Origin of the sequence: Lederbergia graminis, assembly GCF_042655485.1 — a bacterium.
GTDB lineage: Bacteria > Bacillota > Bacilli > Bacillales > Bacillaceae_C > Lederbergia > Lederbergia graminis.
Genome location: NZ_JBHSMC010000003.1, coordinates 173,015 through 265,671, shown reverse-complemented (window position 1 = coordinate 265,671; position 92,657 = coordinate 173,015). Strand labels below are relative to the sequence as shown.

Here is a 92,657-nt window from a genome sequence, read left to right as displayed (position 1 = left end):
GCCAGGATCAAACTCTCATTAAAAGTAGTTTGTAGCTCAAAATTGCTGGTCTTACTTAATTATTGTTAACGCTTCGTTTCGTTCAGTTTTCAAAGATCAAACTTCGCTATTGTGTTTCAGCGACTCTATTAATATACCATGTTAACTTGTCTCTGTCAATCATTTTCGAATAATATTTTTTCGGGATGATTTTTAATAGGAGTTGTTAACAGGAGTTTTATAATAACACCTCTTAAATTCATTGTCAATCCTATTAACGAAAAAATGTTATCCTAAAATAACAAAAGAGCTACCTTAATGACTTAAGGCAGCTCTACTTATATTATTCCCACTCAATTGTTGCAGGTGGCTTGCTAGTAATGTCATACACTACGCGGTTAATGTGGTCTACTTCATTAACGATTCTAGTAGAGATTTTCTCTAGTACTTCCCATGGTATTCTTGCCCAGTCGGATGTCATACCATCAATAGAAGTTACAGCACGAATTCCAATCGTATAATCGTACGTTCTAGCATCTCCCATTACACCTACGCTACGGATATCTGGTAATACAGTAAAGTATTGCCAGATATCTCGCTCTAAGCCAGCGTTCCTAATTTCTTCTCTCAAAATATAATCAGATTCACGGACGATTTCTAATTTTTCTTCCGTTACGGCTCCTAGGACACGAATTCCAAGTCCTGGTCCAGGGAAAGGTTGACGCCAAACAATTTCATCTGGAATCCCAAGCTCTGTTCCAAGTGCACGAACCTCATCTTTAAATAATGTATTTAATGGTTCGATCAATTTGAATTGCATATCTTCTGGAAGACCACCAACATTATGATGTGATTTAATTGTTTGAGCTGTTGCTGTTCCACTTTCAATAATATCTGTATAAAGTGTACCTTGAGCTAAAAATTCAATTCCTTCAAGTTTTGCAGCTTCATCATCAAATACATAAATAAATTCATTACCAATGATTTTACGTTTCTTTTCAGGGTCTGATACGCCTTCTAATTTACTTAAGAAGCGATCCTTCGCATCAACTTTTATTACATTCATATTGAAACCTTCTGTGAAGGTCTTCATCACACTTTCAGCTTCACCTTTTCGTAGTAAGCCATGGTCAACGAAAATACATGTTAACTGGTCACCAATTGCTTTATGGATTAGTACTGCTACTACAGAGGAATCAACTCCACCACTTAGTGCGCATAGTACTTTTTTATCTCCAACCTGTTGGCGAATCTTCTCCATTTCAACTTCAATGAAGTTCCCCATGGACCAGTCACCTTTACAGCCACATATTTCAAAAACAAAGTTTTTCAAAATATCGTTTCCGTAAACAGAATGGCGTACTTCTGGGTGGAACTGCACTCCGTAAAATTGTTTCTCTTCATTACTAATTGCAGCAACTGGGCATGATGGATTTGTTCCAACTACTTTAAAGCCTTCTGGCGCTTTTTGAACTAGATCGCCATGACTCATCCAAACAACTTGTTCTTGAGGAAGTCCTTTAAACAATGCAGAATCTTCTTTCAGTTGTAAAGTAGCTTTTCCATATTCTCTTTCTTTAGCTCTTTCGACATTTCCGCCGAATTGAACTGTCATCAATTGCATGCCGTAGCAAATACCGAAAACAGGGATACCTAAGTCAAATAATTGCTCATCACATTTAAATGCATTTTCCCCATATACGCTATTTGGACCGCCAGATAAAATTATTCCTTTTGCATTCATCGCTTTAATTTCATCTGCAGTAATCGTGTGTGGATGTAGTTCACTATATACTCCAAATTCACGGATTCTTCTCGTAATTAACTGATTATACTGACTACCAAAGTCTAGAACAACAATCATTTCTTGATTATGTAACTCCGATTTACCTGGCATATGAGACCCTCCGTTAACCAGTTCGAAATAGCAAACTGGCAGCATTTCGCGTATTTATTTTAGTCCTCATTTTATACCTGTTCGGAAACACGGTCAACCAGTTGTTCTTTTTATTAAATTTTCCCATAATTCACTTGTACTCTCCCAATTATCCTGGGAGTTATCACCACGATAAATTGCTCGTTCATATTGTTCCGTTAATTTACTCATTTCATCTGTATGAAAATACGAATCTATATTGGAGGAGTAATCTCTAAGCGTTTGTCCGATTTCTCTCTCTAGGCCAATACGTTTCAACTGTTTTAATAAATCTCCATACGCGTGGACAAGTGTATCACTATTATGTTTCCGCTTATATTTCCTTACCAAAATATATGGCATCCACTTACTTCGCTTCCAATATGCCCAAACTCCCAATAATAGTAACACGATAAAACATCCTACTAATACGATCCAGTTTTTTGTGAAAAATGTCTTCATTGTTTCCCAGAAGCTCGTTTTCACTTCTGTTTCTGGCTCATTATTCGTTTCAGTCGGTGTTTCTGGTTCTGTTGGTTCTGGCGTTGTTGGTTCAGTAGGTTGCGTTACAGGTTCTTCCTCTGTTGGCTCTTCCGGAACTGCATTTTCATCGACAATACTAGAAAAATTCGTGAAACCTATCGTTGGTTCAAACGGAACCCATCCTTGTGAAGGGAAAAATACTTCTACCCATGAATGTGTTTCATTATTTGTTACTTCAAATAGCGTACTATCTGCCACCGTATCAATCAGGTGACCTGATGTATAACCTTTCACCCATCTAGCAGGTATATCAACTGCACGCAATAATGTAACCATAGAAGTGGAAAAGTTATCACAGTAGCCAACTTGTGTTTCAAATAAAAATTGATCTACGTAGTCTTGATTTTTACCTGGAACAGCAGCCTTTTCCTGATCGTACGTAAACTCACCATTCTTAAAATAGGCTTCAATTGCTTTCGCTTTATCGTACCAATTATGATGATCCTTCGTCAGTTCGAGAGCTAAATCCCGAACGCGTTCCGGTAATGTATCTGGTAATTGCGTATATCCTTCCAAAAACTCATTGACTAATTCCTCATTTACACCGTTAGGAAGGGAGTAAAATATTGATGTTGTATTACGTAATTCTTGTAAACTATACTGTGGTGTTTCATAACTAACCGCATATTCACTTGGACTGACTATTTCATTTTCAGCAGAAAACGGAATGAATTTCTCCAATGCTGTAATCATCTTTACATTAGATATATCCCCATCTACACCCATAACTCCATATGGATAAATAATATGAGGGTATAGCAGTTTCATCTCAAAATGCGCTCTACGTTGCCGTTCCGTTTCTATCGGGATATCAAACGGCAATCGAAATTCCGTACCAACCCCTACATCCAAATCAGGCACCGCTTCCACCGAAGTTGTCCATCCTTTTCCTGTATACGTGTCTTTAGTTTCTACCTTCCAATAATGTCCTGCAGGACCTGATGTTCTACCTTGTTGTGTCCAAACTTCAAATACTACACTGTCATCACCGATAAAAGGGCCACCTAAATTTGTATCATCTGAGCCATAGCCAATTTTCGAGACGCCTCCATTATTTCTTGGCATCACATTATCGGCATTAGACTTCAAGAATGGCACAGGATCTGGCCATATTGGTCCGGCTTTCGGAGAAACATAGCCAATAAATGTACTAATTAAAATCATTAATGCAAGCGGAACTGTCCATTGCGCTAATAATGAATAGCGGTTCCTAATGTTTTCTTTTTCCAGTAAGCGTTGGAAAAACAAAATCCCTAATAGGATAAAACCTATCATTACAATTCTAACGATTGCCCATTCTGCATTATAAATCGTAAAGGTATCAATAACCGCTATATAAATGACCGTCATCGAATAAAAGACGAAAATTTTCTTGCGAACAGTGAGCCAGTAACGAAGTAAATATGTCATGATCCATAGTAAAATAAAAAAGAGGACCGTACGGAATAAGTCCGTTATATTTACGACATCTAATGAAAATAGTAAGCCAATATTAAATATTACATCTTCGATTAAATAGATACTCCAAGCAATAAAACTACTGTGTTCTCCTGCAAACATATTGTAGAGAAAATATAGGATAAAAACTATTTTTGTTCCTGTTCTTACGGAACTATATAGTGGTAGAACATTGATTATTAAGCTGAGCGCTATAAAAATAACAAAATAGTGGACTTGCCCGGTATTTGTAATATCAGTTAACGGTCTCAGCCATTCCCACAAAAGTAAAAAGCCACAAAAGTATAGGACAAACAAGTATATTTTTTGTTGATTTATCATGCCCTCTCCACCTCTGTAAACGCTGTTCGAAACTCGTCTTCATATAGTGTTTTGATAATCAACCCTTTATATAGTGCAGCTGATTTCATTTGCAGTTCCTTCTCATTCATTTGTTCTCCACGTTTACGAATATAGTAGACAATGATAGTCCCTCTTCTTCGTAAAAATAATCCGGCACTTTTAATAAACTCTTGATCAAGCTTAGAGGTTATCACGAGTAAAACAGCAGGTTGTCTAAAAATAACCGTTTCACTTTCGAGAATGTTCGCTAATTGTAAATCACTATCTGGTTTTACTTTTGCTAGATGATGAAAAATTTGCTTTTGTTGCTGTTCTCCACCTCTAATCGGAATAAAAGTTTTATCTGCTCCTACAGAAAATAAACCTACTTGACCGCCGTGCGATAAGATAGAATTTGTTGCAGAGGCAGCGAAGACGACTGCCTCTTCGAAACTAGGAGATGCTGTTCGATCTAGTACAAGCAACAAATCATTCGTCTGTCTTATTTCGAACTCTTTCGATACTAATTCCTGTTTCCTAGCAGTTGCTTTCCAGTCAATCCAAGAGAATCGGTCGCCAGGTTGGTACTCCCTTACTCCTGCTACAAGAGTAGTGTCTTTCTGAAATTGTAGTGCAGAGGCTGTGCCCCCTTGTTCAAAGCGACTTTCTAGTGGTCGATAAGTGAGCTCTTCATAGCGTGGATACACGAGTATTGTCTGTTGGCAATCAAACCAATGCTCCTTCTCCGTAAGTCCAAGCGCATCCCCTGCCATTAATCGAACTCCTTCAAAAACGTGTTCCCCTCTTGGCACATTTTCAATGCGATATGAATAAGAGAGCATTTTTTTAAACCCTGGGAATATAACTTGTTTATGTTGATCCGTATTAATACCTTTAGGTAAAATATCTTCCACGATTAAAAACAGAATCGGAAAAGCTCTTTTTCTTGTAAGTGTAAGTTTAACGTTCACATGGTCGCCCGCTCCAAATTCTCGAGCTTCTAACGTACGCTCTACACCAAATTCTTTTATCGGATAGATTAGTAATAAAATAGAATAAATAGCAAATGGTATAAAACTGAAAAATAAGAACCAGCTTACAAATCCACCTTGGAACATTGCATAGGAGAATGTAACAGCAACAAGAACGAATTGAACTATTAATCCCAATACCGGTTTAATCTGCGCTATTATTCTGGAACGATGATTTTTCATTTTCATTTATAATGTACAGCCCTTTGTACTGGAACATGGGTATTTTCCATAATGTCATGTAATAATTGTTCGGTAGATAAACCTTGATATTTCGCATCTGGTTTTAAAATAATGCGATGAGTAAATACATAAGGCATTAAATACTGGACATCATCTGGAATGACGAAATCTCTACCAGCAATAAATGCATATGCTTGTGCTGCCTTCATTAACGCAATAGAAGCACGAGGACTTGCACCTAAATATATATTTTCATGGTTTCTAGTTTGTCTTGCTAAATCGACAATATAATACTTAATCGTTTCTTCTACATATACATCTTTTACACGGTTTTGTAATTCTATTAATTCATCGAGCGATATGACAGGTTCCAGCTCATCTATTGGCGCTACTTTTTGAGAACGTGTTAATACTTCCATCTCTTCCGCTAGGCTTGGATAGCCCATTTTCATTTTTAAAAGGAAACGGTCTAGTTGTGCTTCTGGTAGTGAATACGTCCCCTCATATTCAATCGGGTTTTGAGTCGCCATTACAAAGAAAGGTCTCTCTAAATTTAGTGTCACTCCATCTACGGTTACACTTTTTTCTTCCATTCCTTCTAATAAAGCTGATTGAGTTTTGGGTGAAGTTCGATTTATTTCATCGGCCAAAATGATATTGCCTACAATTGGACCGGGTCTAAATGTAAATTCCATTTCCTTTTGATTATATATGGAAACACCTAATACATCAGAAGGTAATAAGTCAGGGGTAAATTGGATTCGTTTAAACGAGGCATTGACGGACTTTGCTAGTGCACGTACCATCATTGTTTTTCCTACACCTGGAACATCTTCCAAAAGAACATGTCCTTCTGCTAGTAATGCTACTAAACTAAGTCTTGCTATATCTGTCTTTCCGATCATTACTTTCTCAATGTTTTGAAGAATTTTATCCACTTGAAGTTGTAGTTCGTTTGACATAATTCCACCGCCATCTCTATTTTTTTCGCGTTAATAATAATATTCTGTCTATTTTGTAAAAATCCTTCTCTTAAACAAAAAAAGACTAAGATTAATGTCATCATAACATTTTTCTTAGTCTTCATTTGACCTATTTCCAATAATCATCGAAAATACTTACCGGTAAATGACGTTTATGGGCAGATTTTCGATACAAAGCTTCAATTGTATTTCTTGCTGTATCATGCACTTCTTTTCCTTCTAAATAATCATCGATATCTTCGTACGTAACACCGAGCGCTACTTCATCTGGAAGTTGTGGACGATCATCCTCCAAGTCAGCAGTCGGAACTTTATTATATAAATGTTCTGGGCAGTTTAGTTCCTTTAATAACGCTCGCCCTTGACGTTTATTCAAACGAAATATTGGCACTAAATCTGCAGCTCCATCGCCGTGCTTTGTGAAAAATCCGGTTAACGCTTCTGCAGCATGATCTGTTCCTAAAACAACACAGTTATAGGTTGCAGCGATACTATATTGAGCTTTCATACGTTCCCTTGCCTTCTCATTTCCTTTTGTAAAATCGGAAATTTCCACACCAGCTTCTTTTAAAGAAGCGACACTCGCATCAACTGCAGGTTTTATATTAATTTCATATTGTACAGAAGGTTGAATAAATGCAATCGCATCTTCTACATCCTTCGCATCCTTCTGAACTCCGTATGGAAGTTTTACAGCGATGAACTTATACTTTTCAATCTCTCGTTCTGCATTTAGTTCATCTACAGCCATTTGAGCAAGCTTACCTACTAACGTAGAATCTTGTCCACCTGAAATCCCAAGTACAAATCCATTAAAGAAACTATGCTTTAACACATACTCTTTTAAAAAATCAATGCTTTTTCGAATTTCTTCTTTTGGATCAATTTGCGGCTTTACTTTTAGTGCTTCAATGATTTCGCGTTGTACATCGTCCATTCTGTAAATCCCTCCTATAGCTTTGATTCCCTTTTAATTTTTGCTACTTTCTCTTTTACATCTTCAATATTTCGCATTTTATTATCCCAGCATTTTTGGCTGAGGTCTACAGGATATTCTTCCGGATTTAGCGATCGTTTATATTCATCCCACAAGTAGCTAAGGCTTTCTTTTGCATATGCTTGAATTTCACGAAGTGCTGGTAATCGATATACTTGTTCCCCATTTTCAAAAATGACTTCATGAAGGTTGATAGCATCAAAGTCAGTCACAAATTTACTGATATACGTATGAACCGGGTGGAACATTTTTAGACGAGGTTCATCTTCTGGGTTCTCATCCCATAATGTGATGTAATCACCTTCTGATTTATGATTTTGCCTATTTACGATACGATAAACCTTTTTTCTTCCAGGAGTCGTTACTTTTTCGGCATTACTGGAAATTTTGATCGTATCTTGCATTTCTCCATTTTCATCTTCAATCGATACAAGCTTATATACTGCTCCAAGTGCTGGTTGATCATAGGCAGTAATTAACTTTGTCCCAACTCCCCATGAATCTATCTTGGCGCCTTGGGCTTTAAGGTGAACAATTGTATACTCATCTAAGTCGCTTGATGCGAAAATTTTAGCATCCGTAAATCCAGCCGCATCTAATTGCTTTCTCGCTTCTTTTGATAAAAATGCCATATCACCGCTATCAAGACGAATTCCAATAAAGTTTATTTTATCGCCTAGTTCTTTTGCCACTCGAATTGCGGCAGGCACGCCTGATCGTAATGTATCGTATGTGTCAACAAGGAAAACACAATCACGATGACTTGCCGCATACTTCATGAAGGCAGTGTAATCATCACGGTATGCTTGCACCATCGCATGTGCATGTGTTCCTGCTACAGGCATATCAAATAGTTTCCCCGCTCTAACATTACTCGTTCCATCAAAACCACCAATAAATGCCGCTCTTGTCCCCCATAATGCTGCATCCATCTCTTGCGCACGACGAGATCCAAATTCCAATGCCACTTCATCGCCGACAACTTGTTTAATTCTGGATGCTTTCGTCGCAATGAGTGTTTGGTAGTTCACAATATTAAGTAATGCTGTTTCGATAATTTGTGCTTCTGCAAGAGGTGCTTCCACTTGGATTATTGGTTCATTGCTAAAAACAACTTCGCCTTCTTTCATGGAACGAATCGTGCCCGTAAAGCGCATATTTTGTAAATACTCTAAGAAAGCTTCATCATAATGGAGGTCTTCTCTTAAATAGGCGATATCTGTTTCACTGAAGCGAAAGTCATTTATAAAATGGATTACTTTTTCCAACCCTGCAAAAATCGCATAACCATTTGCAAAAGGTAGTTTTCGAAAGTAAAGGTCAAATACAGCTTTCCGATTGTGAATGCCGTCCTCCCAATATGATTTCGCCATATTTATTTGGTATAAATCTGTATGCAATGTTAAGCTATCATCTTTGTAATGGTCATTCATTTTTCCTACACGTCCTCTAGTCCATTAAGTTTAAGTGAATTATTTACTTAGTTTCTCAATTAAGCTTGGTGTATACTCATCAATATGTAAATCTGCTTGTATATCAGGGTTTTGGAATGCGCAAGTTTTTAACCCGACTGCTTTCGCAGGAATTAAATCTAGTTCTCTGTCACCAATTGCCCAATCCAAATCATATTTATCATGTAGATAACGATATGCTCCTTCATCCGGCTTTCTTGGATACCCATCATCATCTGGACTTATAATCTCGTTAAAATAATGCATCAGTCCAAATTTCTTTAACAATTTACGCGTAGATGCTTGTGTGCGATGTGTCACAATCACATTTATATCTGCAGCTTCTAAGATAGTTTCCACTCCTTCAAACGGAGGACAGCCAGATTCTGCTCGAGCATGATCCAACTCTTTAAACCTTTCTCGATACTCTTCTGAAATTCCATAATATGCGAACGTTTCTTTAGATGTTCTTTTTAATAAACGCAAGGCTTCTTCTTGATCGACTGGCTTACCAAGCGCCTCTTCATGAACGGTACAAAAGCTCGCTAATATTGCTGGATATGTATTGAATATCGTTCCATCCAAATCCCATAGTAATTTCAACAATAGACACTCCCTAGTTGTACGATTTTTATCTTTTTACCATATTAACACTTTTCTTTTTTATTTTCTTGTAAAGATAACCTTTATGTCCAATTCTCTAGTAATTTTTCTTCATCCGACGTAATATGATATAATAATTATAATTTTACGAAAAATCAATTAAAAGGACGGAGGGATATACATTAAAAAGTTTTTTATAATCGGATGTGCCATTACTATTATTCATTTCATTATCGGAATTGTTACGAGTGACTGGGTGTTCGTCTTAAAAGTATCTGGTACGATTGTAGTAGCACTTTTACTACTAACCGGCATCTTTACGGGGGCACTTGCTGGTGGGGATAGAATACGATCTAACTATCACACGGAATCAAAAAGTGCCGCAGACGAGCGAATAAATTGGGTAAAAGGTTTTCTTATAACAGCACTTCCTATTCTCATTTTCATTATCATTGTGCTTATCATTGATTATTTTTATTAATAGCTCTGTTAAACTCTGTTGTTGATTTTCGCTCCTGTACACTCGCTTCCGCGGGCACGGCCTCAGCTAACTTGGCAAAGAAAACCACTATCTTCGGCTCGTGCTGTTCCCGCAGGAGTCTCGTGTACATCCACTACAATCAACTAAGTTCTTAACAACAATGAACTTTAACAGAGCCTTATTAATAGTTAAATGGACTACTCCCTTGAAGGTTGAATAAGGGAATAGTCCATCTTTATTTTTTCGCCCCAAACCAAGCAGGACGTTTCTTCGTAACAAGCCATTTTTTCTCTAGAAATTGGTCAGCTGCAATACGCATAAAATCATCCGGGATTTTTTCTAATTTCTTTATGTACCCTTTTGTGGTGACGAGCAAATGATCATGTGCATGATAAACAATTTGCTGGTACTCTATTTCGCCATTTAAATAATTGATTAATGCTTGGGCTGTATGCTTTTGATAATCAGATAAGTATTGCTTCATTTCATCAAACTTTAGTAGCGATACCGTCATTCTAAGACTGCCTTGATGTTGCATTAATGCGATAGCTTTTTGCCTCGACGCTTTACGAAATTGAATAATTAAATCTCTCATTTCTTCAAATGTTGCTTCATCTAGTATTGCTGCATTTGTGAAATCATATTTTTGCAAATTACTAGCACTTTCATGCATCTGCATTTCTGCCATTTTTACAGACTCTAAATACGCAATCGCCTCGTCAAAATCCTTAAATAATTTTAACGGCTTACGATTATTTTTGTCATAACTAGTCACAATAATATCTTTTAGCTCTTTTAACGATTCAATGCGTTTCTCATTCTCTTCGATATCGATGGATATAGAATACTCTAAGTCCTTCTCACTGATCATATGAGCGTATAACATTTGGTAAACATTCATGCAATGTTGAGCAATATGCTCTTGCTCTACGACTTTTCCTGTATGATCAACTACGTGAAAGTGATGAAAATGTTGAGCAGCAATTTTACCTGAACGTCCAGAATATATCGTAATTAGGCGATATTTTTCATTATTATATATAATTTCAGGGCTCATAAAGGCTAGTTCTAAAGCACCAACAAATGGCTCCGCAGCTTTTCGATATCTCCCCTCCACTGGGACTAATGCAGAAGGTGGTCTCACTTCATTTGCCATGGTACCACTCCTTTCTAAAATTATATCTATGATTCGTTTCTTAGTTCGTATAAATGTTTTATAGCTCGTTTTTTACTAGTACGGAAATTTCTTAGCGAATTTGTTTCGACCTTTGTTTCCATTTGAAGGGGATCATACTTGAGGTTTTGATTCCCGTCTATGATGTTTTTTCGATTGAATGGGAATCATACTTGCGGTTTGATTCCCTTCTATGACGTTTTTTTGCTTTAATGGGAATCATACATCCGTTTTGATTCCCTCCTATGACGTAATTTCGATTGAACGGGAATCATACTTGCGGTTTGATTCCCATCTATGACATTTTTTTGCTTGAATGGGAATCATACTTCCGTTTTGATTCCCTCCTATGACGTTTTTTACTTCGATGGGAATCATACTTGCGGTTTGATTCCCTTCTATAACGTACTTTCACTTGAACGGGAATCATACTTGCGGTTTGATTCCCTTCTATGAGGTAATTTCGATTAAACGGGAATCATACATCCGTTTTGATTCCCATCTATGACGTTTTTTCACTTGAACGGGAATCATACTTGCAGTTTGATTCCCATCTATAACATTTTTTCGCTTGAATGGGAATCATCACTTGCGATTTGATTCCCTTCTATGACGTAATTTCGCTTGAACGGGATTCATACTTGCGGTTTGATTCCCATCTATAACATTTTTTCGATTGAACGGGAATCATACATGCGGTTTGATTCCCGTCTATGTTGTTTTTTCGCTTGAATAGGAATCATACGAACGCTTTGATTCCCTTCTATGACGTTAATCCACTTCAACGGGAATCTTAGTGCAACTTGGATTTCGAATAGCACTTTATTACACCTTTTTAAGGAATCATAAATAATTCCTTTCAATAGAACACTACCAATGTCATAAGAAAAAGGCCGAATTTCAGCCTTTTTCTCTACAAGCGTGTTAATGCAAGGATACCAAAAACAAAAATGATAATCCCTATTGTAATGCCAACTTTTTTCGTATTACCAGCTTCGACTCTTTTTCGTACTTCTGTAAATATGATAAAAAATACACCGATCATGCAATAAAGAATAACTGCAAGCTTGAGTACAGTGTTATCCATTATCACTCCTAATTGGCCTCTTTCCCCGTAGTAGGCCATTGTTAGCCCACCAACGATGATTGTTAGGGTGAAAAAGGCTCCGAGAAATCCCCACATGCGCTCTGACAAAAACACCACTCCTTCTACATGCGCTCTACTACTCTTACAAATCCTGTTTCACATCAAGGAATGTATATCCTAAACATTCTAAACACCCAGTTTTTAAATCCAGTGGAGAAAGTGAAGCGGAAGTTGTTGTACGTATCCACTGCTCCGTTCCATATGTTTTTCAAGCCATTATCCGGATGCTTATCTGGCGAGTTCCAATAAATAACATCTTTATAAAAATCGGTTATATACTTTCCTGGGAACTTTTTGGCGAGGTCAACAGCTAATCCAGTTAAACCTGTTTTACTTACCCATAGATTCATCGGAATTAATGTCGACCATACTAATGTAGAGATCCCTACATTTTCCCAATTTAAGCCTTTCCCCATCATGAATTGTTTGAATATCTCTAATCCAGCACCTATCCCAGCACCGTAAAAGAGCCAACCGATTCTTTCCCATCTGACTGCTTGGCGAACGCGTGTCCAGAGGCCAACCCCCAATATTGATCCAAAGAAGCCGATGACCGCATTGACACCCATTGCTTTAAAGTCCCAATTACCTGAAATTGTACTCATTATTACATCAAAAGCGACGGAAACTCCAGCACCTTTTAAACCAATTCCAAATATATGGCGACCTAATCCAAGCCAACCACCATGCGCAAAGCGATATAGATTCGTAATAAGTATTGTTTTTACAGTTTGCATTCTAAACCATAGCCCTAATGCACGTGCTCCATTCGTCACAGCATGAAAGGCTGGAAGCAGACCGCGTGTAAAAATAAACGACCAGGCAGATCTAGCTCCTAACCCGATGTAGCCACCAACAAATCTCAGACCATTTAGGGCAGCAGTGAATGCAGTAGTTAATATACCTGCTTGAGCCAAGAAAGCGACAAGTCCACCTGCAAGTGCTCCCCCGAAGATCCATGCTGCTGCATGTAACGGGTTAAAGGCATCTGTTCCACCATACATCACATAGTAGACGATACCTGCGATAGCAGCTACAACAATAGCAATTACACCTACTACTACACCTACCACACCTACTGCAATTAGTACAACGACCGCCACAACAACGGCTACAATCAGACCTATAGTAATGATCAGATCCTGAGCCCAGTCAGGTAGTGAATCCCAGAGGTCCCTAAGCATTTGACCGAGAGATGTTAAAAAGTTGATCATTGCATCAATCGCATTTACAACACCTTCGACAATGCCGTCTATTACTCCTCCTATAAATTCACCAATACTATTCCAATCCCAATCGAATGGATTCCAGTTAAAACCATTACCACTTCCACCTGCTTGCTGCTCCGTAGGTGTTAATTGATTATCATCATACTCAATTTCACCGACATTACTTGCAAGACTAATAGAAGGAACCATAAACATAAACATCAGCAACAGCATAAATGCTTTATTTACATGCAAAAGTTTTTGGATGATCTTCCTATCCCGCATGCCGAGCCTCCTTTCTTTAACCAATTAGTTACTTGCTTTATATTTTTCTTGGATGGCTTTATCCATTTCTTTATAACTTTGCTGTGCTAAATCCATGAGATCATTGTATGCTGTGTTTTCGTATTCGTTTAGTACATCATATAGACTATTACGGTAGTTTTTCATCAGCTTGCGTTGTTCTGTTGTAATTTTATCTGTCTTATATAAATACATAATCATCTCATCAAGGTTGCGGATTTCAAGCGAACTTTTTTCCGCCCATTTATTTTTAAAATCAAAAATAGTCGTTTCTCGATTTAACACGGTATTAATGTTTTCCGTATCTGCTCCTTGTTTCCATTCCATCCATTTAGATGCCATCTCTTGTGAACGTTGGAATTCCTCTTGAAGCTGTTGCACACTTGTAACAGTTGAATACGTGCCATTTGCAGCTTCCGCGACAGCTTTCAATTGTTGCTGCCCTTCACTATCTACATTGAAACCAATTACGTTTATGAGCGGGCTGATGGATGAATTCGCTAGTTCCTGAGCTGCTTTTACAGGATCTCCATCACATGTTTCTACCCCGTCACTCACTAAGTAAATCACATTCGTATTATTTTCTCCGTCTAACCCCTGTAAATCTTTTTGTGCTCGAATAAGTGATTCCGCAATTGGTGTCCAGCCACTTGGCTCGAATTGATCCAATGCATCGTTTAATTTCTTCTCATCATAACTTTGAATCTCATAAAATAACTCACTACTATCACAAGACATCGCTTTATCTTCTTGAGATCCTGTTCCTTTATGGCCATAGACACGGAGTCCTACCTTCGCATCATTTGGTAAAGATGCTGCAAAGGAACGAATTGAATCTTTTGCAAGGTTCATCATCGTTTCTCCACCTAAGTACGCCGCCATACTTCCACTAGCATCTAAAATAATTTCTACATTATAATTCTCTTTAAATGCTAATTTAGGATCTTCAATATCTGGATCCCCGAATCCCGCAAGTTTCCATTCAGCTACTACGCTAGCAGGGTCCGGATACTCTTCCGCAACTAGAGAACGTAATTTACTCCAATATTGTTGAACAACCTCTTCTCCTTCTACATCACTGATGGAAGGTAATTCTTCTAACTTTGCTTCTATTTCTTCTTGTTGCTCATCATAAAATTCACCTGAAAATTCACCAACGGGGTAAGAGATAACGGACGCAATATTCGATGGTATTTCTGGAGCTTCTAATACCACTTCTATTGGCTCTTCGTCTTCCTCAGGAATAACATCCTTCTTACCACCATTTGTTTCTTCTTTTTTCTTATTATCATTATGTGGAGCGGTGTCTGACTTAGGAGAACAACCAACTACTAACATTAGTGTGAAAATACATGTAAATAAGAGTACATATTTAGCTTTTTTCCAAATCAATGTATCGAACCTCCTGAGTCTACCTTAGTCACAGCTAATATCTATTCCTCGAGGTGTTTTAACGGTCGCTTCCGCCTCTGAATATACATCGTTTTCACCTGAAGCGAAGGCATCATCACTCACTGTAATAAAAGATGCAGGTTTTTTCACTCGAACCATTACTTTAAATTCATCGCCTTTAAAAACAACATCTACATCTTCATCTGATCCATTCTTCGTTGCATAGTGTTTGGCAGCTTCTGTCCATTGATCTTCAGCATTAATAATTGCTTCACATGCAACCTCGTTTATCTCTTTTACTTGGTTACTAAACCAGTCTAAATACCAAACATTTTCAAAAAAATACTCCAAAGCAGCCATCGCATCTATTTCCACCCATTCATAGCGAACTGCATCACGCAATTCATGTGGGATATCCATTCGATTTAACACTTGATTCCAAATAGCATCCATATCAATATCTGGTGGATCTGGAATCGGGTCATCTTCATCTAAATCTTCTAACGAATCTTCATAGTCTTCATTTATCTCTTCCAGAATTTCATCTACAAACTCATTCGCAGTTTCGCGCAGATGACCCATTCTTATTTCAATTTCAGAGCGCAGCTTTTCATCATACACTTCTTTAATTTCATTTGCAGCTGCAAGTGCAGCTGCATCTGCTCCAGTTTGACTCACTCGTTTGTTTGCAAATGTCGTGAAAAAATCAAAAAAGATGAAGCTGATGAATATTGCCCCTACGAGTACACCCAAAATAACGAGAAGTGTATTGCCTTTTTCGTTTTTTAAGTAGCGGCCAATCATCAGTCTTCATCCTCCTCTTTCGGCATGGATGCATCTGCACTAAGCGTATAATCGAGTCTGCCAATAAAAGGGATTTTCATCGTAGGAATCTTTGCTGTTACTGTAACTGTAACTTCCTCCCCGTATGATGTAGTACCTGTTGATAAGGAAGTACTAACATCTAACCCTTGCGATGACCTATCGACAGCAGCGCTATAATCACCACCGACAGCGGCAACACGTGCTCCATCCCTTGCTGCAGCTTCTGCAACGACAACTGTATATGCAACTAATGCTAATTGCCAAATTAATAACATTGCCATAATAACCATTGGGAACACAGCTATAAATTCAATCAGCTGTGATCCCCGTTCATTTTTTATATACTTTTTTATACACTTCATCAGTGGTCCACTTCCTTAGAAAACCAATTCTCTTTCTAGCGTGGTAAATTATTCACCACCACTTAAGCTGTTGATCATTTTCGTAATTTGGTTTTTCACTGCTGTTCCCATTTGTGAATCGCCTTCCATTGTAGCGGCAATTGCACCCATAATCGCTAGCACAAGCATACCAAGTGCGATCCATTCTAGCGCTTGAGCACCTCTTTCATTTCCTACATAACGATTCCATTTCATTTTTATGTTCACATACATCTTGGTTAACATGTGTATTCCTCCCTAATTGAAATTAAATTTTTATTCATTACCCTACTATTTGAATTAGAAAAAACTATCCAATCCAAATGAAGCAGGATTATACATAATGTTTAAGAATAGCAATCCAATGATGAGTACAAATACTGCCGGCGCAACGAGGAAAGTCGTAACAAGCGTAACTTGTGGACTTGCTTTTGCTGCCTTTTCCTTTGCTTTATATCCTCTCATGGAGCGTAAGTCTTCTGCCTGAACACGGAATGTTGTTGCAACTGAAACCCCAAGGTCAGAACCTTGCACTAATGAATTAACGAGCATCTCTAACTCTTTTGCCGTATTACGATCTAAAATATGTTGATATGCTTGACGTCTCGGAACACCTAAATCTATCTCTCTATTAAACCGCTGAATCTCTTCACTTAAAGGTCCATCCATTTGGTTTGTTACTTGCCTTAAGGCTGCATCTAATGACACACCCGCTTGCAATGTAATACTAACCGTATCGAGAAAATCCGGCATGGATGTACTAATAATTTCCTGCCTTTCCTTTGCCTGATACATAATCCACAAGGAAGGAAAGGAGAATCCAAACAACGGAAAGATGAATAGAACTAAAAGTGCAAAAGGCATACCAAGGAAGGAATAAATGATGGCAAAGAATAATAATCCCATACCAAGTACGAAACGAAGACCATGCAAACTCTCTGCTCGTAAGCCTAATGGATTACCGGCACGTACAATCATCACTTCATCCTTCTCATAATCAAACATAAGTTTATATTTCTTCGCTGTTGGTCCTACGTATTCAGCCGCTTTAATGAGCGGTGTCCAAATCCGTTCTTGCAAACTCGTTTTATTCTTGAATGAACTATCTGTTTTTAAATGATTGAGAAGTTTATCTTTTTTCGCGATATAAAACCATGTGAAAATAAAACCGATAAAAATTAAAATTAATGTGATAACAACTAATAATTGGACTAATACTTCAAAATACTGCCCCATCTCTACTTACACCCTTATCGTTGTAATTTTTCTAATGATAATGTAGGCAAGAAACTGCATTCCTAAGAATAAAACGAATAGGATGATGCCCCATTTCGTGAATAACGGATTAAGAAATCCATCTATAAAGAGGTTCATCATTAATGCCATCATTAGTGGCATTATCGGCAAAATTAATGCGACAAACTTTGCCTCCGCTGTAACTGTATCTACTTCTTTATTTACTCTCGCTCTTTCTTCTAACGTGTCGGCCATGATACTTAATACTTCTGCCAAGTTTCCACCTACTCGATGTTGAATAACGACAGTACTAACAAAAATATTTAGTTCCTTACTGACAAAGCGTTCACGTAATTGCTGCATTACTTCTTCGAAACTAGTACCTAAGCGAAGTTGCTGTACCATCCCTCGAAACTCAGGCCCTGCTGGTGCTTTCAATTCTTTTCCAACCATTTCAAAACCTTGAGGAATCGTTAAGCCAGCCTTCATTGTGTTACTCATCATTCTACAAATCTCAGGTAGTTGCCGATTTAATTGTTCGGTTAATTTGTTTTGGCGTGAACGCAAGAATATTTTCGAACCGAACCAAATCACAAAATACGCTAGAGTGATATTAATAATGAAAATTAGTTTAAAAAGAAAATGCCCTGTAAAGATAAATGCGCCAAATAGGAAGATTAAAATCCCCATGTATTCTGACGGTTTCAACTGAATGTCTGCCTGAATAAGCTTCTTCTGTAATTCTTCTGCCAACTCAGATTTATCGTATTTATCTCCAATCAGAATAATGGAACTCTTTCTTTCCTTACCATCTGTAGCATCGAACCATGGCTCCACTTTCTTGTGGGTCTTTTCCGCATTTTTATACATAATAAAATAATAGATTGCGATAAACAGAGAGAAAAACGTTGCTCCTCCAGCTAGAGTGATTGGGTTCATAACAACACTCCTTCCTGGAAAATCGTTTCTGGGATATCGATTCCGTATGATTTCATCTTTTCATACACTTTAGGAACATACCCTGTTGCGATGAATGACCCTTTTATTCTTCCGTATTCGTCTGTTCCTTGACGAACAAATTTAAAAATATCCTTCATTTCAATGCGGCCATTTTCTTCCGTAACTTCCGCTATGCTAACTAGCTTCCTTTTTCCATCTGGTAGTCTTTCTGATTGGACGATCAAATCTAGTGCACCTACAAAATATTGGCGTACCACATCGACTGTTAAGGATAGCCCCGACATAATGACCATTGCTTCTAGCCTTCCAAGAGCATCTTTAGGTGAATTAGCATGCACTGTTGTTAAGGAACCTTCATGTCCTGTATTCATTGCTTGGAGCATATCAATAGCTTCTGATCCCCGGACTTCCCCTACAATAATTCGGTCAGGTCTCATCCGTAGCGCATTCCTAACGAGTGCACGAATGTTGATTTCCCCTTTACCTTCCATATTCTGTGGACGTGCTTCCATTCGAACTAAATTATCATGTTCAAATTTTAATTCAGCCATATCCTCAATAATAACGACACGTTCACCATATGGAATGGAACCTGACAATACATTTAACAAGGTTGTTTTCCCGCTACCTGTACCACCAGAAACTAAAATATTACATTTCGCTTTTACAACTGCTTGCAAGAATTCACTTATTTCCTCTGTATAAGTTCCAAAGCCAATTAAATCTTCATGTGTAAAAGGATTTTTATTAAACTTACGTATTGATAAGATTGGACCATTTAAACTAATTGGCGGAATCACCGCATTTACCCTACTCCCATCATGAAGTCGAGCATCTACCATTGGTGAGCTCTCGTCTATTCTCCGACCAATAGGTGCAATAATACGGTCAATGATATGACGAATATGTTGCTCATCCTTAAACCTAACATCTGATTTCATTAACTTACCTTGTTGTTCAATGTATATTTCTTTCGGACCATTTACCATAATCTCTGTAATACTATCTTCTTTTAATAATGCTTCTAATGGTCCGTAACCGACAGATTCATTGATAATCTGCTTCACGAGCGCTTCCATTTCCTGACGTGGAATGATTGCTCGCTCTTCTTCAATCATTCGGTACACTAACCGCTCGATTGTTTGTCGCATCTCTTTCGGCGGGAGGGTTGTAATTGTCTCAAGATCAGACTCCTTAATCAGTCGACTTCGATAATGCTTTGCACGTTTCTCGATTTTTGCATCCATGACATTCCAATCATCACGTGCAGCAGGTTCATTTGTCTTTCCCAACCATTGCATGAACGGTTATCCTCCCTTCACGATGGACTTTCTTACCATCATTCTGACATCATGAGTTGTTTTAGATGCCCCACTATCAGACTTCTTATGATAGAAAGGTTTCCCCATATTCACGAACGGCTGCACCCCGTAAAAGTCAGCTCGAACTGTACCAACGATTGGCAAATCAATTAATTGACTAATATTTTTCTCTGACAATTCACTTTTGTTATTTTTACGATTTACAATGACATACACATTGTTCTTATTCCCGATTTGATAGCGACGGAAATGTGTTAAAGAATGTTTTAGCCCACGAACAGATAAACTATCTGGATTTAATACATAGTAAATGTGGGTAGACTCTGATAAAGCATTAAATGTTATAGCGTTAAAAGTGGATGGTAAATCCAAAATGACTTCATCATAATGATTTCGGCACGTTCTAATAACCCTTGTAATTAGCTCATCAGCTGACATATCGATATATTCCGGGTTTGCCGGACTTAATAAAATATGAATCCCTGTATTTTCCTCTTTAACTGCTACGTTATGAATATGGTTGATGGATAGTTCGTGTATAACTGGCATCAGGTCCATATAAGATCTCTCTGGTTCTAATCCAAACACGACCTCTACTCCGCCAAATTGCACATTAAAATCAATCAATATAACGCGTTTATCACATTGTAGTTGTAAGTTCTGAGCTACCATCGCAGCAATTAATGTTTTTCCAGTACCACCCTTGGCACTATAAAAAGCTCTTACCGCTCCAGCTCCTTCAAATGACAAGAAATCACTGTCGATACCCGATTGATCTCGGCTAAATGCGGGAAGTGGTTTTCGTAAAATATCATCTAAACTCTCCACTTCATCGGGAACGATTATTAGTTCTTTTGCCCCGACTTTCATCCATTTTCTCGCATTTTCAAAGGAACGATCACGCACAAGTCCTATCAAAATAGTATTATAGGGAACTTGAATGTTATCATTTGTTTCTAAAATCGTTTCATCGACAATCGTATATAAATAATGTTCTTCACCACTGTATGGTCCTTCCCATATATCGGAATCATTCATTTCGATATGATGGTTATCTAAAATACGACGTATTTCCATTAATAAAGATTTATCTTCAGTGATCACCATTGCATTGATGCTTTTCATCAAAACCAGACCTCATTTCACACACTAATTTATTCAATTAGTAAAGTTACCAAACTTTTTGACTATTATTGCAACACCTGTCACACTTCACTCGCTCTGACGCTTTCTACTTTTTACAATCAGGAAACGAGCACTTGCGCTACTCTTATTCCTTCTTTTCCTCTTTGTTTTCTTCGTTTTCTTGTTGCTGCTGTGCTTGATTATTACCTTGCTGTTCTTGATTTACTTGCTCGTTGTTATTTTGTTGTTCTGCCTGATTCTGATTTGGATCAGGTGTTTCTTCAGTTTGAACTGGATTCGGAACATCCGGTTTTAGTTGGTTAATTCTTAGAACCCTAATTTGCTCTGCTGTATTTTGCAAATGGATTAATTGTTCTGCTTGTTCTAGTGTTAACGACACTTTTATCGCCGTCCCACTTCGATTATTTTCTAACTGAACGTTTTCACTTTGGATGACACTTATTTCATTTAAAATTCTTTTTGTTTCAATCTTTCCACCATTATCTAACTTATAAGAAGCAATAATATCTACTTTATCTCCATTGTAGATAGCTTGATCCATAATCACGTTTTGTGTTGGATTTAACCAAACTACACGATGACCTTCAGGAATATCTACCCGAGCTCTTAAAATATTATCCGTTAATAAGTCACCTTTTTTTACATCTACGATTAGCAAATGTTCTTCCAAATCCTTTTCATTTGTAATAAAGGAGGATACTGCACTAGATTTTGGAACACTTAACCACTCAACCATTTCAGGAGTGATTTCCGTGTACGCAGGCAGTTCTTTTTTTGCAACCGCTACTTTAATCGACTGCCCCATTAATTCTTTTGCTTCTGATACTTGACTTGTAATGAACCAACCCGTAACAACAGCTAAAATAAACGCAATTGTTAGGAAAAAAAACGCCTTTCTTTTTGCACTAATCATACTTGTTCCCCCACCAATTAATATTCTGACGTTAATCCCTTATATGGTGACAGCTTGAATATATGGAACCCCTACAGGCAAACACTCATTTTCTAATTGAACATGTTTCATTGCGTGAGGAAGATCAATATCCAGCCCCTTACTAACTGCCCATACTTGCTCCGTTTCCTGTTCTTCTGTCAACACTTTCCAAAGTCGATCAATTGTCCCAGTTTGATGTGTTTTAATTCTCCTATCTGCTAACACTTCCATCAGAACAAACACTTGATAATTTTTCGGCTTGTAGATTGCATTATGTTTCTTTGGTCTAATTACCTTCATTGGACTTGGTGATATTACCCAATTTCTTCTTTTTCTCCCTCTGCCTTTCATTAACTTCAGCACATCGGTATATGTAGCTTTTTCAGCATCCAATCTTCGTACTTCTTCAACAAAGTACAACAATTCAGCTTTATTACCGTTTATGGGAATGGGCCAAAGAACTTTATCGGGGAGAAGCCAATTTTGAAGGCGATTAAGTAACTCTCCTGATCTGAATCGCGAGTCATAAAAATAAGCAATCTTATCATGTTCTTCAAATAGCTTAATAAAATATTCGAGTTCTTCATTTAAGGTAGGAGTTTTGAAAACTATTTTTCTAGTAAAAAAGGAAGGTTTTATAAATCGTAATGCATCATCTAACTGATTATACTTTCCTTTCAATTTAGCTTTTTTCACAAACTCATCATTGTTTTGTAAACTTAAAATTTCATCCACTAATACCAGCATATAGAACTCCTTATTCATTCATTTTTCCTTATATATATTGCTTTTTCTCTAACTTCTATACGCTAGTTAATCATTTGTACACATGTTGGTCAATCAGGATAAAAAGCCTATGAAATTAGAGCTGATAGTATTTTACTAGTTTTGATTCGAATTCAAGATTTTTTTAGGGTCAAATGTCTCGGTTTGCTAGGAGGAAAATTGGGTAAGAACTTCGAATATATACAAATTCTGGATATTAATTTGCCTACAGGAAACAAATGGGGTATATTTAATCATTTTAAATAATCGTTTCAATTTAAAGCAGGAGTGGGAAAAATAGGTCTTATTTAACTTGTTTCAACATCCATATAAATACTTGTTTTTTGTTTGAAAAATGCAGCAATGGGGGCCTTTCTTTATAAGTTTCAGGTATAAAAGGGACAATTGTATTTTTTCGCACTTTCGCCTCTGCTTTACGCACACGCCAACGATCATGGTGAATATCTCCTCTAAAAAGTGATTTCCCCATAGGTGTATAGAAGCAATAACGCTCAAATAACCAAAATTCCAAACTTGATTTAGATGGTAAAATTGGTTCAGAGACTGGATGATACACAATATCCAACAATTCATTTTGATTGTAGTTACTTTGGAAACAAGTATGTTGTCCTTCCACCTCCATTTTCATGACTGCTTTTCGATACGGTAGGAACGCGAAAATTCGCGCACCCAAAACATCCATCCACTTATTTGCATCTAAATTAAAAAAGTAAATACCAGGGGTACCTTTATATGTAACGTAAGTGCGTACATTTAATTCTAAATATGTACTCAAATATGGAAGCTGCGGCAATCCGCGTAAACGCATATGCTCTACTTGAAAAGGAATAATCCCTAACCACGCTTGACCATCAAACACATCTAGCTCCAGTTGTGGAGGAATATATTCTTTAAGCAAATCAGCTGGAACGGGCCAATGACAGAAAAGTAGCTGTTTCCAAACTTGAGTCATCACCCAGCGATTATTTCGAATCGGAAACGGTCGCTGATCTGTTTCAAGAAATTCTTTGTACATTATCCATGCTCCTTTTGGGGAATTATTATTAATTAACTTGTTGTAACTCTTTACCTCTATACCGCTACGGAAATACACTTCGCTAGTAATTTTTAAAGTAATTTAGAACAACGCATCTACAAGCAGTTTCCTCTTATAAAAAAGCCTTCGAAGTTAGGTATGTAAAAGCCAAACTATTTTGAAGAATTTCAAGCAATAGTTTGGCTTATGAACTCAACCATATTTTCTTGTACTGCCTCAAAACAAACCTTACTTATCATTTTTTTCTTTGTCTTTCTTTTTTTCTGTCATGACTCTGAAGAATTGTGTGTGCATGCTGCCTTGTACAATGTTTTCTAAGAAAAACTTTCCAACCAGTTCTAAATACTCATCATCATCAAACATTCGTTTATTTTGAAGTTCCATTTCTCCTAATCCGTCATAAGTTGCCAAAAGAGCATACGTATGATCTTGTCCTGAGATTGGGGTTAACACTTCAACTTTGTGATTAAAATTCTCATTACGATATTTTTTCATTTCCTGTAAATTTTCGATGGCCTCTTGGAACTTCTCTTGATGAATTTCGAATGTTTGATACACATAAACAGTCATTCCGCAACCCCCGATACGTTATCTTTCCACATCATTTCTTTTTTCTACATCAGAAATATTATCTGTAAATTCTTCCGAAGCCTCTGTTTGATAACGGAAATTTTTAATGTACATACCATCTTCTCTAGATTCGGAATGAATATAAATCGCCATATATTTATGGAAAAAGCTTTCAAAAACAACTACTCCAATTGCTGAAATTAGAGAATACGTAAACTCATTATCGCCAATTACCATACTTTCCGTCATTACCCAAATAACCAATAAAGCTAATCCAAAGTCAGCTATTGTTGCTATCGTATTGTTCGTTCTTGGAAGAAGGAACAAATCACCAATAATATATGAGGTAATTCCTAATACTAATGAAATCATGAAAACCGAACCAAAGGACATCCCATAGATTAGCCCCAATATCGCGTATAGTAACACGAGGGTTGCTATAAATTTCATTGATATTGCTTTTATATGACGCATAAAAATTCAACTCCTCATGAAATAATCTGTTGTAAAGATTAATACCTTGTTATATTTCCTTACTTTCAGCAACGCTATTCTCACATTTAACATCCAATTAATAGAACCTTTACCTTTGTATATCTAAGATTGTTCGGGGGGAACCTTAATGTAGTGCACAAATCAAGTGCATCAATAATATTTGCAATAAATGGGAGGCTTACGATGGGAATACTTAGTGGAAACCCAAAAGAAGAACCGATGCATTATGGAGAAGTGTTTGGAGCTTGGTCATTTTTAACTGCTGCAAAAGCAATGATAGCTGCTTACCAAACAAAGATTAATCATGTTGGAGATAAAGAATTAAAAGAATTAATTGAAGAAGCAATAAAACAATGCAAACAAGAAGAAAAGGAAATTGAAGCACTACTTAAGGAGAATGGTGTAGGATTACCACCAACGCCTCCCGATCGTCCGAAAGCTGCATTAGAGGAAATTCCAGTTGGGGCCCGCTTCCTTGACCAGGAGATTTCAGCAGCATTATCTGCAAGCATCGCAGCTGGATTAGTTGCTTGTAGTACCATAATGGGTGAATCACTTCGTGAAGATATCGGAATGATGTTTGGTCAATTCCATGTACAAAAAGCAGCTCTAGGGGTTAAAGCTCTAAGGTTAGCGAAGGAAAAAGGATGGATTATCGTTCCACCACTTCACAACCATCATTTAACAAAAGAAGAAAAGTAAATCACAAAACGCACAGATGCTAAAATCTGTGCGTTTTCCTCATTTTTTCTTCTTATTCTTTTTATTAATAAAAAGTAACACAATAACAACGATTACGATGAAACCAATACTTACAAAAAAGCCGGGTCTACTCGAACCGTGAATCAATGTTCCACTTACTGCAAGTAGGATTAACGCCATTCCGGAAAACCTTTTTACATGATCAAATCCAGTTGCCTTTACTAATTTTGGAAAAGTAACTAAAATAAAAAACCAGTTGTAAAGTAACATGAGTCCTGCAGCAGTAGTAATATATTCATACACTCGATCCGGCATCAGTAGTGCCGTAACAATTGATACGATGAGTCCACAAACTGTAAGTCCCATGGCGAAAGGGTGAAATTTCAAGTTACCTTTTTTCGAAAAAAATTTAGGTGCATCTCCATCTTCCGATAACGTAACAATCATACTCGTAACCGCAAATAAGGATGCGGACATCGCAGAAAAACCTGCAATGATAATTGCACCGTTAAATACATGAGGAAAAAAGTTTAAATGATATTTATCAAGTGCGATAACAAATGGACTTTCTTCGGTATTAAATTTATCAAATGCCACTAAATTAGAAGCTAAAAATAGAGAAATTAAATAGATTGCCACCAAAATCATCAACATGATGGTACCTGATTTTCTTGCATCTTCTTTTTTCTTGAGCCTTGGAGCCAAAATCCCCATTATCTCTATTCCACCAAAAGCATAAAAACCAAAGATTAGTGCAGACCACAATCCCATTACTCCACCAGGAAAGAGTTTACCAACTGAATTTGGCATCCGAAAATCGTTACTACTTCCACCAAACAAACCAAAAAGCACAAGTACCGCTAAAATGATAAACATTAAGATAGCTGCTATTTTTATAATTGCAAATAGATTTTGAGCTCTTTCAAATCCCTTTGTTCCGATAATGACTACTACTACACCTAAGACTGCATATATAGAAGCAAATATCCAGAGGGGAACGTTAGGAAACCAAAATCTTGTCAAAATTGAGAGCGCGGTAAGCTGACTTCCGGTAATTAACATTTCCGAGAACCAGTATACCCAACCGCTACTAAAACCAGCCCATTTGCCATATGCCTTTTTTGCATAGGAACGGAATGACCCTTCTTGCGGATCTTGTGCAGACATTTTTGTCAGTGCATCTGTCACGGTATATGTTCCAATCCCTGCTAAAATAAATGCAATCACGATAGAAGGTCCCGTCATTTTGATACCGAGTCCAGAACCAAGAAAATAGCCTGTCCCTATAATACAACCAACGCCAAGCAAAGATAACTGCCACCAAGCTAACTTCTTGGTACCACCTTTATCGTCTTTACCACTTTTAGCACCAGCTCTTGCCGGTATTTCCATCGCATTTCCTCCTCTCCATTCCAAATTATTATTAACAGGCATTCATTTATTATGTAAGAAGAACAGGCGACTCCGTGTACGTTTTATACAAGGAATTGCCTGTTCTTGTTTATAAAAGATGGATATTATTTTTTTTACAATCTTTGATTACTTGGTCATCCCAAACAGAAGATTGAACTTCACCAATATGCGATTTTCCCAACAGAAACATACATAATCTGGATTGACCAATTCCCCCACCTATCGTATATGGAAGCCTTCCATCTAGAACTAACTGGTGATATTCTAATGATTTTCTACTTTCCTTCCTGGCAGCTTTTAATTGATACAGTAAAGAACTCTCATCCACTCTGATTCCCATCGAAGATATTTCAATCGCTTTTTCTAAAACTGGATACCAAAAAATCATATCTCCATTTAACTCCCAATCATCATAATCCGGAGAGCGACCATCATGCTTTTGTCCTGACGGTAATTCTCCACCTATTTGCATAATGAACACAGCACCATACTTCTTGGCAATTATGTCTTCTCGTTCTTTTGGTGAATAATGAGGGTACAAAGCTTCCAGTTCCTTAGTCGTAATAAAATTGATTTCTTCCGGTAACATTGGTGTTAGCACAGGATACAGTTTCTTTATGAATGACTCCGTTGCTTTCATTACATCATAAATCTTTAATACTTCTGTTTTTAATGTGTATAGATTACGTTGATCTTTGGCAATGACTTTTTCCCAATCCCACTGATCCACGTACAATGAATGAAGATTATCTAATATCTCATCTCGCCTAATAGCCCTCATATCAGTGTATATGCCCTCATTTTCGGAAAAACCATATCTAGCTAGAGCCACCCTCTTCCATTTAGCTAAAGATTGCACAATTTCCACGGTGGAATTATCAAGGTCCAGCGCATCAAAGGAAACCGTTCGTTCCACACCGTTTAAATTATCGTTTAACCCCTTCCCTTGCTTTAATATCATTGGGGCTGATATTTTCGTTACATGTAATACTTCTGCAAAACAATTTTCAAAGCAATCCTTTATTTTTTTAATCGCTATTTCCGTTTCCATTACATCTAATTTAGATTTGTATTGTTTCGGGGTAAAAATCGGGTTATTCATCTCTTATTAAATCCTCCACTTGTCACTAATATCTGTTTCTACTTTACTTCATTAAAGTTTTACTAAATTTACGTTATGTCTTTTTTTCTATGATGGTTACCCATTCGACATATTTTTCTGAAGAAAATAGATGGAAGTTTTTTCAAGGTTTCGCAATTAATAAGAATATTTAGCGGGAATTTTCACATAGAATGTACAAGCTATAATTTATTGCCGAGTGGAGTGGTGGTTTTTGAGCGTTAGCATTTTGCTTAGTTATATTTTTTTAGGTTTTACTTTAGCAGCTCCAATTGGCCCTGTTAATTCTGTCCGTTTAGATAAAGGCATTAAAAATGGATTTTGGCATGCATGGATTGTTGGAGTCGGCTCGATGATTGCGGATGGATTTTTCATGTTAGTTGTGTATATGGGGATGGTGCATTTCTTAGAAGTGCCCATTGTTCAAATCTTTCTCTGGCTTTTTGGCGCATTTATCCTGTTGTATACAGGAGTTGAAAGTATGGTAAATGTAAATTCACTTACCATTGCCACTAACAGAGAAAAAGACTCTCTATTTAAATGCTTCATAACAGGATTTATTATGTCTATCACCAGTCCACTATCGATCTTATTCTGGTTAGGGATATACGGTTCTGTTTTAGCAAAGACAGCACAAGTAAACAGCTCATCCTCATTATTAATTTACAGTAGTATGATATTTCTTGGCCTGACGTTATGGGACATTCTAATCGCTGGACTAACATCCGGCCTCCAAAAGTTTTTAAACACGAATATCCTCAAATGGATCTCCATAATATCTGGAATATCATTAATAGGATTTGGAGTCTATTTTGGATACCAAGGGATTAAGGCACTAATAGGATGATAATGTAGGTTAAAAAAGGTCGTTCCTGAGTCTGTGATTTGGACTTCAGGGACAACCTTTTTTGGGCTTTCGTATTTAGATTGTTGGGGGATATGGGATGTTTTTGCGGATTTATATGGGATTCTTGCGGGTTTACTTTTAATTTTGCGGGACCACTTGAGATTCTTGCGACTTTGCTTTTAATTTTGCGGGACCACTTGAGATTCTTGCTACATTGCACCATATTCTTGCAGGTTCTGTTGATATTCTTGCGCCTACTGCTTATATTCTTGCGAGAGGACGGGATATTTTTGCATCACACTAAGATTCTTGCAGGTTGGCGTGCTATTCTTGCGGGTTCACTCGATATTCTTGCGACTACCGCTTATATTCTTGCGGGAGGACCTATTTTTCTTGCGACTTGACTCGATATTTTTGCATCACACTAATATTCTTGCGGGTTCACATGATATTCTTGCGGGTTCAATCGATATTCTTGCGACTACCGCTTATATTCTTGCGGGAGGACCTATTTTTCTTGCGACTTGACTCGATATTTTTGCATCACACTAATATTCTTGCGGGTTCACATGATATTTTTGCAGGTTCACTCGATATTCTTGCGAGTACCACTTTTATTCTTGCGGGATGGGCTATTTTTCTTGCGACTACCGCTTATATTCTTGCGAGAGGACGGGATATTTTTGCTGCACACTGGGATTCTTGCGAGTTCACATGATATTCTTGCAGGTTCACTCGATATTCTTGCAGCTTCACTCGATATTCTTGCGACTACCGCTTATATTCTTGCGGGAGGACCTATTTTTCTTGCGACTTGACGGGATATTTTTGCATCACACTCGGATTCTTGCAGGTTCACCCGATATTCTTGCAGGTTCACCCGATATTCTTGCGACTTCCGCTTATATTCTTGCGGGAGGACCTATTTTTCTTGCGACTTGACTCGATATTTTTGCATCACACTAAGATTCTTGCAGGTTTGCGTGGTATTCTTGCGGGTTCACTCGATATTCTTGCGAGTACAGCTTATATTCTTGCGGGAGGACCTACTTTTCTTGCGACAGGACGGGATATTTTTGCATCACACTCGGATTCTTGCGAGTTCACATGATAATCTTGCAGGTTCACCCGATATTCTTGCGCCTACAGCTTATATTCTTGTGGGAGGACCTATTTTTCTTGCGACTTGACTCGATATTTTTGCACCACACTGGTATTCTTGCAGGTTCACATGAAATCTTGCAGGTTCACTCGATATTCTTGCGAGTACCACTTATATTCATGCGAGATCAATAACTTTTCTTGTAGCTATACAGAATTATCTTGTAGCTAATCCGTTTAAAAACTGGATAGGTCACGATGAATCTCTCATCGTGACCGCTTCAATGATTTTCGCTTCATACTGGACGCGATGAAGCTGTTAGCGTGACCTCTCGAGTCACTTTTCATCCCCACTAGGCACGATGAAGCAGCCCGCGTTACCTCTTCTGTCACTTTTCATCCCCACTAGGCACGATGAAGCAGCCCCCGTTACCTATTCTGTCACTTTGCATCCTCACTGGGCACGATGAGGCCTTCAGCGTTACCTCTTCCGTGACTCTTCATCTTCACTGGGCACGATACTACCGTCAACGTTACCTCATCCACCATTTCCCCTATGTACCGGACACTCTAAATCCCCAGCATTCCCTCGTCTACTAATTGATCTGCAAACAGGACATGATGGAACTCTCCATCCCAAGATCTACTCCCTCTACAAAAAAGAAAGAACGCCGAAACTTCCTGGCCAGTTGTTTTATCACCAGGAATGAGCGAATTCAGTATTACTTTCCCAAGTAAAGAGTTCAGTATTACTTTCCAAAGAGTTCAGTTACTTTTTACTCCGTATAAAATACAAGCGACTCCTCCAATGATCCATATGAATTTGGATAGGGAGATTTTATCGGCTATTCCCATTAAGCCGATAGTTGTAGTGGCTAATAATACGAGTGGGCCCACCATCGCTAGGGATGTGTTAACTACTAGAGCTTTTTCGATATCGTTATACCTTAATATGACGAAAGCGACGAATACTTCTAAACTGCCGGAGAGGAGTCGTAGTAAAAACATCCCTAGAATTGCCTTTTCTATAAAATGAAACATTTTCTTTCCTCCAATGATTATTCTTGAATTTAATATATGCACGTACCTCTGTAGAAAGAAGGACAAGTTTTTAAATCAGAACCTCCTTCATAGAAGTTGTCCTATATTTCATTTTCTTGAATAGAATGGTACAAGCTAATTCATTGGGGGGTTTACGATTTGGGGGTTTTCTTTGGGTATATTTTTCTTGGGTTATCTTTAGCTGCTCCAATTGGGCCAATTAATGCTGCTCAGTTAGACAAGGGGATTAAGAGTGGATTTTTTCATGCATGGTTGGTAGGTGTAGGCGCAATGATTGCTGATGGTGTCTACATGCTTTTAGTTTTCTTAGGCATCATACACTTCCTAGAAATTCCTTTTATGAAAACTTTTTTATGGTTATTTGGCTTCTTTGTGCTTGTATACACTGGTTTTGAAAATCTACTCGGTGTAAGTAAATTAACTACCAATACAAGAAATGATAAAGAATCAGCTGCTAAGTCTTTTATTTCTGGATTTTTAATGTCTTTAGCAAACCCATTAACGATTTTATTTTGGTTAGGAATTTACGGCTCTGTACTTGCTAAAACAGTGTCAGTGTATAGTACAGGACGTGTACTACTTTATACTCTCGCAATTTTTATAGGAATCTTACTTTGGGATGTGACAATGGCTGCAGTTGCTAGTAGTTTTAGAAAATTACTGACAGAAAGAGTTTTAAAGATTATCTCCATTATATCCGCATTGTCCTTGATTGGGTTTGGGGTCTATTTTGGAATTGAGGCTGCGAAAATACTATTTGGATAGACGAAAGGTGCCCATGAAAAAATGAGGCACCTTTCTACGTCATTATTCTTCTTTTCTCGGAATTGTCTTACTAGATAGGTCATCTATCTCCCCGTCGATTGTTCCTTCCATTAACGTGTCATTCACTTGTTCATGTGTCATAGCTAGACCTGATTCTAACTCAGAACTGCTATTGTAGTCAGATGGAGTAAATGTTTTCCCCGCTAACGTTGTACCTTTCAACTTTTCCTTATTCTTTGGATTATCCATTGTAAAACCTCCTAAGTAGTTGTGATTCATCCAAATTAGATGAAAAATTCTAGTCCATGCAAGTGCCCATGAATATGCGGAGGAATGGGAGCTAAACCAGAATAATGAGAATAAGCATTTTCATCTCCATCCAGCTGACTTTCAAAATTCACCACATGATCTTCATTTACATCTGGTCGTTTAAATTCATGGTCTAACATGATTTACACCTCCGTGTTATATCCTTTACCCTAATATCGTTTACTAAAATGGAGAAATTATGAAAAAAAGAAACAGAGCAACAATTTGCCACTCTGCTTCGCGTTATATTTGTTTTTGGATCCAGTCAAAAACAAAGGTATATACTTCTTCTTTATTTACTTCATTTAACATTTCGTGGCGGCCATTCGTAAACAGCTTGTATTCAATATTATTTAACCCATTTTTTTTGTATTGTTGTACTACTTTCTGTATGCCTTTCCCATTATTACCAATTGGGTCCATATCACCACTAAAAATAAGTATTGGCAGGTCCTTCGGTATAGTTTGTATTAGGTTAGGATCATGAATCATTTCTAAACCAGTAAGTAAATCATAAAAAAACCGTGAACTACAGATAAAACCGCATAGAGGGTCATCAATATAGTTTTCCACTACTTCGGAATTACTACAAAGCCAATCAAATGCCGTATTCGGATGAGGAAAACTTTTATTGTTGGCACCAAAGACTAAACGATTCATCAATGGACTTGGTGCAGTCGGTCCCGATCGACGTTCCTCCATTAAAGCGAGCATTTTACCCATCTTTCCAGCAACACCTGGAGAATATGCTGTACCTGAGATAATTACACCTTGTATAGCGTCTGCATATTTCTGAATATACCTACGTGCTACAAAAGATCCCATACTATGCCCTAGTAAAAAAACGTGTGTTTCTGGATATTCTTTTTGAATATGTAACGTTATCGTGTACAAATCATCGACAATCCGCTCAAAACCATCCTGTTCTGCTAAAAAACCCATACGCCCAGCTGATTTTCCAGTTTGTCCATGACCTCGATGGTCGTTTCCCAAAACATAGATACCTTTTTCCACTAAATATTGTGCAAATGTTTCGTACCGTTCTATATGTTCTGCCATACCATGAGATAGTTGTAGAATGGCTCTAGGCTTTTCTCCTCTAACTTGCCATTGTTTCACATGCACCTTCACTTGATCATCCATCGTTAGCCAATTTGACACTATTTCCATGTTTAATCCCCCAATGGTTTCAATACGGTATCATCGCCGGCTCCTTATTCTACAGTCACTGTCATCATCGTTTTCACTGATTTCCCTTGTTCAACAAACAATAATTCTTCTTTCCGATTGAATTCATCCGTCTTGCCCATTGCAGGCTCGACACAAACAAAATCTTGATCTTGTTCTGTCCACAAATACACATACTTAAATTCGTCACCATATTTTATGTGTACTTTCCTATTTAATTCTGGAAGTGGAAAAGAAATACCTTTCTTTTTTGCATCTAATAATACAAAGGATTCCACTTTATTCGTTAAGTCTAAACCATCTTCTTGCACACTTTTTACTTTCATATCATTGTAATCTAGATATTGTTCCGCATCTGTTTCATAGCTCAAATTTTTCTCGGAAGTGCTAAAGTATGGATGAAATCCACCATAGATTGGCATTTCATTGCTGGATTTGTTCTTATATTCCTGTTCAATCGTTAACGTATTATCTTGTAGAATATAAGTAAAAAAAACTTCAAATTCGAATGGATAGGATGCTAGTGTTTCTGAACTGCTTTGTAAACGTAATGTGATCATCGCCTTGTCTTCCGATGCATTCGTTTCGACTACTTCCCATGGAAGGTTACGTGCAAAGCCATGATTCTTCATATTATATACTTTGCCTTCCCATTCATATTTTCCTTCTTCTAATTGGCCAAAGATTGGAAATAAAATCGGAATTCCGCCACGAACATTGGCATCTTCTTCGTAAAATGTTTTTTTATTTAAAAACAATACTTCATCCCCCTGCACCTCAAAACCGATAATGATTCCCCCTCGTTCGGGAGCCACTCTTAATATCGATGCTTGGCCGCGCAGTTCATAAATCGTAAATTGGTTATCCTGTACTTGTTCAATTGTATACATATTCATATTCATCCTCATTTCTAATTTCCTTTTTACCTATTAAAGCACAATTACCATTTTTCTAAAAATAATAGACCATTTTATCAAAATTTGTAATTAAAACCCATTTTCACTTTACCACATTAGAGGATTGAAGTATAATATTCATATTCAATACGTTTGGGGGACATTTCATGATTGGAATAATTGATTACGGTGCTGGTAATTTACATAGTGTCGATAAAGCAGTTAGAAAGCTCGGATTTCAAACGAAACTTCTAACAAACCCAGAAGATTTTACTGGTATCAATAAAATTATTTTCCCAGGGGTTGGTAATGCCAAAAAAACGATGGAAATCATCCGTGCAAGTAAGATTGACACGAAAATTATACAATCCATTGCCGCTGGAACACCCTTTCTCGGCATTTGTTTAGGTATGCAATTATTATTGGAGTTTAGTGAAGAAAATAATGCAGATTGCTTATCGATATTTGAGGGGAAAGTTTTACCTTTTAAAAGAGATGTAAAAGTACCACATATGGGTTGGAATGAAGTACAGCAACAAATAAACCACCCAATCTTTAAAGGTATTCCAGACAAAGCTGATTTTTATTTCGTACATTCTTTCTATGTGAATCCTAGTAATAATAAAGATGCAATTGGAACGACGGATTATGGACAGGAATTTTGTTCGGTAATTGCAAAGGATAATGTGGTCGGTGTACAATTCCATCCCGAAAAAAGTGCTGACGCTGGACTCACGTTATTACAAAATTTCTGCGGAAACAGCTTCTAAGGAGGAACTTTCATGTTAAAGAAACGAATTATCCCGGCAATTGATGTCGCAAACAATAAAGCCGTAAAATACGTTCAATTTCGCAATCCAACCATTATTGGGGACCCTGCCGAACTCGGGCAAAAATATGCCGAGCAAGGAGCAGATGAAATCCTCTATTTAGATACGACCGCTTCATTACAAAGCCACGAGGTTAGACACGAGTGGATCCGACATGTTGCTGAGCAATTATATGTTCCTTTTTCCGTTGTTGGTGGGATTCGCACAATTGATGACTTTAAGAGTGTTCTCCGTGCTGGAGCTGATAAAGTCGGTGTCAACACAGCCGCAGTGAATCGACCGGAATTATTAAGTGAAGCTGCAGATATTTTTGGTAAACAGTGTGTTGTTCTTGCTCTTGATGCGAAACCGGTTAGAAATAACGAAGATGAAATAATACGGTGGGAAGTGTATACGCATTCTGCACATAATAGCAGTGGCTTAGATGCAATTGAATGGGCACAACGAGCAGAAGAATTAGGTGCTGGAGAAATTGTATGTACTAGCATTGATCGCGACGGAATGAAAAATGGGTATGATAATGTATTATTAAAGGCGTTAACGGACGCGGTGAATATCCCTGTTATCGCATCTGGTGGAGCTGGGAGCTTAGAACATATCCGTGATACATTTATCGAAGGTCAGGTGGACGCAGCATTAGTCGCTTCTTTATTACACTACGGGGAATTAACTGTTCATGATATTAAGCAATACTTACACGATTTAGGTGAAATACCAGTTCGTTATGTACCAACGAAAGCAGCCCAGAGATAATCCGGGTTGCTTTTTTATTTCATTTTAGATTTTAGCTACTCGATCATATACATCCATTAATGTGTGACATTGCATTTCATTCATTTGAAAAACAAATTTACTCCAAAGTTGTGCTGTCATCTGCGCATCTCCTAATGCATGATGACGATCACGCACCTCCACCTCAAAGTGATTACAATAATCGTCTAAACTAACTAACTTAAGGGATGGATCTATGAGTTTAAAAACAAGGGATGTATCAATAATTCTATGTTTATAGGGCTTTCGGAAGATTTTCCAATTTGCATGTTGAAGGAATTTTTTTTCATGTGTTGCATGATGTGCAACAAGCGTGTCTGTTTGCACAAATTCATAAAAACGAATAAGTACATCTGATAAGGATGGTGCTGTTTTTAACTCTGCCTCGTCCAACCCTGTTAACTCTTTCACGGCAGGTGTCAGCTGCCCTTCAAACCGAACTAAAGAATAAAAAGTATCATTAGCCGTTTCTCCCATTTTCACAGCTCCTATAGAAAGGATTTGGTCACCTTGTTCAGGAGCGAAGCCGGTTGTTTCCATATCAAATACAACGACATGTAAGTCTTTTAACGGAATCGTGAGGCTCTTTTCTATTTCCATCTCTTTTTCAAGATTTCTTAAAAATGCAATATGCTTAGGGTCAGTTTTTCCAAGCAATGGAGTATAAACATTCGTTGAAAGCTTCATTTGAAACTGTTTCATAAAATGAAGAAAGGAATTATCTTTCATCCCTGATCAACCTCTTTACCGTAACCTCTATCTGCTTCTGCAGTGTTTCTAAGTCTTTTAAAATCAACTTTAAATTCTTTTTTTCATGTTTTTCCAGTGAGGCTATTTTTATATAACGACTATCATGATAATTGCGTTGATTTTTATCTAATAGTCGTAAATGCAATAGCTGAACAAAGTGTTCGTAGTGAACCTCAAGTAGATATTCATATTTACTAAGCTTCTTCATCCTTTGCAAAGTGGATGTTTCTTCTATCCCTTCCATGATGGCTAACAAACGAATAGCATTTACATAAGGGAAGATAGCAGCCTGTTTATAATCAATACAGCCCGTATGTGGTCCTGATTGGATGGTAATGAACTGATTTAAAACCCCTATCGCTTTCACCGTATGTTTCGTGTTATCGAGTAACCTTTGTACGAAGGACGGGTTTTTATCCATATATCGGTATATGATGGATTTTACATGTGCTACAAATTGTTCGTTCCCTATAAGTGAGCGTGAATCCATAAATATTAATACATAACGGATCGTTTCCCACGTATTACTTTGTATCCAGGCATTCATTTGAGCTTCCCAATCAGCTATTGATTGACACCAAACAGGATTAGAACTCATCACTTTTCCTTCACATCTCGGGTAACCTAACTCTTCTAAAAGAGTCGTTATTCTTTCTCCAAATGTTAGGAAGTACTCCTTTATTTCAGGGGTAGACCTTGCGAAAATAATTCCATGATCTTGATCACTAATAATTGCTTGCTCACATCTACCTGCACTTCCTGTTACAAACCAAGAAAAGTCACATGGTGGTGCTCCATAATCAGTAGTCATACCATCATGCACTAGCTGAAAAGCTGTTTTCATTAGTTTTTCATGAAAAAGGTGTAACTCATCAGCATGAAACTGATGAGTTATTAGCGTGCTTTCTTTCCAATTTTTCAAGTCTTGAAAGGATATTATTTTCTGGTCCTCCATGGATAAACACTTCCTTTAATCTCTGACTGGTTGACCAGCATTTGTTGTAAAAGTAGTTCCACTAGCATCCGGTGCAGTTGTTTGTGCGAAAGCTTCTGGATAACCATATCCTCCATGTTCACTTAAATCTAATCCAATTAGTTCTTGTTCTTCCGTTACTCTTAAGCCATTTAAAACCTTGCTAATAAGGTATAGAAGGACAAATGATGTTACGAAAGCAAACAATCCAGATGCAGTTACACCTAACGCTTGCACTCCTAATTGCTCTAATCCACCGCCATAAAATAATCCTGGTTTTCCTACACTTGCTAGTTCTGGTGTCGCAAAAAATCCGGTAGATAAAGTACCCCAAACACCAGCTACCCCATGGACAGATAATGCAAAGATAGGATCGTCAATTTTACGTTTATCAAAGAACCTAGCACTATAGAATATTATGATTCCAGCAATTAAGCCTATTACTACGGATGCCCAAGTTTCCACGAAGGCACAAGATGCTGTAATTGCTACTAATCCTGCTAATGTTCCATTTAACATGGTCGTAATATCTGATTTTCCTAATACAATCCACGATATAAGCAGTGCACTGACAGAACCAGCTGCTGCCGCAAGAGCTGTATTTAAGGCAACAAAGCCGAAGAATCCATCCTCTACTCCTAGTGTACTACCTGCATTAAATCCAAACCAGCCTACCCAAAGGATAAGAACGCCTAAAGTTGTATACACCTGATTGTGACCACTAATATTATTTGCTGTGCCGTCAGCATTATATTTTCCTATTCTTGGTTTAAGTAGAATAGTTGCTGCTAGAGCTGCCATAGCACCAGTTAAGTGAACAACGGTTGATCCTGCAAAATCTTGTTTTCCATGCTCTGCTAACCAGCCTCCACCCCAGATCCAGTGTGCAATTACTGGATACACAAGTGCAGAGAACAATATAGCGAAAAGGAGATAAACAGAAAGTTTAGCACGCTCTGCAAATCCACCAAAAGCGATGGCAAGTGAGATACCTGCGAAAGCAAGCTGGAACACGAAAAACGCTGCGTTTGAATAAGCTGCTCCCTCTACTTCTGCACCAGAATAGAAAAACTCTGATAATCCAATAAAGAAATTACCATTTTCACCAAAGATAAATCCATACCCTACTGCCCAAAATACGAGGGAAGCAATACCAAATGAAAAGATTGTCTTTCCAGCAATATGCCCTGCATTTTTCATTCGTGTTGATCCTGCTTCCAGCAATACGAACCCACCTTGCATGAGGATTACTAAGATTGCTCCTAAAATGATCCATAAACTGTTGATGTAAAACAATTCCCCCATATTATCTCTCCCCTTTTTCGATTATTCAATTTTTTATGTGTACAGAGGATAGACCTCTGGTACAAACTTAATGATCAAGGATATTTACGTTGTAGTTTTCTAGCCATGAATTGATTTGTGATAAATGTGCAATGAGTTGCGGGCCAGTCATTAGTTGACCGAACCAAGGTACTTTAAATGAGGATCCATTTGAATCTAAAATGTCTTTTACTTTCTCTTTTGACACTAATTCTAAGATTGGTGAGGTAGATTGATTGATCATTGTATTTAACTTCGATTTAACTAAATTCATATATTTTGGATGATATGTCTTCGGATAAGGACTCTTCTTTCGATAGAGAATTTCATTTGGCAGTATCCCTTCTAGAGCTTTTCGAAGTATCCCTTTTTCCCGACCTTCTAGCATCTTCATGTCCCAAGGGATGTTCCATGCATATTCGACAAGACGATGATCTGCAAAAGGAACACGCACTTCTAAACTAGCTCCCATACTCATTCGGTCCTTCCGCTCCAACAATGTCGTCATGAACCAAATCATATTTAGATAAGATATCTCTCGTCGCTTAGCTTCCTTTTGATCTTCCCCCTCTAATTGTGGAACTTCACGTAATGTATCGCTGTATCTTTGCTGTACATATGACGTTAAGTCTAACTTTTGCTGCCAATGATCATGTAGTAAGCTCTGTCTTTCTTTTTCCGACTTCATCCATGGAAAGTTGTTTTGATTCATTAATTCTTCTCGATAAAACCAAGGATATCCGCCAAAGATTTCATCAGCACATTCACCTGATAGTGCCACTGTATAATCCTGTTTTATTTGTTGGCAAAACCAGTAAAGGGATGAATCTACGTCAGCCATACCTGGTAAATCTCGTAATATGACAGATTCATCGAGTAAGTTAGCTAGCTGTTCATTATTTATAATGGAGTAGGTGTGATGGGAACCTATAAACTGTTCCATCTTTTGAATCCATGGTCGATCTTCATCTGGTTGAAAACTACTAGATTGGAAGTACTGACTATTTTGTTCATAATCGATCGAATACGTGTGAAGTGGTCCCTTACCAGCTTTTTCAAAGTAATTAGCAGCGATGGCACTAATTGCACTGGAATCAATTCCACCTGATAAAAAGGTGCATACCGGCATATCTGCAACTAATTGCCTTTCTACTGCATCTTGGACTAAGTGTCTGACGTGATCAATTGTGTTCTGTAATGAATCTGTATGTTCTTTACTTTCCACATTCCAATAACGCCAAATTTTCAATCCATTGCGGTCATACTTCATCGCATGAGCAGGTCGTAGTTCTTTAATCCCTCGAAATACGCCATGGCCAGGTGTTTTGGAAGGACCTAACCCAAAAATTTCTTGTAATCCCTCTCTATCCACCTCTGCTTTCACATTTGGATGTGCAAGGATTGCCTTTATCTCAGACCCAAATATGAGCGTTCCATTTTGCTCTCGATAAAATAATGGTTTTACTCCTAATCGGTCCCTTGCTAGAAAGAGAGTTTCTCGTGCTTGATCCCAAATCGCAAATGCATAAATTCCATTTAAGTAATCAATGCAAGCTTCTCCCCATTCGATATAACTTGTTAGCAATACTTCCGTATCGGAGTAAGATTGAAAAGTGTAACCTTTTTTCAACAATTCTTTTCTAATATCTTCGGTGTTATAGAGTTCACCGTTATACACTATTTTGTACATTTGCTCTCGATGTAGTTTCTTCATTGGCTGCATTCCACCAGCTGGATCTACAACAACTAATCTCGTATGTCCAATTGCCACATGATTACTTGCCCATACATTCGTTGCATCTGGTCCTCGTCTCGCTAATGTATTTGCCATTTTCTCGACCGTAACGATTTGCTCCGTTATATCTCTATTCCAGTCAATCCATCCTGTAATTCCACACACTAGTCATCACTCTTTCCGTTTTTATTTTGTCTAGTGATGCGGTTTGGCTTCTTTGCTTCACACCTTACAATCTCGACATAGCCTGCATTTTGCAGACTATATCGATTAGCAAGGCGCTTTCGCTTTTCTCTGGCTAGCTACAGGCGGCAGGGGCTCGGTTTCAAATAACCTCCATTTTAGCCGCCTTTCGCTTTTCGATTAGTACTGTGTCATGTATTGGTCTCTTTCCCAAGGGTGTACTTGGGTACGGAACATATCCCATTCGATTTCTTTTGCTTCGATGAAGTGCTCGAGTAAGTGGCTGCCTAACGCATCTTTTAAAATCTCATCTTTTTTCAAGTTTTCTAATGCTTGGGCTAATGTTGCAGGTAAATCAACAATTCCAATTTCTTCACGTTGTTCTTTCGTCATTACGTAAATATTTTGATCCACTGGTTCTGGAGCTGGTGTATTGTTCTTCACACCGTCTAGTCCGGAAGCTAACAATACGGCCATTGCTAAGTATGGGTTAGCTGCTGGATCAACGCTTCTTACTTCTACACGAGTACTTAAGCCACGTGATGCCGGTATACGAATAAGTGGACTTCTGTTTCTTGCAGACCATGCTACATAACAAGGTGCTTCGTATCCTGGGACTAATCTTTTATAAGAGTTGACAGTTGGATTTGTAATTGCTGTAAAGTTAGGCGCATGTGCTAAGATTCCAGCTAAGAAGTGTCGAGCGGTATCACTCATCTCCAGCATTCCATTTTCGTCATAAAAGGCATTTTGATCACCTTTAAATAAACTTAAGTTGCAGTGCATTCCAGAACCGTTGACACCAAACAATGGTTTTGGCATGAAAGTAGCATGTAACCCGTGCTTGCGTGCGATTGTTTTCACAACAAGTTTGAAAGTTTGAATGTCATCACAAGCTCTTAAAGCACTTTGATATTTAAAATCAATTTCATGTTGACCTGGTGCTACCTCATGGTGAGATGCTTCAATTTCAAATCCCATTTCTTCTAATTCAAGCACGATATCTCGGCGGCAGTTTTCACCTAGATCAGTTGGTGCTAAGTCAAAGTAGCCACCATGATCATTTAGCTCTAATGTTGGTTCGCCATTACCATCTAACTTAAATAAGAAGAATTCTGGTTCAGGTCCTACATTAAAATCGGTAAAACCAAGAGCCTCCATTTCTTTCAGAACCCTTTTCAAGTTATTGCGCGGATCCCCTTCAAATGGTGTTCCATCCGGATGATAGATATCACAAATGAAACGTGCTACTTTTCCTTTTTCTGCTGTCCAAGGGAAAATGACGAATGTATCAAGATCCGGATATAAGTACATATCTGATTCTTCAATGCGAACAAATCCCTCGATGGATGAACCATCAAACATCATTTTATTGTCTAACGCTTTTGGTAATTGGCTCACTGGAATTTCTACATTTTTGATCGTTCCAAAGATATCTGTAAATTGAAGGCGAATATACCTTACATTTTCTTCGTTTACTATTTTCATCACTTGTTCTCTGTTCATATAATTAACCTCCCAATTGGATTTATATCCGTATTCATCATGCTTACATCTAGTTCTCCATGGCACACATAGTTTGCTGGACCACGTTTCCATACATGCCCATGTTCATCCCAACTAATCGTTAAGTCTCCCCCTGGTAGATGAACGGTAATTGGAACATGTTTATCCACCTTCTTATTCAACGTTGCTGCCACAACTGCTGCACATGCACCAGTACCACAAGCCATCGTGATTCCTGATCCCCGTTCCCAAACGCGATAATCGATTTCATGTGAATTAATAATTTGAACAAATCCGACATTCACTCGCTCAGGGAAAAGACTTGAATTTTCGATGAGAGGTCCAACTATCTCTAAAGGAACCTGCTTTATATCATCCACAAAAATGATGGCATGGGGATTACCCATGGAAACAGCTGTAATATGGTAGGAATAGTCTCCAAATTGGTGGGCTTCATTTAATGTGACTGTAACTGGGTCACCCAACATTGGTATCATCCCTTTCAGCAATTTCGGTTCACCCATATCCACTGTTACAGTTCTCACTTTGTGTTTTTGATCCACATCCACCTCTACGCTCACAATTCCACCTAGTGTTTCAATCGTAAACTTCCTGGATGTTGCATACATGTGATCGTATAAAAACTTAGCTACACATCTTAATCCATTGCCGCAGTTTTTCGCTTCTGATCCATCCTCATTAAAGATTCTCATTTGGTAGTCGGCCACCTTGGAAGGTGAAATTAAGATAATTCCATCGGAACCTATCCCAAAATTGACATCTGAGACTCTTTTGGAAAGCTCATGTAAACTTTGATTTGCAATTGGTTCATCCAATTGATTGAATATGACATAGGCATTACCCAAGCCATGCATTTTTGTAAATAACATTCATGTCACCCCTTTAAAAGATAAATGTGGAGCTCCGTAACCTTGACCTCACCTCTTCCAACACTCGGATTTCTTCATCTACACCATTCGCTTGGAATGTAACAGAGAATCTTACATATGGACCTGCATCATCCCAAGGTACAGTCGAAATTAAATGTTCCTTAATTAGGTATTGACTAAATTCCTCCGCACTGGAAAACGATTGACCATTTTCTACTGCTTTTGGAATTCGTGTATATAAGAAGAATGATCCTTTTGGTTTTTCAGCAGTAAATCCGCACTCAGATAATATATTTGCGAGAAGTTCATGTCGTCTTGCATATTTCAAAGCCGTTTTTTCTGTAATTTCAGGATGAGCCAATGCGTAACTCGCTGCCTTTTGGATGGCGATAAATTGACCTGAATCATTATTGTCCTTCACCGTTCTAAATGCTTTGATCAATTTCTCATTGCCGGCAATAAAACCGATTCTCCAGCCTGTCATATTAAATGACTTGGAAAGCGAGTGTAACTCAATCCCTACTTCTTTCGCCCCTGGTATCGATAAGAAACTTAACGGTTGTTCTCCATCAAATACGAGAGCTGCATATGCTGCATCATGGACGACGATGAGTTTATGTTTTCTAGCAAACTCTACAACTTCCTCAAAGAACTCCTTTGTAGCAACTGCTCCAGTAGGATTATTCGGGTAGTTTAAATACAAAAGTTTCGCTTTTTCTAAACTCTCTTTCTCTATTTCTTGTAAATTAGGAAGGAAAGAATTTTCTTCACGAAGTGGGATACTTACTACCTCGCCTCCGTAATATTTCGTGTGTGTACCAAGTATTGGATAACACGGTGATGGCATTATCGTAATATCACCCGGATTGATGAAGGCCGCTGGTAGCATTGCCAGTGCGGACTTAGAACCAATCACATGATTTATTTCTGTTTCAGGATCTAGACCATCCACACCAAAAACTGTTTTCATATACGCTGATGCTGCTTGTTGGAATTCGAATATCCCATTATCTGCATAAAAGCGATTCTCTAACTGCCCCGCTTCCTCTGCAAGTCTTGCTACTACAGCTTCATCAGCCTGTTCATCAGGTTCGCCAACACCTAAATCGATTAGTTCTGTATTTGGATTTTCTTTCTGTGCAGCACGTTTTGCTCTTTTTATTTTTTCAAATTTATATATCTCTTCTTTCAATCCAAATTCAGCACCACCAATACGATTAGCGAATAGCTGTTGTATATAATCCATTGCCATACCCCCGACTGTTTGCCTATTTATTCATGATGTAATCATGACATTCAAGTGCAGCTTCTTTCCCTTCTTGAATGGCCCAGACAATTAAGCTTTGGCCACGTCTTGCATCCCCTGCTGAAAATACTCCCGGTTGATTCGTAGCATAATCTCCTTTGGAAACAGCAATATTTGTACGATGATTTGTAGCGATACCCAATTGGTTAAGTAGCTGTTGCTCTGGTCCTTCAAATCCAATTGCTAAAAGTACTACATCCGCATTCCAGACCGTTTCCGTTCCAGGAATCGACTCACGAATCTTCTCTCCCTTTTCATTCTTGTAGCTATGAATCTCCGAACTTTTCACAGCAACAACACGGCCATTATCATCCCCAATAAATTCTAGTGCTGATGTGGAGTATGCTCTAGGATCTCGACCAAACATCGTAGTAGCTTCTTCCTGACCACTATCTACCTTGTGAATAATTGGGTATTGTGGCCATGGATTATCAATGTCTCTACTAAATGGACGTTTTGCATATATATCAAACTGAATTAAGCTTTTACAGTTCTGACGGACAGCTGTAGAGATACAATCTGTCGCAGTGTCTCCCCCACCAATAACGATGACATTCTTCCCTTCCGTCGAGATGAAATTACCATCCTGTAAATTTGAATCTAGTAAACTCTTTGTATTAGCGTGGAGATAATCCATTGCAAAATGTATACCTTGAAGCTCTCTTCCTGGTATTTTTAAATCCCGTGGTCTTGTGGACCCGATGCAGAGGATTACCGCGTCATATTCACTTAGCAATTGTTGCACCGTTATTTGTTTTCCAACTTCCATATTTGTACGGAATTCAATTCCTTCTGCTTTTAAAAGCTTCACACGACGATCCACGACATGTTGCTCAATTTTCATTTTTGGGATTCCGTATGTTAACAGTCCTCCAATTCGATCAGAGCGTTCAAATACCGTAACAGAATGACCGAACTGATTGAGTTCACTAGCACTTGCTAATCCTGCAGGTCCAGAACCAATGACAGCTACTTTTTTACCTGTCCGTTGTGTTGGGATTCGTGGTTGCACCCAGCCTTCGTCAAAAGCACGATCAATAATGGCCCGCTCAATATTCTTAATCGTTACAGAATCTTCGACTAGTGATGCTATACATCCAGCTTCACAAGGGGCTGGGCACGCTCTGCCAGTGAATTCTGGGAATGGATTAGTACGATGTAATCGTTCATACGCTCGCTTCCAGTCCCCTTTATAAACTAGGTCATTCCATTCAGGAATAAGATTGTAGACTGGGCATCCTGTTGTCATTCCTGCAATTTCGCTGCCATTTTGACAGAATGGTACTGCGCAATCCATGCACCGTGATGCTTGCTCTTTTAGTTTTTCTTCTGAAGGAAGAAGTGCTATTTCCTTCCAATCTTTCACTCTTTCTTTTGGATCACGATAATCTAGTGAGCCCCGTTTGTAATCCATAAATCCTGTGATTTTTCCCATTTATCTCACCTCGCTTACTATTAATAAAACTTGATGTTAGATTTTCGCTACAGGCACTCGCTTTCCGCGGGCGGTTCGCGGTGAGCCTCCTCGACGCTAACGCGTCTGTGGGGTCTCACTCTGACCCTTTATCCCGCAGGAGTCTCGTGCCTTCCGCTCCAATTCACATTTCAAAAATATTAAGGTAGTGATTCAACTCATTTTTTCTAATACTAGAACACGCTTATATTCCTTCGGGATGACCCTAATAAATTGCGTGCTATAAAACTTCCAATTTTCTAGAATTCGGTTGGCTACTCTACTTTTCGTATAGCGTGCATGTCGATCAATTAGATGCTTCACCAAGACCAGTTCTTCTTGGTCATCTAATGATTCAATGACGACCATTTCTTGATTGCATTTCTTCGTGAACTGGGATTCATTTGATTTTAAGATGTAGGCAATCCCACCAGACATACCAGCTGCAAAGTTTTTACCTACGTCACCAAGAATGACGACTCTACCACCTGTCATATACTCACAGCCATGATCGCCAATCCCTTCCACTACTACATTGGCTCCGCTATTCCGAACACAGAATCTTTCACCAGCCATTCCTTTAATATAGGCTTCACCCGACGTTGCGCCGTAGAAAGCAGCATTCCCGATGATAATGTTTTGTTCTGCTACAATGTTTGATTTCACAGATGGATGAATAATGATTTTCCCACCAGATAGTCCTTTTCCAACATAATCATTCGCATCCCCTTCGAGTTTCAGAGATATCCCCTTTGGAATAAATGCTCCAAAACTCTGTCCAGCTGACCCTTTAAAATTCAATTTAATTGTGTCTTCTGCTAATCCTTTTTCACCAAACTCGCGCGATACTTCACTTCCAAGTAATGTGCCGACAGATCGATCGATATTTCGAATTGGGAAGACGGCATTTATATGCTCATCCTTTATAAACGATTGCTGATATAAAGGTAGTAACTCACGACTGTCTAGATTTTTTTCTAGCTCATGGTCTTGTTTGTCTTTCACTAAGTTGCCTTCTAATTGCTGGTGCAATAATGGCGCTAAATCTAGACGTTGCGATTTCCAGTTACCTCTATCAGATCGCTTTAAATACTTTGTTTGCCCAATCATCTCGTCGAGTGATCTAAAACCTAGCTCTGCCATATATTCGCGAACTTCCTGAGCGATAAAGTGCATGAGATTCACGATATGATCTGCGGTTCCCATCATTTTTTTGCGTAGTTCAGGATTTTGCGTTGCAATCCCAACTGGACACGTATCTAAATGGCATACTCGCATCATGACACAGCCTAATGTTACTAATGGCAATGTTGAGAAACCGAATTCCTCTGCTCCGAGTAAAGCTGCTATGACAACGTCGCGCCCATTCATCATTTTTCCGTCCGTTTCTAATGTTACTTTTTCACGTAGACCATTCAGAATTAATGTTTGATGAGCTTCTGCAAGACCTAACTCCCAAGGTAGCCCCGCGTGTTTAATACTTGATTTTGCTGCTGCACCTGTTCCGCCATCGTACCCACTGATGAGGATGACATCTGCTTTTGCTTTCGCTACTCCTGCAGCTATTGTTCCTACACCAGCTTCTGCCACTAGCTTCACGTTAATTCGCGCTTGGTCATTCGCATTCTTAAGGTCATAAATTAGTTGTGCCAAGTCTTCAATTGAATAAATATCGTGATGTGGTGGTGGTGAAATTAATTCAATTCCCGGTGTAGATCCTCTTGTTTTTGCTACTTCCGGTGTAACTTTATGGCCAGCTAACTGACCACCTTCACCTGGTTTTGCACCTTGTGCCATCTTTATTTGAATTTCATCACTATTGACTAAGTAGTAACTAGTAACACCAAATCTTCCTGAAGCAACCTGTTTGATTCTGCTATTCTTGCAATCTCCATTTTCCATTGGGAAAAAGCGTTCCGGGTCTTCCCCACCTTCTCCACTGTTGCTCTTTCCACCAATGCGATTCATGGCAATTGCGATTGCTTCGTGTGCCTCTTTACTTATCGATCCGTAAGACATTGCTCCTGTCTTAAATCGTTTAAGAATACTCTCTACAGATTCCACTTCATCCAGTGGTATTGGCTCATTTCTATATTGAAAATCTAGTAATCCTCGTAATGCATTTTGCTCGTTCATATCTTCATAGAGCATGCTGCTATATTTTTTATAAAAATCATATTTCCCAGTCCGACATGCGAGCTGGAGTGTATGAATGGTTTCTGGTCTGTATAAATGTGATTCACCATCTTTACGCCACTGAAAATCAGAACCAGTTTCCAAGCTTCCCCCATCAAATGCTCTTTCGTGTCTTACTTTCACTTCTAAGGCAATATCTTCTATCGTTAATCCACTAATTTGAGTCGGGGTTCTTGGGAAGTATTGATTAACTACTTCAGAACTAATCCCAACCGCTTCAAAAATCTGTGCTCCAGTATAGCTTTGAACTGTAGAGATTCCCATTTTGGACATTATTTTCAGAATGCCCTTTGTAATGGACTGAACATAATTTTGTGTTAAAACTTCTTCTGTAAGCTTGCCGTCTGAATATTGAGATAATGAAGCGTGAACTAAGTATGGAAAAATAGCATTTGCCCCATATCCGAGTAGAGTTGCAAAATGATGTACCTCGCGAGGCTCTGCTGATTCGATAATGATACTTACCTTACTCCGTTTCCCTGTTTTAATTAAATGATGATGAACAGCAGAAACAGCAAGTAATGAAGGGATTGCTGCGTATTCCTTCGTAATATCACGATCCGTTAAAATCAATAATTTACTACCTTGTTCTACTTCTTGATCTACTTGTATCATCAATTCCTGAATGGCTTTCTCTAAACCATCCTTTTCTGCAATGGAAAACAATATTGGGACCTTACTTGTTTTCCACCTTTTCCTTTCCAGATAAGCAAGTTTCCCCATTTCCTTATCTGACAATATCGGGGTGCTTAGTCGGATTTTATGATAATCAGTAGGAGCCGGGTTAAGTAAATTCCCCTCAGGTCCAAGTAATATTTCCATCGATGTAACCAATTCTTCTCGAATTGCATCAATAGGAGGATTAGTTACTTGCGCAAATTTTTGTTTGAAATAATTAAATAATAGCTGTGACTGGTTGGATAACACGGCGAGTGGTGCATCATATCCCATCGAGCCAATCGGTTCTTTTCCTGTTTCTATCATTGGCTTAATTACTTTTTCAACCTCTTCATTCGTATAGCCAAATGCTGCTTGCAACGTTTGAAGTACATTTTTATCAAGAATTTGTTCCTGTTGTTTTTTTGCTTTTAGGCTATCGATTGAGGTGATTTGTTGATTAACAAGTGATTTATATGGCTGTTGGCTAAAAATTTGTTGTTTAACTTCTTCATCTAGCAACAAGCGCCCTTGTTTTATATCAACCAATAACATTTGACCTGGTTTCAAGCGATCTTTCAAAATAATCTTTTCTTCTGGGATATCCACTACCCCAACCTCAGAGGATAAGCAGATAAAATCATCTTCCGTTAATATATAACGTGCCGGCCTTAATCCATTTCGATCTAAGCATGCACCAATTTGCTCTCCATTGGTAAATGCCATTGCCGCAGGTCCATCCCACGGCTCCATCAGCATACTGTGGTATTGATAGAATGCTTTTCTGGTATCGGTTAATAATGGGTTATGTTGCCAAGGCTCTGGAACCATCATCATCATCGCATGAGGTAAAGACCAACCCGCTAATACGAGGAATTCTAGTACATTATCAAACATGGCGGAATCACTACCATCTTCATCGATGACTGGTCGTAACTCCTCAGTGATTGGCAATACATCTGATTGAAATGCACCTTCTCGTGCTTGCATCCAATGCATATTTCCATTTATCGTGTTAATTTCTCCGTTATGCATGGAAAAACGATTTGGTTGGGCACGTCGCCAACTCGGAAATGTATTTGTACTAAAGCGGTTATGAACCATTGCAAATGCCGATTCAAAAGCTTCGTTGTTCAAATCGAGATAAAATTCTCGTAGTTGCTCTGGTAACAGTAAGCCTTTATAGATGATCGTTCTTGCTGAAAAACTAGCGATATATGTCTGTTCTTCGAGCTCGTTCTTTAATTGATTTTCTATTTTTCTACGAATTTGATAGAGTTTCCTTTCAAAGCGAATATCACTCGCTTCCTTAAATGGAGAAACGATAAAAAGTTGGCGGATGAAAGGTTGTGTTTGCTTTGCATCGTTATTTAATGTTTCATCATTAGTCGGAACAGTTCGCCAACCAATCACTTGGAGTCCTTCCGCCTTTATGGTCGATTCAATCAACGCCTCTGAACGTTGTCTCGCTTCTAATTGTTGTGGAAGGAATAACATCCCTACTCCATATTTTCCTTTTTCTAAAGAGGCTTCCCCTGCCGCCTCTTGCTCTAGTTGAAACAATCGATGTGGAATTTCAGTTAAAATTCCTGCTCCGTCCCCTAATCGATTGTCCGCTCCACGACCACCACGATGGTCTAAACGTTCCAGTGCCGTTAACGCCTGTGAAACGATCGAATGTGATTTATTCCCTTTTATATTGGCTAACATTGCAATTCCACAAGCATCATGTTCGAACTGAGGATTGTATAGCCCTTGCTGTTCTTTGGACCAATTTCGTTCCATGCCGTATCCTCCTCTTTTACCATTTTCCGGTGTTTTCTTGTTACATTTATGATATCAACGAGAAGGGCGATATGCTTTACATTTACTGATGAAACATTTGCACTTTTTGTATAAAATAATAAAGATTTTTTAAATTTTCCATTTAACAAAAGGGACAAGACAACTTAAAAGCCACTTTAAACTTACTATCTACAACTACATCCATTTGTAGTAAATGAATAATCGTTTGTACTTTTTTACATCAGTTTTTGTACAAGCGTGCAAACAACAAAAAACACCAAGCAGCGATTGCTTGGTGTTTTTTTAATCTTATCGTACATCGGATGGATTCCTACCTGTGTATTTCTTGAATTGTCTACTAAAAAAATGAAGATCATTATATCCGAGGGCATCTGCAGCTTCTGTAACTGTTAGGCCTGTATAATGAAGTAAATGCTCTGCACGTTTGATGCGTGAATAAACTATATAGGACTTAACTGTTTGTCCCATGATTTCTTTAAATTTCTGTGAAAAATATCTTGGTGAGAGACTTGCTCGTGCTGCTAAACTTTCAATTGTGTGGGCTTTACCAGGTTGTTGCTGAATAAAGTTTGCGATTTCGTGAATTGTTTCTTGCAGCTTATTACTTTGATCCGCTATTAGTTCTTCTTCATCTAGTTCTTCTCTCAATAAATGAATCATTAATTGTTTTATTATTAATTTCACTTCCACTTCAGAACCATATGCCGGAACTAGGAACAAACGAACACATTGACTAAGTAATGCCTCAAAACGAATCGTATTTTCAACAATCCGATGAGCACGTGGTATTAGCGGAGTATGTTCAGGTACATCAAAATGAATATATGTAATAACAAGAGGATTTTGTGGATTATGTGTTGCTGAAGTGTAGTCACCAGGTTTAAAGAGGAAACAATGCCCTTTACTAATTTCATATGATTTGTTATTTAATTGCAATGTCCCTTCTCCACTCCACACATAGAATAGGTCGTAATTAGGCATTGGTTTTTCTCGTTTTTTCCATCGCCAATTCGGTTCACAATGAATAGTGGCAATGGCAGGTTTTAACTCAAATTGTTCTGGATTCAGATGAAGCATTAAACTCCCCCTCTTTCAAAAAACAGACTACATATATATAATATTCTTTCTATTAAATAAGCTGCAACTATTAAAGATGAAAAAACCTTTCAAATTATTGAAAGGCCAAACTTCTTACTATACAGTTACGTGTGGTTTATCGGATTCTTTTCCCTTCACCTTATCAATTTTATCTACAAACATTTGAAAAACTTTCTTCTTCTCTTCTAAATCTTGAATATCTGCTTTCAGTTCATTAAACCTTTGCTCAAAAGGTGTATGGTATAGCTCACGAATATCTCGTATGATTTCGTCATTTACAGTGCTTTGAATCACTTGTTTTGTAATGCTAAATTTATAGGAATATATTCTTAGTTCTTTCTTTACTTTGTCATATTCCTTATCTATTTCATCCAACAGTGCACAAATTTCCAATTTCCAATCATCCAATGATTTTTTTATGTACTCCTCCATTTTCTAACTCCTTCCTTTGTTAAATAATCGATTATCTCTTTTTAATTGTATGTGATAATCTTTTCAGGTAGATTGCTATTCGATTATAAATAGATAACAATTGGATGAAAAAAGCCGCAACCACTTTAAGTGATTGCGACTTTCTGAATTAATGTTGGCTATCATATTAGTTACTTTACTTCTTCCCATTCCAACCCAACAAAAGCTAGGCGATCTCCTGTGTTTACTACTGGATTTACTCTTGTAGCTATAATATAGGAGTTTTCATTAAACTTTGTTGAGTAGATTTCTTCACCAAAATAGTGAGTTTCAGCTAATACCGTGCCAGCTTCTACTTTCTCACCAGGCTCGACTTTTACGGAAACTAACCCTCCGTAATCCGCTCTTAAAAACTTCCGTTTCGTAATGATATATTGTCTCTCTGGCTTATCTATTTCTCCAGATATGAATCCTAAATGAACAAACAGATTTTTCAATCCTTCTTTAGCAATAGAAACATATTCTTCTTCTATTTTTCCACCAGACCCAACTTCAGCCATAAAAGCAGGTATGTTATTTTGAATACATGTAATATCTAACGCACCATTTGTTACTCCTGGCAACTCTCCAGCAGCAGTTGCTAGATTAACAACACAGTTTGTTTCAGTACCGAAGATGAGAGCCATTTCTCTAGATTTCCTTACAATTTCTTCTGATGCATTCGGTACTATTTTGGAAACAGTATAAGGTACTGCCTTATATTGAGTGTTTAATGTATGGAAGTTTAATAGATAAGTAGCATGTTTTTTTATTTCCTTAAATAGGATATAGGCTACCCTTTGAGCAAATAATCCATTTGGATCTCCTGGAAATGCAGTATCCATATCTAGCATATCTACATCTGAAACTTTATCACGGTTTTCAAACGCTAATGGATTAGAAATTGGTGTGAAAATTAATGTACCAGATACATCCTCAGGATTTAATTCATGGAACAATTCCCATGAAGCAACAGAGCCATTTAACTCATCTCCATGAATAGCACTGTTCGCCCAAAAAGTAGGTCCTTCTTTTTGTCCATGAATAATTAAAACAGGAATATACACGTCTGCACCAAATGCAACTTGGCCTACTAGGACTTTCCCAATCTTTTTAGTTCCTCTTTCTACTGTCATATCAAAAATATTAATCAATTCTTTCTCCCCTCATTTCAGTAAGTTTGAAATTATGGTGTAAGTTTAGGTGGAGTTCGATGCCTTGTAGCTTGTTCATATGCATACCCAAAACTAATTAACTTCGCTTCTGCAAATGGTTCTGCTAACAACTCTAAACCAACCGGTAATCCGTTTGCGGTAAATCCTGCTGGTACGCTAATTGCTGGCAGCCCGGAATGTGCACATAGATTTCCGTTTGTCTCTTCCCATCTTTCTTCTTTAATTAAAGCTGGTGGTGTACGAACTGTTGGATATAAAATGGCATCTAAATTAAGTTGCCTCATTTTTTCAAGAATCACATTTTGTAATTTCTGTCTATTGTTAAATGTTTCTATATACTTCGTTGAATCCATTGTTAACCCTAAAGATGATGTGAGATGTTTATCAATAGATAGTAAATATTGTTTCTCTTCCACCATCTCACGGAAAGATAAGACTGGCCTATCTTCTCCTAAAGAATCAAGATATTTATTAAACGTTGCCTCAAATTCCATTTTCACTACATAGGCATCTATCGTTTTGATTTCTGGGATAGTAATATCAACAAATTCTACACCAAGTTTTTTCATATCATCTATCGCAACTTTAATGACTTCATTAGTCGCTTGCGCCTCATCACTTGCGCCAAAAAAGTCTGTTAATATTCCTATTTTCTTGCCTTTAAGGGACTCTTCATTTAAAGAATCTAAGTAACTAGACGATCTTTTTCCTTTACCAAGTTCCGTACTAGGATCATCGGGATCTACAATGCCTGCAATTATATCCATTACAATAGCAAGATCTGAGACAGTACGAGCTATCGGCCCTCCCACATCCTGTGTTTTTGATATTGGAACTAATCCAGATCTACTTGTTAACCCAAATGTTGGTCGTAGTCCAACTAGATTATTGTTAGCGGATGGCAAGCGAATTGAATTTCCAGTATCGCTTCCCATTCCTACTACAGCGAAATTTGCAGCTATAGCAGCTGCAGTTCCTCCACTAGATCCTCCTGGATTGCGCTCTAAATCATACGGATTTAAAGTTTGTCCACCTAAAGAGCTAACCGTAGAAATGCCAAAAGATAATTCATGTAAATTAGCTTTTGCTAGAATAACTGCTCCAGCTTTTCTAAGAAGATTTGTTAAGAAAGCATCATTCGGTGGGATGGAGTCCTTAAAAATAACAGATCCGGCAGTTGTCGGCATATCTTTTGTATTGTAGTTATCTTTTAAAATGATTGGTATTCCATGAAGTAAACTGCGAGGACCTTGTGTAGCTCTTTCTTCATCAAGGGCCTTTGCTACATTCATTGCATCTGCATTAAGGTTAATAATCGCATTTATGGCAGGTCCTTGTTTATCATATTTTTGAATTCTATCTACATACTGTTGTACTAATATTTGGGAGTTCACTTCTCCCTTTTCCATCGCTTGCTGTAATTGTAAAATAGTTGCTTCTTCTACTTGTATAGAAGTAGAAGGGGATAATCCAGCCTTTTGGGCGGCTGGATTACCAGTGTTAATTGCTTTGTCAGCACACATATTTATCCCTTCCATTCTCCTTATTCTAGTACACCGATTTCTTTATAATACTTCTCTGCACCTGGATGTATTGGGAATAACTGTCCACCTAACGCATTGTCTCTATTAAAAGCATCTGCTTGTGGATGAATTGATTTTAATTTTTCAAATTTCTCATCAATTACTTTCACAAAATTATATACAGTTTCTTCATCTACATCCGTACTAGCAATTAAAACATTTCTTGTACCAATTGTTTTAACCGTATTGTCAATACCGCTGTATGTTCCACCATCAATTTCCCCTAAGAAGAAATAAGGATTTTCTTCAATAATCTTATTCGCAATATTTTCTTCAAATTCTAGTAATCTAATCCCTTGTGTAACAGCTAAATCAGATGTAGTAGTTTCTGGGAATGGTGTAATATGAGCACCTGCGTCAATTGTTCCATCTGCCAACGCATTTGATATATCAGCTAATTCTAGAACTTTTACATCTACATCTTTATCAGTTAAGCCGTAAGCTTCTAATATGATAGGCATATAGTATTGGCCCATGACACCACGAGCAACCCCTACACTTTTCCCTTTCAAGTCATTAATGCTTTGAATATCAGAATCAGCTTTAACCATGAAGTGGATTAATGTTGCTGGACCACCCATCACAAAGTTAATTTTTTCTTTTGTATCCTTATCATATTCACGTGTTCCATTGTATGCATTGTAAGCTGCATCAACCATGGAAATACCAAATTGAGCATCACCTTGAGCAATCATACGGATATTTTCTTGACTACCAGTAGTAATTTCTGTTGATATATTGTAGTCAGAGAATTCTTCCGTTACCAAATTACTAATACCTGCTACAATCATATAGTTTGGACCACCACTCGGACCTGAACCAATCCGAATTGTATTCCCATCTTTCTTACCACATCCTGCAATGACGATACTTACAACTAGAAGTGTCAATACAGAGATGATTAATTTACTTCTTCCTTTCATCTTTGTTTCCCCCTAAGTAAAAAATTTATTATAAAAGTGATATTCACCTTTATTAACTAGAAGCTGTAATTACATTCTTCGATTTAATAATTTTAGATATAACAATAATTGCACATATACCTAAACCTATTACATCAGTTAGGATAGTTGGATCAATTAGTAATAACGCTGCTGCAAATAACATAATTCTTTCGATCCAATGTAGATGCCATGACACAAAATACTTCTCAAGTGAAGCGGATAAGAAGTAGACTCCTATTAATGATGTCACTAAAGCTAGTAAAATATCATACCAAGTTCCCTCAAATAGTAAGACTGGATTATATACAAACATAAATGGAAGGATGTATCCTGATAATGAAATCTTAAATGATTGAATGGCTACTTTATTCGGATTACTTCTGGCAACGCCTGCAGCCGTAAATGATGCAAGTGCTACTGGAGGAGTTATATTTGAAATAATACCGAAGTAGAAAATAAATAAATGAGCTGCCAATGGATCTACTCCCATTTCAATCATCGCTGGTGCTACTAATACTGCTAATACTAAATATGCAGCAGTAGTCGGTAAGCCCATACCTAAAATAAGAGATACGACCATCGTTAGGATTAATAAAATTGCCATGTTTCCGCCAGCAACATCGATAATAATATTTGATATTCTAAAGCCCAATCCTGAGCTCATTAGGACACCAATAATAATACCGACAACAGCACAGGCAATAGCTACCGTTGTTGCACCATTTATTGAACCCTCCACTGATTTCACTAGTTTTTCCTTGTTTAATCTAGTTTTCTTGTTAAACATTACAACAATTAATGTAACAACAATCGTCCAAATCCCTGCCCTCATGATGGTAGAATTGAACACTCCTAATAAAATAACTAAGAAAACGAGAGGGATTAATAAGTATAATTGTTTAACTAAGTTGCTTAATTTAGGTAAATCCTCTAAAGGAATCCCTTGAATCCCATTGCGTCTAGCATATAGATCAACAGTCATAAGAACAGCAGCAAAATATAATAATGCAGGAATGAATGCCGCCTTTACTAGCTCAAAGTAGGGAATCCCCACAATCTCAGCTATTAGGAAAGCGGTCGCTCCCATTATTGGTGGCATGATTTGCCCACCTGTTGATGCAGACGCTTCAATACCTGCTGCATAATCTGTCTTAAACCCACTCTTCTTCATTAAAGGAATTGTAAAAGTTCCTGTACTAATTACATTGGCCATCGCACTGCCACTAATAGAGCCAAATAAAGCACTAGAAACAACAGCTACTTTTGCAGGGCCTCCACGTAAACGTCCAAAAAATCTTGTTGCTAAATTGGTAAAATAATCTCCAACACCAGTTTCTGCAAATACAGCTCCTAGAATGATGAATAATACGATATAGACAGCTGACGCATACAATGCAACACCGAATATGCCATCAGAAGATAAATAGACAATATTTATAAAACGATTCAGGGTTAATCCTGGATGCGATAATATCCCAGGCATATATGGACCTGCAAAACCATAAATAACAAATAGAATAGTAATGATTGCAAGGGCATTTCCAACAATTCTTCTTGTTGCCTCAATTAAAGCTACAATTAGGAATATCCCAAAAACAATATCCTCCGTGTAGATGATTCCACTTCTCATATCAATGGTTGAGTCAATTTTCATCAAGTAGATAATACTTGAAGCACTTGCAAGAACTAGTAAGCTATCAATTCCTCTTTTGAATATATTGGACTCTTTCTTAAACAAACAGGAAAGATAATAGATAACGAGAATTAAACCTAAGTGAATTGCCCTTTGACCAATGCCAGGTATTACCCCAACAAATGGTGTTATTATATGGAATAATACGAAGGCAACCGATAGCCAAAATATAATTCGCTTCGTCACGAGTTAGTACACCTCCATTTAGTACATCTTACTAATAAACTTTACTTCCAATCCTCTAACACATTACTTGCTAAATTCGCAAAATAATGTGCCGCAATATGTAGAGCTTCTTCCTTTAAGTTAAATGCAGGATGATGCCATTCCTTAGTTCCTCCTACTCCCATCCATACAAAGTAACCAGGTATTTTTGTCTGATAGAATGCAAAATCTTCTCCACCAGGACTTTGTTCCGCTTCTACAACGGTGTACCCTAGCTTGTCCGCTGTTTCAGAAACTACTTTTGTAAACTTGGTATCATTATTCACAACTGGCAAATACGAATCCCAACGAAAATCGATGGATGCACCTAAGCCAGCTGCTATCCCTTCTGCAGTTCGTTTCATTAGCTGAGGAATGAGTTCGCGCGCTTCATTTTGGAATGTACGAACAGTCCCCTCTAGCTCCGCCTTTTCTGGAATAACGTTCCACGTATTACCTGCTTGAAGTCTTGTTACACTAATGACCGCATTATGAAATGAACTTAGATTACGACTAACAATTGTTTGCAGACCAGTTACTATTTGACTTGCAACGACAATTGGATCGACACTATTATTAGGAATTCCAGCATGACCGCCTACCCCTATTACGTCTATTTCAAATCGATCCACACTTGCCATTAGAGGACCACCCTTCACCCCAATAGTTCCAACAGGTAGGTCAGGTTTATTATGCATACCGAATATTGCTTCCACACCATCTAATGCACCAGATTCTTCTATTACAATCGCACCTTTTGCGATTTCCTCTGCAGGTTGAAAAATAATTCGGATATTTCCTTTTAGTTCTGCTCTCTTTTCTTGCAATAGAATAGCTGCACCTATCATAGATGAAGTGTGAAAATCATGTCCGCAAGCATGCATGACCCCTTCATTTTTTGAAGCAAATGGGAGACCGGTATCTTCTTTTATTGGTAGAGCATCAATATCAGCCCTTAATGCTATAGTTGGACCTGGTAAATCACCAGTAATTTCGGCAATAACACCTACATTCAATGGATAGTCCAGAATTGTGATGTCATTTTCTTTTAACCATTTTCGTATTCTCTTCGTAGTCTCATATTCTTGCATTGATAGTTCAGGATATTGATGCAATTCACGTCGATAGCTTACTAGTTTCTCTAATAAATGATCGTACAATTTTACGCCTGGCATTTAACTCCCCGCTTTCTTCTAAATTACTCTTGTAGTAGATCTTCTCTTATGATCTTTTTAAAATAATACGTTATGTGCCCCTTACCTAAATCCTTCTCCGCGAACTTTTGATACCCTTTACGTGTATACATGTCTGCAAGCCATGGATGTTTATCGGCAGTCCCTAGGGTTACAAAAGGAACTTTTAATTGATCCTGTAATATTTCGGTTTCCAGCCATTCTAAAATTTTGCTTCCAATACCTTTCTTTCCTAAGGTTGGGTCTACTGCAAACCAACCAATGTGTGGAACTCCTGATGGGCCTGGCTGTAATCCCCACGGCATCCGAAGAGATATAGTACCAACTAATTTTCCGTTCTCTTCTGCTAAATAGCATATATTTGTTTTTATGTGATGTTCTATTAAATCAATGTCTGCTGATACTGCAGCAAAATTAATCCCATATTCACGATTAGATGCATATGCAAGCTTTATTAAATGATGAAGATTTTCTGCGTCTTTCAGGGTAGCTTGTCGATATGTTAATTCCATATTTCAAACCTCACTTTTACTTGTGTTTAGTAAACCAGACTTCTCTACACTTTCTATCACTTGATCTACTTTCTGTGGTGCAGATCCTAAATATGTTTCGACATTCAGTAGTTCGTCAATTTGTTCAGGAGTTAGGACAGTAGCGATATATTCATTTTCAATAAGTAATTCTTTAAATGTGCGCTTTTCTTCTATCGCCTTCATCGATAATTCATATACTAAATGATGGGCTGTTTGCTTCCCTAACTTTTCCGATAGAGCAAACATGATTCTTTCTGATAGCAATAACCCACCTAACATATTTAAATTTCTTAACATGTTTTCCGGTTTGACTACTAAACCGTTCAGAACAGCCTTCGTATTTGCCAATTGAGATGATAGGTATATACAAATCTCAGGAAGTGCAATCCATTCTGCTCGCCATGACATTGCATCGCGTTCATGCTCTACGATTAATGAATGTTGAATTAAAGAAACACTTTGCAAAATAGGTCTTGTTAAGCTCGCAATTCCTTCGAAAGCGGCAGGATTCCGTTTATGTGGCATTGTAGAGGAACCAACTTTTCCTTTTGAGAATGGTTCTTCTACTTCATCTATTTCTGTGCGCATTAGATTATAAAATTCATTCCCAAGCTTACCGAGTGTACCGCTTATCAAGCCTATAATATTTGCATATTCCGCAATTCGATCACGAGATGAATGCCAGCCTATCTCCGGAGCTTTTAATCCTAATTTTTTCAAGGCCAATTCTTCTATTTGAGGACCTTTGTCACCAAATGATGCAAATGTTCCAACACCACCGCTAAGCACTCCTGTAAAAACCCTTTGTTCTGCTTCTTTTAATCTTTCCAAATGACGCAACATCTCACTTAAAACCACTGCTAACTTAAAGCCAAATGTAGTAGGGAGTCCTTGCATTCCATGCGATCTACCTGCAATAGGCGTATTCCGATGCTCTTTTGCTAATCGTATTAACTCTTTCATAATATCTTTTACACCGTTAACAATAATTTCATGAGCTTCTTTTAGTTGTAGTATCGTGCCAGTATCTACAATATCTTGTGTTGTCACTCCATAATGGACATACTCTCCATCTTCTCCACTTAATTCTTGTAACGCATTTACGGTTGGCATTAGTGAATGTTTTACTTTAGCAATTCCAGCAGCTATTTCTTCTATGTCGACTAATTCAACTTTGGCATTATTGGCAATTTTCTGGGCAGAAGACATCGGAATTACACCTAATTCCCCTTCTGCTAATGCTAACGCAGCTTCTACATCAAAATGTTTCTGTAATCGATTTTCATCTGACCATACAGACCGCATTTCTTCGGTTCCAAAGGTGTTTTTTAACATAATCATATCTATCACATGAGATGGCATTATTTTACCCCTTCCTTTCAAATCATTTTGATAATAATGTTTTTTCAAAATAATAGTTTTATTCACTTAGTATGTATTTTATAAATATTTAAACTATAAATTTAACATAATAACCCCGATTATTCCCTAAGAGATTTTGTCGAAATAAGACTATTTTTGTATATTTTTGGTATATATATAGAATTTCTACCTTCACTAATTCCAACTAAACAAATATGAATTATTATGCTTCTATATAATATAATGAACTAAAGATAAAATATCAATATATTAAGAAAAGATTTTTAAATTATTTTTATCAAAATTATAAGTTTGCTTTAAAAATGAATGCATTAATATGTTCAATCAACTCCTTAAGTAAAAATAAAAAAGAATCGAGTAGATTAGTGTAATTTAATCTATCGATTCTTATATTATTGCTATTTAATTATTTAACACTTTCTCCGCTAATCTAGCAAAATACTCGGCTGCAAGGATTAGTGCATCTTCGTTTAATACAAACTTTGGATGATGCCATTCGTATGGTCCATCAACTCCCATCCAGATAAAATAGCCTGGAATTTTCGTTTGATAATAAGCAAAATCTTCGCCAGCAGGACTTGGAACTGCCTCCACTACTTGTAGTCCTTGCTCTACTGCTGTTTCTGTTATTATGTCTCGTAAACTACTATCATTATCGACAACAGGCATATATGGATACCAATGGAATTTCGCCTCTGCTCCAAATGATTGGGCAATGCCTTCTGCAGTCCGCTTCATTAACGTTGGAATAAGTTCTCGCGCTTCATCTTGAAATGTTCTCACTGTACCTTCTAGTACTGCTTTTTCAGGAATAACATTCCAAGTAGTTCCTGATTGAATCCGTGTAACACTTATAACTGCATTATGGAATGGATCTACATTGCGACTAATGATACTTTGTAGTGCTGTCACTATTTGACTCGCAATCACAATTGGATCTATCGCGTTATTGGGAATTCCTGCATGACCCCCGACACCAGTTATTTCTATTTCAAATCGATCAACACTCGCCATTAAGGCACCATCCCGTACACCAACTGTGCCTACTGGTAGATCTGTTTTATTATGCATTCCAAAGATGGCTGTAACACCTTCAAGTCCACCTGCTTTATCAATTTCAATCGCACCTTGAGAGATTTCCTCTGCTGGCTGAAAGATAATTCGTACCGTCCCTTTCAATTCTGCTTTTTTAGCTTGCAAAAGGGTTGCTGCACCGATCATTGCTGCTGTATGGAAATCATGCCCGCATGCATGCATAATCCCCTCTCTTAAAGAGGAATAAGGTAAATCAGTATTCTCCTTAATTGGCAAAGCGTCGATATCAGCTCTTAAAGCGATGGTAGGACCAGGCTGTTCACCGGTAATCTCTGCTACTACACCTACCTTCAATGGTAAGTCTAAAATCGATATTCCCGCTTCCTCAAGCCATTGACGAATCCTGCGCGTTGTTTCAAATTCTTGCATCGATAATTCTGGATACATATGTAACTCACGTCGATAACGTATCAACTTTTCTTGTAGATTCACACTCATTGTAGTTCCCTACCTTCTATGCGATAAATATCGTAATAATTCGTTATTGATGATCACTCTTCGTTTATGTTTAGTGATCATTCCATTATTTCTAAATTGCAAATCTCAGATTACTCTTCCATAATAACATTATACATCATATGTAATGGGGGAATAACAATTGGAATTACAGCTTATCGCACTACCTTCTGCACATGCACTAGAAGCACTACGCCAAAAAGGACTATCTGACGAAGACATCTTCACTCACATTACAACTAACAATATAAATATATGGGAAGAAGAAGGTCTTTATTTTGATGAGTTATTAGGAGTTGCATCTAAAGACAAAAATGTATTGAATGGAATTTTATCAAACGGCTATAAAGTTAAATTCATGACTATTAGAGGATTACAAACTTTATTGAAAACAAAATGGGATCTCGAACCAGCTCGTGATTTCGAAGTAACAGAAAAAGGTATTAGTGGATTACATTTAGATTCACAAAAACTAGAAACTCTAAAACAAATGCTTGCAAAAAATTGCACGCTCCATGAAGAGGCAACAAACGTTATCGGTATTACACTTGCATAATAGAAAGGGTGACCCACGTAATTTCGGGTCACCCTTTCACTATCTTATTTACTTTCTAGGTACTTGTTTAAATGTTCTTGTGCTTTTTCTTTATCAGCTACAAGTTCATTTCCAGTATCCACTAGTGGACTTACAGTAGAAACTGCTTTAATGACATTACCTTGATAGAAATCAATGAAGTCTTGTTGGTTAATGGAGTAAAGGATTGCTTTACGTAAATCCTCGCTCTTTCCAACTTCACGTTTTTCACTTGGGTTAAACAACATATAAGTAGCTGCGTTACTTTCAATACGTTGTAAACGAAGCTTGCTGTCATTTTCTACTACATCATATTTTGTTTCAGGAACACCATAGTATACGTAAATTTCACCATTTCTTAAAGCGGAAAGTGTACTATCCGCATCTTTAATGAAGCGAACTGTTACTGTAGAAATATTAGGCTCATTTTCTGTTCCTGGCATATATGCAGGATTCTTTAAGAACTCAGCTTCATAGTCATTTTTGTAAGATAAGATGTATGGACCTGATGCATATAGATGGTTATCATATGACGGACCTTCTGTTACTGTGTTTTGGTCACCATATGGAATATCTTTATTTACATCAAATTCTGCTACATCATACGTATTAATGCTTTCCACTTGTTTTTGTGAAACAATACCTGCAGATTGGTGAGCCAAGTAGTTTAATACTTGTGGGAATGGTTTCGTAGTTGTTAATTTTACAACTTGATATTTCCCTGCTCCGTTATCTACTGCTGTTTTATCAGCAACAAGCTCACTAATTTTCGTATCTAATCCTTCTTCAAGACCTTCTCTAATTGTGCCACTACCATCTGATTGTGTAACACTTTCTAATTCACTTAAATCCGTTACAACTTCAACCGTGTCAATATGTTCATGCAATGTATATGTTCTGTGATCTGGTACAGAGTTTTTATCTTTTGCACGGTTTAGAGAGAAGATAACATCCTCCGCACCAACGCGTTCACCAGTATCTACTGCTTTTTTGTCCGTTATTTTCGCAAAATTAATATCATCTCTTAAAATGAAGTAATACTCAGAGTTTCCTTCTGCAATCGTATGGTTCCATGATAAAGATGCATCAGATGTTACTTGGTCATCATCTGTTAAGTTTACTAAACGAACGTACATATTCGTGTTCAACATGTTAATGGAACCATCATTCCCTTTAATAGGGTCAAGAGATGTTAATGTAGGGTTAGATTGTGACAAGATTAATGGTTCTGTATCACGCTTAGATGAATCGTTGAAATCAATATCTTCCCAAGCAAGGGAACGAGATTTAGATAATCTAACTGTATCTGCGTTAAGTACATCCTTGTTTACAGCTTGTGTTTTGTAATTTCTATATAGTGGTGCAATATACGCTTTATCAAATACTAAACGTTGTTCTAGTTCTTTGTATGTTTGAACATATTCTTCTGGTGTTTCCGTACTTGCTTTTTCAATTAATTTGTCAACTTCTTCATCCGAAATTCTGCTGTAATCTCCACCAGTAATAAATAGAGATCGTACTGCGTAATCCGGGTTACCAGTTACTGTTGTCCATCCAGACATTGAAAGGTCATAGTTTCCAGCATCTTCTTGTGCACTGAAGCTACCATAATCCGGTTGAAGGTTAAGTTTTACTTTAAATCCAGCCTTCGAAAGTTGGTCGCGAACAATATTAAGATCGTCTTGGTCACTTGTCATTCCTAGTAACTCAATTTCTACTGCTTCACCATTCTTTTTACCGCCGTCATTTACATCTGACTTGGTATTAACGCAACCTGCTAGTACTAAAACAAATGATAGCAGAATTGGGATGATACTTTTTTTCATGAATACTTCCTCCTTTTTTGATTAACGATGATGATATATATACTCTAATCCAATTTTGGATCAAGTGCATCTCTTAAGGCATCCCCTAAAAAGTTAAAGGATAATACGAGGGCAATAATGGCTACCCCTGGCCAGATTGCTAAATAAGAATGAGTTTCTAAATACGTACTTCCTAGTTTTAATATATTTCCCCATTCTGGGATATGTGGTTCTACACCCAGTCCAAGGTAACTTAAACTACTTGTCGCAATAACTGCACCACCAATTGTTAACGTTGACTTTACAATCATCGGTGCTAATGAGTTAGGTACGACATGTTTGAAAATGATTGTCCAATCTTTTTCACCTAATGCCCGTGCAGCAGCAACATATTCTAAATTAGAAACCATCAGCACATTGGCACGCATTGTCCTTGCATATGTAGGAATGGAGCCTACACTGAGCGCAATAATCAAGTTCGTTGTATTAGCACCAAACGCAGCGATAATTGCAATTGCAAGTAGAATTCCTGGTATCGCATATAAGATATCTAGTAAACGCATGATAATATTATCTGTTCGTTCACTATAGTACCCTGCAAGTGCTCCAAGAATTCCTCCGATAATGACGGGAATAAGCGTTGATAATATCCCAACAATAAAGGATATTTGTGCCCCGAACACAATTCTGGAGAATAAATCTCTTCCAAAATTATCTGTTCCTAGCGGGTACATGAGACTAGGTGGTTGTAGGATAGCGGCATAATTATTTTCTACTGCCATCGCATAATCAAAAGTAAATTGACTACATACAGAAATAGCAAAGACAAAGACTATAAAGAACAAGCCTAGCATTGCCATCGAATTTTTTGCGATGGTTTCCCACACTCGTACCCACTTCCCACTACTTGGTTTATCACGATTGATAATCTTAATCAATAAATTTGCTCCAAGCAATAAGGCAAATACGTTACCTGTGATTACCGTTAAAATCAAAATAACAGCAATCGCGAGCATCCATTTGGGTACATTTGTATCTGTTACATATTTTGCAACTAGAAGTAATACGATAAACTGAAAAACTGCCAATACCATTAAGGCAAGCATTGCTAATGGAAACGTATCTGCAACATATGGTTTAAAGATATTTAACGCAGATACAGCAATAATAAACAGTTGGGTTAACAACATATAAACCGCAAATGTGTATTCAATTGTTTTCTTGTTTTTCACCAAGTTACATGCGAACGTAAATGTGAAAATATTCGCTGTTAGTATACTAACAATTTGAATATATCCTAGTAATCGGGTGTTTTTTTGAATCTCACCAGTTCGCAGCAAATCTTTTCTAATTTTCACCGTAATCAATACTTGAATGAGCGTAAATACCGCATATACAATAGATATCGCAAACATTGTTGGTTTCAATGTTTGCGCTGAAAAATCAAAACTATTTATCAATAAGATTAACGTGAGCAAAAGTGAAGCGATCCACGTAAAGCTTGCTTGAGCATATTCAGGTGTTAACTTTAGTGCATGCTCCCTTTTATCACTGGCAACCTTTTTTAATTCGTTCGACATCACTACACCTGCTTTAATAATGTTTCATTTTTGATCGAATCCGTGGATCAAAAAATGCATATAAAATATCAATAATTACATTGACTAATGAAATAGTGACAGCAACATAGACAACTCCAGCTAGTATGGCAGGAATGTCCGGTATAAATTGTTTATCGACGATATAACTTCCGATACCGCTAATATTAAATACCTTCTCTGTTACTGCTGCTCCACCAAGCATTCCACCAAAAAGAAGACCAATTACGGTTATGATCGGGATCATCGCATTACCAACCGCATGCTTCCATAATACTTGGCTTTTATTTAATCCTTTTGCTTTTGCTGTAATAATGTAGTCTTCATTTATAACCTCCAGCATCGACGATCGCGTCATTCTTGCTACCGAGGCAGTAAGTCCTGTACCCAACACAACTACCGGCATAATCATCGAGACCCAGTTATCTGGGTTAAATGTTGCTGGTAACCATTGTAGCTTAATGGAAAAGTTCAGGATAAAAATTAACCCTTGCCAAAAGTTAGGAATAGACAAGCCAAGGAGCGCGATGAACATAAATGTATAATCCATAAAGGAATTTGGCTTCATTGCAGATACTATTCCAACTGGAATCGCAATTGCAATTGCCATTAATAACGAAAACATCGTAATGGTAAAAGTAATTGGAAACTTATTCGCAATACTTACTGCAACATTTTCATTTCCTGCATATGAATTTCCAAGGTCAAATGTCGCAATTCCCGTTACTGCATTCCATAATTGCGTTAAGTATGGTAAATCGAGTCCGTATATTCGATTAAAGTTCGCGATTTGTTCCCTCGTTGCTGTCTCTCCTAGAATATTGGCAGCAGGATCAAATGGCGAAAGATATAAGATAGTAAATACAAGTACAACAACACCAAAAATGACAAATATCGTCATTAGTAGTCTTTCAAAAACGTATTTAACGAAAGGATTACTGTACAAAAATATTAATACATACATGAGCAATCCTGGTATAAAGGATAAAATCAGAAATAATGGATTAGATAATAGCGATTGAAAGCTTTCGATAAAGGTAACTTTCTTTACACCTTGTATCTCTAGTTGTTCTTGCGTTTTTTCTAATACAGCTTTCTCGAATTTCTCCGTTGTTAATTTATCGACTTGTTTTGATAGCTCTTGCTCGCTTACTTTTTCATTGAAAAATTCATGTTTTCTTAATAACTGTTCCTTTAATTCTTGCTGTAAGTTCTCTTTGTAGCCCGAATTAATGAGATCAGCGCGCGTATTTTCTACAATTCGAAAATAAGCATCGTTCTTTTTCTTTATCAGAAAATATATAAAAGCAAAAATGTATACAGGTAGTCCTAAAATCATTAAAATATATTTATAAGAAGGACGCCGTTGCATTTTTACGAATGTAAACTTTATCGTTTCTACTATATTTGCCCCCATTATTGTACCCCCTTCCTTTAATTGCATTATTCCGAGCGATATAGTATATTTTATTTTAGTAAAGTTATAAAGTCAATAATTAGATTATAGTAGGATAACTACTGTATAGTCTTTAAATATGTTATCGAAATTAGTCTTAGATGGCCAATCTTGTGCACTATATAAAGCGTCTTTTAAGCAAGTGAATCTATATATAGTAGTTGCGAATAAGTTATATAACGAATAACATTTATGTATAAAATCAAACATTTTGGAAGGTGGCAGCATTGGAACCAATTTTACAAGTGAAAGATTTACGCGTTTCTTTCCAATCACATGAACAGGAATTTGAAGCTGTTCGTGGTGTTAGCTTTACAGTTGGTAAAGGAGAAACGCTTGGAATAGTAGGTGAATCAGGAAGCGGAAAAAGTGTTACTGCACGTTCCATTATGCGCCTACTTCCATCACCACCTTCTTATATGAAGGCAGGAGAAATTACTTTTCTAGGTGAAAACCTTGCATATAAAACCGAAAAAGAAATGGAAGCTATTCGTGGTCGCGACATCAGTATGATTTTCCAAGATCCGATGACCTCACTCAACCCTACCATTCGTATCGGGAAACAGATTTCTGAGAGTTTAATTAAACACCAGAAAATGTCTAAAGTAGAAGCGAAGAAGGAAGCAATCGAATTATTAAAGCTCGTTGGTATTCGTAACAGTGAAGCGCGTTATAATCAGTATCCTCATGAATTTTCCGGCGGGATGCGACAACGTGCCATGATTGCAATCGCACTAGCTTGTCGTCCCACACTATTAATAGCGGATGAGCCAACTACTGCTCTAGATGTTACGATTCAGGCACAAATCCTTAATTTAATGAAAAGTATACAAGAGCGCTTCGGTACTTCTATTATTTTAATTACGCATGACCTTGGTGTAGTTGCTGGCATGTGTGACCGCGTTGTCGTAATGAAAAGCGGTGAAGTAGTGGAGACCGGAACGACAGAAGAGATTTTTGAAGCTCCAAAACATCCATATACACAAAAACTATTAAATGCACTTCCACGACTGGATGAGAAGAAGAAGCCAAAACGTGCTCCACTTATTATCCCTGATTCTAACCAAAATATTCCTTTACTTGATGTCCGTTCATTGAAGCAATATTTTGATTTAGGAAAAGGAAATGTGTTACGAGCAGTAGATAATATAAGCTTCGATATAAAACCAGGAGAAACACTTGGACTTGTAGGTGAATCAGGCTCAGGTAAGTCGACAACTGGACGAGCAATCCTTCGCCTACACGAACCGACAGACGGAGATATTTTATATCAAGGTATGGCAGTGAATCGCTTTTCTAAGAAGGAAATGAAAATCATGCGCCGTCATATGCAAATGATTTTCCAAGATCCTTACTCATCACTGAACCCGCGCTTTAAAGTCGTCGATATTATCGGACAAGCGCTTGATATTCATAATTTGACGAAGAGTAAAACAGAACGCTTGAAGCGAGTGGAAGAGTTATTAGATATGGTTGGACTAGAGGCATCACATGCGCATCGTTATCCACATGAATTCTCAGGTGGTCAGCGTCAACGGATTGGTATTGCGCGTGCACTAGCAGTAGAACCGAAATTTATCGTTGCGGATGAACCGTTGTCTGCACTGGATGTTTCCATTCAAGCACAAGTAGTAGATTTATTGGAAGACTTGCAGCATCGCCTTGGATTGACTTATTTATTTATCGCCCACGATTTATCAATGGTGAAGCATATTAGTGACAGGGTTGCCGTAATGTACGCTGGTAAAATTGTTGAACTAGCGGAAAGCGAAGAATTATACGCGAACCCACAACACGAATATACGAAATCCCTACTTGCAGCGATTCCAATCCCAGATCCGAAAGTAGAAGCTAAAAAGAAACGAGTGCTAATGGAAGAACAAACCGAAGAAGATAAATATCAATTGAAAAATTCAGAGTTAGTCGAAGTTTCGAAAGGACATTGGGTGGCAATACCGAGAGGGTAGTTTCCTTTTGAATTAGATAGATTGAAATGTATGAATAAAGCCCGTGAAGCTTGTGTTAAGCTTTCACGGGCTTTATTGTGTTCGAATAGTGACCGTGTATAAGATTTTCCAGCTATAAGGGCATTATCTTGTGCGAATAGTGACCTTTTTGGACTTTGCTAACTTTACGGGCGTTATTTTGGGCGAATAGTACCTTTTTTCAAGTTTCCTAACTTTATGGGCACTATTCCCATCGAATAGTTACCTTTTTTCGAATTTCCTAGCTTTAAGGGCACTATTCCCATCAAATAGTTACCTTTTTTCGAATTTCCTAGTTTTAAGGGCGTTATTTCGGGCGAATAGTTACCTTTTTTCAAGTTTCCTAGCTTTAAGGGCACTATTCCCATCGAATAGTTACCTTTTTTCGAATTTCCTAGTTTTACGGGCGTTATTTCGGGCGAATAGTTACCTTTTTACGAGTTTCCTATCTTTACGGGCACTATTCCAATCGAATAGTTACCTTTTTTCGAATTTCCTAACTTTAAGGGCACTATTCCCATCAAATAGTTACCTTTTTCGAATTTCCTATTTTTAAGGGCACTATTCCCATCGAATAGTTACCTTTTTTCGAGTTTCCTAACTTTAAAGGCATTATTCCAAACGAATAGTTACCTTTTTTCGAGTTTCCTAACATTCAGGGCACTATTGCCAACGAATAGTGCCCTTCCATCATACTCAACATAATATAGATATTCTAAGTCTATTACTACTCCCCAACCGTTTCCCTATATGCATTGTTAAAAGTCACAACGACTACCGCTTCCTCGTCGCCAATGTTGGTTGCTTGGTGCCATACGCCTTGTGGAACAACGATACAATCTCCTTTTTCCAACACAACACTACCGCCGTCAGGAAGGGTATGTTCAACTGTACCAGACTCTACATATAAAACTTCTTCACAGTTTGGATGATAGTGACGTGGGTTTGATTTTCCAACGTTAAATGTAACCCTGCCTACTGTAAGGTTTTCACTATTTCCAGCTGCACCTGTGACGAGCCACTGTAAAGATCCCCAATCCGTTACGATTTTTTCTACGGAACGATTAGCTATTACATTATTATTCTTCAATTCTATTCCTCCTAATTTATCTCTATTAATTTTCCTGCTGGTTCATTTCGATATGCTTCAAATAATTTGATGATTTCTAATGAATCGTCTAATGTTCCTTTTTGCGGTGGACGATTCTCTAAGACTGATTCGCAAAAATGCAATACTTCTGAAACATACCCTAAATAGAAAATATTTTTATTATATAATTGGCCAAGTGAGAATTCTGGCTCCCATACAAGAGGTGCCTGGCTATCATCTATTATATAAGATGGAGCGCGACCATATGCTAACGGATCCGCTTTACGATAATAGGAAACCTTCACCCCATTATCAACAACCACGTTCGCTCCTTGTCCGATTACCTCTACCCTTTCAAGTGGGCTGCTGGTAGATGCACCTGCCGTAAGATGAAGCGTACCAATTGCTCCTGATACGAATTGAATATTTGTAACTGTCCCACCATTAAATGGCTCCCATTGATACGATATGTTTTTTATTTTCCCCATTAAATAGTTGATAATCGAGGCGGGATGAAATATATGATCTAGCACCCAAATTAGATTCGTTAATTCATTTCGATTTTCAAACTTCGGCATATTTTGTGGATAGCGAATATAGATCGAAGATGGTGTACCGAATTCTGGTGATGAAATAATCTCCTTCGCTTTTTCAATAGATGGGAAGAACACCTTCTTCGTACCAGTCATCACATAGCGACCCGTTTGCTCACTTACCGCTTTTAGTTCGAGAATCTCTTGTCTACTAGCTGCTGTTGGCTTTTCCATCCATACATGCACACCTAATTTCAGTGCGTCCAGTGCTATATCTGTTGCTTGCACTCGTCCATCTTTATGATAGGAAGCTACAATAAATACGGCATCAGGTTTTTCTGTCGAAAGCATTTCTTTATAGTCTGTGTAAAATTTTTCTGCTCCAAACTGCCGAGCATAAGACGATGCACGTTCTCCATCTAAATCACATACTGCCACTAAATCCACGGGTGCATATTGAAATGTTGGATACACATTTCGAAATGAGTGTCCACCTGCTCCGATAAAACAAACTCTGATTTTCTGCTCATATTCAAAATTATAGGTAATCGTTTTCATATATTTCGAATTCCCTCCTCTATTTCCATCTTATATAAACAATTCCGTAAAGAGGCGGGAAATTCCTTTTTAAAATTAAAGATTATTTCAAATAATTCTTTTTCCTACCCAATGAGCAAATAGCACAACTGGGATGATTAGAAAACAAAAAGGTAAGGACACAAAAATAGTGGACCAGGATATTACTTCATTTTCAAATAAAGATGGATACAAAACAATGCTGTATGGAATGATGACGATTATTGATGTGATAACACCAGGTGTAATGGAACGAAGAATAATTGCTTGACCAATATGTGTAAAAGCGTGCAAGAAAAAAACTAACGAAACGATGGTAAAAAAGTGAATGTTTCCAAATGATCCGTCAAGCAAGTATTGATTGGCCATAATAGTCGAGCTAGCAACGAATAGAAAAATAATTAAAACCGCTACTGCGAACTGTGCTGTTGTCATAGAAAATTGTTGTATGACCCTATCAGCCATTTTTTCCGGCAACAAATCATATATAGTTTTTGAATTCGTTTTTAACCATTTTTCAACCATGATTATTTCTTCAAAGTCATGAAGAATGAACATAATTGGAAATAACCAGATTAGTGTTTGGATATCAACCATTGTTTCACCATCCCCCCTTATAAAGGAAGATACTGATCTATTATTTTCAGCAAACGATCTGCACTTTCCGTAGATACATTTTCAGATAATCTTGCAGCAGCAATAATTGGTGCCCATTGAAAAATTTCTTCTCGCGATATTCCACTTTTTTTACAATAAAGATGTACATATAATTCCGCTAATTCCATGGAGAGTTGAGAATATAACAGATACGTACGATATACATCGGAACGAATATCTCCTGCACTAGCATCCACCCAATCAATAATTACCACTTTTTCATCAGATAAAATTAAATTAAACAGATGGAAATCTCCGTGACAAAGTCTATTTTCATACGTCATCAAATCCAATTTATCTAATATCTTTGATTTAAGTTTTTCACTTAAATTTGGCGCTGAATTAATTTGACGTTTCAATTTTTGGGACATTGGTTCAAGTGAATCGATAACAGTTTTATGAATATCCATCTGGATATCAACGGAAACTTCCATATAATATAACGACTTCTCCATATTATTTAGGAGTAACTTACCTAACGTTTCCCCCTGAATATACTCCATGATAATAGCTTGTTTTCCATCCATCTCTGTAACATCTAAAACTTTAGGTACAGAAAGACCTCTTGAAAATGCCAACTTTTGTTTATTCGCTTCATACATAGCTTCCGTCTTGGGCAAATGGTCTTTAAATACTTTTATTATTTTATTATCCAATAAAAATATATTTGCTGTGTTCCCTTCAGCCATTGGGTTCCCTAAGGTCATTTGATATATCTCCCCTAACTCCTATTAAGTAATTTTAGGTGTTTTGCTCTAATCTTTTTATTCATTTAATACAATTAAAGGAACTGCACTTATAATTTTTCTATTTAAGTATGTACATTTTTATCTAATAATGAGGAGTGGATCTATGAAAGTATTTGATAAGGTATTTGTTGTGACAGGCGCTGGCGGTGGTATTGGAAGAGAACTTGTTGTCCAGCTACTTAATAAAGGAGCTTGTGTCGCAGCAGTCATCAACAAATCCGGGTTACATGAAACACAATCTTTATCAAAAGAATACGGAAATAAAATCACGACGCACATAGCTAATTTAGTAAGCAGAGATGAAGTTGAAAAGCTGCCAAAAGAGATTATCGCAAAACACGGAAGAATCGATGGTATTATCAATAACGCAGGAATTGTTCAGCCTTTTATTAATGTAAATGAACTAGATTTCGAACGAATCGAATTGGTTATGAATGTGAATTTCTATGGAACGCTCTATATGTGTAAAGCATTCTTACCTCATCTTTTAGAAAGGCCCGAAGCCCATATTGCCAATATATCCAGCATGGGTGGATTCCTCCCTGTCCCGCGTCAATCGATTTACTGTGCTTCAAAAGCTGCTGTAAAGTTATTTACGGAAGGTTTACACTCTGAATTAACAAACACAAATGTTGGCGTAACACTCGTTTTACCTGGCGGAGTAAACACCAATATTCTACAAAATTCTGGTGTTAAGAGGGAAAAACTTCAAGATAGTTATTTTAAACTGTTAACCCCAAATGAAGCTGCCTCGATTATTATTCGAGGGATAGAAAATAACCGTTACCGAGTGTTGGCTGGTAAAGACTCCAAGTTCATGGACTTCTTGTACCGCTTTAACCCTAAGAAGGCAGCTAAGCTAATCGCTGAAAAACTAAAATAATTTTTATCAAAAATAAACTTTCAGACATTACACATTTCGCTTCATATGTAATGTCTGTTTGATGTACATGCTGAATCTCTTACTCACTTCACCCCACCAAAAACCGCAAGCTCCATCCACTTAAAATAACAATCCGCATGTTGAAAGCCAATGTCTCTCAGCCAATTCACCTGTATATCCACTCGTTCTAAAATATTATCTTCTTTATCAGGTCGAGCATAATATTCAGCTTCAACTTCTTGCTTATCTCTATTGTTATATGCAGCTAGATGTTCGATAAAAAGTTTGTCATACAATTCTTCAATTTTAGGGGTAGCTGAAGCAGTATGTTCGATGTTTATAAAAATTCCTCCAGGTGCTAAAAGTGTATATATCTCTTTATATAGTTCCTGTTTTTTATCATGAGGAAGATGGTGTATGGCAAAGCCTGATACAACACAATCAATCGAGTTTGGCTCCGCATACTCTGTAATCGAATGACTAAAATCACCATGTATGATCGTACAACGATCACCAAATTCACTCATGTTTTTGCGAGCGACCTCAATCATAGGTTCCGAATGATCGATTAGCACCGCAGTACTTTCTGGATATGTCTTTAGAAGAACTTCAGCTAAAAAGCCATTCCCACATCCTAAATCTATGATTCTCTTTGGGTTCGAATGAAAATGATTGATTACTTGAAGCATGACTTTTACTTGTTCCGCTCCAAAAGGAATTCCCCCACGCACTTGGTCTAAGTAGTGCTGTGTCACATCTTCTCTTTGCCAGTTTGTCGTCGCCATTATGTCCCCTCCTTAAATTTCTTTGTTAACATTTCCTTGTGCTCTTTAGCCAAGTGTATCAATTCAAAGGTTCCGTTTTCTATTAAACTTTTAATACTTTTCACTTCATTCCAAGCTAATGTATAAAGGTGTTCATCAATAATACCGTTTGACAGTGCATCCTCTAATTCCTCTTCATCCTTTATAAAAAGTTCCCCTGTAGGAAGAAGAACGATATCCAAAAAGAGATCATCTATCCAAGGAATATCATTTTCCATCCCATTTCGGAGACAAATATCTATATACCATTGAACGACCTCACCGCTTGCATCAAACATTGTTGTAACGGAATGCTTTTTCTCTGCAGGAAATTGTTGCAACCACATGTATTGATCATCGACAATACAAACCTGCTTCTCCCCATATGTAACAGATAATGGTTCTCTTACTTTGATTGTGTGCAATAAAGTAATATAGCCCTTAAATTTTTCTGTATCTAGAAAATCTTGCGCATACTTTCTTTGGAAAATTCGTTTCCAATCGGAACGATCACCGTATTTTCTTTTTAGCAATCTTATCCCCCTATGTATTCCAATGTCTCTTTGGACAAACTCCAATATATCTCAGTAGCTTCTGTACAATAAAAACCTTCTAAGTTACAGGTAGTCACCAAGTGTTTCAATGTTTGTCTATCGGAACACAATAACGAAAAATGACTATCCCAATGTGTTGTAATCAAAATACTATTATCATGGGTAAATAAGTTTTTCCCATCGTCCAGCTTATTGTTATCTTTAATTAGATCTGTAATATAGTTTAGTTTTCTTTCTGTGCAAAATTCATCGCCGATCCATAGCCAGTTGTGACCTAGATTCGTGATTTCTTTCAGTACGTTGTTCATTACAAATTCAGGTAATTGGCCTTCATTCGGCGGTGCAATGCTATTTTTCAATATTGCCTTTTCTATTAATATCGCTGCATTTCTATCCTCAAATTGTTCTCTTAAACCCAAAATATTTGTTCTTAATCCAATATCCAACTGCTTGAAGTTTTCTATTCCAGAAAAACTTAAGAATTGTTTCCAAGTAACCATTTCACCATTATCTCTAATATCATTTCTGCTTGGATATGTATCAGGATGAAATAATTCGAAATCAATGGTTTTTGGCTTTATGAAGGGATGAAAGAAAACAAAAATTTCATCAAAAACTTCTTTATAAAATTCTTTTATAGGTATCCCATCAGGTGCACAAACCGCATATCTATGGGGTTCAGGTAATATCCTCTCTTCACACATTTCTTTCTTCCGCCTTACATTCATCAAGTAATGGCTTTATTTTCAATATCCCCATATCAACGGAAGTCTCGATATAACCAACAATCTGATTCAACGTAAATACATTCAGTTTTTCATTGATTACTTGTTGCTCGTACTCCATATCTCCTTTCACATATGAGATAAACCTTTCAACGTCCTGTGCTTTAACCTCATCCAGATCTGAGATGGAAGGAAAATCATTGAGTGTTTCTCTCAATTCATCTGTCAAACCATAGTATTCTAATAGCTTGCCATTTAGTAAACGGAAATCGTTATGGTATAACTTGTGTAATCCTTCATCTGCATCCATTCTGTTCTTAAGCCAAGAAAGGTAAAAACCTTTCAGCCATACATCATCAGCAATCAAATGTGTATAGTAGCCTAATATGTATGACCTATCTACAATAGAATTATATTTATGAAGGAAACCTTCATAATCTATATGTCTGGAATAATCCTGCACATCTCCTTTAAAGAAATGCGAGCTGTTTTTTTCTTCATGTGAAAAAACAGCATCTGGAGCAATACTCCCAAGCAAAAACGATGTATTATCCTCGATTGATAATGACTCAGCAATTTTATGACCAATAATTAAGTGCATGATTCTTGACCCCATGAAATCCTTCCTCCTTCCAAAGTTAAACTATTCAGGTTTCAAATTCAGATTTTTTCTAGATAGACGAAAAGCAAAATAACCTATTAATGCCCCTAGAATATTTAGTAACAAATCATCTACATCAAAGCTACCAAAGATAGGGAATAGTAATTGTACTAACTCAAAAATGAAACTTATAATAAATGAAACTAGTAATAGTGCTATAATATCCTTTCGAAACTTACCTATCAAAATAGGCAATAGTAGACCTAAAGGAACAAAAATAATAATATTACCAATAATATTTTCTATACTTATCCATGTATACCCTAATGCAAAATAGTCAGTTATAGTTGCAAAAGGAACAAAGTTTGATTGGTTGAGGTTTAACCGGACATCCAAGTTTTGAAGAATAATTGAAATTGGTAAATGCTTAATTAAAATAATCTTACTTAAACAAGCTAAATAAAGAATAAATGCACACCAGAGTATACCTTTCATTAACTTCATTTTCCGCTCTATCCTCCTGCACCCTCAACCTCAATCATCTTTAATGTGTTAAAAGCATTTTCAGTAATACGGTACTTCTCACTTTCTGCAGCATCTGTAATTTCCAACATATCATAAATATCACTAAACTTTTTAATTAATAAAATATCAGAGTAAGACTTAATCCAATCTCTTTCCACACTCTTTAACGGTCTAATTTGTTCGTAGCCTTTTAATACCTCATCGTAAACTTCTTCTTGAAAACTTAATTTAATCACAGCTAAGTCATGGATTCTAAAACCAAAAGCACAGTGGTCAAAGTCAAAAACCGAGAATCCCTCTTTATCACTGAAGAAAAAATTAGATGGGTTTGGGTCACCATGAACCAGCCCATATGTTTCGGTATCCTTTGGAATATTACGGATACTTTCTATAAGTAAACGAGCTTTATTATGGAAAAAAGAAAGGTTCCCAAATCCATATAAACTGGAATATGATCCTATCTTTTGTAAAGGCTCCTCAATAAGGGTTTGAATATCGAGGTGATAACGAGTATTCACACTATTGAAATCATTGGAAGACAAGTGAAGTTTTGCTAAAATTTCACCTAAACTATTCGATTGTTTACTATCTAAGTTGTGATCAATTGGAGCACCTTTTGCAAATGGAAATAAAGCTATATATCTATATCCCTTATCTACCTGAAGTGCACAAAGAGTTTGATTCGTTTTGCTTTTAATCGGTGGTATCACAGGTATATTTTTTCCATGGAGGTATTCTAGAAAGCTTAATTCGAAGTGGATATCATTAATATTATGAATATAGCTTTTATTATTGATATACACTCGCAGTATATATTTTTCATTATTGGATTCAACTATATAATGATCATTAAAACTTCTCCGAATAAATGTACATCTGATAGGTTCCTTTAAATAATAAAAATTAGAAAGAGATGATTCTAAAGTTGTTTCTTCTATTATTAAGTTAGTTGTCTTCATAAAATCCCCCTAAGAATAAATAACCTAATTGTATTACTTCAATAAAAGGGTGCGTTAATCCTGCTCAGACTAACACACCCTTATTAGACCAGATCTTACTAAACACTTCTTACTTTCTTACAAACATATATCATTTCATAGCTATTGTTCGTTATTGGAGTTTCTTTCCAATCGCTATAAAGATGTTGAATTTCGAATCCATTGGCATTCATGATTCTTTCCATCTCTTTTGGAAATACATATCTTAGCTTAATGTTGGTTCTTTTCTCATCTACTATCTCTCCAGCATTATTCTTGTACTTTCGGATTGTCGTATAGTGTTGAATTTGGTTCAAGGAATCATATTCACTAATTGTAAATACGTCCACTGTGTAATGACCATCTTGGTATGTTCTCCAATATTCTTCGGTACATGGCTGGAGCAATTCTTCTGCACTCGGAAACCTTGTACCAAAAATAAATACTCCGTCGTCTTGTAAATGTTTGTTTACAGAGGATAATAATGCATCTTGAGCATCATTCGTAAGGAAATGTTGGAATGAATTACCTACTGAATATATAAGACTACTTTTTACGTTTAGATTTAGATTTGTACAATCTTGTTCTATCCACTCTATATTCAAACCAAGACTTACCGACTTATTTCTAGCAGCGTCTAACATCCCTTTATGTATTTCTACGCCTAGCAGTTTATAGCCCGCTTTCGCTATTGGTATCGTTGTTCTACCAGTACCACAAGCAAGATCTATAATTGTACCTTGTTTGTACGAGGCCCATTTCAACAAAAACGAAACCTCTGGTAAATATGTATCATTTTCCTTATCGTATAAAATAGGATCATCATATTCTTCGAAGTTATCTAAAATCATTTTCTCCTCCAAGTTGTCTAATACCCATACGTTTCTCCATCATTTAAATTCAACGTATGATTGTTAATGAGCACTCTTTCATTACTTTCCCATTCTACTTCTACCGTTTCAATTCTTCTTTCTAGGTAGATTCTTTTCTTAAACCAGAGCGGTCCATTCAGTTCTCCTCTTATTCCAAATGTTCCCGCTGCCCCTGCATCCCACTGATAAAAGTCAATCTGATATTTACCATCCGGCGAATGTACTGTTTTTATGTGTTCATTCGCACCTAAACTTGAAGCAGCTAATGTAAATAAAATCGTTAAAGTGAGTGAAATTACTAGTAATGATGAAAGTATCAATGTAGTCCAACTTCTTGTTTTGGCCAGCAAGTTTTTCTTATACTTGAAGCCTTTCATTGCTAGAATAAAAGCTATTACACTACCTAACAAAAGAACATAGTTTGGAGGTGCAAGTAACCACTTGTTGTTAATATTGGAATATAAGGAGTATATTGCTAAGCTCAGAAAGATTAGCATTATATAAAAAGAACTTAAGTTATATCCTTTTTCCACTACTATTCAAACCACTCAAAGAGCATTGTTTCTGGGTCTGTACTCCTTGCCTTTTCAAAAGCTTCTTTTAGAGTGCGGTTATTTTGGCAAAGTTCATAGAATAAGTGAAGTGCGAAAAAGCCACTGCTTGCACCATCAATATCATCTTTTGCACCGATATATGTTTTACAAGAACTTGCCAAAAATGCGTTTGCTAAGCCTTCATGTCCTAAACCGCATCCAAGATTAACGATGGTAGGAGTTTTTATCTTGCAATAGCGAGTAATCTCATCTACACCAAAATTACTACGGGGCTCATCTTCTTCATACACACTCTCTCCTAATTCAGGCATGTAGAATTTACCGACCTCTCCATGAAATGCAAATATCACAAAATCAGACTCGAAATATGTTTCCCCTGTAAGAAAATCGATAAAATCAGACGGTCTTCCAATTGGTTCATGTATAACACGGACGGAATATGATTCCAGTGCTTCTCTTATTAGTGCATATTCATTACCTGTCTCACAAGATACTATTGTTACTGTATACAGTTTTTTGGACATTTAACGCTTCCCCTTTATTATTTGTCGTCCTTTTAATTTAGTTAACGATTAAAAACTGATAAAAACTCTTCATCATCCCAAACCTCTTGAAATTCCGGTTGTTCCAAAAACATATGAATATATCTAGAACGTAAACCACCATTTCCTCTAATACTTGACTCTGCAGATTGTAAATGATGTAACGTTTTATTCCGATCCTTTCGTGTTGCCCATATACAAATAGCATAAAAGAAATGAGTAACTCCTGTCCCTTGATTTTCCAGCGCATACTCAAATAATGGGATGGCCTGTTCATACCGTCTTTCCCACATTAAACAAGTTCCAAGTTCATGAGCCATATCACATACATCATCAATAGCTTCTTTATCTTCTTTACTAATTCTACTGGCACTACTTCTAATCTTTACCTTTGCATCTTCTACAATATCATCATATTTCTCCCAATCATCTTGACCACTATATAATCCCAACTGATAGGATTTTAGTCGAATATAAAAACGGTTGTATTGATCCCAGTTAGTATTTTCATTTAAAATATCGTAATATCGCTCCAATTCTATTTTTGCAGCATGATATCTATGTAAATTGTAGATTAATAAACCTGTGGCAGTTTCAACTAGGAGAATCCGATCATGCCGATTCTGACTAGTAGGTTCAACTTTTTTTATCAATTGATTATATATCTCAAACCACTCATCCTCTTGATTTTCCTGAACCCAGCCAATTGCTTGGGTACTATCGAACATAACTTTGATCAAGTATTGATCTGACATGTTATTGGTAGTCCACTCAAAAAATAATTTCTGTTCCTCGATCATTTCTCTATATCTTTTTAATAGTGCAAGATTATCTACTAACTCCCAATTTGCCCAAAATTTATTTTCTAACGAGGCTTCTAAGTTATTTTGTAGAAATTCCCTCATTAACTGAACTCTCTCATTTAGACCTTGATCACCCATATATCCGTATATTTTATGAGCTAATTGAACTTGCTCAAATGAATAATTAGATTTAACTAACTCTTTTTTCACAAGATTGTATGCTTGAATCAATAAACTATCATGCTTAGATAAAGGGTTAGTGGAACTATCATTTAAAAATTCATCTAAAATAGATGCTGCATTCATGTATTTGTCACCCTCTTATTTTCCTTTTAATACAAATATAAATTGAAACCGTCCAGTCCTATGCAATATCTACTTGCTTTGCACACTAAACAAGCCTCTTACTAAAACCAGTACTTTTTGCTATATATCCTAGACTCGTATAAAACTGATGAGCTTCTTTTCTCTCTGGTCGGTTTCCACTGTTTAAGGCTATTGCTACGGCACCTTGCTTTTTCGCCCAGCATTCAGCTTCTTGTATTAGCTTTTTACCTATACCTTTTCTTCGATAATCTTTGTCCACGATAAAAGCTACAATTCGGACATAAGAACCATCATATTCATAAAATAGTCCGCTACATAAACCAGCCATTCCAATGATCTTCCCATTTATTTCAGCGACCAATGTATGATAGTCAGGATGCTCAGCAATTGCAGAAAGTCTATTCTTAAACTTATCTAGTGTGGTTGGATAACCTAGTTGTTCCATTAAAGAAACCAATTGAGATACATCATTATATGAAGCTTCTCTAACAATCACATATTCCCCTCCTAATCCGAGGTCATTTCATTAAGAGGTTCAATACCTTATAAAAATAGTTTCCAATACTTACTATATTAATAGCTTAGCCTCCTTTCTAAACGCTTTCAATACTTAATTCCAATCAACAGTAGATTATAAAAGTAAAAATCCTCTCAATTCATCATTTGAGAGGATACTAATTATATTCGTGTCACTTACCGATCAGTGATGATGTTGGTGTCCAGACGGTTCTGCTTCCACTTTACACAGTATTGAATTGTCATGGAGATGATCAGACGTTTCCAATTGAATTGTCATATGGTGAATATTATTGTGTTCGAGATCATGTTCAATTTGACGAAGCAATTGTTCACTTTCAGCAATCGTCATTTCATTAGCGACTACTGCATGGCAGGAAAGTGCATTCAACCCGCTTGTAATCGACCATACATGTAAATCATGTACCCCTTGAATCCCTTTTGTATTCTTTATTATGTTAATAACTTCTTCCACGTCAACATTATGTGGAGTACCTTCCATTAGCACATGAAGTCCGGATTTAGTTACTAAGTAGCCACTACGTAATACAAGTACTGCAACAATAACGCTTGCGAGTGGATCTGCCCAGCCCCAACCGAAAAATAAGATTAGTAATGCAGCGATAATGGCACCAATCGAGCCAAGCATATCACTTATCACATGCAAGTATGCTCCACGCATATTCAAGTTCTCTTCTACATCCCCACCACGCATCATAATCCATGCAACAATAATATTCACAAGTAAACCAATTATTGCAATGATTAGCATTCCAGTTGAAGCAACTTCTGGAGGGTTTCGAAAGCGCCCAATTGCTTCATAGAAAATATAAATCGCAATAATGATAAGTGTTACTCCATTAAGAACCGCTGCCAATATTTCAAATCGCTTATATCCATAAGTTTTACTATAGTTAGCAGCCTTTTCTGCCAAAGAAAAAGCTATTAAAGCAATCCCAAGTGAAATGGAATCACTTAACATATGTCCGGCATCTGCCAACAATGCAAGGCTATTTGTCAAAAGTCCACCAATTGCCTCTACTGTCATATATAACGTAATAATAATAAAACTAATCAATAAAACTTTTTTATTTGCACCATGAGTATGGTCGTGTCCATGATTGTGTCCCATTCTAGGTCCCCCTAAACTAGTGATGTGCAGCGTGACCAATTGTTTGCTTCAGTAAATTCATGACGTGATCATCATCTTCAGAGTAATATAAAGTTGAGCCTGCTCTTCTATATTTAACCAATCTTAAATTTTTCAAGAATCTTAATTGATGGGAGACGCTCGATTGGCTTAAATTTAATGTCTCGGCAATATCATTCACAGAACGTTCTCCTGTGCATAATAAATTTAATATGCGTATTCTAGTTGGATCACTTAAAGCTTTGAACGTTTGCGATACGACAAACAACGTTTCTTCATCTAAATGTTGTTCTCCATCCATTCCTTGTTCCTGATCTTTATTCATAAATATTCCCCCGTTAACCTTTATTTAAATCAATATATGAACATATACTCATATATAGACTATGGCATATACTGGTTAATGTCAATCAAAATACATTATTTCTATCCTATATTAATTTACTGCAGAATAAATTTAGCAAGTAAAATAAAGGATGCCTCTGGCGGGATTCGAACCCGCACTCCTTTCGTAAGCATAGGCTAGGGGAGAACACGCTTCCCTACGGATTTTCACCGGCTAGGAATTTCACCTGCCTCAGCTAACTTGCTTTTCGGTGCTTCTGAAACCCTTGCCTTGCGACCCGGTTCTACTTTGTTTTCCGGCGCTCTTCCCTTCTAGAGCTACAGAGGCGTTTTACAAATTATATGCGCTAGGAGTGTAAAGAATCAATATAAAAAACGATGGTGAATAATGAGTATGTATATAAAATTGGTTCTTGAGCTCTAGCACAGTATTATTCTTTTAATAATCCACTATTAAATAGCACTACTCCTTAACATAACCGAAAAACGTCATTTTGCCGTTCTCATTTTTATCAATAGTATAAGGATGGAGCTGGTCAGAAAATCTACGTACAAACTTCCCTTCATCTATTGGATAAATCTCGATATGAAGGTTTCCTTTGAATCTCGTAAAATACATTTTCCCATTCATTCGTTCTACTTCGATCTTATCTTTTAAGTATGTACCACAATATTCGTTAAGCTTACTATCGTTCAAAGTCATTTCTTTATATTTAGTTGGAGCATCTACATCCACTTGAAATAAAATATTAGAAATTGCATTACTTAACCTATACTGATTGATCGCTTCATTATTTGAAAGAATGATGATACAAATATCTTCATTAAAGTAATTCTGCATATAAGTGCCAATTCCTAGATGATCTCCTCCATGGGAATACCTGTCAGTGTCATAAACGCGATGATGCTCAAGACCATAGCAGTAATTATCCTTATTCACTTTAAAAAATCTAGTATATGATTGGGTCGATAAGATTTTGCGATTTCTCAAGCATGTATACCACTTGAACAAATCAGCACAGTTTGAAACGATTGCACCGGCACCAATGCTATATTTTTCGTTATGATACGGTGATTTAATTATTTCATCAAAATCCCTTGAATAATTACATGACCTGTTTTTAATCGGTTTACAACCATCATCAACATCGCTATTCTTCATATCCAAGGGTAGAAAAATATTGTTTCGAATATAATCTTCGTATTTTTCTCCTGAAACATGTTCAATCATCCATGCAAGCAAATTATAGTTTGAGTTATTATAATTATATAATTGGCCAGGCGGCATAGCAGGCTTTTTATTAATATATCTTGTAAAGAAATCATTTCTCGAGTATTCGGTTTTGTTATATTCAGCAAAAAAGTCACTTTCAAAGTTATAAAAATTATATAAACCAGAAGTATGCGATAATAAATGATGTACAGTAATAGACTCTTCTATCTTCATATCTTTTGGGAGGTATAATTGAGCAGGTTTATCAATGTCTAACAAGCCTTTTTCATATAAGATCATGATTGCAAATGCAGTAAACTGTTTAGACATGGAAGCCAAGGAGAAGCATGAATTTACATCATTTTTAATGTTAAACTCAATATTTGCAAATCCATATGCTTCTTCAAAAAGAACTTCTCCTTTTTGGAGAACTTGAATGACGCCATAAAAATCCCACAAGCTCAGATATTGGTTTATATATTCTTTTAGTTTTGATTTAGTTGCTTGCATGCAAGATCCCCCCGCATTAACTTGGATTAATTAATCGATAATTTCTTTGGAATAGGAAAAATAAGGATACGTTAGTCTTATCGTTTTAAAATTTCTTCGTAAATTGTATCAATAATTTTAGATACAGGAAGTGTTCCATCCACAATGATATCCGAGTTCGGTTTTATGGATTTTAGCATCTCAAGATAGCCCCGTCTCCCATTTGATAAGTAATTTTCCATTTCATGCAGAATACTTTCATTAGATCTATTACTATAATCTCTAATTACACGACGAGCCATGGCAATATCCAAGGGAGTATCTATATAAATAGCTAAGTCAATATAATTACTCATTTTGGAGTGTTTATTAGCAAAAGGGAAATCTAACACAATGTAGTCTAATGGTTCAGCAAGCAAAGATTCTATATCGCTAACTAACGGAGCCAGATTCCAATCTTCATAATTAGCGCCCTGATCAACCCACTTCATAATGTCATCAGGACCATCAAACTCATAGTCATCAAAAGAAATTTGTTTAGAATTTTTCAACCGCTCGTTTAAATATTTCGTGATAGTAGTTTTCCCTCCCCCGGAGACTCCGGAAATGGAAATAACATATGGGAGCTTTCCTTTTTTCATTATATTCACCTCAACTTTCTAATCTCATTTTTCCAATATCCTTCTCAATTATCTAAATCTTCTATATGTAGATAAGCTTCCATAGGTTTATAGAAGAAGTACAAATCATTGAACTTCTTCTATAAACCGTACAATTTCTTTTGGAGATTTCAATATGATTACTTGTTTTTCATGAGACAGAAGTTCAAGCTTTTGCAAAATACTAGGTCTCTTCTTTTTTGGGAAGTCCCATACCCATTTGATAAAGCCAAAGTCAAAGCGTTCATCGCAACCTTCTCCCATATCTGGCCTTGTCTTATTTCGATACTGCCACATTCTTTTGAAGGCATGGTACACACATATCATTCTATTAATATCCAGGAATATAATGGTGTCTGCAGCTTGGAGTCTTATATCGATTGTTCCGGCATAGTTTCCATCAATTATCCAGCTATCTTTTTGTACCAAATCTTTTTGTGTTTTTATTTGTTCTTCTCTAGAAACAAGTTGCCAATTTGGCTTCCAAAATAGTGCATCGAGATGATAAACATCTAATTTTAGTTTTTCCCCTAACTTTATTGCTAAGGTAGATTTTCCTGAACCGCCTGAACCTATTAGTATTACTTTCTTCATTTTATTCTCCTCAATTATTTAGGATCCGACCTATTAAACCACTCTGGTAATGGTACACCATTCAAACAATAATCAAACCAAGCAGATATTCTATTTACATAATCCTTCTGATACTTCCGGTTCCAGCCACCTGTATGAAAAGCCTTTGTATAGCATACTAAGCTCGTCTCTTTTCCTAAACCATCTAGACCTAAAAATAATGATTTTGCATCACTCCTCCATCTCGCACCATTCCAACTTCTTTCGCCTCCAGTCTCTATTAATAATACCGGACAATGAATGGACTCTATATTCTCTAACGGAGATATTTGCTTGTATGTTTCAGTTCTTAACCACATATTTTTCGGGTCTGCCTCTCCTTTTCGATTTGGATTAAATGCATAGAATGGAACACCATAATCTCTGTCCCACTGTAACCAATCATGTACACCACATATGCCTATAGCTCCTTTAAAACGATTTGTTTGAGATACTGTCCAAGTAGAAAGACTTGCGCCATAACTCATTCCATAGATTCCTAGCTTATCCGGATTGGCAATTCCTCGCTCAATCAAGTAATCGACTCCTGACATCACATCTTTATAAGGATTTTTCTTCATGTTGAGGTTACCTAGCTCTTTTTCAAAAGCACTACCGTAGCCACTACTCCCTCTAAAGTTAGGTAGAAAAACTGCAAAACCTTTAGATGCTAGGAAAAATGCAGCACTAAGCCCACCACCAGAATTAAGTTGAGTGAAATCTGCTAGATTTGCTCCTTCAGGGCCACCATGTAAAAACACAAGCGTTGGATATGATTCGTGATGTTGAGCATTTTTTGGAAGAACAAGCAGTGATTCAATTTCCCATCCTTCACTCTCATAACGTATTATTCTAGATTCAGGAATATCAAATTGAATTTTATTCTTATGTTTGCTACTTATTTGATAAATTAATTCTTCTTTATCTAACTTCCATATTTCCATTGGTTCAGACGGGCCAGCATATGGAAAAACAATATCATTACTCGTGTGAAGAAACTTTGGACCGGCTTTATGTGTGTACGGAGAGTGAACAATTTTTCCATTCTTCGTATGCTTCATTAACGTTCCTGTCGATATATCAAAAGTGTACAAATAAACGGATATGCCTTCACGAGCCGTAAAAACTATTTGTTTTGCATCCTGACTCCAATCATGTATTTTTATTTCATATCCTGGAAGATTTATTTTATGAAGTGATTTAATCTCTCCTTCTTGTAAAATACTAATGTCAACTTCCGATTTTAAAACATTTGCGATATAAAATATGGAATGTATCCTTTTCGTTACCCCAACATAATCTGAATAAATTTGTTTGCATTCTTTTGTTTTAGTGGAAACTTTATGTAACTTCGAGTTGATTTTCACCACTAAATTGTCTACTCCATCCCAATCTACAAACTCAATTTCTTCGGGAGAATTACATATCAATGAATCATTAATTCCTGTATCAACATCTAGCACATTTAAATCTACTTTAAATTTAGATGTAATATAATGATAAAAAGCATGGTTATCTTGCTTTCTAGTTTTATGCACAATAATATCTTCTGACGGCTTACGAATTCTAAATTCATTATTTAAATGTATTCTACTTCCATTTGGTATTAACGTATAAGCGATTTTACTACCATCTGGAGACCAACAAATTTCCGCATGATCAAAAGGATTCTCTACTTGAGCATCGGTATTTGTAAGCTGCCTTTTATCAGAACCATCTCGATTCATAACCCATAGTTCTGTTTTACCTGATTTACGTGAAAGATACGCGATTTTATTGCTGTCTGGTGACCAACATGGACTATGTGCATCTTCATCTTCAGCAAGCACCATTTTCGAATCGCCACTACTTAAATTTAGTTTCCATAAAGACCGGTTACTAATATCATTTACGAAATACTCTTCCTCCAACATATCATTACCAAATACGACCAAGGCTTCTTGATCATCAGGAGAAACGCATAAATCTTGATAGCGATAATAGTCCATTTTTATTACATCATTTATCAATTGTTCTTTTTCTAACTCGACTAATCGACTCATTCACATAACCTCCTTACTTTGCTAATAAGAATATACATTCGCCTTTTCTTCATAAAACCCTTTAATATTCCATGGAAAAATAAAAAGTGCATTACCACATTAGCAGTAATGCACTACGATTAATATCTAATAACGTATGACGTGATTAATTTTATTTTTGCTTTTTTTCCAAAGCCAGAGAAGTTATAGACATCACAAAAATGAATTTGTTGTTGATTGTTAAGTATCAGGGTACCGTTTACGGAGCCGACGTTTCCGTGGGTGATGATGTTATGAATTTTAAGTTCCTGAATGTCGCTGTTGTCCATTACTCGTAAAGCTTCCTCAAATTCACTTATTCCTTGTATCTTTTTATCACCAATCATATCCCATACTATATTATCTGACATACACTCCATACAGAAATCTATATCGTTGTTAGCAAAAGCAATCGTTAGTTCCTTAAGGAGTTGTTTTTTTGGTGAGTTCCCACAATCCTCGGCACATTCAACCTTTATATATTTAGAATTTGTGCTCAATATTTCCTCCTCCTTTTTAAGTCATCCTAAATATAGTTATCATGTGTAATTACCTAGGAAATGGTCCCTATTTGATTGGGATCCAAATTTCCGTTTTAGCCATAAGGCTGGTTGGGTCGGCACTTTTATATACTTCTAAAGAAGGTGCACCGCTATGTTCATAATCGCTTGATGGAAACCATTCGGAATATATTTTCTTCCATGTTGCCGGCACGACATCTGCTACCGGCCCAACAACCTCAAAAATTGCCCATTTCGAAGCGGGTACTTCAAAACTATTTAATCCCTCAGGTGATTGTTCGTTGGAATCCACAGCCACCCAGTATTCAATCTGGTTTTTCTCATGAATATAATTTACAGTTGCACCGATTAGACCCGATATTTGGCCACTATTTAAGCTTAGTAAGCGGTCAATCATACCATCTTGACTAATCTGAGTCCAAAAACGATCAATTTCTTTAGACTGGTCGAATTCATCGTTACAATTAATTAATTCCTTTATTCCTACAATATTGAAGGAACCACGCTCCTGCAAATGATATTTCATCGGGATCTTTCCTTTCAAATTTAATTGGCTTCATTAGTCGTATATAAGACAAAATCCCCCTCATCACATATGACCTCTAGCCCGCTATGCAGTTTTAATGGAACTAGTTAAACTACATCTCCTCAGGAGCTTCAATTCCTAATAATCGTAAGCCTTCATTTAAGACGACTTTGACCGAGTATACGAGTGCTAGTCTTTCTTGTTTTTGCTCATTGTCATCTAAAATTCTTACTGATCCGTAGTATTTATTAAATGCTCTTGCAAGTTCGATAACGTATTTTGCAATTTGTGATGGATCATACTCTTCCATTGCACGTTGAACGATTTCAGGGAAAGCTATTAGCTTTGAAATGATTGGCCAAGCTTCATCATGAATATTAATATTTTCTATTCTTGCTTGATAATTACCTTTTATTAACAGAGATGCGGCGCGAGCGTGTGTATATTGAACATAAGGACCAGTTTCTCCTTCAAATTTCAGCATATCTTCTAAAGAGAACTCGATGTCGTTTTGACGATAATTTTTCAAATCATGAAAAATAACTGCTCCAGTTCCAATTTGACGAGCTACTTCTTCCTGATGATCAAGATTCGGGTTTTTCTCTTTAATATCCTTTAATGCTAATGCAATTGCATCTTTCAGCACTTCTTCAAGTAGTACCACCTTACCTTTTCTGGTGGACATTTTCTTCCCGTCTTTTAAAATCATTCCGAATGGCACATGTATCATGCCTTCCTGCCATGCATATCCCATTTTATCTAACACAGCAAATACTTGTTTAAAATGGAGCGATTGCTCATTTCCTACTATATAGAGAGATTTAGCAAAGTGATATGTTTCTTGTCTGTACATTGCTGCAGCTAAATCACGAGTTGCATAGAGTGTTGTACCATCGGTCTTCTTAATTAAACAAGGAGGCATATTCTCTATAGGAACAACTTGAGCTCCATCCGATTCTTGAAGCAATTTCATGTCTTCGAGCAATGTAACAACTCGATCCATTTTATCATTAAAAAAAGCTTCACCATGATACGAGTCAAACTTAATTCCTAATAACTCATATACCTTAGAAAACTCTTTTATCGATTCATCTCGAAACCACTTCCACAATGATATCGCTTCGTCATCTGCATCTTCCAACTTTTTAAACCAGTTACGCGCTTCATTATCTAGAGTGGGTAGTTTTTCTGCTTCCTCATGGAACTTTACATAAAGTTTTAGTAACTCTTTTATAGGTTGTTGTTTTACTTGTTCCTCATTGCCCCATTTTTTATATGCCACAATTAATTTTCCGAACTGGGTACCCCAATCACCTAAATGGTTAATTCTGATTGGCTGATATCCGGCTTTTTCTGAAATTAATGCGAGTGCATTTCCAATCACTGTGGAACGTAGATGCCCCATGGAAAAAGGCTTCGCTATATTAGGTGAGGAAAAATCAATTGTTATCACCTTTTCTTCCCCAATATTTACTCTCCCATAATCCTCTTTTTGTGAAAGTATCTGATTTATTACAATAGAAGATACTGCCCTTTTCTGAAGGAATACATTGACATAGCCACCTACCGCTTCTACTTTCTCAAATAATGGTGTATTCAGTCTTTCCGTAATTTCAAGCGCAATTACTTGGGGTGACTTACGCAATATTTTCGCCAATTCAAAACATGGAAATGCCATATCACCCATATAATCAAATTTTGGTTGTTCAATCATGTGTTTTAATTTTATTTTGTCTAATTGTCCATCTAAAGCATCGTAGAGAACATTAACAAATTCGCCTTTAAAGTTCATCCTATTTCCTCCTAAAAATAAAAAAACTCCCGCCTCTTCATAACGAAGAGACGAGAGTTTATTATATTATCCCGCGGTACCACTCAAATTGTTTTAATAAAAACCACTTAACCTTATAACGAGGTATCCCCGGCTTTCCCTACTTCATTTCAGGAAAGCATCTCTAAAGTGCGCTTCATTATCTGCTACATGCCAAGCTCACACCATCCTTGACTCGCTATTTTTTCACAAATAACTACTCTCTTTATCATTGATTTTTAATTATATTGTTTAAATTATATCCATTTTTCCATAAATTACAACAGTATTTAAATCATTTTGATCCTTTATACTCAGCAATAACTGTATCTATTACATGCATTGCCTCATCCGCTTTTATTTTATTCGTATCCTTATTACCATCAAAAGTTATTAATGCTTTCCAAAGTGCCCAACCTCTTGCTCTGTTCCAAGTTTCTTCATCCATTTTTAACGCATTTTTAAAAACCTTCCTACTGATGTCATCAAAAAATGTCCAAGCCATTGCAGCATCACAAGCAGGATCGCCTACTCCTAAAACTCCAAAATCAATGACGGCACATAGTTTTCCATCTTTCACGAGGAGATTTCCTGGTGCCACATCGCCATGAAGCCAAACAGGTTTTATATTCCACTTTGATTGTAGCGATAACTCCCATATTTCACGTAACAAATCTGCATTTAAAATCTCATTATTATTTTCAATCGCGTTTTTAGATTGTTCATCATAAACAGCTAAATCTCCACCTCGATGAAAATTATGCTCCCCTGCAAAAGGACCATCAGTAGCGTCAATCGACTGTAACTCAACTAAAAATCCTGCTAAATCCTTGGCAAATTGAATTTTGTCTACAATATTTTCATGAGTTATAGTCTCTCCATCCAACCATTTGTATATCGACCATGGATATGGATAATCCTTGTTAGGTTTCCCTTTCGCAAGTGGTATCGATATTGGCAGAGAAAGATGTCTCGATAAATACGGCAACCATGTATGTTCCTTTTCAACTTGTGGAACATACCATTCAGCACTCGGCAACCTGACACTCATATTCTCACCTAAATGAAAGGTTCGATTGTCATGTCCACCATTTTTAACTGGTTTGATTTCTAAATTGG

87 protein-coding genes and 1 other annotated feature (1 of these 88 cut by a window edge) are annotated in these 92,657 nt (G+C 37.0%); of the genes, 10 read left to right on the top strand and 77 right to left on the bottom strand.

Going from position 1 to position 92,657, the window contains the following annotated elements; all coding sequences use genetic code 11:
- Positions 1 to 322: 322 nt before the first annotated feature.
- From guaA to ACFPM4_RS05815, 7 genes are all read right to left on the bottom strand, one after another.
- Positions 323 to 1,876: a glutamine-hydrolyzing GMP synthase gene (gene guaA, locus ACFPM4_RS05845; protein WP_382348917.1), complete on the bottom strand. Its 1,554-nt coding sequence runs from the start codon at positions 1,874 to 1,876 to the stop codon at positions 323 to 325.
- Positions 1,877 to 1,969: 93 nt separating this feature from the next.
- Positions 1,970 to 4,216 carry a transglutaminase TgpA family protein gene (locus tag ACFPM4_RS05840; protein WP_382348914.1) on the bottom strand — a complete coding sequence of 749 codons (2,247 nt, stop codon included), beginning with the start codon at positions 4,214 to 4,216 and terminating at the stop codon, positions 1,970 to 1,972.
- On the bottom strand, positions 4,213 to 5,430 hold the full coding sequence (locus ACFPM4_RS05835; protein WP_382348911.1) for a DUF58 domain-containing protein: 1,218 nt from the start codon (positions 5,428 to 5,430) through the stop codon (positions 4,213 to 4,215). Before ACFPM4_RS05835 ends, ACFPM4_RS05840 begins: the two co-directional genes overlap by 4 nt.
- 2 nt (positions 5,431 to 5,432) lie before the next feature.
- Positions 5,433 to 6,392, bottom strand: a complete 960-nt coding sequence (locus ACFPM4_RS05830; protein WP_144929072.1) for an AAA family ATPase — start codon at positions 6,390 to 6,392, stop codon at positions 5,433 to 5,435.
- 130 nt (positions 6,393 to 6,522) lie between these two features.
- Complete coding sequence (nadE, locus tag ACFPM4_RS05825) at positions 6,523 to 7,350, bottom strand: ammonia-dependent NAD(+) synthetase (protein WP_382348907.1); 828 nt, start codon at positions 7,348 to 7,350, stop codon at positions 6,523 to 6,525.
- A gap of 14 nt (positions 7,351 to 7,364) precedes the next feature.
- The gene (locus tag ACFPM4_RS05820) at positions 7,365 to 8,843 is read right to left on the bottom strand and encodes a nicotinate phosphoribosyltransferase (RefSeq protein ID WP_382348904.1); all 1,479 of its coding nucleotides are present in this window, start codon (positions 8,841 to 8,843) and stop codon (positions 7,365 to 7,367) included.
- A 39-nt stretch (positions 8,844 to 8,882) separates the two neighbouring features.
- Positions 8,883 to 9,464: an HAD-IA family hydrolase gene (locus ACFPM4_RS05815; protein ID WP_382348901.1), complete on the bottom strand. Its 582-nt coding sequence runs from the start codon at positions 9,462 to 9,464 to the stop codon at positions 8,883 to 8,885.
- Between the two features lie 256 nt (positions 9,465 to 9,720).
- Here ACFPM4_RS05815 and ACFPM4_RS05810 point away from each other — a divergent pair, with 256 nt between their 5' ends.
- On the top strand, positions 9,721 to 9,945 hold the full coding sequence (locus ACFPM4_RS05810) for a DUF5316 family protein (RefSeq protein WP_144929080.1): 225 nt from the start codon (positions 9,721 to 9,723) through the stop codon (positions 9,943 to 9,945).
- A gap of 235 nt (positions 9,946 to 10,180) precedes the next feature.
- Here ACFPM4_RS05810 and ACFPM4_RS05805 read toward each other — a convergent pair whose 3' ends face one another.
- The 16 genes from ACFPM4_RS05805 to ACFPM4_RS05730 all read right to left on the bottom strand — a co-directional run bounded on the left by ACFPM4_RS05805 (position 10,181) and on the right by ACFPM4_RS05730 (position 24,838).
- Positions 10,181 to 11,101, bottom strand: a complete 921-nt coding sequence (locus ACFPM4_RS05805; RefSeq protein WP_382348898.1) for a hypothetical protein — start codon at positions 11,099 to 11,101, stop codon at positions 10,181 to 10,183.
- 931 nt (positions 11,102 to 12,032) lie between these two features.
- A complete protein-coding gene (locus tag ACFPM4_RS05800) occupies positions 12,033 to 12,314 on the bottom strand; it encodes a hypothetical protein (RefSeq protein ID WP_382348895.1) in 282 nt (93 codons plus the stop codon).
- Positions 12,315 to 12,367: 53 nt separating this feature from the next.
- Positions 12,368 to 13,759, bottom strand: coding sequence for a hypothetical protein (locus tag ACFPM4_RS05795; protein ID WP_382348892.1), 1,392 nt, complete (start codon positions 13,757 to 13,759; stop codon positions 12,368 to 12,370).
- Between the two features lie 24 nt (positions 13,760 to 13,783).
- Positions 13,784 to 15,169, bottom strand: coding sequence for a VWA domain-containing protein (locus tag ACFPM4_RS05790; RefSeq protein ID WP_382348889.1), 1,386 nt, complete (start codon positions 15,167 to 15,169; stop codon positions 13,784 to 13,786).
- A gap of 24 nt (positions 15,170 to 15,193) precedes the next feature.
- On the bottom strand, positions 15,194 to 15,973 hold the full coding sequence (locus ACFPM4_RS05785) for a pilus assembly protein TadG-related protein (RefSeq protein WP_382348886.1): 780 nt from the start codon (positions 15,971 to 15,973) through the stop codon (positions 15,194 to 15,196).
- Positions 15,973 to 16,356: a TadE/TadG family type IV pilus assembly protein gene (locus ACFPM4_RS05780; protein WP_144926701.1), complete on the bottom strand. Its 384-nt coding sequence runs from the start codon at positions 16,354 to 16,356 to the stop codon at positions 15,973 to 15,975. The genes ACFPM4_RS05785 and ACFPM4_RS05780 overlap by 1 nt, the downstream gene beginning before the upstream one ends.
- Before the next feature lie 48 nt (positions 16,357 to 16,404).
- Positions 16,405 to 16,620: a hypothetical protein gene (locus ACFPM4_RS05775; RefSeq protein WP_382348883.1), complete on the bottom strand. Its 216-nt coding sequence runs from the start codon at positions 16,618 to 16,620 to the stop codon at positions 16,405 to 16,407.
- 54 nt (positions 16,621 to 16,674) lie between these two features.
- The gene (locus tag ACFPM4_RS05770; RefSeq protein ID WP_382348880.1) at positions 16,675 to 17,610 is read right to left on the bottom strand and encodes a type II secretion system F family protein; all 936 of its coding nucleotides are present in this window, start codon (positions 17,608 to 17,610) and stop codon (positions 16,675 to 16,677) included.
- A 6-nt stretch (positions 17,611 to 17,616) separates the two neighbouring features.
- Positions 17,617 to 18,549, bottom strand: coding sequence for a type II secretion system F family protein (locus ACFPM4_RS05765; protein WP_144926710.1), 933 nt, complete (start codon positions 18,547 to 18,549; stop codon positions 17,617 to 17,619).
- Positions 18,546 to 19,871 carry a CpaF family protein gene (locus ACFPM4_RS05760; protein ID WP_382348877.1) on the bottom strand — a complete coding sequence of 442 codons (1,326 nt, stop codon included), beginning with the start codon at positions 19,869 to 19,871 and terminating at the stop codon, positions 18,546 to 18,548. Before ACFPM4_RS05760 ends, ACFPM4_RS05765 begins: the two co-directional genes overlap by 4 nt.
- Positions 19,872 to 19,877: 6 nt before the next feature.
- Entirely contained in the window at positions 19,878 to 21,017 is a 1,140-nt protein-coding gene (locus ACFPM4_RS05755) for an AAA family ATPase (RefSeq protein WP_382348944.1), read from the bottom strand.
- A gap of 145 nt (positions 21,018 to 21,162) precedes the next feature.
- Positions 21,163 to 21,951 (bottom strand): Flp pilus assembly protein CpaB, encoded by a 789-nt coding sequence (gene cpaB / locus ACFPM4_RS05750; RefSeq protein ID WP_382348874.1) that lies wholly within the window; start codon positions 21,949 to 21,951, stop codon positions 21,163 to 21,165.
- A 39-nt stretch (positions 21,952 to 21,990) separates the two neighbouring features.
- Positions 21,991 to 22,719: a hypothetical protein gene (locus ACFPM4_RS05745; protein ID WP_382348871.1), complete on the bottom strand. Its 729-nt coding sequence runs from the start codon at positions 22,717 to 22,719 to the stop codon at positions 21,991 to 21,993.
- A gap of 322 nt (positions 22,720 to 23,041) precedes the next feature.
- Positions 23,042 to 23,773 carry a YqjF family protein gene (locus ACFPM4_RS05740; RefSeq protein WP_382348868.1) on the bottom strand — a complete coding sequence of 244 codons (732 nt, stop codon included), beginning with the start codon at positions 23,771 to 23,773 and terminating at the stop codon, positions 23,042 to 23,044.
- A gap of 249 nt (positions 23,774 to 24,022) precedes the next feature.
- Positions 24,023 to 24,364 (bottom strand): hypothetical protein, encoded by a 342-nt coding sequence (locus tag ACFPM4_RS05735; RefSeq protein ID WP_382348865.1) that lies wholly within the window; start codon positions 24,362 to 24,364, stop codon positions 24,023 to 24,025.
- A gap of 18 nt (positions 24,365 to 24,382) precedes the next feature.
- Complete coding sequence (locus ACFPM4_RS05730; protein ID WP_382348862.1) at positions 24,383 to 24,838, bottom strand: YndM family protein; 456 nt, start codon at positions 24,836 to 24,838, stop codon at positions 24,383 to 24,385.
- Positions 24,839 to 25,042: 204 nt separating this feature from the next.
- Between ACFPM4_RS05730 and ACFPM4_RS05725 the strand changes: the two genes are divergently transcribed.
- A complete protein-coding gene (locus tag ACFPM4_RS05725; RefSeq protein WP_382348859.1) occupies positions 25,043 to 25,561 on the top strand; it encodes a DUF3231 family protein in 519 nt (172 codons plus the stop codon).
- A gap of 39 nt (positions 25,562 to 25,600) precedes the next feature.
- On the opposite strand, the gene ACFPM4_RS05720 is transcribed toward ACFPM4_RS05725, so the two are convergent.
- Both ACFPM4_RS05720 and asnA read right to left on the bottom strand, forming a co-directional pair.
- The gene (locus tag ACFPM4_RS05720; RefSeq protein WP_382348856.1) at positions 25,601 to 26,953 is read right to left on the bottom strand and encodes an amino acid permease; all 1,353 of its coding nucleotides are present in this window, start codon (positions 26,951 to 26,953) and stop codon (positions 25,601 to 25,603) included.
- Between the two features lie 109 nt (positions 26,954 to 27,062).
- Positions 27,063 to 28,076: an aspartate--ammonia ligase gene (gene asnA / locus ACFPM4_RS05715; protein WP_382348853.1), complete on the bottom strand. Its 1,014-nt coding sequence runs from the start codon at positions 28,074 to 28,076 to the stop codon at positions 27,063 to 27,065.
- A gap of 232 nt (positions 28,077 to 28,308) precedes the next feature.
- Here asnA and ACFPM4_RS05710 point away from each other — a divergent pair, with 232 nt between their 5' ends.
- Positions 28,309 to 28,941 carry a LysE family transporter gene (locus ACFPM4_RS05710; RefSeq protein ID WP_382348850.1) on the top strand — a complete coding sequence of 211 codons (633 nt, stop codon included), beginning with the start codon at positions 28,309 to 28,311 and terminating at the stop codon, positions 28,939 to 28,941.
- A gap of 683 nt (positions 28,942 to 29,624) precedes the next feature.
- Positions 29,625 to 29,759 (top strand): hypothetical protein, encoded by a 135-nt coding sequence (locus tag ACFPM4_RS05705; RefSeq protein ID WP_382348847.1) that lies wholly within the window; start codon positions 29,625 to 29,627, stop codon positions 29,757 to 29,759.
- A 1,048-nt stretch (positions 29,760 to 30,807) separates the two neighbouring features.
- Here the strand turns inward: ACFPM4_RS05705 and ACFPM4_RS05700 are convergent.
- Positions 30,808 to 31,083 (bottom strand): YqhV family protein, encoded by a 276-nt coding sequence (locus ACFPM4_RS05700; protein WP_144926745.1) that lies wholly within the window; start codon positions 31,081 to 31,083, stop codon positions 30,808 to 30,810.
- 159 nt (positions 31,084 to 31,242) lie between these two features.
- On the opposite strand from ACFPM4_RS05700, the gene ACFPM4_RS05695 reads away from it, so the two are divergent.
- Positions 31,243 to 31,869, top strand: coding sequence for a LysE family transporter (locus ACFPM4_RS05695; protein WP_382348844.1), 627 nt, complete (start codon positions 31,243 to 31,245; stop codon positions 31,867 to 31,869).
- Positions 31,870 to 31,911: 42 nt separating this feature from the next.
- On the opposite strand, the gene ACFPM4_RS05690 is transcribed toward ACFPM4_RS05695, so the two are convergent.
- The 4 genes from ACFPM4_RS05690 to ACFPM4_RS05675 form a co-directional block, all read right to left on the bottom strand.
- Complete coding sequence (locus ACFPM4_RS05690; RefSeq protein WP_382348841.1) at positions 31,912 to 32,118, bottom strand: YozQ family protein; 207 nt, start codon at positions 32,116 to 32,118, stop codon at positions 31,912 to 31,914.
- A 35-nt stretch (positions 32,119 to 32,153) separates the two neighbouring features.
- On the bottom strand, positions 32,154 to 32,318 hold the full coding sequence (locus ACFPM4_RS05685; RefSeq protein WP_186324831.1) for a hypothetical protein: 165 nt from the start codon (positions 32,316 to 32,318) through the stop codon (positions 32,154 to 32,156).
- A 103-nt stretch (positions 32,319 to 32,421) separates the two neighbouring features.
- Entirely contained in the window at positions 32,422 to 33,348 is a 927-nt protein-coding gene (locus ACFPM4_RS05680) for an alpha/beta hydrolase (RefSeq protein ID WP_382348838.1), read from the bottom strand.
- 44 nt (positions 33,349 to 33,392) lie between these two features.
- Positions 33,393 to 34,256: an aldose epimerase family protein gene (locus ACFPM4_RS05675; protein ID WP_382348835.1), complete on the bottom strand. Its 864-nt coding sequence runs from the start codon at positions 34,254 to 34,256 to the stop codon at positions 33,393 to 33,395.
- 173 nt (positions 34,257 to 34,429) lie between these two features.
- On the opposite strand from ACFPM4_RS05675, the gene hisH reads away from it, so the two are divergent.
- Positions 34,430 to 35,032, top strand: a complete 603-nt coding sequence (gene hisH / locus ACFPM4_RS05670) for an imidazole glycerol phosphate synthase subunit HisH (protein WP_382348832.1) — start codon at positions 34,430 to 34,432, stop codon at positions 35,030 to 35,032.
- A gap of 12 nt (positions 35,033 to 35,044) precedes the next feature.
- A complete protein-coding gene (gene hisF / locus ACFPM4_RS05665; RefSeq protein WP_382348829.1) occupies positions 35,045 to 35,845 on the top strand; it encodes an imidazole glycerol phosphate synthase subunit HisF in 801 nt (266 codons plus the stop codon).
- 24 nt (positions 35,846 to 35,869) lie between these two features.
- Here hisF and ACFPM4_RS05660 read toward each other — a convergent pair whose 3' ends face one another.
- The 19 genes from ACFPM4_RS05660 to ACFPM4_RS05570 form a co-directional block, all read right to left on the bottom strand.
- Complete coding sequence (locus tag ACFPM4_RS05660) at positions 35,870 to 36,565, bottom strand: exonuclease domain-containing protein (protein WP_382348826.1); 696 nt, start codon at positions 36,563 to 36,565, stop codon at positions 35,870 to 35,872.
- Between the two features lie 16 nt (positions 36,566 to 36,581).
- A complete protein-coding gene (locus ACFPM4_RS05655; RefSeq protein ID WP_382348823.1) occupies positions 36,582 to 37,535 on the bottom strand; it encodes a DUF294 nucleotidyltransferase-like domain-containing protein in 954 nt (317 codons plus the stop codon).
- 48 nt (positions 37,536 to 37,583) lie between these two features.
- Positions 37,584 to 38,891, bottom strand: a complete 1,308-nt coding sequence (locus tag ACFPM4_RS05650) for an ammonium transporter (protein WP_382348820.1) — start codon at positions 38,889 to 38,891, stop codon at positions 37,584 to 37,586.
- 67 nt (positions 38,892 to 38,958) lie between these two features.
- The gene (gene asnB / locus ACFPM4_RS05645; protein ID WP_382348817.1) at positions 38,959 to 40,809 is read right to left on the bottom strand and encodes an asparagine synthase (glutamine-hydrolyzing); all 1,851 of its coding nucleotides are present in this window, start codon (positions 40,807 to 40,809) and stop codon (positions 38,959 to 38,961) included.
- Positions 40,810 to 41,007: 198 nt separating this feature from the next.
- Entirely contained in the window at positions 41,008 to 42,333 is a 1,326-nt protein-coding gene (glnA, locus tag ACFPM4_RS05640; protein WP_382348814.1) for a type I glutamate--ammonia ligase, read from the bottom strand.
- A complete protein-coding gene (dapF, locus tag ACFPM4_RS05635) occupies positions 42,330 to 43,223 on the bottom strand; it encodes a diaminopimelate epimerase (protein WP_144926783.1) in 894 nt (297 codons plus the stop codon). Before dapF ends, glnA begins: the two co-directional genes overlap by 4 nt.
- 13 nt (positions 43,224 to 43,236) lie before the next feature.
- Entirely contained in the window at positions 43,237 to 44,475 is a 1,239-nt protein-coding gene (locus ACFPM4_RS05630) for an LL-diaminopimelate aminotransferase (RefSeq protein ID WP_382348810.1), read from the bottom strand.
- A gap of 16 nt (positions 44,476 to 44,491) precedes the next feature.
- A complete protein-coding gene (locus tag ACFPM4_RS05625; RefSeq protein WP_382348807.1) occupies positions 44,492 to 45,964 on the bottom strand; it encodes a glutamate synthase subunit beta in 1,473 nt (490 codons plus the stop codon).
- A 192-nt stretch (positions 45,965 to 46,156) separates the two neighbouring features.
- Complete coding sequence (gene gltB / locus ACFPM4_RS05620) at positions 46,157 to 50,620, bottom strand: glutamate synthase large subunit (RefSeq protein ID WP_382348804.1); 4,464 nt, start codon at positions 50,618 to 50,620, stop codon at positions 46,157 to 46,159.
- Between the two features lie 309 nt (positions 50,621 to 50,929).
- Positions 50,930 to 51,718 (bottom strand): AraC family transcriptional regulator, encoded by a 789-nt coding sequence (locus ACFPM4_RS05615; protein ID WP_382348801.1) that lies wholly within the window; start codon positions 51,716 to 51,718, stop codon positions 50,930 to 50,932.
- A gap of 117 nt (positions 51,719 to 51,835) precedes the next feature.
- Entirely contained in the window at positions 51,836 to 52,171 is a 336-nt protein-coding gene (locus tag ACFPM4_RS05610; protein ID WP_382348798.1) for a hypothetical protein, read from the bottom strand.
- 170 nt (positions 52,172 to 52,341) lie between these two features.
- Positions 52,342 to 53,343 carry a M14 family metallopeptidase gene (locus ACFPM4_RS05605; RefSeq protein ID WP_382348795.1) on the bottom strand — a complete coding sequence of 334 codons (1,002 nt, stop codon included), beginning with the start codon at positions 53,341 to 53,343 and terminating at the stop codon, positions 52,342 to 52,344.
- Between the two features lie 32 nt (positions 53,344 to 53,375).
- Positions 53,376 to 54,902, bottom strand: coding sequence for an amidase (locus tag ACFPM4_RS05600; protein ID WP_382348793.1), 1,527 nt, complete (start codon positions 54,900 to 54,902; stop codon positions 53,376 to 53,378).
- 5 nt (positions 54,903 to 54,907) lie between these two features.
- On the bottom strand, positions 54,908 to 55,870 hold the full coding sequence (locus ACFPM4_RS05595) for a TAXI family TRAP transporter solute-binding subunit (protein WP_382348790.1): 963 nt from the start codon (positions 55,868 to 55,870) through the stop codon (positions 54,908 to 54,910).
- 52 nt (positions 55,871 to 55,922) lie between these two features.
- Positions 55,923 to 57,770: a TRAP transporter permease gene (locus ACFPM4_RS05590; RefSeq protein WP_382348787.1), complete on the bottom strand. Its 1,848-nt coding sequence runs from the start codon at positions 57,768 to 57,770 to the stop codon at positions 55,923 to 55,925.
- 41 nt (positions 57,771 to 57,811) lie between these two features.
- A complete protein-coding gene (locus tag ACFPM4_RS05585; RefSeq protein WP_382348784.1) occupies positions 57,812 to 58,963 on the bottom strand; it encodes a M20 peptidase aminoacylase family protein in 1,152 nt (383 codons plus the stop codon).
- Between the two features lie 23 nt (positions 58,964 to 58,986).
- Entirely contained in the window at positions 58,987 to 59,493 is a 507-nt protein-coding gene (locus ACFPM4_RS05580; protein WP_382348781.1) for a GNAT family N-acetyltransferase, read from the bottom strand.
- A 3-nt stretch (positions 59,494 to 59,496) separates the two neighbouring features.
- Complete coding sequence (gene purB, locus ACFPM4_RS05575; RefSeq protein WP_382348778.1) at positions 59,497 to 60,876, bottom strand: adenylosuccinate lyase; 1,380 nt, start codon at positions 60,874 to 60,876, stop codon at positions 59,497 to 59,499.
- Positions 60,877 to 61,299: 423 nt separating this feature from the next.
- Positions 61,300 to 62,430, bottom strand: a complete 1,131-nt coding sequence (locus ACFPM4_RS05570) for a M20 peptidase aminoacylase family protein (RefSeq protein ID WP_382348775.1) — start codon at positions 62,428 to 62,430, stop codon at positions 61,300 to 61,302.
- A 160-nt stretch (positions 62,431 to 62,590) separates the two neighbouring features.
- On the opposite strand from ACFPM4_RS05570, the gene ACFPM4_RS05565 reads away from it, so the two are divergent.
- Positions 62,591 to 63,004, top strand: a complete 414-nt coding sequence (locus ACFPM4_RS05565; RefSeq protein WP_382348772.1) for a hypothetical protein — start codon at positions 62,591 to 62,593, stop codon at positions 63,002 to 63,004.
- A 44-nt stretch (positions 63,005 to 63,048) separates the two neighbouring features.
- Here ACFPM4_RS05565 and ACFPM4_RS05560 read toward each other — a convergent pair whose 3' ends face one another.
- Genes ACFPM4_RS05560 through ACFPM4_RS05550 form a run of 3 tightly spaced genes read right to left on the bottom strand, consistent with a single transcriptional unit; the run spans position 63,049 to position 67,842 of the window.
- Entirely contained in the window at positions 63,049 to 64,848 is a 1,800-nt protein-coding gene (locus tag ACFPM4_RS05560) for an ABC transporter substrate-binding protein (RefSeq protein WP_382348769.1), read from the bottom strand.
- A 44-nt stretch (positions 64,849 to 64,892) separates the two neighbouring features.
- Positions 64,893 to 66,407 carry an ABC transporter permease gene (locus ACFPM4_RS05555; protein ID WP_382348766.1) on the bottom strand — a complete coding sequence of 505 codons (1,515 nt, stop codon included), beginning with the start codon at positions 66,405 to 66,407 and terminating at the stop codon, positions 64,893 to 64,895.
- Positions 66,408 to 66,420: 13 nt separating this feature from the next.
- A complete protein-coding gene (locus ACFPM4_RS05550; protein ID WP_144928738.1) occupies positions 66,421 to 67,842 on the bottom strand; it encodes an ABC transporter permease in 1,422 nt (473 codons plus the stop codon).
- A gap of 266 nt (positions 67,843 to 68,108) precedes the next feature.
- On the opposite strand from ACFPM4_RS05550, the gene ACFPM4_RS05545 reads away from it, so the two are divergent.
- A complete protein-coding gene (locus ACFPM4_RS05545) occupies positions 68,109 to 69,848 on the top strand; it encodes an ABC transporter ATP-binding protein (RefSeq protein ID WP_382348762.1) in 1,740 nt (579 codons plus the stop codon).
- A 745-nt stretch (positions 69,849 to 70,593) separates the two neighbouring features.
- Here ACFPM4_RS05545 and ACFPM4_RS05540 read toward each other — a convergent pair.
- The 4 genes from ACFPM4_RS05540 to ACFPM4_RS05525 all read right to left on the bottom strand — a co-directional run bounded on the left by ACFPM4_RS05540 (position 70,594) and on the right by ACFPM4_RS05525 (position 73,429).
- Positions 70,594 to 70,956, bottom strand: coding sequence for a cupin domain-containing protein (locus ACFPM4_RS05540; RefSeq protein ID WP_222125560.1), 363 nt, complete (start codon positions 70,954 to 70,956; stop codon positions 70,594 to 70,596).
- An 11-nt stretch (positions 70,957 to 70,967) separates the two neighbouring features.
- Positions 70,968 to 72,047: a Gfo/Idh/MocA family protein gene (locus ACFPM4_RS05535; RefSeq protein WP_382348758.1), complete on the bottom strand. Its 1,080-nt coding sequence runs from the start codon at positions 72,045 to 72,047 to the stop codon at positions 70,968 to 70,970.
- Positions 72,048 to 72,134: 87 nt separating this feature from the next.
- Complete coding sequence (locus ACFPM4_RS05530; RefSeq protein WP_382348755.1) at positions 72,135 to 72,662, bottom strand: HXXEE domain-containing protein; 528 nt, start codon at positions 72,660 to 72,662, stop codon at positions 72,135 to 72,137.
- A gap of 17 nt (positions 72,663 to 72,679) precedes the next feature.
- The gene (locus ACFPM4_RS05525) at positions 72,680 to 73,429 is read right to left on the bottom strand and encodes a phosphotransferase family protein (RefSeq protein WP_382348752.1); all 750 of its coding nucleotides are present in this window, start codon (positions 73,427 to 73,429) and stop codon (positions 72,680 to 72,682) included.
- A 145-nt stretch (positions 73,430 to 73,574) separates the two neighbouring features.
- Here ACFPM4_RS05525 and ACFPM4_RS05520 point away from each other — a divergent pair, with 145 nt between their 5' ends.
- Positions 73,575 to 74,354, top strand: a complete 780-nt coding sequence (locus ACFPM4_RS05520; RefSeq protein WP_382348749.1) for an SDR family NAD(P)-dependent oxidoreductase — start codon at positions 73,575 to 73,577, stop codon at positions 74,352 to 74,354.
- Between the two features lie 83 nt (positions 74,355 to 74,437).
- Here ACFPM4_RS05520 and ACFPM4_RS05515 read toward each other — a convergent pair whose 3' ends face one another.
- The 21 genes from ACFPM4_RS05515 to ACFPM4_RS05415 form a co-directional block, all read right to left on the bottom strand.
- Positions 74,438 to 75,139: a class I SAM-dependent methyltransferase gene (locus ACFPM4_RS05515; RefSeq protein WP_382348746.1), complete on the bottom strand. Its 702-nt coding sequence runs from the start codon at positions 75,137 to 75,139 to the stop codon at positions 74,438 to 74,440.
- Positions 75,139 to 75,690: a ribonuclease FAU-1 family protein gene (locus ACFPM4_RS05510; RefSeq protein WP_382348743.1), complete on the bottom strand. Its 552-nt coding sequence runs from the start codon at positions 75,688 to 75,690 to the stop codon at positions 75,139 to 75,141. Before ACFPM4_RS05510 ends, ACFPM4_RS05515 begins: the two co-directional genes overlap by 1 nt.
- A gap of 2 nt (positions 75,691 to 75,692) precedes the next feature.
- Positions 75,693 to 76,439: a DUF2711 family protein gene (locus tag ACFPM4_RS05505; protein ID WP_382348941.1), complete on the bottom strand. Its 747-nt coding sequence runs from the start codon at positions 76,437 to 76,439 to the stop codon at positions 75,693 to 75,695.
- Entirely contained in the window at positions 76,408 to 77,052 is a 645-nt protein-coding gene (locus tag ACFPM4_RS05500) for a zinc dependent phospholipase C family protein (protein WP_382348740.1), read from the bottom strand. The genes ACFPM4_RS05505 and ACFPM4_RS05500 overlap by 32 nt, the downstream gene beginning before the upstream one ends.
- A 27-nt stretch (positions 77,053 to 77,079) precedes the next feature.
- Positions 77,080 to 77,541, bottom strand: coding sequence for a VanZ family protein (locus ACFPM4_RS05495; protein WP_382348737.1), 462 nt, complete (start codon positions 77,539 to 77,541; stop codon positions 77,080 to 77,082).
- An 8-nt stretch (positions 77,542 to 77,549) separates the two neighbouring features.
- The gene (locus ACFPM4_RS05490; RefSeq protein ID WP_382348734.1) at positions 77,550 to 78,521 is read right to left on the bottom strand and encodes a phosphotransferase enzyme family protein; all 972 of its coding nucleotides are present in this window, start codon (positions 78,519 to 78,521) and stop codon (positions 77,550 to 77,552) included.
- 98 nt (positions 78,522 to 78,619) lie between these two features.
- Positions 78,620 to 79,390 (bottom strand): class I SAM-dependent methyltransferase, encoded by a 771-nt coding sequence (locus ACFPM4_RS05485; RefSeq protein WP_382348731.1) that lies wholly within the window; start codon positions 79,388 to 79,390, stop codon positions 78,620 to 78,622.
- 17 nt (positions 79,391 to 79,407) lie between these two features.
- Positions 79,408 to 79,908, bottom strand: a complete 501-nt coding sequence (locus ACFPM4_RS05480; RefSeq protein WP_382348728.1) for a DUF5412 family protein — start codon at positions 79,906 to 79,908, stop codon at positions 79,408 to 79,410.
- Positions 79,909 to 79,946: 38 nt separating this feature from the next.
- The gene (locus ACFPM4_RS05475; protein WP_382348725.1) at positions 79,947 to 80,489 is read right to left on the bottom strand and encodes a delta-aminolevulinic acid dehydratase; all 543 of its coding nucleotides are present in this window, start codon (positions 80,487 to 80,489) and stop codon (positions 79,947 to 79,949) included.
- A gap of 41 nt (positions 80,490 to 80,530) precedes the next feature.
- A complete protein-coding gene (locus tag ACFPM4_RS05470; protein WP_382348722.1) occupies positions 80,531 to 81,616 on the bottom strand; it encodes a hypothetical protein in 1,086 nt (361 codons plus the stop codon).
- An 85-nt stretch (positions 81,617 to 81,701) separates the two neighbouring features.
- Positions 81,702 to 82,133 carry a GNAT family N-acetyltransferase gene (locus tag ACFPM4_RS05465; protein ID WP_318281166.1) on the bottom strand — a complete coding sequence of 144 codons (432 nt, stop codon included), beginning with the start codon at positions 82,131 to 82,133 and terminating at the stop codon, positions 81,702 to 81,704.
- Positions 82,134 to 82,337: 204 nt separating this feature from the next.
- Entirely contained in the window at positions 82,338 to 83,285 is a 948-nt protein-coding gene (locus ACFPM4_RS05460; RefSeq protein WP_382348719.1) for a cation diffusion facilitator family transporter, read from the bottom strand.
- Positions 83,286 to 83,301: 16 nt separating this feature from the next.
- Positions 83,302 to 83,628: an ArsR/SmtB family transcription factor gene (locus ACFPM4_RS05455; protein WP_382348716.1), complete on the bottom strand. Its 327-nt coding sequence runs from the start codon at positions 83,626 to 83,628 to the stop codon at positions 83,302 to 83,304.
- 483 nt (positions 83,629 to 84,111) lie between these two features.
- The gene (locus ACFPM4_RS05450) at positions 84,112 to 85,371 is read right to left on the bottom strand and encodes a serine hydrolase domain-containing protein (RefSeq protein ID WP_382348713.1); all 1,260 of its coding nucleotides are present in this window, start codon (positions 85,369 to 85,371) and stop codon (positions 84,112 to 84,114) included.
- Between the two features lie 77 nt (positions 85,372 to 85,448).
- Positions 85,449 to 85,991: a nucleoside/nucleotide kinase family protein gene (locus ACFPM4_RS05445; RefSeq protein ID WP_382348710.1), complete on the bottom strand. Its 543-nt coding sequence runs from the start codon at positions 85,989 to 85,991 to the stop codon at positions 85,449 to 85,451.
- A gap of 105 nt (positions 85,992 to 86,096) precedes the next feature.
- Positions 86,097 to 86,603 carry a DNA topology modulation protein gene (locus tag ACFPM4_RS05440; protein WP_382348707.1) on the bottom strand — a complete coding sequence of 169 codons (507 nt, stop codon included), beginning with the start codon at positions 86,601 to 86,603 and terminating at the stop codon, positions 86,097 to 86,099.
- 14 nt (positions 86,604 to 86,617) lie between these two features.
- Positions 86,618 to 88,663 carry a S9 family peptidase gene (locus ACFPM4_RS05435; protein ID WP_382348704.1) on the bottom strand — a complete coding sequence of 682 codons (2,046 nt, stop codon included), beginning with the start codon at positions 88,661 to 88,663 and terminating at the stop codon, positions 86,618 to 86,620.
- Between the two features lie 119 nt (positions 88,664 to 88,782).
- On the bottom strand, positions 88,783 to 89,181 hold the full coding sequence (locus ACFPM4_RS05430; RefSeq protein WP_382348701.1) for a nuclear transport factor 2 family protein: 399 nt from the start codon (positions 89,179 to 89,181) through the stop codon (positions 88,783 to 88,785).
- A gap of 67 nt (positions 89,182 to 89,248) precedes the next feature.
- A complete protein-coding gene (locus ACFPM4_RS05425) occupies positions 89,249 to 89,728 on the bottom strand; it encodes a GyrI-like domain-containing protein (RefSeq protein WP_382348698.1) in 480 nt (159 codons plus the stop codon).
- A 112-nt stretch (positions 89,729 to 89,840) separates the two neighbouring features.
- Positions 89,841 to 91,520 carry an arginine--tRNA ligase gene (gene argS / locus ACFPM4_RS05420; protein ID WP_382348695.1) on the bottom strand — a complete coding sequence of 560 codons (1,680 nt, stop codon included), beginning with the start codon at positions 91,518 to 91,520 and terminating at the stop codon, positions 89,841 to 89,843.
- A gap of 43 nt (positions 91,521 to 91,563) precedes the next feature.
- Positions 91,564 to 91,780: a binding site (T-box leader), on the bottom strand.
- A 53-nt stretch (positions 91,781 to 91,833) separates the two neighbouring features.
- Positions 91,834 to 92,657, bottom strand: partial view of an aminoglycoside phosphotransferase family protein gene (locus ACFPM4_RS05415; RefSeq protein ID WP_382348692.1) — the 3' portion only. The gene runs 61 nt beyond the window's last position; 824 of the gene's 885 nt are visible here — the last part of the coding sequence; its start codon lies off the right edge, out of view; the stop codon is at positions 91,834 to 91,836.

Coding starts and splice junctions, on each gene's coding strand:
- guaA (WP_382348917.1), bottom strand. CDS start 1,876: ATGCCAGGTAAATCGGAGTTACATAATCAAGAAATGATTGTTGTTCTA.
- ACFPM4_RS05840 (WP_382348914.1), bottom strand. CDS start 4,216: ATGATAAATCAACAAAAAATATACTTGTTTGTCCTATACTTTTGTGGC.
- ACFPM4_RS05835 (WP_382348911.1), bottom strand. CDS start 5,430: ATGAAAAATCATCGTTCCAGAATAATAGCGCAGATTAAACCGGTATTG.
- ACFPM4_RS05830 (WP_144929072.1), bottom strand. CDS start 6,392: ATGTCAAACGAACTACAACTTCAAGTGGATAAAATTCTTCAAAACATT.
- nadE (WP_382348907.1), bottom strand. CDS start 7,350: ATGGACGATGTACAACGCGAAATCATTGAAGCACTAAAAGTAAAGCCG.
- ACFPM4_RS05820 (WP_382348904.1), bottom strand. CDS start 8,843: ATGAATGACCATTACAAAGATGATAGCTTAACATTGCATACAGATTTA.
- ACFPM4_RS05805 (WP_382348898.1), bottom strand. CDS start 11,101: ATGGCAAATGAAGTGAGACCACCTTCTGCATTAGTCCCAGTGGAGGGG.
- ACFPM4_RS05795 (WP_382348892.1), bottom strand. CDS start 13,759: ATGCGGGATAGGAAGATCATCCAAAAACTTTTGCATGTAAATAAAGCA.
- ACFPM4_RS05785 (WP_382348886.1), bottom strand. CDS start 15,973: ATGATTGGCCGCTACTTAAAAAACGAAAAAGGCAATACACTTCTCGTT.
- ACFPM4_RS05780 (WP_144926701.1), bottom strand. CDS start 16,356: ATGAAGTGTATAAAAAAGTATATAAAAAATGAACGGGGATCACAGCTG.
- ACFPM4_RS05775 (WP_382348883.1), bottom strand. CDS start 16,620: ATGTTAACCAAGATGTATGTGAACATAAAAATGAAATGGAATCGTTAT.
- ACFPM4_RS05770 (WP_382348880.1), bottom strand. CDS start 17,610: ATGGGGCAGTATTTTGAAGTATTAGTCCAATTATTAGTTGTTATCACA.
- ACFPM4_RS05765 (WP_144926710.1), bottom strand. CDS start 18,549: ATGAACCCAATCACTCTAGCTGGAGGAGCAACGTTTTTCTCTCTGTTT.
- ACFPM4_RS05760 (WP_382348877.1), bottom strand. CDS start 19,871: ATGCAATGGTTGGGAAAGACAAATGAACCTGCTGCACGTGATGATTGG.
- ACFPM4_RS05755 (WP_382348944.1), bottom strand. CDS start 21,017: ATGAAAAGCATCAATGCAATGGTGATCACTGAAGATAAATCTTTATTA.
- cpaB (WP_382348874.1), bottom strand. CDS start 21,951: ATGATTAGTGCAAAAAGAAAGGCGTTTTTTTTCCTAACAATTGCGTTT.
- ACFPM4_RS05745 (WP_382348871.1), bottom strand. CDS start 22,719: ATGCTGGTATTAGTGGATGAAATTTTAAGTTTACAAAACAATGATGAG.
- ACFPM4_RS05740 (WP_382348868.1), bottom strand. CDS start 23,773: ATGTACAAAGAATTTCTTGAAACAGATCAGCGACCGTTTCCGATTCGA.
- ACFPM4_RS05735 (WP_382348865.1), bottom strand. CDS start 24,364: ATGACTGTTTATGTGTATCAAACATTCGAAATTCATCAAGAGAAGTTC.
- ACFPM4_RS05730 (WP_382348862.1), bottom strand. CDS start 24,838: ATGCGTCATATAAAAGCAATATCAATGAAATTTATAGCAACCCTCGTG.
- ACFPM4_RS05725 (WP_382348859.1), top strand. CDS start 25,043: ATGGGAATACTTAGTGGAAACCCAAAAGAAGAACCGATGCATTATGGA.
- ACFPM4_RS05720 (WP_382348856.1), bottom strand. CDS start 26,953: ATGGAAATACCGGCAAGAGCTGGTGCTAAAAGTGGTAAAGACGATAAA.
- asnA (WP_382348853.1), bottom strand. CDS start 28,076: ATGAATAACCCGATTTTTACCCCGAAACAATACAAATCTAAATTAGAT.
- ACFPM4_RS05700 (WP_144926745.1), bottom strand. CDS start 31,083: ATGTTTCATTTTATAGAAAAGGCAATTCTAGGGATGTTTTTACTACGA.
- ACFPM4_RS05690 (WP_382348841.1), bottom strand. CDS start 32,118: ATGGATAATCCAAAGAATAAGGAAAAGTTGAAAGGTACAACGTTAGCG.
- ACFPM4_RS05685 (WP_186324831.1), bottom strand. CDS start 32,318: ATGTTAGACCATGAATTTAAACGACCAGATGTAAATGAAGATCATGTG.
- ACFPM4_RS05680 (WP_382348838.1), bottom strand. CDS start 33,348: ATGGAAATAGTGTCAAATTGGCTAACGATGGATGATCAAGTGAAGGTG.
- ACFPM4_RS05675 (WP_382348835.1), bottom strand. CDS start 34,256: ATGTATACAATTGAACAAGTACAGGATAACCAATTTACGATTTATGAA.
- hisH (WP_382348832.1), top strand. CDS start 34,430: ATGATTGGAATAATTGATTACGGTGCTGGTAATTTACATAGTGTCGAT.
- hisF (WP_382348829.1), top strand. CDS start 35,045: ATGTTAAAGAAACGAATTATCCCGGCAATTGATGTCGCAAACAATAAA.
- ACFPM4_RS05660 (WP_382348826.1), bottom strand. CDS start 36,565: ATGAAACAGTTTCAAATGAAGCTTTCAACGAATGTTTATACTCCATTG.
- ACFPM4_RS05650 (WP_382348820.1), bottom strand. CDS start 38,891: ATGGGGGAATTGTTTTACATCAACAGTTTATGGATCATTTTAGGAGCA.
- glnA (WP_382348814.1), bottom strand. CDS start 42,333: ATGAACAGAGAACAAGTGATGAAAATAGTAAACGAAGAAAATGTAAGG.
- dapF (WP_144926783.1), bottom strand. CDS start 43,223: ATGTTATTTACAAAAATGCATGGCTTGGGTAATGCCTATGTCATATTC.
- ACFPM4_RS05630 (WP_382348810.1), bottom strand. CDS start 44,475: ATGGCAATGGATTATATACAACAGCTATTCGCTAATCGTATTGGTGGT.
- ACFPM4_RS05625 (WP_382348807.1), bottom strand. CDS start 45,964: ATGGGAAAAATCACAGGATTTATGGATTACAAACGGGGCTCACTAGAT.
- gltB (WP_382348804.1), bottom strand. CDS start 50,620: ATGGAACGAAATTGGTCCAAAGAACAGCAAGGGCTATACAATCCTCAG.
- ACFPM4_RS05615 (WP_382348801.1), bottom strand. CDS start 51,718: ATGCTTCATCTGAATCCAGAACAATTTGAGTTAAAACCTGCCATTGCC.
- ACFPM4_RS05610 (WP_382348798.1), bottom strand. CDS start 52,171: ATGGAGGAGTACATAAAAAAATCATTGGATGATTGGAAATTGGAAATT.
- ACFPM4_RS05600 (WP_382348793.1), bottom strand. CDS start 54,902: ATGGAAGGGATAAATATGTGTGCTGACAAAGCAATTAACACTGGTAAT.
- ACFPM4_RS05595 (WP_382348790.1), bottom strand. CDS start 55,870: ATGAAAGGAAGAAGTAAATTAATCATCTCTGTATTGACACTTCTAGTT.
- ACFPM4_RS05585 (WP_382348784.1), bottom strand. CDS start 58,963: ATGCCAGGCGTAAAATTGTACGATCATTTATTAGAGAAACTAGTAAGC.
- ACFPM4_RS05580 (WP_382348781.1), bottom strand. CDS start 59,493: ATGGAATTAACATATCGACAAGCTACCCTGAAAGACGCAGAAAATCTT.
- purB (WP_382348778.1), bottom strand. CDS start 60,876: ATGCCATCTCATGTGATAGATATGATTATGTTAAAAAACACCTTTGGA.
- ACFPM4_RS05570 (WP_382348775.1), bottom strand. CDS start 62,430: ATGAGTGTGAATCTACAAGAAAAGTTGATACGTTATCGACGTGAGTTA.
- ACFPM4_RS05560 (WP_382348769.1), bottom strand. CDS start 64,848: ATGAAAAAAAGTATCATCCCAATTCTGCTATCATTTGTTTTAGTACTA.
- ACFPM4_RS05555 (WP_382348766.1), bottom strand. CDS start 66,407: ATGTCGAACGAATTAAAAAAGGTTGCCAGTGATAAAAGGGAGCATGCA.
- ACFPM4_RS05550 (WP_144928738.1), bottom strand. CDS start 67,842: ATGGGGGCAAATATAGTAGAAACGATAAAGTTTACATTCGTAAAAATG.
- ACFPM4_RS05535 (WP_382348758.1), bottom strand. CDS start 72,047: ATGAAAACGATTACCTATAATTTTGAATATGAGCAGAAAATCAGAGTT.
- ACFPM4_RS05530 (WP_382348755.1), bottom strand. CDS start 72,662: ATGGTTGATATCCAAACACTAATCTGGTTATTTCCAATTATGTTCATT.
- ACFPM4_RS05525 (WP_382348752.1), bottom strand. CDS start 73,429: ATGACCTTAGGGAACCCAATGGCTGAAGGGAACACAGCAAATATATTT.
- ACFPM4_RS05520 (WP_382348749.1), top strand. CDS start 73,575: ATGAAAGTATTTGATAAGGTATTTGTTGTGACAGGCGCTGGCGGTGGT.
- ACFPM4_RS05515 (WP_382348746.1), bottom strand. CDS start 75,139: ATGGCGACGACAAACTGGCAAAGAGAAGATGTGACACAGCACTACTTA.
- ACFPM4_RS05505 (WP_382348941.1), bottom strand. CDS start 76,439: ATGAATGTAAGGCGGAAGAAAGAAATGTGTGAAGAGAGGATATTACCT.
- ACFPM4_RS05500 (WP_382348740.1), bottom strand. CDS start 77,052: ATGGGGTCAAGAATCATGCACTTAATTATTGGTCATAAAATTGCTGAG.
- ACFPM4_RS05495 (WP_382348737.1), bottom strand. CDS start 77,541: ATGAAGTTAATGAAAGGTATACTCTGGTGTGCATTTATTCTTTATTTA.
- ACFPM4_RS05490 (WP_382348734.1), bottom strand. CDS start 78,521: ATGAAGACAACTAACTTAATAATAGAAGAAACAACTTTAGAATCATCT.
- ACFPM4_RS05485 (WP_382348731.1), bottom strand. CDS start 79,390: ATGATTTTAGATAACTTCGAAGAATATGATGATCCTATTTTATACGAT.
- ACFPM4_RS05480 (WP_382348728.1), bottom strand. CDS start 79,908: ATGCTAATCTTTCTGAGCTTAGCAATATACTCCTTATATTCCAATATT.
- ACFPM4_RS05475 (WP_382348725.1), bottom strand. CDS start 80,489: ATGTCCAAAAAACTGTATACAGTAACAATAGTATCTTGTGAGACAGGT.
- ACFPM4_RS05470 (WP_382348722.1), bottom strand. CDS start 81,616: ATGAATGCAGCATCTATTTTAGATGAATTTTTAAATGATAGTTCCACT.
- ACFPM4_RS05460 (WP_382348719.1), bottom strand. CDS start 83,285: ATGGGACACAATCATGGACACGACCATACTCATGGTGCAAATAAAAAA.
- ACFPM4_RS05455 (WP_382348716.1), bottom strand. CDS start 83,628: ATGAATAAAGATCAGGAACAAGGAATGGATGGAGAACAACATTTAGAT.
- ACFPM4_RS05450 (WP_382348713.1), bottom strand. CDS start 85,371: ATGCAAGCAACTAAATCAAAACTAAAAGAATATATAAACCAATATCTG.
- ACFPM4_RS05445 (WP_382348710.1), bottom strand. CDS start 85,991: ATGAAAAAAGGAAAGCTCCCATATGTTATTTCCATTTCCGGAGTCTCC.
- ACFPM4_RS05440 (WP_382348707.1), bottom strand. CDS start 86,603: ATGAAGAAAGTAATACTAATAGGTTCAGGCGGTTCAGGAAAATCTACC.
- ACFPM4_RS05435 (WP_382348704.1), bottom strand. CDS start 88,663: ATGAGTCGATTAGTCGAGTTAGAAAAAGAACAATTGATAAATGATGTA.
- ACFPM4_RS05425 (WP_382348698.1), bottom strand. CDS start 89,728: ATGAAATATCATTTGCAGGAGCGTGGTTCCTTCAATATTGTAGGAATA.
- argS (WP_382348695.1), bottom strand. CDS start 91,520: ATGAACTTTAAAGGCGAATTTGTTAATGTTCTCTACGATGCTTTAGAT.